This window comes from Actinomadura sp. NPDC048394 (assembly GCF_040651755.1).
Taxonomy (GTDB): domain Bacteria; phylum Actinomycetota; class Actinomycetes; order Streptosporangiales; family Streptosporangiaceae; genus Spirillospora; species Spirillospora montaniterrae.
Genome location: NZ_JBEZJL010000006.1, coordinates 1 through 109,787, shown reverse-complemented (window position 1 = coordinate 109,787; position 109,787 = coordinate 1). Strand labels below are relative to the sequence as shown.

Genomic DNA, 109,787 nt, shown 5'->3' with positions numbered 1-109,787 from the left:
GCGCACCCCCCAATGCCGCTGTTGCACGGGGCCAGCCTTCCCTACTCCGGACGTCCGCGAAGGGCGAACGGGGGAGTTCTCATAGACCGGGCCCAGCGCGCGCGGGAGGCGCCCAGGAACCGGTTACCGGGCCCGCCCGAGCCCGAAACCATGACATCACGGTGCGTAGTACTCAAAGCGTACGGGCGGGGCGGGACGGCGCCGCGCCACGGACACGCCCGCGCCACACGCGACTTGGCGAACTGTCTGGCTCATGGACGAGAGTCGAGATAGTGTGCCGGACGTGGAGCTAAATGTCTCGACCGCGTCTCAGGGAGGTCACGCCGTCGTCACAGCGACCGGCGAGCTGGACCTGTACACCGCGCCCAGGCTGCAGGCGGCCCTCGCGGGGCTGCTGCGCGGCCCCGTCGACCGGATCGTGGTCGACCTGGCCGGCGTCGAGTTCTGCGACTCGACGGGCATGAACGTGCTGCTCTCGGCCATGAAGCGGATCAAGGAGCAGGGCGGCTCGCTGGAGCTGGCCGCGCCGCGCCCGGCCGTGAAGCGGATCCTGCAGGTCACCGGGCTCGACACCGTGTTCACCGTGACCGACGACGCGGCGCCCGCCCTGGACTGATCGGCCGCCGGCCGTCCCGCCGTCGCCGGTTGTTCACGGCGGCATGCCCGCGCGCCGACTACGATCGCGGATATGCAGGAGGCGGATACGCAGGGTGTAGCGGTGGTCATCCCGGCCAAGGACGAGGCCGACCGCATCGCGGCCACCGTCAAGGCCGCGCAGGAGCTCCCCGGGGCCGATCTGATCGTGGTCGTCGACGATGGTTCGTCCGACCGCACCGGGCCGGTGGCGGCGCAGGCGGGCGCCCGGGTCGTGCGGCACGCCCGCAACCGGGGCAAGGGCGCCGCGATGGAGACCGGCGCGGAGGCCGTCCGGCTGCTCGACGAGGGCCGCGACCAGCCCCGCCACCTGCTGTTCCTGGACGCCGACCTGGCCGAGACCGCCGCCGAGGCGGCTCCGCTCGTCGCGCCGGTGCTGGCCGGCGACGCCGACATGACGATCGCCGCGTTCTCCTCGACGGTGAAGCTCGGCGGGCACGGGTTCGTCGTCCGGCTGTCTCGCGACGGGATCCGCCGCGCCACCGGCTGGGAGGCGACGCAGCCGCTGAACGGGCAGCGCTGCCTGACCCGTGCCGCGTTCGACGCCGCGCTGCCGCTCGCCGCCGGGTTCGGCGTGGAGACCGGCCTCACCATCGACCTGCTGCGCAAGGGGTTCCGGGTGGCGGAGGTCGAGGTGCCGCTGGCGCACCGCGCGACCGGCACCGACTGGCGCGCGCAGCTGCATCGCGGCCGGCAGTTCCGCGACGTGGCCAGGGCGCTGGCCGTCCGGGAGCCGGCCGTCGCCGAGCGGCTCGCCCGCCTGCGCGGCCGCCGCAAGTGACCCGTCCCGGTCCCGCGCGGCCGGGGACCATCGGGCTGTGGGCCATCGGGGCCTCCCTCTGCTGCTTCCTCGCCACCGCGCTGCTCGGGCCGTCCGCCTTCCAGCCCGCGATGGACGCGCGGTTCGGGGAGCCGCCCTACTCGCTGGACGTGCACCCGTCGCCGTACCTGGTGCTCGCGCTCGTCGTGGCCGGCGTCGCGGCGGGCTCGGCGGGCCTCGCGCTGTGCTTCCTCGCCGTCCGGCGGGGCTGGCGCGTCCGGGCGTTCCCGCTGGTCGCGGCGGGGCTGCTGGCGGCGGTCGCGTTCATGTTCATGCCGCCGGTCGGGTCGACCGACCATCTGAACTACGCCTCGTACGGGCGGATGGCGGCGACCGGGCACGACCCGTACGAGACGCGCGCGGTGGACCTGCCGAAGGACCCGGTGGCCGGGGCGCCCGAGGAGTGGCGGTCGACGCCGTCGGTGTACGGGCCGATCGCGACGGGGGAGCAGGCGGTCGCGTCGTGGATCGGCGGCGGCTCGGTGCGGCTGACGGTGTTCGTGCTGTCGGTGTTCAACGTCCTGGCGTTCGCGGCGACCGCGCTGATCCTGTACCGGACGTCCCGCGACGAGGACCGGCGGCTGCGGACCGCGCTGCTGTGGACGTGCAACCCGCTGCTGCTGTTCCACCTGATCTCGGGCGCGCACAACGACGTCCTGGCGATCGCGCCGATGGTGGCGGCGCTGACGGTGTTCGACACGTACGCGACCGGCGGACGGTGGCGGATGTGGGGGCGCGCGCTGGCGGCCGGGGTCCTGACGGGCGTCGGCGGGGCGATCAAGATGCCGGCGGCGCTCGCGGGCGGCGGCCCGGCGTGGGCGCTGCTGCGGGAGGGCTGGAAGGGCCGCCGGTGGCGGGCCCTCGGCGGGCTCGCCGCGCTGGCGGGGGGCGCCGCCGCGACGGCCGCGACCGCGTACGCGCTGGCCGGCCCGCACGCCCTCGACCAGGTGCGGGAGGCGAGCAACATGGTGTCGTTCGCCACCCCCTGGCATCTCCTCGACCGGATGCTGGGCCGCGGCTCGCAGCGCGACGTGATCAAGACCGGGTCGCTGATCCTCGGGATCGTGCTGTTCCTGCTGCTGGCGCGCGGCCTGCCGAAGGACGACCCGCTCGCGGAGCATCCGGGGCAGGTCGCCAACCGGCGGATGGCCACGGCGATCGTCATGGCGTGGCTGCTGGCCGCGCCCTACGTGCTCCCCTGGTACGACGGGTTCGGGTGGGCGCTGCTGGCGCTGCTCCCCCTGTCGCGCATCGACTGGATCCTGCTGGCGCACACCGCCGCGCTCAGCCTCGCCTACCTTCCCGCGCGCGCGCCACAGCGCATCGGGATGCCGCACGACCTCTCGTGGCTGTTCACCGTCGTCAGGCCGACGGTGATTCCGTGGACGCTGCTCGCGGTGCTTGCGGCCTTGGCTGTTCAGTGCCTGCGTCCAGGTCGATCTCCAGCGAGCGCACCCCGGCCGCGAGCATCAGCGGGGTCGCCAGGCTGAACGCCACCGACAGGATCACCACGCCGGAGTCGTTCACCAGCGTCCCGATGATCCCGACGGCGAGCGCGCAGATCAGCGCCGGGCGCATCGTCCAGCTGTGCTGGTAGGCGCGGTGCAGCAGGGACACCGCCCGCCACCGCGTCGGCCGCGCCAGCACGAAGAACAGGAACACCAGCGCGGCGGCCAGCGCGAGCGTGAACGGCCAGTACCCGAGGCTGTTCAGCATCGCGTCGAACTTGCGGGTGACGACGTCCCAGGCGTTGCCGTCCATCAGGTCCCGCCAGAACCGGCCCATGTGGGTCGGGTTGGCGCTCCGCGAGTTCCACCAGGAGATCGCCAGCACGAGCGCGACGCCGGCCGCGCAGAACGCGCCGAGCCTCACCGGCGACACGCGCTTGCCGGCGATCATCATGCCGAGCATCGCGAACGCCGGGGTGATCGCGATGACGCCGCCGAAGTCGCTGCCCCAGGACGGCAGGCCGTCGACCGCGACGGTGAGCAGCCCGATCGCCGCGACGATCGCCACCGAGACGGCCTTCGCGCGGCGGGACGCCCCGGCGAGCCCGCCGGGGTCCGGCGCGGCGCGGTGCCGGCGCAGCGGGAACTCGCACACCCACGCGGCGGTGAGGATCGCGGCCACCGCGAACAGCGAGAACGCCTGGTTGCCGAACCCGTAGAACCGTCCCGCGACCAGCGCCGTGTACCCCATCAGGGTGTTGAGCTGCAGTGACGAGCCCGTCATCACGTCCAGGGCGAGGACGACCGCGGTGCTCGCGGTGATCACCAGGCCGGGCAGGAACGTCGACCGGCGCCACGGGCCGGCCAGCGCGATCCCCGTCATCAGGCCCGCGAAGCCGAGCACCGTGCAGATCAGCACCGGGGTCGGGTGCGCGGCCCGCCACCACGGCATCAGCCCGGCGAGGAACGACGCGCCGGGCGCCGCTCCCCCGAGCAGCGCGATCACCCGCGTGCCGCCGAGGATCCGGGACCGCGACCGCGGGTCGTTGCCGAGCCGCCGCAGGGCCAGCGCCGCGATCCCGTACAGGACGAGCTGCGTCGCGAACAGCACCCAGTAGAACGAGGTCTGGACTGCGCGGATCGCCTGCGCGGCGACGTCCTCGTCCTCCAGGGACTCGACGCGCTTCGCGGTGGAGTCGCCGGAGCGCTCGCCCCGCCACGCCGACCCGACGGCCTGCTGCGGCTCCTTCAGCCCGAGCTGCTGCAGCGCCGTGGACGTCAGGTCGGTGAGGGTGACCAGGCCGTCCTGGCGGGTGGCGCTGGAGGTGAGGAAGCCGGGGCGGTAGCCGCCGCCCTTGGCGACGGCGACGCGCAGGTGCGGGTTGACGCCGGTGTCGGACAGGCCCGCCACCAGGATCGTCGTCCCGGCCGGGACCTGGCTCACGACCTGCGCGACGCGGCGGTCCGCGGCGGACGCGGCGGCGGCGCGCTTGCGGTCGGGCACGGGGACCTGGTCGCCGTGCGGGTCGACGCCCGCGTCGATGTAGGCGCGGAACACCTCGTCGACGTCGACGGCGGCGAGCTGGCAGCGCGCCCAGTCGGCGGGCGTCGCCTTGTCGGTGGACGGGACGTAGCGGTCGACGCGGCCGCCGCCGTCTCCGGCGCCGAACACCGCGCCGGGGCCGACGGCGAGGGTGCAGCCGCCCGCGGCGTGCACGGCGTCGCCGAGCAGGCCGATCTGCGCGTGGTAGCCGGTGCCCGCGTTGTCGCTCTTGATCGCCGGCCAGCCGGGCGCGACGGCGCCGCCGGCGGGCGGCGGGCCCGTGGGGGAGGGCTGGCCGGGCAGGATCGGGGTCGGCGGCAGCGCGCAGTCGCCGTGCGCGAGCCGGGACCGCTGGCCCGCCGACAGCGTCAGCCAGCCGTCGGTCGGGCAGGTGTTGGTGCGGGTCGTGCGGACGCTGAGCCCGCCCGCGGAGCCGCCGCGGGTCAGCCCCCACAGCGCGGGGGTCGTGGTCGCGTCGACGTCGCTCCACATCAGGCCGGGGATCCCGATGATCACGACCCGGCCGTTGATCGCCGACGCCTGCGGGGCGGACGGAGGGGCGGCCGGCGCCGTCGCGGCGCTCGCCGCCGACGGGGCGAGCACGGCGGTCAGGAGCGCCACGGCGGCGACGAAAATCCCGATATTCGCCCCCCGCTGCGTCATGGCGCTCAGGTTACAAGAGCTTCACCATCGCCCGCCGGGCGTCCGGGCAGGGCCAGAGCGCGCGCGGACGGCGCGCGCGGCGGCCCGGCCGGGTGCATATCCTTCGGGCTGGGCCACCGATCGGGCCCGGCCCGGTGGGGCCCGATTACGCCAGGATGTGGGGATGCGAGCAGTCAGCGGGACGCGCGAGGCGCCCGGGCGGCCCCGGCCCGCGCGCGCCCGGCGGTCGCCGCTCGACGCGCTGATCGCGCTGGCCGGCGTCGCCGTCGTGGTGGCGGCGGTCACACCGATCGCGTCCCGGTGGCTGTACAACCAGCCCGACCAGCGGCTCGTCGACCTGGAGGTCTACCGCGAGGGCGGGCTGGCGGTGCTGCGCGGCGCGCCGCTGTACGACTTCCTGACCCAGCCGCCGCAGCTGCTGCCGTTCACCTACCCGCCGTTCGCGGCGCTCCTCGCCGTCCCGTTCACGCTGATGTCGTGGCGGGCCGCGCAGTGGGCGTGGACGGTGCTGATCTACGCCGCGCTCGCGGTCGCCGTCTGGTACGCGTTCCGCGACCTGATCCGCCGCACCGGGCGGTGGGCGCCGCTGACCCTCGGCGCGCTGGTCGCGGCGGCCGCCTGGCTCGACCCGGTCCGCGACCAGATCAGGTTCGGGCAGGTCGGGGTGTTCCTGCTGGCGATGTGCCTGGCCGACTGCTGCACCCGCTCGCCGCGCTGGCCGCGCGGGCTGCTGGTCGGGCTGGCGCTGGCGATCAAGCTGGTGCCGGGCGTCTTCCTCGTCTACTTCCTGATCACCGGGCGCCGGGACGCGTTCGTGAACGCGCTGGCCACCGCGGTGGTCGCGACGCTCGGCGCGTTCGCGGTGCTGCCGCACGACTCGGCCGGGTACTGGTTCGGGGCGCTGCTGCAGGGCGGCGACCGCACCGGCGCCGTCGACGGGACGACGAACCAGGCGATCAACGGGATCGTCGCGCGGGTCCTCGACCAGGGCCCGGCGCGGACGGCGGCGTGGCTCGTCCTCGCGCTGCTGATGGCTTATGTCGGGTTCCGGCTCGCGCGGCGGGCCACCTACGCGGCGGACTCCCTGGTCGGCGGCCGTCCGGTGCTCACCGGACGGGTCGGGACGGACCACTACGCCGCGGCCGACCCGGCGTCCGGTCCGGGCGCGTACGGCCTGCTGCTCGCCGGGGTCGCGATCACCGGGCTGCTGTCCGTGCTTCTGTCCCCCGTCGGGTGGATTCACCATCTCGTCTGGATGATCCCGGTCATCGGGGCTTTGGTGGGCGACGGGCGAGACACGCGAAGATGTCTTTCCGGCCTGGCGTTCTGGATCTTCTTCCTGTTCCCGCTGCCCTGGTGGGGCGCCCACCTGTCACGGACCGGACACCCTCCGATCGCCCGTTTCTGGGGGAGTCTGGAGCGCGATTCGTTCGGCCTCGCCGCGATCGCCGCCATCATCCTGCTCGGAATCTGGCTGACGAACCGCGTCACCCGGCGGACGAGTCGCGAGGATCCTTCGCGACGGCAGGTCGGGATGGGTACGCTCGCCACGTGATGCTTGTCGCGGTGGCCGTCGCCGGCCTGGTCGCCGGTGTGGCCGGGCTCTCCATCGCGGTGGTGGCCCACAATCGGGTGAACCAGGTCGTCGAAGAGTGCGGGGAAATGCTGAGGCGCCAGCTCCAGGTGGCCTCCGGCGAGGTCGACGAACGCGCACTGCGCGACCTCGCCATCGTGCATTACGACGCGCTCAAGGAGATGTCGGGGCACCGGTCCTTCTCGCTCGCCGTCCTCAACGCCGTCGGTGACGGCGTCGTGGTCAGCTCGATCAACGGGCGCACCGAGACCAGGACCTACGCCAAGGCCGTCCAGGGAGGGCATCCGGTCGAGATGCTCTCCCCCGAGGAGAACCAGGTGCTGCGCGCCGCCCGCCTGGGCAAGGGGCCCATCGTGTCGATGGACGACCCGCTGCCCGACTTCGGCAACGGCGACCGCGCCCCCACCGCCCGCACCTGACCCCGCCTGGCGGGGGCGCACGGGCGGCGTCCCGGCGGGGGTGCTCGGGCGGCGTCCCGGCGCGCTCCAGGCGGGACCCGGCGGGGGCTTTACGCGGCGGGAAGTACACTCGTCTCTTCCGGCACCGCAGAAGCAGGTGCCCCGCCGAACCGCGCCCTCGGGGGATCTTCGTGACCGCAGAAACCAGGCCAGAACGCTACGCCTACCTGGGTCCGCGGGGCACGTTCACCGAGGCCGCGCTCATGTCCCTGCCGGGCGCGGCCGAGGCCGAGCAGCTCCCGCTCGCCACCGTCCCCGCCGTCCTGGACGCGCTGCGCCGCGGCGAGGCCGACTCCGCCGTGGTCGCGCTGGAGAACTCCGTCGAGGGCTCCGTCCCCACCACGCTGGACGAGCTCGCCACCGGAGAGCCCCTCCACATCGTCGCCGAGGTCCACCTGCCGGTCTCGTTCGCGCTGCTGGTGCGGCCCGGCACCGCGCTCGCCGACATCAAGACCGTCGCGTCGCACCCGATCGCGCAGCCGCAGTGCCGCCGCTGGCTCGCCGGGAACGTCCCGGACGCCGAGTGGCGGGCCGCCACGTCCAACGCCGAGGCCGCGCAGCACGTCGCCGACGGCCACTACGACGCCGCGCTCGCCGGCTCGTTCGCCGCCGCCCGCTACGGCCTCGCCGTCCTCGCCGAGGACATCCACGACGTCGCCGACGCCGTCACCCGCTTCGTCCAGCTGCGCCGCCCCTGTACGCCGCCGCCCGCCACCGGCACCGACCGCACCAGCGTCGTCGCGTTCATCGGCGAGGACCACCCGGGCGCCCTGCTGGAGATCCTCACCGAGTTCTCGGTGCGCGGCATCAACCTGTCGCTGATCCAGTCCCGGCCGACCGGCGCCGGCCTCGGCTCGTACCTGTTCTGGATGGACCTCGAAGGGCACGTGGACGACGCGCGCGTCGGCGAGGCGCTGATGGGGCTGCGCCGGATCTGCGCGGACGTCCGGTTCGTCGGCTCCTACCCGCGCGCCGACCAGGTCCGTCCCGAGATCCGCCGCGGCACCCACGACAACGACTTCACCGAGGCCGCGGCCTGGCTCAGCACGATCCGCACCGGCCACGCCTGACCCGGCCGCCACCTTTCCGGTAAGTCCGTAATTCCCGTATCGGAAAGCCTTTCAATTCCCGGTTCTCCGGGCCCCTTTCGCTGACCAGGCGAAATGGCATTGTCCTTTCCTTAATGCCGTTTTGACTGCTAGGGTCGTCGCCCGTTGATCTTGTTTCCGGGGGCACGGGGACGACATGGACGAGCAGATCAGCCGCGCACGCCAGAGGCTGGCCGAGCTGCGCGCGGCTCCGCCCGCGCCGGAACCGGACGCGCGGCCCGCCGAGCCGGCGGTGGCGGTCTCCGAGGACGAGCGCATCCGCGTCACCGCCGCCGGCCGCCGGCTGACCGGCGTCGACCTCGACCCCCGGCTGCTGCGGCTCGACGCCGACGACCTCGCCGGCGACCTCACCGCCGTGATCAACCAGGCGCTCGACCGGGCACGTCCCGCCCCGCCGGCCCCGCAGGACGTCCCGCCCGTCGACCTGGCCGCGGTCCGCGCCAAGCTCGACGCCGTGCTGGCCGAAGGCCAGGCCGGCATGCGGCAGATGACCGGCGCGATCGGCGACGCCGTCGCCCAGATCAACGAGCGCGCCGTGATGCGCGGCAGCTTCGAACCGCCCGACTTCGACACCCTGTTCGCCCGCACCCGCGCCGCGCTCGCCGCCGCCGGCACCGCCAACGGCGCGGCCGAGGGCGAGGCGTGGGCGGTGGACGACCGGCTGTACGCCAAGGCGTCGTCGTCCGGCCGCGTCGTCCGGCTCGTCTGGGAGTACGGGCTGAGCGCCGCCGACATCGCCGACGGGTCCCGCGCCGCCGTCAACGACGCCCTCGCCCGCGCCGAGACCGAAGCGCGCCGGTCCGCGGCCCCGTCCGCGGAGTTCACCGAGAACGTCCGCGCCGCCCAGGACGCCGGCCTGCGGGAACTCGGCCGGTACGTCACGTCCCTGCAGTCCCTGATGAGCGACATCCAGCCGAGGTGAAGGAGCCCGCATGGCGCCGGAACTGAAGGTCGACCACGAGCAGATGCTGAAGAGCGGACGCGACATCGGCGACGCCGCGACCGGCCTCCGCTCCCACTGGCAGCAGTTCCAGGGCGAGCTGTCCTCCTACGGGGAGCCCTGGGGCAGCGACGACATCGGCTCGATCATCGGCGGCTGCTACCAGGCCGTCCTCGAGGTCTTCCAGGACTGCCTGGACGACAACATCGAGGGCGTCGCGGAGCACGGCGAGGGCGTCCAGGCGATGGCCGCCGGCTACCGCGAGGCCGAGGACACCTCCGCCGTCGAGGTCAACCGCGTCAACGACTTCCTCTGATGGGCCTGCAACTCCCCGGCGAGCTGCGCTCGCTGCTGTCGATGCTGGGCTACAGCTGGCCCGAGGCGGACGAGACCAAGCTCATGGAGATGGGCGGCGCCTGGCTCCGCTTCGCCGGCACGCTCGGCCAGCCCGTCGCCGACGCCCACGGCCACGCCCAGCAGGTCTGGACGACCCACGAGGCCGACGGCGTCCAGGCGTTCCGCGACTCCTGGACGCAGGGCGACGCCCCGCACGCCAACCTCGAGGATGCCCGTACCGCCGCCCAGATCATCGGCGCGGGCCTGCTGGTCTGCGGCGGCATCGTGCTCGGCCTGAAGATCAACACGATCGTCCAGCTGGCGCTGCTGGCCGCCGAGATCGCCCAGGCCATCGCCACCGCCCCGGAGACCTTCGGCGCCTCCCTCGCCGAGATCCCCATCTTCAAGGAGATCACCGGCGCCATCATCGACCAGCTCATCAACCTCGCCCTGGACGCGATCCTCAATGGCTGATGGCATGGCGCGACGGATCGAGCTCCGACCACGCGAATGCGCCCCGATCCCCGGCGGCGGGTGTCCGCGCAGCGGCGGCCGGACCGCAGGACGGCCGCGGGTCACCGCGATCACCTTGGCCGTCCTGGTCCTGATCTTCACCGCGTTTCCCTTACGGCGGGGCGGTACGGCGAAAGCCGGCCTCGGCATCTTCGAAGATGCGGTGCGATGGATGCGTAAAAGGGTGCAGCGGAGCCGTGGTCACCATCACGTCTTTCTGGGCGAAGTCAGGAAGGTCGACGGCGCCTGGCGCCCAAGCGGCTACCACCATCGATTCATGGGCGTCGACCAAAAGGGACGCCGGGTGGTGGACATCGATGGCACCGGACCCGCGGGCACCTACCGCGGTAGGGTGGAGATGCAGGGCCCGGACGGACAGTGGTACCGCAAGACGGCGCGGAGTTCGTTCTTTCCGGATAACTGGACGCCGCGTAAAGTCGGCGAGGCGATCGATGAGGCGTTCGCCAACTCCAGTCCCGTTACGGCGAGCTGGCGGAACGGAAGGTACACGCGCTGGCGCGGCACGGGACACGGGATAACGATCGAAGGATCGTACAAGAAGAGCACGCCGAACAAATGGGACTCCGGCTGGCCTGTGATCTGACGTTGACGGGCCGTGGGTGATGGGACGGGAATCGTATGCGGGGCAGGGTCGAGTTCTTCCGGGACCGTCTGGGTGCCCCGGATGGCCGGCCGTCGGACGAATCGTATTCCTCCATCGCGTCGCTCCTGGTGAGCGACGTGGGGAACTCGACACGGTGGTGCCTGGATCTGCTTTGCATGCTCGAGGACGTCCGGAGCGGGCGTTCCGGCGAGGACGAGTGGCTCGGGAATTCCTGGGCCGGCCGGATCACGCGCGGCGGATTCGAGTTGACGGATCTGTTCGACGACGAATGGACGGCCCGCTATTCCCTGGACGAGGCGCATGGCGTGACCATCGACTATTTCGCGTTCCTGGTCCCCGACGGTGCGGCCGTTCGGTCGGAGATCGCCCGATGGGAATCCGCCGCGGGGCGCGAACATCCCTGCCGTGACCACCTGTGACGGCGGGAGACTCCCGATTCCGAGCGGTGTGAAGGCTGCTCTTCGGCCTGGGGAGGGCGCATCGGTGATCACGTTCGTGGACGGTCCGCACAGTGCGCCGGAATACGCCTTCACCGACGAGTCCGAGACGGCGCTCGGGGCGTTCCTGGTCGGCGACGTCCAGACCGGCGGCGACTGGCTGCTCGACATGCTGGCCTGGACCGAGGACGTGCGCGCCGGCCGCAGCCTGGAAGAGGACTGGTCGGGCAACGCCTGGGTCGCCGAGGTGCGGCCGGACGGGCTGCACCTCTTCGACACCCTCTCCGACGACTGGGAAGGCCACTACGCGTTGGCCGACGCGATCGAGGTGATGCTGCGCTACTGGGCCTTCCTCGCCGACCACTCCAGCGCAGGCTGGAAGCAACGCGAACTCACCAAATGGCAACAGAAGCACTCCCGCCCCCACCCCCTCCACCCCGCCCTCTGATGATTACCTTCTCGCTGGACGAGCACTACCGGTTGCCACTGTTCGAGGTCGAGGACGAGCGGCACCGGCCCCTCGCAGCGTGGATCACCACCGACATCTCGATCTACAAGAGGACCTGCCTGGACGCGCTGGCGGTGGTCGCCGACCTCGTCGCCGGACGGCCGCCCTTCGAGGAGTGGAGCAGCGAGAACTACGAGGTCGAGTTCGGGAACCGGGGGCTGCGCTTCCAGAACCTCTGGGTCCCCGACGAGCGCGGCGCGTACACGTTGCCCGAGGTGAAGGAGGCCGTGGAGGAGTACTGGAGGTTCCTCGCTTCCATCCCGGACGACCCGGACCTCATCCGCGAGTACCGCCCGGACCTCCCGGAGAGGCAGGCCGCCCTGCTGAGGTGGGAGGAGACATGGAAGCGCCGCCACCCGTACCGCGGCACCCTCTTCTGAATGCGTGATCGGGTGGTGGCGGGAGGTTCGGAGACCTAAATGTGATCATCGGGCTTTCCGGACGCGCCAACCGGTTGTGGATCTTGGGCGTCTCCTGATCGTTTCCTGAACGTCAGCGGAGAGGCCCTTCCTTGCGCCGTACGTCGTTCCTCCTGGTCGCCACCGCCCTCGCGGCCTCGGCCCTCCTCGTCCCCGCCACCGCCCGCGCGGACGTGACGGATGCCAAGCTCACCGTCGCCTTCGACCGTCTGGCCGAGGACCGCGTCGCCAAGATCTCTTTGAACGTGAAGTCGGCGAGCGGGGTGACGGGCGTGCAGGCGCATGCGCGTTATGAATCGTCCACCGCCGAGCCCTACGCGACAGTGGACCTGAGGCGGACCCAGGGAACGGACGGCGACGGCGTCTGGGAGGGTGAGATCCGGCCGGACATCACCGCCCGAGCCGGGACCACCGTCGTCGACACGGTCATCACGACGGCGGACGGGGCGACCACGGTCAGGCGGGCCTGGATCGACGACTGCTACGTCACGTCGATCGAGGGGCTCGGCGCCGCGCCGGCGGTCGTGGACGTCGAGCATCCGGACGTGACGCTGACCGGGCGGCTCATGGTGCAGAAGAGCCACGACCGGGCTCCGGAGCCGGTCCAGGGCATGACGATCAACGCGAATTCCGCGCGGACGGCGACAGGGCCGGACGGCTCCTTCGTCCTGCGAACGCAGGGAGGCGGCCATGTCTACGCGTACGCGCAGGGGCCGTACTGCGCGCTCAGCGAGGACTCGCCGGTCACCGTCCAGCAGCAGACGACCGAGATCAGCGCGCGGGTGACGCCCGGGTGGACGGTCGCCCCGGGCACGCAGGTGTCGGTGGAGGGGAAGGTCGTCCGGCACGGCTCGGCGGGTCTCGCGCCCGCGGCCGGTGTCACCGTCGCCCTCGACCTGTCGAGCGGCCTGGCGGACCGGTCCCCCCTGCAGGTGAAGACGGACGCGGACGGGACCTTCCACGCCTACTTCACGGCCGCGCGGGACGTCGGGCTGTCCGGCACAGTGGCGGTGGAGGCGCGGGGCGGGGAGTTCCTCGCCGGGAGCAAGGCGTCACTGGGAACGCTCAACATCCGCAACACGTCCACGATCGACGACTTCGTCCTACGTGGGGCGCCCATCGCCTACGGCGAGGCGATCGTGGCCGACGGGACGCTGGTGCTCCGGCCGAACTACACGGACGAGACGGATCTGCCGATGTACCTGGAGTACTCCCGGGACGGCAAGACCGGCTGGACGATCTGGGCACGGCAGACGCTGCCCCGCCCGATGAGCTTCTACTTCAACACCACCAAGCCCGTGACACAGGACGGGTACTGGCGTTTCCGGTACCCGGGCGGGCCGCGCAACACGGCCGCGGTCAGCCCGGTCAAGTACGTCGACGTGAAGTACCGGACGCAGATCTACGACTTCAACGCCTCCCCTGAGCCGGTGAAGAAGGGGAAGACCATCACGGTCAAGGGTCTGCTGGACCGCTTCATGGACAAGGCGGTCCCCGGGCCGAACGCACCGGTCTCGATCTACTTCAAGCCCTCGGGCTCGTCGAAGTGGACGCAGGTGGCGGTCGTGAAGACGGCGTCCAACGGCTGGTTCAGCAAGAACTTCACGGCGGCCAAGGACGGCACCTGGATGGCCTCTTACAACGGCGGCGCGAACTACTTCGCGTCCAACAAGCCCAGCGACTACGTGGACGTCCGATGAGCCGCCGCCGAAAGGCCGTCAAGGCATCCCTCGCGGCCGCCGCCCTAGGCGCGGCGACGCTCCTGGCTCCGACCGCCGCCCATGCCGAGATCCATGACGCCCAGCTGACGTCGGCCTTCGATCGGTTGTCGCACGACCGGGTGGCGGTCTTCACGCTCAAGGCGAAGTCGTCGGACGGGATCGTCGACGTCCAGGGCACCGTGCGGAATCCGGCCGATGCCGCGCCCTATGCGGCGCTCTCGTTCACGCTCGTCGACGGAACGAACAAGGACGGCACCTGGCAGGCCACGCTCCAGACGGACGTGGAGCACCATCCGGGCGCGAACGTCGCCCAGGCGACCGTCCGGTCCGCCGATGGCTCGACGCTGACCCCGGCCGCCGGGTTCGTCGACTGCTATCTGACGTCCGTCACCGACGTCGAGTACGCGCCGAAGACCATCGACATCGAGCACCCGGACGTGACCTACCAGGGGCGCGTCATGGTGCAGAAGTACCGCGACGAACCGCTCGAACCCGCTGAGGGGGCGACGGTGAAGGCGGGGAACGGCAGTGCCGTCACCGGGGCGGACGGGGGGTTCGCCTTCACCGCCACGAATCCGTCGATGTCGGTGGCGGTCGCACGGCAGGGGGCCTTGTGCGGCAACTCGGCGTCGGCCCCGCTGACGGTCGTGAAGCAGGCGACCGAGACGACGGCGCAGGTGGTGTCGGTACGTCCCACGCGCGAGGGGGCCGACATCACCGTCCACGGCACGGTGATGCGGCGCGGCTCCGCCGGGCTCATGCCCGTCAGCGGGCTTTCGCTCACGGTCGACTACCGGCAGAACGGCGCGGCCGCGGCCGCCGCGCCGGCGGCGGGCGGCGACTGGTGGCCGACGACGGGGGCCGACGGGACGTTCGACGCCTCGTTCTCGGTGACCGGCTCGGGCCGGTTGTCGATCGAGACGCCCGGGACGTTCTACCTGACCGGCGGGTCCGTCGATCTCGGGACGGTGGACCTGTCCAGGACCGCGCAGATCTCGGGCCTCACCTACGCGCCGCGGCCGCTCGCGTACCGCGGCTCGTTGAAGGTGACCGGAAACCTCATCGGCGACTGGGGTGCGATCGCCGACGCGCCGGTGTCCCTCGAGTTCTCCACCGATGGCAAGACGTGGACACGTGCCGCGTACAACACGACGACCGCGTCCGGCGGCTTCGTCTTCTTCGCCGCCGACGACCGCACGAAGAAGGACGGTTATTGGAGGGTCCGGTACGCGGGCGACGCGCTGTACAAGCCGCTCGTCACCGCTCCCACCTTCATCGACGTGCGGTACGGGACGTCCATTGGCGGGTTCAACGCTTCGCCCGAGCCGGTGAAGAAGGGGAAGACCCTCACGGTCAAGGGGCAGTTGTTCCGGTACATGGACAAGAAGCTCGCCGGGCCGAACGCGCCGGTGTCGATCTACTTCCAGGCCAAGGGGTCGTCGAAGTGGACGCAGGTGGCCGTGGTGAAGACGGCGTCCAGCGGCTGGTTCAGCAAGACGTTCAAGGCGTCCAAGGACGGCACGTGGATGGCCGCCTACAACGGCAGCGCGAACTACCTCGCCTCCAACAAGCCCACCGACTACGTGGACGTGAAATGAATCTCCATGGGAAAGCCGTCAAGGTGTCCTTGGCGGCCATCGCTCTCGCGGCGTCCGCGCTCGTTCCGTCCGCCGCGCACGCGGACGCGACCGACCTCACGGCGACCACCACCTTCGACCCGCTGGATCCCGCCCGGGTCGCCACGTTCGAGGTCACCGCGAAGTCGGCGAGCGGCGTCACCGACGTCCACGCGAACGTGCGGTACGGCTCCAGCACGGCCGAGCCCTATGCCACGATCCCGTTCACGCAGACGGCGGGAACGGACAACGACGGCGTCTGGCATGCCGAGTTCCATCCCGACATCCAGGCCCGACCCGGGGCGGACTACGTCGAGGTGCTGGTCACCACGGCGGACGGGGCCACGAAGAAGCGGACCACCGGGTTCTGGGACTGCTACACGACGACGATCCAGGGCTTCACCAGCGCGCCCGCCGTCATCGACGCCGACCACCCGGACGTGACGCTGCGCGGCCGGGTCATGCTCCAGAAGAGCCGCGACGTCGAGCCGGAGCCGGCGCCCGGCGCGAGGGTCGTCGGTGCGGGGCCCGACGTGACGACGGGCTCGGACGGCTCGTTCGTCCAGCAGGCCACCGGTGAGGCGGCTCCGCGGAGCGAGGTGCCCCGGCAGGGGGCGCTCTGCCCGGTGACCGTGAAGGCGGACACGACCGTCCGCAAGCAGGCGACGGTGACCACCGGGCAGATCGTTTCGATCAACCCCTACGCCGACCGCGCCGACGTCGTCGTCCGGGGAAAGGTGGTCCGCCAGGGTGCCGCCGGGGCCGTTCCCGTGCCCGGCCAGACGGTGTCGGCGGCCCTCGACGCCGGGACGCCGAGCGCCGCCTTCCTGACCAGTGGCGCGACGGCCGCCGACGGGACGTTCGAGCTGCGGTTCACGGCGCTGCGCTCCGGCGCGCTGAGCGTCGGGACGAGCGACACGGCCTTCCTGACCGGCGGGTCCGCCGACCTCGGGAGGCTGGACGTCCGGCGCACGACCCGGTTCGACGATCTCCGGATCACGCCTCAGGTCGTCGGTTACGACGCTCTGCTGTACGCCTACGGCTACCTGCGCGACTACTCCAGCGTCAGCCTCGCGGACAGGCCGGTGCTGCTGGAGTTCTCGACCGACAAGAAGACGTGGCGGCAGGCGTCCACGGCCAGGACCGGGGACAACGGGGCGATCTACCTCTCCGACGCGTCCTTGAAGAAGGACGGATACTGGCGGGTCCGTTTCGCCGGCGGCCCGAACTACGCGCCGGTCGTCAGCGCTCCCCAGTACGTCGACGTTCGCTACCGGACCTGGATCTACAGCTTCAACGCTTCTCCTGAGCCGGTGAAGAAGGGGAAGACCATCACGGTCAAGGGGCAGTTGTTCCGGTACATGGACAAGGAGCTGCCGGGGCCGAACGCGCCGGTGTCGATCTACTTCCAGGCCAAGGGGTCGTCGAAGTGGACGCAGATGGCGACGGTGAAGACGGCGTCCAACGGCTGGTTCAGCAAGACGTTCAAGGCCACCCAGGACGGCACGTGGAGGGCCGCTTACAACGGCAGCGCCGCCTACCTCGCCTCCAACAAGCCCACCGACTACGTGGACGTGCAATGAGAGGCGCGTGACGAGGTCGAGGCGGTCTCGCCCCTCGGGCGCAGAGCGGGTGTCGGGCCTGCCGGTTACGGGGGCGTAGGTTGGCGTACGCTGCCGTCGTGGCTGACTTCGATCTTTACGAGCGCGAGCTGTGGGCCGGGCGGGCCCCCGCCTACGAGCGGGGATTCGCCCGGATGACCCGGTACATGGTCGGGCCCCTGCTGGACGCGGCGGGCGTCGCGGCGGGGACCCGCGTGCTCGAGGTCGGGACGGGCCCGGGCTTCGTGGCGGCGGAGGCGGTGCGGCGCGGCGCGGAGGTGTCCGCCCTGGACGCCGACCCCGGGATGGCGGAGGCGGCGCGGCGGAACGTTCCGGGGCTGGACGTGCGGGTGGCGGTGCTGCCCGAGGTGCCGTTCCCGGACGGGACGTTCGACGCGGTCGTCGGCAACTTCGTCATCAACCACGTCGGCGCGCCGGACGCGGCGCTGACCGAGCTGCGGCGGGTGCTGCGGCCGGAGGGGCGGCTCGCGCTGAGCTGCTGGGTGATGCCGGGCGTCGGCGCGCTCGCGGTGGTCCGGGACGCGATGGACGCGGCGGGGGTGCCGTGGCCGGACGACATCCCGCCGTCGCCGTTCATGGAGTACGGCGAGGCGATGGCGTTCCGGCGGCTGGTGGCGGAGGCGGGCTTCGCGGACGTGGCGGTCGAGGAGGTGACCTGGGAGCACGTCGTCGACCCGGAGGAGTGGTGGGAGACGGGCGCGCTGTCCCGGGTCGGCAGCAACGGCGTCGCGGTGAGCCGGCAGGACGCGGCGACGGTCGCGCGGATCAAGGCGGAGTACGACCGGCTCGTCGCCGGGTACGCCGTGCCGGACGGCGCGGACGGTGCGTCCGGCGGGCAGGTGGCGCTGCCCGCGCACGCGCTGCTGGCGAGCGCCCGCCACTGACCGGCGCGCGCGGCCCGCTGCGCTGACCGGCGCGTGGGCCAGCAGTGCCGAGCGCAGCGCGGTGGGCGGTGGCGATCGGACCGTGATACTCGCGCGCGCCGGAGGGCCCGGGGCCGGTAGCCTCGGGTCTGTGATTGACCTGCGAGCTCTTCGAGAGGATCCCGAGCGGCTGCGCGCCTCGCAGCGCGCCCGCGGTGAGGATGACGCCGTCGTCGACCGGCTGCTGGACCTGGACGGGAGGCGGCGCTCCGCGCTGACCTCGTTCGAGCAGCTGCGCGCCGAGCAGAAGAGTTTCGGCAAGTCGGTGTCGCGGGCGCAGGGCGACGAGCGGCAGGCGCTGCTGGCCCGCGCGAAGGAGCTGGCGCAGCAGGTCAAGGACCGGGAGGCGGAGGCCGACCGGCTCGGCGAGGAGCTGGACGCGGCGCTGAAGGGCGTGCCGAACCTGATCGAGGAGGGCGCCCCGCCCGGCGGCGAGCAGGACTTCGTCGTCCTGGAGCACGTCGGCGAGCCGGCCGCGTTCGACTTCGAGCCGAAGGACCACCTGGAGCTGGGCGAGAGCCTCGGCGCGATCGACATGGAGCGCGGCGCGAAGGTGTCGGGCGCGCGGTTCTACTACCTGACCGGGGTGGGGGCGCGGCTGCAGTACGCGCTGCTGAACCTGGCGATGGAGCAGGCGGTCGCGGCCGGGTTCGTGCCGATGTACCCGCCGGTGCTGGTGAAGCCGGAGGCGATGGAGGGCACCGGGTTCCTCGGCGCGCACGCCGCCGAGGTGTACCAGCTCCCGCAGGACGAGCTGTACCTGGTCGGGACGTCGGAGGTGCCGCTCGCCGCGTACCACATGAACGAGATCATCGACGAGCTGCCGCGGCGGTACGTGGCGTGGTCGTCGTGCTTCCGCCGCGAGGCCGGCTCCTACGGCAAGGACACGCGCGGCATCATCCGGGTCCACCAGTTCGACAAGGTGGAGATGTTCTCCTACTGCGATCCGGCGGACGCGCACGCCGAGCATCTGCGGCTGCTGGAGTGGGAGAAGGAGATGCTCGCGAAGGTCGAGATCCCGTACCGGGTGATCGACGTCGCGGCGGGCGACCTCGGGGCGAGCGCGGCGCGCAAGTACGACTGCGAGGCGTGGGTGCCGACGCAGAACACCTACCGGGAGGTGACGTCGACGTCGAACTGCACCGAGTTCCAGGCGCGGCGCCTGTCGGTGCGGCACAAGGACGCCGACGGCAGGAACCAGCCTGTCGCGACGTTGAACGGGACGCTCGCGACGACGCGGTGGATGGTCGCGATCCTGGAGAACCACCAGCAGGCGGACGGTTCGGTGCGCGTCCCGGAGGCGCTGCAGAAGTTCCTGGGCCTGGAGGTCCTGGAGCCCGTCAAGCGCTGATCCCGCGTGTGGGAGGGCCCGTCCGAGCACCGGACGGGCCCTTTCCGCTACTTCAGGAGCTGCTTGCGCAGCGCGGCCTGCGTCGCGGCGTCGATGCCGAGGCCCTTGGCGACGAACGCGCCGAACGTCCCGTAGTCCCGCTTGATCTGGTCGAACGCGGTGTCCAGGTAGGAGGCGCGGACGGTCAGGAACGGCTCGACGAGCGCCGGGTCGATGCCGAGCTTCTGCAGCTCGGCGAGCTCGGCGGCGTTCTGGTCGGCGAGCTCCTGGTTGGAGCGCAGGTAGTCGCTGTACACCTGGTCCTTGGGGACGCCGAGGATCGTGAGCAGGATCGCGGTCATGACGCCGGTGCGGTCCTTGCCCTCGGTGCAGTGGTAGAGGACGGGGCCCTTGCCGGACGCGATGCGGGTGAGCGCGGCGGCGAACTGCTTGCGGGAGTCGGGGTCGTGGACGAACCCGCGGTACGACAGCGCCATGAACTCGCCGGGCTTGTCCTGCGCGAGGATCGCCTTGAGCAGGTCGGGGACCATCGTCAGGAGGGTCGGCGAGAACGCGTTGATGTTCGCGGCGACGGGCGTGACGCCGGCGGGCAGCTTGTCGGCGCCCGACATGCCGACCTCGAGCTGCGAGCGGAAGTCGATGGACGCCGTCAGCCCGAGCCGCTGGAGCTGCGCGACGCCGGTCGCGGTGACCTTGCTGAGCGACGCGGACCGGTAGACGAGGCCGTAGCGGACATGCCTGCCGTCCTTCGACGCGTAGCCGCCGATGTCGCGGACGTTGACGGCGCCGTCCACCGCGACGTCGCGGACGGCGGAGGCGGTTCGGGCGGCGGCCGCGGGCGCGGCGGACGCCGGGGCCGGGAGGGTGAACGGGGCCAGCGCGACGGCGCCCGCGAGCGCGGCCGACACCAGGCGGGGGGTTCGGGGGGTCATCTGCTGCCTTCCGCACGCGGGGGGAGAGGAACGTGAAGAAGTTTCGGGTGGATCCACACCCTAGGTCCGCGACGGACGGGACGGAAGGGGCATGGCGGGAACAGGCCGCGAACACCGCCCGAACGCCGTGGCCGCCCGGACCGCCGCGCGTGGCCCCGGACACGGGGCGGATGGGAGCAACCGGGCGGATGTCGCGTCCGACCCGTCGCCTAAGGTGAGTCCCAGCCGACCTGGAAGGTGACATGACCGAACCTGCGCCGCGCGTGATCGCCACCGACCTCGACGGCACGATCGTGCGCTCCGACGGGACCATCTCCGCGCGCACCGTCGCCGCCCTCGCGCGCGTCGAGCGCGCCGGCGCGATGCTCGTCATGGTCACCGGCCGGCCCCCGCGCTGGATGACGGAGATCGCCGCCGCCGTCCGCCACCACGGCCTCGCCATCTGCGCGAACGGAGCCCTCGTCTACGACCTGCACACCGAGACCGTCGTGCACGCCCGGCAGATCCCGCCGGGCGTGCTCGCCGAGACCGTCGAGCGGCTGCGCGGCGTCTCGCCCGACTTCCGGTTCGCCGTCGAGTACCCGGACGGGTTCGTCTTCGAGACCAGCTACGACCTGTCCAACTGGGACGCGGAGGCGCTCGGCGGCCGGCCCGTCGACGGCGCCGACCTCGTCGCCCGGCCCAGCACCAAGCTGCTCGCCTTCCACCCCGACGCCGACCCCGACGAGCTCGCCGCGCGGGCCGTGAAGGCCGTCGGCGACCTCGTCACCGTCACCCACTCGTCCGGGCGCGGGCTGCTGGAGATCAGCGCGCACGGCGTCACCAAGGCCAGCGCCCTCGAAGCGCTGTGCGCCGAGCACGGCATCGGCGCCGCCGACGTCACCGCGTTCGGCGACATGCCCAACGACCTGCCGATGCTCGCCTGGGCGGGCACGTCGTACGCGGTCGCGAACGCGCACCCGCTCGTCCTCGCCGCCGTCACGCACACCACGTCCCGCAACGACGACGACGGCGTGGCGCGGATCCTGGAACGCCTGTTCCCGTGACGACGGCCGCACCCCCGCCCGTCGGGGCTGCGGCCGTCGTGACAGCGTTCTGGGCGTCCTACAGGTAGGGGCCGGACGAGCGGGGCCCCTGGTCGTCCTGCTGGTCCATGCCCTGCGGCATCATGCCCGCGGGCAGCGCCCGGCGCATCTGCTCCAGCTGCGCGCGCGCCGCCATCTGCTGCGCGAACAGCGTCGTCTGGATGCCGTGGAACAGGCCCTCCAGCCAGCCGACGAGCTGCGCCTGCGCGATCCGCAGCTCCGACTCGCTCGGCACGGACTCGTCGGCGAACGGCAGCGACAGCCGCTCCAGCTCCTCGACCAGCTCCGGCGCCAGGCCGTCCTCCAGCTCCTTGATGGACGACTTGTGGATCTCGCGCAGCCGGGCGCGGCTCGCCTCGTCCAGCGGGGCGGCCTTGACCTCGTCCAGCAGCTGCCGGATCATCCCGCCGATCCGCATCACCTTCGCGGGCTGCTCGACCATGTCGGTGATCGACTTGCCCTCGTGCTCGCCGCCGTCGCCGGCGCCCTCCATGGCGATGCCGTTCGGCCCCACCACGAGCACGTGCGGTTCCTGTTCCGACTGGTTCTTCGAAGGCTCGCTCATATCTCCCTCATCTCACACGGTCAGCAGGATCTTGCCGACATGGCCGCTCTGCTCCATCAGCCGGTGCGCGGCGGCGGCGTCGGCCATCGGGACGCGCCGGTCGACCACCGGGCGGACCTCCCCCGACTCCAGCAGCGGCCACACGTGCTCGCGGACGGCCGCCACGATCCCCGCCTTCTCCTCCAACGGACGGGACCGCAGCGCCGTTGCGTGCACGAGCGCCCTCTTGCGCAGCAGCGCGCCCACGTCCAGCTCCGCCTTCGTCCCGCCCTGCAACCCGATGACCATCAGCCGCCCGCCCGTCGCGAGGGCCCGGACGTTGCGCTCCAGGTACTTCGCGCCGATCACGTCCAGGATCACGTCGTACGGGCCGCTCTCGACGAAGTCGTCCTCGCGGTAGTTGATCGCGACGTCGGCGCCCAGCTCGCGGCAGCGGTCCGCCTTCTCCGCGCTGCCGACGGTGCACGCCACCTTCGCGCCGCGCGCCTTCGCCAGCTGGATCGCCAGCGTCCCGATACCGCTGCCGCCGCCGTGCACGAGGAACGTCTCCCCGGCGCTCAGCCCCGCGAGCATGAACACGTTCGACCAGACCGTGCACGCCACCTCCGGCAGCCCGGCCGCGTCCACGAGGTCCACGCCGCGCGGCACCGGAAGCACCTGCGACGCGGGCGCCGCGACCCGCTCGGCGTAGCCGCCGCCGGCCAGCAGCGCGCACACTTCGTCGCCCGGCGCCAGGCCCGTCACGCCGTCGCCCAGCGCGGCGATCCGTCCCGACACCTCCAGGCCCGGATACGGCGAGGCGCCTTCGGGCGGGTTGTAGAAGCCCATCCGCTGCATGACGTCCGCGCGGTTCGCCGCGCTCGCCGCCACGTCGATCAGCACCTCACCGGGCCCCGGCTCCGGATCGGGCACCCGCGTCCACTCCAGGACGTCGGCGTCCCCCGGCTCGCGAATCACGATCGCATGCATAACGGTCACGCTACCGGGCGGCGGGCGGGAGCACCGTCGCCGCCGCCGGACACCGCGCCGACCTGCCTCCTCCCGCCCTCCTCCGCGCCCCTCCGCCCGGCCCGCCGGGGAAAAGTGGATCTACGGACGGGATGCGTGGTATTGACGCGCGGGTATCCTGCGTGGGGGTCGTTTTGCCCTCCTGCTCCGTAATGATCATCAGAGGTGTGCCCGAGGGGAGAAATCGGTGGCGAGGAACGAGCACGACGGGCGTTCCCTTGAGGAGCGGCTGGCCTCCCTCGACGCGATGAGCGGCGAGACGACGGGGCCGTCCGACACCCCGCCGGCCGCCACCGAGGGCGAGCGGCCGGCCGGGCAGGCGCCTCCCGCGCAGCCCGAACAGCAGGGCCCGCAGCCGGGTGAGCAGCCCGAACAGCAGGGCGCGCAGCCCGCGCAGCCGCCGGCGGCGCAGCCCGAGGGCGCGCCCGGCGACCCGGGGCAGCAGCCCCCGCACGACCCGAACGCCAACCCGTGGCTGGCCGCGCCGCCGCTCCAGCCCCCGGAGAGCTTCGGCCCGGAGAGCTTCGGACCCGAGAACTTCGGCCCGCCGCCGCCCGCGCCGGGGGCGGCGCAGAACCTGCCGCCCTACGACGGCGGCCCCATGCCGCAGCCCTTCGAGGGCGGCATGCTGCCCCCGCCGTACGCCGGCGGGTACCAGCCGTTCGAGCCGCAGCAGCCCTGGGAGACCGGGCCGCCGCAGCCGTACGACGCGGGCAACGGGCAGGGCGCGCCGCCGCTCGACCAGCTGCCGCCCTACCTGCCCGACCAGCCGTTCCCGCCCCCGCCGGACCCGAACGCGGGCGGCGCCCAGCCGTTCCCCGGCGAGGCGAACGGCGCCCAGCCCTTCCCGCCGGACCCGAATGCCCAGCAGTTCGCGCCGGACCCGAACGCGCAGCCGTTCGGCCAGGACCCGAACGCCGGGCAGCCCTTCCCGCAGGACCCCAACGCTCAGCCGTTCGGGCAGGACCCCCACGCCAACGGCCAGCCGTTCCCGCCCCCGCAGGACCCGAACGCGAACGTCCAGCCGTACGCGGTCGACCCGAACACCGGGCAGCCCTACCCGCAGAACCAGGGCGCCCAGCCCTACCCCGTCGACCCCGCGACCGGGCAGCCCTATCCCGTCGACCCCAACACGGGCCAGCCGTACATGGTCGACCCGAACACGGGCCAGGCCTATCCGATCGACCCCGCCACCGGCCGGCCGTACGGGCAGCTGCCGCCGGGCGGCGACCCGGCCCAGCCGCAGCAGGGCTACGCCTACCCGCAGCCCGGCCAGCCCCCGCAGCCGGGCCAGCCCGGCCCGTACCAGCAGGTCCCGCCGGGCCAGCCGTACCCCGGCCAGCCGCAGCAACAGCAGCAGGCCGACCCGAAGAGCGCCGACAGCCTCAGCTCCGAGAACCTCCTCGGCGAGCGCCGCATCGCGCCGTCCTCCGGCTGGCGGCGCGCGGTCTACAAGGCCACCGGCGGCAGCGTCCACCCCGGCGAGTCGCAGGGCGAGCTGCGCCGCAAGGACCTCATCGCCCGCGCGCGCACGCCCGTGGCGGGCGGCCACCACCGCGTCGCGGTGATGTCGCTCAAGGGCGGCGTCGGCAAGACCACCACCACGACCGGCCTCGGCTCGATGCTCGGCTCGATGCGCGGCGACACCGTCATCGCGGTGGACGCCAACCCCGACCGCGGCACGCTGTCGGACAAGGTCCGGCTGGAGACCGCCGCGACGGTCCGCGACCTGCTCAACAGCCGCGACAAGATCCAGCGGTACGCCGACGTCCGCGCGTTCACCTCGCAGAACGCCGCGCGCCTGGAGGTGCTCGCGTCCGACCGCGACCCCGCGGTCAGCGAGGCGTTCAGCGCCGAGGACTACGAGGCCGTCGCCGCCGTCCTGGAGCAGTACTACTCGATCTGCATCACCGACTGCGGGACGGGCCTGCTGCACTCCGCGATGTCCGGGGTGCTGCGGCTCGCCGACCAGCTCGTCCTGGTCAGCTCCCCGTCGGTGGACGGCGCCCGGTCCGCGAGCGCGACCCTCGACTGGCTCGAGGCGCACGATCACGGCCACCTCGTCCGCAACGGCGTCGTGGTGCTGTCGATGGTCCGCAACCGGACGCGCAGCCAGGTCGACCTGGACAAGCTGCAGGCGCACTTCGAGAGCCGCTGCCGGGCCGTCGTCCGGATCCCCTACGACGACCACCTGGAAGAGGGCGCCGAAGTGGAGCTGGAGCAGCTCGCGCAGGCGACGCGCGAGGCGTACCTGAACCTCGCCGCGATCGTCGGCGACGGTTTCGCCTACCCCCGCCCCGACCGCTCCGCCTGACCCGGCCTCCGGACCGCTCCGCCCGGCCCGGCCCGCGCTCCGCCGCCACTAGAGTCGCCTCCCGTGGAGAGCGACGACCAGGGCGTCTACGTGGGCAGGGCCGCGGCGGACGCGGCCGGGGACCGCGGCTGGCTGCTGGGCCACTTCAAGCCGCCCGGCGACCTGCGGCACAGCGAGGACGTCGAGATCAAATGGGGCGTCCACCCCAAGGGCGAGCGGCGCGCGCGCTGGACCAGCGGGGAGAAGCGCACCGCGCTGCTCGTGCTGATCAGCGGCCGGTTCCGGCTGGAGTTCCCCGGACGCGACGTCCTGCTCACCGAGCCCGGCGACTACGTCGTGTGGGGACGCGGCGTCGACCACTCGTGGCAGGCCGAGGAGGAGTCCGTCGTGATGACGGTCCGGTGGCCGTCGATCCCGGGATATGCGGTCGAGGCGGCCGGATGAGCCCGCTATCGTTGGCCGTGGCCACCCGGGCGTGGCCGAGGAGAGTTCGCATAGTGGACTAGTGCAGGCGCCTTGAAAGCGCCCAGGGCTGGGGACAGTCCTCGTGGGTTCGAATCCCACACTCTCCGCTCGACACGGCGCGACGCGACGCCGACCCGCGAAACCGCCCGAATCGGGCGGAAGGCATCCGTTACCCTCTTCGGCATGTCGCAGACACCGAATGATCCGGCAGGTACCACCCACCAGTTTCAGAACTTCGCCAACCGGGCGCCGGCGGAGAAGTCCGGCCCGAACATGCCCCTCATCGTCGGCCTCGCCGTCGTGGCGGTCGTGGTCGTGGTCGGCGTGATCGCGCTCATGATGGTCTGATCCCGGGCAGCCGCCCGCGCGGACGCGACGGCGCGTCCATCCCCCGTGCGCGGGCCCCCGGAACACGATTGCGCGCGGCCACCGCCGCGGCACGTCCCGGTCAGCGGCCGTTGCTGCTGAAGTGCTGGTAGTCGCGGGCGCCGCTCCACTCGCCGCCCCAGCCCCAGCCGATCGACGCGAACGCCTTCACCACCCGGTCGCCGGCGTGGATCACACCGGGATCGCGGTTCTTCCGGTTCGCGTACTTCGCACAGTTCTTGTGGGCGACGTGCCCGTCCGCGTACACGTACGGGTTCTGGCACGTGTTGAGGTCGACGGCGAGACCGAACGCGTGCTGGGAGAACGAGCTGGACCCGGTGGCGTTGCGGCAGTTGAACGCCGACGTGTTGCCGGCCTCGATGGAGGCGAAGTCGCTCCCCTTGTACTTGTCGACCGGCTCCATGCGCTCGATCGGATACCGCATGTTGTAGAGCTTCCGGAACACCGTGACGAGGTCGCTCGCCGCCTTCGCGTTGACGACGAGCTGCCCGTTGTCGTGCGGCTTGTGGTCCATGCCCCAGTAGTTCATCTGGATCATCCGGAGCCCGGACGGCGCGACCGGGCAGCCCCGGTGCCAGGAGTACTTGAGGTCCCCGGCGGTGACGCGCTTGATCTGCGCCGCGAACTTCTGGTTCGTCGGCTTCGCGGACGGCGACGCCGAGCCGGTCGCGGTCCCGGACGCGGTGGGCGGCGTGGCGGGAGTCGCCGTCCCGGACTTGCCCCCGTTGTCGGATCCGTTGCCGCATCCGGTCGCGGCGGCCGACACGGTGATGAACACGGCGGCGAACGCCGCACTGCGAAGTGGCCCTCTAGCTGGCATCTTTGCAGGATCGCACGTCACATGGCCTTCGCGTTGGACCTCCGATTCGCTACGGTGCGTTTGACGGCGCGTCCGCCGGAAAGGGGCCGGGGCGAACGGGCCGCGAACGTCGTCCACCTCGCCGGGCATGTCGCCCGGCATCCGCCGGCCCTCAGGGAGCCGGAATGGCGGATCCGCAGGAGAGGGACGTCCCGAGCCTCGAGGACGAGATCTTCGCCGTCGCGCAGAGCGTGCAGGAGGAGCCCGCCGCGGACGCGGAGCGCCCGCGGCTGCGGCTGCGGTCGGAGCGCGCGCTGGACTTCGCCGAGCGCACCCGGTCGCTGAGCGGCCGGGAGGTCGGCGCGATCGCCGCGGGGTTCGGTCTGTTCGTGTTCGTCGACTTCGTGATGATGTACGCGCCGCTGATGATGAGCCGGCGGCCGAGCCTGCTGCCGCAGTTCGTGACGCTGCTGGTGCTGGCGTTCGGGCTGGGCGGGCTGCTGGTGTGGAAGGTCGGCGGCCGGTGGCGGTCGTTCGGCGCCGGGATGATGCTGGCCTGGGTGTTCCTCACCCTGGTGTCGGTGGGGTTCCTGACCGGGGTGACGGTCACCCTGTAGCTCAGGTCGCGCCGCGGCGGCTCAGGTCGCGCCGAGCCGCTTGAGGACGGCGCTGAACGCGCGTCCGATCGCCTCGAGGTCCTCGGGTTCGATCACGTCGATGAGGTACTCGCGGACGACCTCGACGTGGTCGCGGGCGGCGCGCTCCAGCGTCGCGAAGCCGTCGTCGGTCAGCTGCGCGTACACGCCGCGCTTGTCGGTGCCGCAGTTGTCCCGCTTGACGAGGCCCTTCGACTCCAGCCGGGAGCAGGTGTGCGACAGCCGGCTGCGCGACTGGCTCGCGTTGTCGGCGAGCTCCGCCATGCGCAGCCGGTGGCCGGGCGCCTCGGACAGCCGGACGAGGATCTCGTACTCCGACACCGAGAGCCCGTGCCTGGTCTTCAGGTCGCGGTCCATGATCTCGGTGAGCCGGACGCTCCCGTCCACGTAGGCCCGCCAATCACGCTGCTGGGAGGCGTCGAGCCAGCGTGGTTCGCTCATGCGGATCAGTATACCGGGGGAATAGTTGAAGCATCAACTAGATTGTAGGGGGCAACGCCCGCCCCACACGGGCACCGACGGACGGAGGACCCCATGCCAGCCGTGATGGCCGACCCGCTGACCCTGCCCCGGCTGCCGCTGCTGCCGGACGCCGGCACCGACTGGCGCCGCGTCGCGAAGATCGTCACCGCGAAGCGCCACCTGGAGGGCGAGGGCTTCGAGGTCCGCCGCCCGTTCCCGGGCATCGACCTGTCACTCGCCGACCCGTTCCTCCTCCTCGACCACATGGGCGCCGTCGAGTACGCGCCCGGTGAGGCGAAGGGCACCCCGTGGCATCCGCACCGCGGCTTCGAGACCGTCACCTACATCATCGACGGCGCGTTCCAGCACCAGGACACCACGGGAGGCGGCGGCCTCATCTCCGACGGCGCCACCCAGTGGATGACGGCCGCGTCCGGCATCCAGCACATCGAGCAGCCGCCGCCCGAACTCGTCGCCAAGGGCGGCCTGTTCCACGGCGTCCAGCTCTGGGTGAACCTGCCCCGCGCGCAGAAGTGGGTGCAGCCCCGCTACCAGGACATCCAGGCCCGGGACGTGAGGCTGCTCGCCGCCGACGACGGCTCCTCGCTCGTCCGGGTGATCGCCGGTTCGCTCGCCGGACACGACGGCCCCGGCGTCACGTACACGCCGATCAACTACCTGCACGCCACCGTCGCGCCGGGCGCCCGGCTCACCCTGCCGTGGCCGCGCGACTTCAACGCGATGGTCTACGTCCTGTCCGGGCGCGGCACCGTCGGCGTCGAGCAGATCGGCCTGGACGAGGGGCAGCTCGCCGTGTTCGCGGGCTCGCACCACCACGGCGAGCAGGACGGCCTCGTCGTCCGCGCCGCCGACACGCAGCCGCTCGCCAGCGCGAACGGCTGGGAGATCCTGATCCTCGGCGGCCTCCCGATCCGCGAGCCGGTCGCCCGCTACGGGCCGTTCGTCATGAACACCCGCGACGAGATCGTCCAGGCCTTCGAGGACTTCCAGGCGGGCCGCATGGGGACCGTCCCCGTCCCGCACCTCTCGGCGGCCGACGAGCCCCTGTCCTGAAACGATGGTGCGGGGACGGAAACGTCCCCGCACCATCGCCCCGACCTAGAGCCCGAACACCCTCCGCACCCACCCACCCCGCCGCGACCCGGCCCGGCCCACATGTCGACAAGCCGCCACATCGGCACGCTGGACCGTGCGGGACGGCAGCCGCCGTCCCGCCCCGATCTGCCACAGCACCTCCGCAAGCGCCGCAGGGCTCGCCGCCTCCACAAGTCGGTCACGCCCCGCCCAGTCCCGCGCGAAGGCCCACCACCGACCGGTGAACTCGCCCCACCACGCCGACACCCCGGGAAACCGCCGCGCCAACTCCGCCGCCACCCTCTCGGGATCGAGTTCGACGACAGCCCACGGCGCCGTCACCGTCCGGCCCCTGTCAGATAGCCGCGAATGAACACGGCCGCGTCGGTGATCCGGTCGGCCCGCGCGATCGGCTCGCCCCACGACGTCCAGAACCACGCAGTTCCAAAGTCCTCACCTCGCGCACGGCACGTGATGAGATCGGACGCGGAGCGGCTCTCGTCGCAACATCCCGGAACGTCCGGATTGACGACCCGAAGCCCGCGCGACGTCAGCTCCACCGTGAGCCGATGCGCCGACAGATGCGCGGCCAACGCCGCGAGCGGGTCGCCGGAGATCGTACGATTCGCCACAGCCAGGACCTCACTTCCTGGTCAGGCCCCGGCCGGCGCCGCAATCGCCGCGCCGGGGCCGTCTCATCTCCAGAGGACGAGACGCGCGCCGATCACCCGACCACCGCCCAGGCCGCCAAAGCCTCGACGCGCGCCCCGCTTCGTACAGTGAATCGCCGTCACCCCGTGTGATGGCAGTGGAGAATGGCGGAGAAGCCCCGGAGAGGCCCCCGTCTCCGGGTTCTCCGGGTCAGAGCGCGAGGTGGCACGACGATGACCAGCGAGCAGCAAGCCCGTCCGTCATGGGCCGTCCGCATCCAGGCCGAACGCGAGGCCCGTCGATGGGGCAAGCACGAGATGGCCCGGCGCCTGATGCAGGCCGCAGGACTACGCCGAGGCTCGGTGGCCAACCTCGCGCGCCAGATCCTCGACCACGAGAAGGGCAAGCACTTCCCGCGTGAATGGGCGCACGCCTACGCCGCCGCCTTCGGCATGGAGCCGGACGACCTGTTCCCCGCTCCGGCCCGAGACACGGACGGTCATGATGCGGTCACGGCCGCGGTGGGTACGTTCAAGATGCCCGCTCTCGACCTTTGGGACGACGATGTGAAAAGGCGCGCCGCACTCCAGTTGATCGCAGCGATCGGCGCGGGGAGCGTCGTGCCGCCCGGCGTAATGGAAGAGCTGCTGTCCGGCATCGACCACGTCCTCGGCCGGGCGGATGATCTCGGGGAATGGGAGCGGGTCGTCCACGAGTACGGTCATCAGATCTACCGGCGGCCGTTCGAATCATTCGTTCCGGCGGTGACCGCGGACATCGTCGCGGTGGGCGAACTCCTCAGGAAGGGGCGTCCGCCTCGAGAGCAGGCCGGGCTGCTCCGGGTGAGCGCCGGTCTCTCGGGCATCCTGGCGGAGGCGCTGGGCAACCTGGGCGAGGACCGCGCCGCGCGCCGGACGTGGCACACGGCGCGCCGGGCGGCCGACGCATCCGGTGACCGCACGCTGCGCGTCTGGGTCCGAGGAAGGGCGGCGCAGTGGGCGGGATGGGCGAGCGGCTCGCACCATTCCGTCATGGCCATGGTCAGGGACGCGGAACAGATCGCCGACGGAACTCCGTCCTCCGGCCTCGCGCGGGCTTATGCCGCCAGCGCCTACATGGCCGCCTCCCACGGTGATATAGCCACAGCGCGTCACAGTCTCGGCATGCTGAAGCGTACTTTCGAGCACCTACCGCACGGCTCCGGTGAGCAGTCCATCCTCGAATTCCAAGAAAGCCAACTCCATTGGAATGAGGCATACGTCCACACGATCATCGGTGATGGAAGAGCGGGGGCGATGGTCGACCACACCGAGACGTTCTATCCGCCGACGGCCGCGGCGCCCATCGTCAACCTGCGTCTGATGCGCTCCGTCGACCTGGTCAGGCGCGGCGAGGTGCGCGAGGGGACCGGGTCGGCCGTCGCGTCGCTTCAGGGGAGGCCCCGGCCCGTCATGGCCACGCGGCACCTGGCAGAGCAGGTGCTCGCTGCCCTTCCCGATGGCGCGCGCGACCTTTCGGAGGCGCGAGAGCTCCGCGGACTCATCTCCGCCGCCTGACCCGTACCCGGCCGCCTGGAGTCACCGTGACGCAGCCCGCGTACCAGCGCATAGCGGATGAACTGCGGCAGCAGATCGTGGACGGGGTGCCGGCGCCGGGCGACGAGATCCCCTCACGCCCGCAGCTGCGCGCGGGCCCTCGCGGCGTGCGGGTTACATGGAGGCGGAGGTTAGGAGGGTGCCGTCGACGAGTACTCGGACGGTCTGCGGTCGGAAGCCGGCGAGCAGCAGTTTCCGTTTCTTCTCGATCACCACGGAATGGCGCTCTTGCACGCCGACGTCCAAGGCCCAGCGCTTGGTGAGGCTCAGCGAGAACAGGCGGAGCTGCTGCGTGACGGGGATGCCGTCGACGGTGATGACCAGCTGCCCCGACCACTTGTCGAACGAGAAGGCCACTCGGTGGATCTCCGCCTGACCGACGTCGAACCACAAGCTGGTCGTGCGCTTGCCGCCCACAATCCTCCGGCTCTCCTGCGTTTCAGGCCGCCCCAGCGGGCGGTCTGTCAAGGGCACTCAACTGCAGGGGTGTCCGGGAGCGCAACCGTTGGTGGGGGTCGGTCGTTGGTGGGGTGTGGCGCTTGTTGTGTTCTTGACGATTCCTGGGCTGGTCATCGGGCTGGTCGGGTTCGCTGTGCTCGATCGGGCGGGGTTGTGGGCGCATCGCAGGTTCCGGCTGCCGTGGCGGAGGGACGAGGTGGGACGGCCGGTGACGGCGGTCGCGGTCGGTGAGCTGGACGCCTTCTTCCACGGGACGCACCGCCACCAGCAGGAGCAGCGCCGCTCGTCGCTGATGCTGCGGGACGAGGAGGACGACGGTGCGCCGCCGCGTGGGCGCGTCGATCTCGATGCGGGGACTGCGGTCGTGCGGCGTCCGGGCGGGAAGGCCTGAGCGCGCGTTCGGAAGAATCTTCGGACGGGGTGTCGATTTCCGGGGGTGGGGTGCGTCATCACCGCGCAACCATTCAATGGGAAAGGAGCGCGCGGTGAAGTATCTGCTGCTGATCAACACCCGGTCGCCCGGGGAGCCGTCGGCCGGGGAGCCGAGCGTCGAGGAGTTCATGGCGTACGACAAGGCCGTCACCGACGCCGGGGTGAAGGTCGACGGGAACGCGCTGGACCTCGGCACCGGGACGACCGTGCACGTCCGCGCGGACGGGGAGCGCGTCGTGACGGACGGGCCGTTCGCCGAGACCCGGGAGATCGTCGGCGGCTACTACCTGATCGACGTGCCCGACCTGGACGCGGCGCTGGACTGGGCGGCCCGGTGTCCCGGGGCGCGGTACGGCACCGTCGAGGTCCGCACGGTGTGGGAGCCGGACGCGTCGTGAGCGGGGGGCGGGCGGCCCGCTCCGTGGAGGCGGTGTTCCGCGAGGACCGGGGCCGGCTGCTCGCCCTGCTCGCCGCCCGGTTCGGCGACCTCGACCTGGCGGAGGAGGTCGTCTCCGACGCGATGGAGACGGCGCTGCAGCGGTGGCCGGTCGACGGGGTGCCCGACAAGCCGCTGGCGTGGCTGCTGACGGTGGCCCGCCGCAAGGCGCTCGACCGGATCCGCCGGGACCGGGCGCACGCGGCGCGGCTGGCGGCGCTGCGGGCGGAGGGCGAGCGGTCCGCCGCGTCCCCGGCGGAGCCCGGCTTCGACGACATTCCGGACGAGCGGCTGCGGCTGTTCTTCACCTGCTGCCATCCCGCGCTGCCGGAGGAGGCGCGGACCGCGCTGATGCTGCGCTTCCTCGCGGGCCTGACGACGCCGGAGGTGGCCCGCGCGTTCCTGGTGCCGCCCGCGACGATGGCGCAGCGGATCGTCCGCGCGAAACGCAAGATCCGCGACGCGCGCATCCCGTTCCGGGTGCCGGGGCCGGACGAGTTGCCGGCCCGGCTGCCGGGCGTCCTCCGGGCCGTCTACCTGGTCTTCACCGAGGGATACGCCGCGACCTTCGGCGACGATCTGCTGCGTCCCGGGCTGGCCGACGAGGCCGTCCGGCTCGCCCGGATCCTGCACGGGCTGCTGCCCGAAGAGCGAGAGGTGACGGGGCTCCTCGCGCTGCTGCTCCTCACCGACGCGCGGCGTCCGGCGAGGGTCGACGCGGCCGGGGACCAGGTGCTCCTCGAAGACCAGGACCGCGCGCTGTGGGACGCCGACCTCATCGCCGAAGGGCAGCGGCTCGTCGTCCCGGCGCTGACGGGGCCCAGTGTCGGGCCGTACGCGGTACAGGCGGCGATCGCGGCGCTGCACGACGAGGCGGACTGCTTCGACGGCACCGACTGGCCGCAGATCGTCGCGCTGTACGACGTGCTGCTCCGGATCGAGCCGTCCCCGCTCGTCGCGCTGAACCGCGCTGTGGCGGTCGCCATGCGCGACGGCCCCGGCGCCGGGCTCGCCCTCATGGACGACCTGTCCGGTGCCCCTGAACTGCGCCGCTACCACCTGTTCCACGCGGCGCGGGCCGACCTGCTGGGCCGCCTCGGCCGGACCGGCGAGGCGGCCGACGCCTACCGGGCCGCCGTCGCGCTCGCCGGCAATGAACCGGAGCGGGCCACGTTCGAGCGCAGGCTCGCCGGGCTCACCGGCCGCTGACCTGCGGCTCGCACAGGGCGGTCTGGACGGCGGTCTCCATGTCGGCGTCCTGCGCGTCCGAGCCGCCGGGGTCGAGGTTCACCATGACCGTCGCCTGCCTGCCGCCGCTCGTCGCGCCGGTCACGGTCTCGAATCCCAGCATGTCGCCGGTGTGGCCCCAGTAGAGGCCGCCGCAGGGCAGCGGCCTGCTCTCCAGGCCGAGACCGTAGGCGCGGCCGTCGGCGTTGCCGGTCGGACGCGTCCTCATCATCTCCCGCAGCTGCGCCGGGGCCAGGAGCCGGCCGTCGAGCAGTGCGCCCATGAACCGGCCCAGGTCGGACGCGCTGGAGACCATCCCGCCGCCGGGGCCCGCGACCGTCGGGTTGAGCTCGGTGACGTCCATCAGCGGCGCGCCCTCGCCCGGCCGCACGTACCCGCGGGGATGCGGCCCGGGGATCGCCGGGTCGTCGCCGGGCACGGACGTCGCGTGCAGGCCGAGCGGCCCGATGATGCGCCGACCGATCTCCTCACCGTACGGGCGGCCGGTGACGTTCTCGATGAGCAGGCCCGCCACCAGGTAGTTCGTGTTGGAGTACTTCCATTCGCGGCCGGGCTTGAACACCCGGTGATGGGCGAGCGCGACGTCCACCATGGCGCGGAGGTCGTGGTGGGCGAGCGGGTCCTTGAGGACGTCCTGCGGGGTGACGTAGTCGAGGTAGTCGGGCAGGCCGCTGGTGTGCTGGAGCAGCTGCCGGACGGTGATGCGCCGCCCGTCGTTGCCGTGCCCGCGGATGACGCCGGGCAGGTAGCGCTCCACCGGTGCGTCCAGGACGACGCGATGCTCGCCCACGAGCTGGAGCACGACCGTCGCCACGAACGTCTTGGTCACGCTGCCGATCCGGAAACGGCTGTCGCGGGGGACGGGCGTGCGGTTCCGCACGTCGCCGACACCGCTGGTCAGCACGGTGCCGCCGTCCCGGTCGCGGACTTCGAGGAGCGCGCCGGGCGCGCCGTCGTCCGTGGTCAGCCGTTCCAGGATCGCGGGCAACCCGCTGCGGTCGGCGGCCCCGGCCCCGGCCCCGGCGGCGGCCGTGGCGCTGTGCGCGGGCACGCCGGTGCCCGCCAGCATGCCGACCGCCAGGCCGATGGCGAGTGCGCCGCCCGCTGCACGCCTGTTCCGGATCACGTGATGCTCCTTCTTGATCGTCGGAGTCATCACGCTAGGAACCGCGGTGCCGGACGCGCCTCACCCGCGAGAGCCAACGTCCGCGTGGCGCCGGGGGCCGAGGATCAGTCCGTGTCGTAGACCGTGACGGGGACGCCGTGATCCGCGAGTTCCGCGGCGACGAGGGGTTCGACGCGGTCCCAGCGCCCGCCGGCGAGGCCGCAGCCGATCCGGGGCATGTGGACGCTCGCGCCGAGTTCGGCGGCCTCGGCGGCGAGCCGGCGCAGGCACTCCCGCACCGCCTCGTAGCGGACCGGCGGGCCGGAGCTGCGGCTCGTCTTGAGGCCGTGCTGCCCGATCATGTTCGCGACCCACACGTCCGGCTTGACCTGGACGATCTGGACGGCGCCGAGCCCGAAGTCGTTGCCGGCGCGGCCGCGGTGCCAGCGGCGGTAGGCGGCCTCCGGCTCGGGCCAGCGCCGCGACACCGCCTCCACGAAGCCCCTGCCCCAGCCGCCGCGGTCGTTGCAGATGTGCGCGATGACCTTCGGCCCCTTGGCCTGGGGCGAGGTCGCGTCGCCCTTGAGGTACCGGATCCGCGCCATGATCGCGACGGTATCCGGGCGCACCGACGAAATCCGGGTGCACTGACGAAACGGCAGGGCCGGGCCGGGAAACGGTCTCCACTTCGGTGCGGGGTCGCTGCGGAAGGAGCAGCGCAGGCACTCCGCTTCTAGTGTGGCGCCATGAGCGATTCACCGCCGCACGCCGGGCACCACGGCCACCACCACGGGCATCACCACGGTGACGACGACCAGGCCGAGATGCTCGATCTCGGCGCGGACGTCCTGGCCGAGCACATCGCCGACATCATCGCCTGGCTGCCCGTCGAAGGGAGCCCCGGCCGGATCGTGGACCTGGGCTGCGGCACCGGGGCCGGGACGTTCGCGCTGCTCACCCGGTATCCGGAGGCCGGCGTCACCGCCGTCGACTCCTCGGCCGAGCACCTCGACCGCCTGCGGGAGAAGGCCCGCGAGCGCGGGATGGCCGAGCGCGTGCGCGCCGTCCAGGCGGACCTCGACGCCGACTGGCCCGACCTCGGCACGCCGGACCTGGTGTGGGCGTCGGCCTCGATGCACCACATGGCCGACCCGGAGCGCGCGCTGCGCAAGGTCCACGACCTGCTCGCGCCGGGCGGCCTGTTCGCCGTCGTGGAACTGGCCGGTTTCCCGCGCTTCCTCCCGGACGACGCCCCGCCGGACCGGCCGGGCCTGGAAGAACGCCTCCATGCCGTCGCCGACCGTCTCACCGCCGAGCAGATGCCCTACCGCGGCGCCGACTGGGGGCCGCTGCTGACCGCCGCCGGCTTCGCGCTCGCGGGCGAACGCGTCCTGACCGTGGACATCGACGGCTCGCGCGACGAGGCGGTCGGCCGCTACGCCCTGAGCAGCCTGCGCCGCATCCGGGACGCCGTCGCGGACGAGCTCGCGTCCGAGGACCTCGCCGCGCTCGACCGGCTGCTCGACACCGGCGGCCCCGGCGGCGTCCTGCACCGCGACGACCTGGCGGTCCGCACCGAGCGCGCCGTCTGGGCCGCCCGCCGAACCCGGTGAAGCGCTGGGGCTAGGCGGTGGTGGGGTCGGTCAGCATGCCGGCCAGGGTGACGAGCGCGTCCGCCCGCGGCTGGAAGGTGCCGATGGACGGCGCGTCGGTGTACGCGGAGATCAGCACGCCGCCGGAGATCTCCCACGCCGGCACCTCGCCGGCGAGCATCGCCGCGCGCAGCGCGGGCGTGAGCAGCCGCACCGCCTGCTGCTCGCCGAGCCCCCGGATCAGGAACCTCTTGTCGAACGCCGCGTCGCCGGTGCCGACGCCGCGGACCGGCATGAAGAACCCGCCGATCGCGGTGCGCTTCACGACCTCCACGTCCCGGTATCCGCCACTGGGAAGGAGGAAGTAGCGGGTCAGGTCGTGGGTCGTGGTCCTGCGGTTGTCGCCGGTGCCCTGGCTTTCCGTCCACCGGTGCCAGACCAGCCACAGCGGGTACGGCTCCTCGGCCGCGACCGCCAGCTTCGTCCGCCTGGACCGCACGGCCGACGCGACGGGACGGGGCATCGACTCGTCGCGCTCGACGGGCCGCCAGCCGCACGCGGCGATGTGCTCGCGCAGCTCCCTCATCTGCCGGCGGCTGCGGACGGCCGACCACACGATGACCACCACCGCCAGGACGACGAAGGCGATGAACACGCCGGTGGAGCCGGCGAGGCCCGGGTGCAGGGCTGAGGGGGCCGTGAGCGAGGGGCGTCCGAGTGCGCTGTCTGCCGCGAACATGCCGATTTCGACGTGCGGGCGGGGCCACGGGTTCGATCGAGCGCGGCGCCGCGAGGGAAAGCGGGGGAGTCAGCGGGTTCGGATGACGGGGCGGGAGGCGTGCGCTACTGTGTTCGAATGAGTCGAACAGAAGTTCGACTTGTTCGACCCGCTCGCCCGGGAGGCGACATGGTGGCGACGGCGGCCCCACCTCTCAACCGCACCGCACCTCTCAACCGCACCGCGCACGGCCGGCGGCACGAGCGCGCGACACGCCGCAGCGGTTTCTACCCAAATCTACGGCCGCAGCTATATCGCCTCATAGAGTCCGAGAGCGTGGACCCCGTGCGCAATCCCTATGCCCCTGGCGCCGGGCAGCGCCCCCCGGAGCTGGCCGGCCGCGACCGCGAGCTGAGGCAGTTCGAGGTGGTGCTGGAACGGGTCGCCCGGGGCCGCCCCGAGCGCAGCATGATCATCACCGGGCTGCGCGGCGTCGGCAAGACCGTGCTGCTCAACGCGTTCCGGTCGATGGCGATCCAGAAGCTGTGGGGCACCGGCAAGATCGAGGCGCGGCCCGACCAGTCGATCCGGCGGCCCGTCGCGTCCGCGCTGCACATGGCGGTGCGGGAGCTCGCGCCCCGGCACCGCGCACCCGACCGGATCGAGGCGTTCCTCGGCGTGCTGAAGGCGTTCGCGCAGGCCGGTCCGGAGCCGTCCGGCACCAAGGCGAAGGCGCGGGCGCACCGCTGGCAGCCCGGGATCGACGTGCCCGCCTCGCGCGGCCGCGCCGACTCCGGCGACCTGGAGATCGACCTCACCGAGCTGTTCGTGGACGCCGCGTCCGTCGCCACCGACGTCGGCGCCGGCATCGCGCTGTTCGTCGACGAGATGCAGGACGTGCCCGCCGACGACGTGTCCGCGCTGTGCGCCGCGTGCCACGAGCTGTCGCAGATCGGCGGCCCGCTGATCGTGGTCGGCGCGGGCCTGCCGCACCTGCCCGCCGTGCTGTCGGCGAGCAAGTCCTACTCCGAGCGGCTGTTCCGGTACGCGCGCATCGACCGGCTCGACCGCGAGTCCGCCGACGTCGCGCTCCTCGCGCCCGCCGAGCGGGAGGAGGTCACCTTCACCAAGGACGCCCTCGACGCGCTGTACGGCGCGGCCGACGGCTACCCCTACTTCGTGCAGGCGTACGCGAAGGTCGTCTGGGACGTCGCGCCCGACACCCCGATCACCGCCGAGGACATCCGGGTCGCCGCGCCGGAGGCCGAGAGCGAGCTAGCCGTGGGCTTCTTCGGCAGCCGCTACGAGCGGGCGACGCCCGCCGAGCGCGACTACATGCGCGCGATGGCGATGCTCGGCGACGATCCGGTGCCGACGGCGGCGGTCGCCGACGAGCTGGGCCGCAAGCCGTCCAGCCTGTCGCCCGCCCGCGACGGCCTGATCAAGAAGGGCCTGATCTACAGCGCGGAGCGCGGCATGGTCGCGTTCACGGTCCCGCACTTCGGCAAGTTCCTCCGCTCCCAGCCCGCCTGACCCGACAGTTCTCTACGGGTTTCTAGCCTGGATGCTAGAAGCCGTTATAAAGCCGCATCGGACCGCGCCGTCCGGTGTCTATTCGGCTTTCTAGCAAGCACGCTAGAAAGCCGTAGATTCTCCTGCCTTCCCTTCCGAGGTTTCTCTAAGGCTTTCTAGCTTTTTTCCTAGGTCTCTCTATAGAGATGCAGAGGGTGTTGTCCGGCATCGCGGTTGTTACACGGAGTTATCTGGGTATGGGGGCCGATGCGCCGGACCGAGCGCGAAAGGCCGATGTCGGGGGGATCACGATGGACGAGCAGGACCGCTACCGGGGCCAGGACCCGGACGACCTGTACTCGACGCGCGAGGAGGACGCCTACGAGCGCGGCGACGAGATGAGCTCGTCGATGGGATCGTCGGAGTCGCGGGGCACCGACGAGCCGTCGATGCGGCAGGAGCAGGGCGGCCAGGGCTACGGGCCCGGCCCGCACGGCTACCAGGACGAGCCCGGCTTCGAGGGCGGCGGCCACGGGTTCGGCGAGGACGACGAGTACTCCGCCGACATGGGCGGCATGCACGACGAGGACATGACGAGCCACCGCCCGCGCCGCCAGGACGACGAGGACGAGCTGTACGGCAACCAGCTCGACGACCTCCACGACCGCGACGACGAGACCGGCGAGAACTGGTGACGCGAGCCGGGGCCCCGGACCCCGGCTCGGACCCCCGCTTCGGACCCCGGCTCGGGCCTCAGGCGCCGCCCGCCTTGAACACCGGGCGGGTGGACGGGTCGGGCGTGTGCGGTGGGAACCGGCCGAGCAGCCCGAGCGCCTCGTCGATCGCCCGGACGAGCTGGGCGTCGGTGCCGTTCGCGTGGTCCTGCGGCGTGACGTCCACCTCGATGTCGGGGTCGGTGCCGTAGTTCTCGACGCGCCAGCCGACGTCGTCGAAGGCGAACGAGAACTCCGGCTGCGTGGTGACGGTGCCGTCGGCGAGGCGGTGCCGGGGCCGGATGCCGACGACGCCGCCCCACGTCCGGCGGCCGATGAGGGGGCCGAGGCCGAGCAGCTTGAACGCGTGGCTGAACAGGTCGCCGTCCGAGCCGGTCCGCTCGTTGGTGATCGCGACCATCGGGCCGCGCGGCGACTCGCGCGGGTACGGCATCGGGACGCCCCAGCGCGGGAAGTTGTAGCCGATCCGGCGGCGCGCGAGCTTCTGCAGCAGCAGCCCGGACACGTTGCCGCCGCCGTTGAACCGGACGTCGACGATCAGCGCCTCGCGGTCGTACTCGGCGAGGAAGCCGCGGTGGAACTCGGCGAACCCGTCCGCGCCCATGTCGGGGACGTGCAGGTAGCCGGCGCGCCCGCCGGTCCGCTCGTGCACGAGGGCGCGGTTCGCGGCGACCCAGTCGCGGTACCGGCCGGGACGCTCGTCGGCGAGCGTCGTCACGGCGACGGTGAAGGGGGCGGCGTCGCCGCGCCGGATCGTCAGCAGCACCTCCTCGCCGGCCAGGTTGACCAGCCGCTCGCCGGGGACGACGCCGCCGGGCGCGACGGGCTCGCCGTTGATCGCGACGACCGCGTCGCCGGGCCGGACGTCGATGCCCGGACGGTTCAGCGGGGACGTGGCGGCGGGGTCCCACGGATCGCCCTCGATGATGTGCGCGAGCACGAACCGGCCGTCGCGGACGGCCCAGTCGACGCCGAGGAAACCCTGGGCGTAGACGGGGCGGCTGCGGTACTCGCCGCCGATCTCGTAGGCGTGGGACGTGCCGAGCTCGCCCTGCATCTCCCACAGCAGGTCGGAGAACTCCCCACGAGTTGTCACTTTGTCGACAAGGGGGAGGTAGCGGCGGTACACGGCGTCCCAGTCGATGCCCGCCATGTCCTCGTCCCAGAAGTGCTCGCGCTGCAGCACCCACGTCTCGCGGAGCATCTGCCGCCATTCGGTCGCCGGGGACACCGACACCTTGACGCGGTCGAGGTCGATCCAGCCGCTGCGGCGGCCCGGCCGGTCGTCCGGGGGCTGCTCGCGGCCCGCCGTGACCAGCCGCAACCGTGACCGGGACCGGTAGAGCAGCGTGGCGCCGTCGCGGGCGAGCCAGAAGTCGCCGACGTCGCGCAGCCGCGTCCGGGCCTGCCGTGCCGCGAAGTCGAACGCGTCGACGCGGCCGAGCGGCGGGTCGTCGCCGCGGCCGCCCTTCACCGGGAACACCGAGTACAGCGCCTGGCCCTTGATCCCGGCGATCCGCCCGTAGCGGCCCTCCGCGACGGGGAACGCGACGACCCGCCGCTCGATCCCGACGAAGTCGATCGGGAGCCGTGTCGAGGCCGCGACGCTCGCGCCGAGACGGCCGGGGCCGGTGACGTCCCGCGCGTCCGACCCCTCGGCGAGGCTCGCCTCGCCGGGCGAAGGGGCGGTCTCGCCGGTCACCGGACGCGGCGCCGCCGCGAACGGCGACGGCACGTCCTTCCGCAGCGTGATCGCGTACGGGCGGGCGCCGAGCGGGAACCCCCGGTCGAACTGGAGCGTGTCGGACACCGGGTCGAACACGCGCTGCCCGATGAAGTACAGGTACCGGCCCTCCGGGTCCCAGGCGGGGGCGCGGTCGTGCAGGACGGGCCGGGTGACCGGCGCGACGAGGCCCGTCTCGGCGTTGCACACCTTGATCGCGGTCGTCTGCGCGGACGTCGGGCAGGCGTAGGCGAGCCACTCGCCGCCGGGCGACCAGGCCAGGCCGGTGATCGCGCCGTACGGGCTGACGTCGAGCGGCACCGGCTCCAGCGGGCCGTCGCCGTCCGGTTCGAGCAGGTACAGCTCGTTTCGGTGGTTGGTGAACGCGAACCGGTCCGCGGCCGGCGACGGCGCCAGCTCCAGCACCCGGCCGACGTCCCCGGACGTCTCGGCGTGCGCCGCGTCCCGGGCGCCGGACGCCGTCAGCACGACGAGGCGCTCCCGGCCGTCCTCGCCGGACGCGGCCGCGATCAGCCGCCGGTCGTCGTTGAACCAGGTCAGCAGCCGGTACCGGACGCCGTCCTGCCGCCCGTGCTGGCGGACGGGCCCCTCCCAGGCCGCGAACGAGTACGCCTTGCCGCGCGTGGTGATCGCCAGGCCGTCGCCCGCCGAGTTCACCGTGACCGTGTCGAGGTACTCGGCGGCGGGCACGAAACGCCGGTTCCGCTGCGTGCGCGAGCTGCCGAGCCGCACGTCGATCCGGCGGGGGCCGGCGGCGTCGTCCGGGTCGAGGACGTACAGGTCGGCGGCGGCGTGGTAGACGAGCCGGCGGCCGTCGTCGGCGAGATTGCGGGCGTAGTAGTCCTCGTGATGGGTGTGCCTGCGCAGGCCGGAGCCGTCGGGCAGGCACGAGTAGACGTTCCCGACGCCCTCGTGGTCGGACAGGAAGTAGATCCGGCCGCCGACCCGGCAGGGCGCGGCGAGGTTCCCGTCCAGCTCGATCAGCCGCCGGAAGTCCCCGGCGTCGCCGGAACCGTCAGAACCGCCGGAACCGCCGGAGCCGCCGGGGGCGATCCACAGGTCGCCGGCGGTGCCGCCCCGGTACCGCTTCCACCGCGCCGGGTCGGCGGTGTTGCGGCCGATGACGACCGCGCCGTCCGGCCCGTACGTGACGCTGCTCGCGGGCCCGTACGGCAGCTCGGCCGGAATCCCGCTGCCGGACGGATCGATCGCGTACAACCACTGGTAGCCGCGGAACGGGCGCCGGACATCGGACGCATAGACGATCCGTCCGTCCGGGTCCCAGCCGGTGATCGTGCAGGACGTCCCGTGGAACGTCAGCCGGCGCGCCGCGCCGCCCGCGGCCGGCATCACGTACACCTCGGCGGGGCCCTCCTCGCGCCCGACGAACGCCAGCAGTCGCCCGTCCGGGGACAGCCGCGGGTAGGCGGCCGCCGCGACCCCGGCCGTCAGCCGGTAGGCCCGGCCGCCGGACGCGGGGACCGTCCACAGGTCGTCCTCGCACACGAAGACGACGTCGTCCCCGCGGATCGACGGGAAGCGCAGGTAGCCGCCGCCGTTTCCCCCCACGCGCGGTCAGTGCCCGCTCTCCCCGCGAGGAATCTCTACGGCATTCTTGGACGTGTCCAATACTCGGTTAGACGGAGGTCGTCACCGGTGCCGGGACGAGCGCCGCCCGGACGGTCCGGCCCCGTTCGGCCGTCGACACCGCGAACACGACCTCCAGGTCCTGCCCGTCGACGCGGGCCGGGTAGACGACGAACCGCCAGCAGCCCTCGCGCCACACGTCCAGCGGGACCGCGCTGGCCACGGCGTTCTCGTGCTCCACCCATGCGGCGCTGTCATAGAGCGCCGCATACGTCTCCGCCAGGGGGCTGCGGCGCCGCTCGCACGGCGTCTCCGGACGCCCCAGCCCGCGCGCGCGGGACCGCCTGTCCAGCAGCTCCGGCAGCTCGGGGGACAGCGCCGCGAACAGCGCCAGCTCCAGGATCAGCACCGGACCGACCTGCGTGTGCTCGTCCCGCAGAACGTCCAGGCCCGCCATGGGCGCGCCCAGCGACGCTATGCCCGCGCCGGTGAACAGCAGCGCGCGCGCCACGCTGCGGCGGCCGACCCGCTTGGCGCTGAGGCCGCCGAAGCAGCCGCACCCCGCGTCCGGCCGCCGCACGCGCAGCTCCCCCACCACCCAGGTCGCCGCCGCGAACGCCAGCGTCGTCGCCAGCCGCACGGAGAACTGGGAGGTCACCAGCAGCGCCAGCCCGAGCAGCCCCTCGCCGAGCCCGAGCCCGACGTTCAGCCCGCGGCTGCGGCGCAGCGCCGTCAGCCCCGCGAGCCCGGCCGGGACCGGCACCCCGTGCACGTGGTCGGGCGCGTCCGCCACCCGCTCGCGGATCGTCAGCTTCGCCAGGCAGGCCGCCAGCAGCACCATCGCCAGCAGCAGGACCTGCGTGTTCTGGAACGTCACCATGACGAGCCCTCCTCCGCGGCGCCGCCGAAACCGATGGCCGGGACGTCCGGCCGCGCGAGCACGTTGAAGCACCCGGTCTCCAGATCGCCGCCGAGCCCCACGAACGTCTCCGGGGTCAGCTCCACGATCCGGCCGCGCGGCGACGCCCCGCACTCCACGCACCGGTCGCAGAACCGGGCCGCCGCGCAGCCGCACTCCACCACCGGGACGCGCCCCGCGCGCCCGCTGCACTCGTTGTGCACCGTGATCTCGCTGCCGATCGACAGGTACGGGAACGCGACGCAGCCGGACGGGGCGTCCGCGCACCCGCCGCCGTCGCCCTCCGGATCGACCGCCGGGTACGCCGCGCCGCGCGGCGCCGGGGGCCGCGCGAACCAGGTCGCCGTCCCGCGCAGCACCGCCGGCGCGGGCTCGGACGCCTCCGGCCCGGCCAGGTCGTCGGCCCGGTAGCCCGGCTGCGACGTGCCCGGGCGCACCGCCTGCGGCCCGCCGGGGGAGCGCACGCAGATCACGTCGACGAGGTAGCCGGGCTCCAGCCGCGGGTGCCGGACCAGCACCTGCTGGAGGGCGTGCGGGGGGATCGCCACATGGGCGCGGCCGCGATGGGGTCCCATGTCCACCTCCCAGGCGTCCCGCCCGCACGCCAGCAGGGTGCCGGCGACCCGGTCGGCGTCGACCCAGATCCGGTCGACGCCCGGCCCGCCGGCCTTCGGCCTCACGATCGCCTCGCGCCCCGGGCGCAGCGCGGCGAGGCCCCCGCGCCCGCCGTGCCACACGGTCGTGTCCCCGCTCATCGCGAGCCGCAGCTCGGCGCCGTCGGCGTCCAGCACCAGCAGGTGCGGGCTGGCGTCCAGGATCGTCCCGGACAGCGCGCCGAGCGGCCGGGCGGCGTTCTCCGGGAGGCCGGCACCGGTCTCCGGGGACGCGCCGAGCACGGCCTCCCGGAGACGGCGGCGCCTGGCTCCACGGCGGTGGGGTAGCGGCATGGCGGCACTCCGGCTCGAACTTCACGGGGCGTGACGTCTGTTAGGACGGCGAGTCAAGAGTCACGCGCGGTGCACGCGCTGTCGACGGATTTGTCGCGATAAGTCGATCGACGGGAGATGTTCAATCGACCTCGGATGAGGATTATTAACTGGTTGACCCGGATATGTACTTTAAGTAGGACCGGAATTACGATCAACCTGAGATCGTCAACTGTACCGGGAACCGGCACGGCCAAGATCGACTGGCTCGCCGGCTCCGCGACCCCTGGTTCGGTGGTGACGGTGAGCAGCACGCGGCACGAGGAGTTCCGCGCCTACGTGGCGGACCGCGGCCCCACCCTGCTGCGCGCCGCGATGCGCCTGACCAGCGACCGCGCCGAGGCCGAGGACCTGCTGCAGGCCGCGCTCGCCAAGACCTACCTCGCCTGGGACCGCATCCACGACCGCGCCGCCGTCGACGGCTACGTCCGGCGCGCCATGGCGAACACGCAGATCTCATGGTGGCGCCGGAAAAAGTTGGATATCTACCCCACGGATGAAGTTCCCGACCGTCCGGTGGACGATCACACCCGGCGCGCCGAAATGCGCGACGCCCTCGGCCGCGCGCTCGGCCGGCTCCCCGAACGCCAGCGCCTCGCGGTCATGCTCCGCTATTACGAGGACATGTCCGAAGCGGAGATCGCGGACGTCCTCGGCGTCAGCGTCGGCACGGTCAAGAGCACCGTCTCCCGCGCCATGGCCCGCCTCCGCGACGACGACGCCCTCGGCGACGACTTCCCCGGAGTCCCCAGCCAGCCCAGGGGGACGACCCCCTGGAACCCCCGTCACGACTGACGGCTGCGGTTCGACCTGCCGGGGTGGGGGCGGCCTCTGGGCAAACGGGGGGCGGTGGGCTAGAACGGAGTTCCGCAGCTAGGCCGCAGCGAGCCGGAGGTGTGCCGTGTGGAGCACCATGCAGGACTTTCCGCTGACCATCACCACGATCATGCGGTACGGCACGCAGGTGTGCGGGTCCGCGGAGATCGCGACCTGGACCGGGGACGGCGCGCGGCGCCGGAGTTACGCCGAGGTCGGTGAGCGCGCCGCCCGGCTCGCCGGGGCGCTGCGCGCGCTCGGGGTGGACGGCGACCAGCGCGTCGCCACGTTCATGTGGAACAACACCGAGCACCTGGAGGCGTACCTCGCGGTCCCGTCGATGGGGGCCGTCCTGCACACGCTGAACCTGCGGCTGTTCCCCGACCAGCTCGTGTACATCGCGAACCACGCCGAGGACCACGTCGTCATCGTGGACGGGTCGCTGATCCCGCTGCTCGCGCCGGTGCTGCCGCAGATGAAGACCGTCCGGCACGTCGTCGTGGTGGGCGAGGGCGACACCGCGCCGCTGGAGGGGGCCGGCAAGGAGCTGCACTCGTACGAGGAGCTGCTCGCCGCCGCGCCGCCGGAGTTCGAGTGGCCGGAGATCGACGAACGCGCGGCGGCGGCCATGTGCTACACGAGCGGCACCACCGGCAACCCGAAGGGCGTCGTCTACTCGCACCGGTCGGCGTACCTGCACTCGCTGTCGGTGTGCACCGGGAACGCGCTCGGGATGAGCGGCGCCGACGTGGTGCTGCCGGTGGTCCCGATGTTCCACGCGAACGCGTGGGGCCTGCCGTACGCGGCGATGCTGGCGGGCGCGGCCCTGGTGATGCCGGACCGGTTCCTGCAGGCCGAGCCGTTGGTGAAGCTGATCGAGGCGGAGCGTCCGACGATCGCGGGCGCCGTCCCGACGATCTGGTCGGACGTGCTGCGGTACACGCGGGAGCACGGCTCGGACCTCAGCTCGCTGCGGCTCGTCCCGTGCGGCGGGTCGGCGGTGCCGGAGGCGCTGATGCGCGGGTTCGACGAGATCGGCGTGCGGATCGTGCAGGCGTGGGGCATGACGGAGACGTCGCCGGTCGCGACGATGGCGCACGCGCCGGCCGGCGCGGAGGGGGACCGGGCCTGGCAGGCGCGGGTCAGCCAGGGCCGGGTGCTGGCCGGCCTGGAGATCCGGGTGGTCGGGGACGGGGACGTGGTGCTGCCGAACGACGGGGAGGCCGTCGGCGAGGTGGAGATCCGCGGCCCGTGGATCACCGGCGCCTACTACCGCGACGAGGACCCGGGCAAGTTCCACGACGGGTGGCTGCGCACGGGCGACGTCGGCAACCTCTCCCCCGACGGGTACATGGTCCTCACGGACCGGGCGAAGGACGTCATCAAGTCGGGCGGCGAGTGGATCTCCTCGGTGGAGCTGGAGAACCACCTGATGGCGCATCCGGACGTGCTGGAGGCGGCCGTGGTCGGCGTCCCGGACGACCGCTGGCAGGAGCGCCCGCTGGCGTCCGTGGTCCTCCGGGACGGCGCGTCGGTCACGGCGGCGCAGCTCAGGGAGTTCCTCACCGACCGGGTGCCGAAATGGCAGCTCCCCGAGCGCTGGGCGTTCATCGCCGAAGTGCCCAAGACGAGCGTCGGGAAGTTCGACAAGAAGGTGCTGCGCCGCCGCTACGCGGAGGGCGGGCTGGAGGTCGAGCGCGCCGACTGAGCGAGGTGCGCGGCGATCGCGTCCTCCCAGGACCGCAGGAACGCCGCGTACCCGCCGGCGAACGCGTCGAGGTCGTGCGCGCCGCCGGCGGTGAGGGCCGTCAGGTCGTAGACGACCTCGGCGGTGCTGCCGCCGTCCGGGTGCGGGGCGACGTCGACGGTGACCGTCCCGGCGCGGTGGCCGGGCGTGACGCGGGCGTAGGAGACGCGGCGTCCGGGGTCGCGGGCGAGGACGACCCAGGTCGTCCGCTCGGTGCCGTGGACGGTCTCGAACACCGTTCCCGGTTCGGTGTCGTCGGGGGCGTCCGCGGGGAAGGCGGGCCGCCAGCCGTCCACCCAGAGCTCCTCACCGCGCGGGGTGAACAGGGTGAACGCCTCGGCGGGCGGCAGCGGGACCCGGACGGTCCCGGCGAGCCGGCGCCTCATCGGGGATCGCCGTCCTCGGTGAGGGCGTGCGCGTCGGCGGCGGTGAGGGTCAGCCCGTACACGGACTTGAGCTGCCGGATCTTGCCGAGCGTCTCGGGGGAGAAGGGGGCGCTGCCGTCGAAGGCGTGCAGGGCGATGCCCTCGACCAGGTCGCCGAGCGAGATGTCGAGGTACTCGGCCAGCCCCTTGAGCACCTTCAGCACGTTGCGTTCGATCCGCAGGCCGGTCTGGACGCGGTCAACTTGTACCATGGTACCAAGATAACATGATCTGACCGGATTCTGACGCTCGGTCATGAACAAAGTGATCACGGAGCGGTACGGGTACTTGAGCGCTCGGTCACCGGTACCGGCGATTTCGGGGGATCGAGTGGTGTCGACGGGGCCAAGGGGTGTATGCAAGGTGGGCTGATTGTCCGGACGGCCCCTTTGGGGGCGGACTTCCATGCCGGTGCCGGGGAGCGTGTATGCCCAGGTTGTCCCCCTCCGAAGACGCGGCGGACCGGAAACTGGTCCTGGGTCTGAACGAAGGCGACGAAGCGGCCCTGGGCACGCTCTATGACGAGTACGGTGAGCGCCTTTACGACTACGCGTTGTCAATGACGGGCGATGAGAAGACCGCCGCCGGCATCGTCCACGACACCTTCATCGACGCGTGCCGCCGCGCGCCCCGGATGCGCGACCACCTGCACCTGAGCTCCTGGCTTTACGGCGCCGCCCGGCGCCGCTGCATCCGCCGCGGCCGCCCCCGGCACCTGTACTGGGACCGGGACGCCGAGTTCTCCGACACCCCGTTCCTGGAGCACGCCGACGCGGGCGACGTCTCCGGCTGGCCGCCGTCGGCCGAGCTCCACGACCTGCTGCGCACCGCGCTCGACGCCCTCGACCCGGTCGACCAGGAGGCCGTGCTGCTGGCGTTCCGGCACGACCTGCCGCCCGCGCGGCTCGGCGCCGCGCTCGGGATGTCGGGACGCCGCGCCGCTGCGCGGGTCCGCCAGGGCGGCGCCGCCATGGACGCCGCGCTCGCCGCCGAGGCCGTCCGGGCCGCCCGCTCCTGCGCCGGGTCCGCCGGGACCGCGGCGCCCGCCGCGCCGCCCGCCGTCGAGCCCGACGACGAGGAGCCCGCCGAGGAGGCCCGTCCCACCGCCGTCGCGGTCCTGGCGGCCCGCACCCCGCCGAAGCGGCAGCCCGCGCCCGAAGCCGAGAACGCCGCAGACGCTGAAGACGCAGAGGACGTCGAGGACGTTCCGGAGGAGGCGCCCCCGCCGGACGGCGCGTCCGGCGCCGTCCGCGAGGAGCCGAGGCGCGGGCCGCTGTCGATCGCGCTGTGGCAGACGTTCCACCGCCGCGGCGAGATCGGCGCGGACGCCGCGACCGCCGACCCGTCCGTCGCCGAGCACGTCGCGGGCTGCGCCGCCTGCCGGGCCCGCGCCCGGGTCCGCGCCGCGCCGCTGCTGCGCCGGGCGCCCGCGCCCGTGCTGCCCGCCGCGCTGCGGCACCGCGTCATGCACACCGCGACCGACCCCGAGCTGGCCGGCTACCGCGCCGACATCGCGGCGCGCGGCGGCGCGCTCACCCCGGAGGGCCTGCCGAGCCAGCCGGACGTGCCGTCGCCGTTCACCCGGCGGTGGCTGTTCACCGGCGGCGGGATGGTGGGCGCGCTGGTCGCGGCGGTCGTCGCGGCGCTCCTCATGGGCCCGGGGATCGGCGGCGGCACGCTGTCGTGGCCGCCGTTCCTGAACCAGCCGTCGATCAAGCACGAGGGCGGGCACGGCGGCGGCAAGGAGCACGGCGGCCACCGGTCCGGCACGCCCGGCGGGCCCGGCGGGACGCCCGGGGCGCCGGGCGGCTCGTCCGGCGCGCCCGTCCAGCCGCAGACCGACGAGAAGGACCCGTCGCCGCCCGCGACGACCGCGCCGCCGTCGCCCGCGCCGACCACCCCGAAGCCGCCGGCGCGGCCGGGCGTGCTCGTGGTGAACCCGGGCACGGTCGAGATGTACGGGACCAAGACAGCGCAGGTCAGCCTGTCCGCCCGGAACGGCCCGGTGACCTGGACGGCGATGACGTCGAACGGCGAGCTGGTGCTGTCGCAGATGCAGGGCGGGGTCGCCAAGGGCGGCACGGCGCGCGTGACGGTCACGCTGCGAACGGCGCTCATCGGGCTGCCCGGCCAGGGCACGCTGACCTTCACCGACTCCGAGGGCGCCGCCCACACGGTCACCGTGAAGTGGGGCGCCTCGCTGCTGTGACGCGCAGGCCCGGGCCGCGGCGGGGGCTCAACCCGCGGCGGGGCGGTCGTCGCCCGCGAGGTGGTCCCTGATCGTCTCGAGGTGCTCGCCCAGCGCCGCCTGGACGCGGGCCTCCATCGCCCGCGCGATGAGCGGGTCGACGACCATCTTCACGAGCGGCCGCATCCGCCGCACCACGGCGGCGACCTCGGTGACCTCCTCGCCGCCCGGCTGGTCCTCCAGCCGGGCGAAGACGTGCTCCTGGACGAGCCCGACGAACCGTCCCGCGATCACGTCCACGTCGCCGCGGATCTTCTCGGCGATGTCGAGCACGGCGTCCAGCGGGATGCCCGCCGCGACCAGCTCTGCGCCGACGTGCAGGAGCCGCGGGCTCGGCACGCGGAACTTGTCGCCGTCGGGCTCGATGAGGCCAAGCGCGACGGTCCGCTCCCGCATCCGCTCGCGCTCCGCCTCGTCCAGGCCGGTGCCGAAGATCGCGACGAGTTCGTCGTAGGCGACGGTGCCGGGGATCTCGTCCGACCACGGGTCGGTGAGGACCTTCTCCAGGCCGAGGACGTCGCCGACGTCCTTGCCGGTCTCCCACGCCGTCAGCAGGTCCTTGATGACCGCGAACGTGTAGCCGCGGCCGAGGAGCTGGCCGATCAGCCGCAGCCGGGCCAGGTGGGAGTCGTCGTACAGGCCGACCCGGCCGGCGAGGCGCGGCGGCGGCAGCAGCCCCCGGTCCTGGTAGGCGCGGATGTTGCGCACGGTGCTCCCGGCGGCGCGCGCCAGGTCGTCGATTCGGTACTCGGCCATGCCCCGCCTGCCGGTTGCGTCCATCTTGACCGCCGCGATCTTACTCCGCCATCATTGTGACATTGATCAATGAGACATAGAGGGGGAGTCCATGACGGACCCCGGCGGACCCCTGGACATCGAGGAGACCCTCCTCGGCGGACCCCTGCGCTACACCCGCAAGGACGTCGAGGCCCTCTCCGGCGTCCCCGACGCGTACGCGCGCCGCATCTGGCAGGCCCTGGGCTTCCCCATCCCGCCCGACGACGAGGTCGCCTTCACCGACGGCGACGTCACCGCCCTCCGCGAGATCAACGAGGTGCTCGGGCACGACCTCGTCGACGAGGACACCGTCCTGCAGCTCGTCCGCGCCGTCGGCCAGACGATGGGACGGCTCGCGAGCTGGCTCGGCGACGTCTGGCTGCAGCGCCTCAGCGTGCTGCCCGCCGACCAGCCCGTCACGCCCGACCTGGTCACCGCCGCCCTCGCCGCCACCGAGGAGCTGCGGCCCGCGTTCGAGCGGCTGCTGCTGCACGGCTGGCGCCGCCAGCTCACCGCCGCCGGGATGCGCGCCGCCGCCGTCACGGCCGCCGCGCCGTCCGACCCCGCCGCCGGCCTCGCCCACCTCGCGGTCGGGTTCGCCGACGTCGTGTCCTTCACCCGGCTCAGCCGCAGCCTCGACGCCGACGCGCTCGCCGCGTTCGTCGAGCGGTTCGAGTCCGCGGCGGCCGAGATCGTCGCGGACCTCGGCGGGCGCGTCGTCAAGACGCTCGGCGACGAGGTCCTCTTCGTCGCGACCGACCCGTCCGCCGCCGCCGAGATCGGGCTGCGCGTCGCGGAGCGCTTCAACACCGACCCCGAGTTCCCCAAGGTCCGCGTCGGCCTCGCGTACGGCGAGGTCATCCAGCGGCTCGGCGACGTCTTCGGCACGCCCGTCAACCTCGCCGCCCGCCTCACCGCGACCGCCTATCCCGGCACCGTCCTGGTCGACGGCGAGCTGGCGTCCGCGCTCCCGGCCGGCGGCCGCTTCGACATCTCGTCGCTCCGCCCGCGCCCGCTGCAAGGGCTGGGGAGGGTTCGGCCGCGGCTTCTGCGCCGCGCCCCTGGCGACCGGCACTGACCATCCGTAGCCTCAAGCTGATGTTCGACGTCGTGATCCGGGGCGGGACGGTGCTGGACGGCACCGGCGGCCCGGCACGCCGCGCCGACGTCGGCGTCTCCGCCGGACGGATCGCCGCCGTAGACGCCTTGGCGCGCGCGCAGGCGGTCACCGAGATCGACGCCACGGGCCGGTACGTGATGCCGGGTTTCATCGACGCCCACGTCCACGGCGATGCCGCCGTCTTCGACCCGGACGCGCAGGAGGCGGCGCTCCGGCAGGGCGTCACCACGTTCGTGCTGGGCCAGGACGGTGTGTCCTACGCGCCGGCGAGCGCGGAGACGCTCCGGTTCGTCACCCGGTACTTCGCGCCCGTCAACGGGACGCATCCCGGGCTGGACGGCGCGGTGTCGGTGGCGGAGCTGCTGGACGGCTACGACCGGCGCACGGCCCTCAACACCGCCTACCTGCTCCCGCACGGGACGATCCGGCACAGCGCGATGGGGACGGCGCGGCGGGCCCCGGACGCGGCGGAGCTGGCGGCCATGCGCGCGCAGGTGGAGCGCGGCCTGAGCGAGGGCGCGGCCGGGTTGTCCACAGGCTTGGAGTACGTGCCGGGTGCCTACGCCGAGGTCGACGAGATCGCCGCGCTATGCGAACCCGTCGGCGCGGCAGGGCTCCCCTATGTCACCCACATGCGCGGCTACGAGGCCGATGCCGCGCGCGCTTTGACGGAGGTGCTGGAGATCGCGCGGGCCGGACGCGTCGCCCCGCACGTGTCGCACCTCCACGGACCGGGGGACGCCCTGGCCCGCCTGGTCGGCGACGCGCGCGCCGAAGGCGTCGACCTGACCTTTGACAGCTACCCCTACCTGCGCGGATGCAGCACGCTGACGCTCGTCGCGCTGCCGCCGTGGCTGCCGCTCGCCGACCTGGACGCGGCGCTGGACGCGCTGGCGGACCCGGCCGTCCGGGCGCGGCTGGAGCGCGACTGGTTCCCGCGGCGCGCGGACGTCTGGCCGCGGATCACGCTGTCGCACGTCCCCGCCGACGACCTGCGCTGGGCCGAGGGCATGACCCTCCCCGGCGCGGCTCGGCAGGCCGGGCGCGGGGTCGGGGCGTTCTGCTGCGATCTCCTCGTGGCGACCCGGCTGGAGGCGGGGTGCGTGTTCGCGCAGCCGCCGTCCGCCGTCGAGGAGTCGGTGCGGACGCTGCTGCGGCACCCCGCGCAGATGGCCGGCTCCGACGCCGTCTACCAGGGCGGGCATCCGCATCCGCGCGGCTGGGGCGCGTTCGCTCGGCTGCTCGGCCGGTACGTCCGCGAGCTGGGCGACTGGACGTGGGAAGAGGCCGCCGCGCACCTCGCCGGGCGGGCCGCCGCGCGGTTCCGGCTCGCCGACCGGGGCCGCGTCGAGGCGGGGCACGCCGCCGACCTCGTCGTGCTGGACCCGGGCACGGTCACCGACCGCGCCAGTTACGAGCGGCCGCGCGTGCCGGCGGAGGGCGTCGAGCACGTCCTGGTCAACGGGGTTCCCGTGCTGACCGGCGGCGTCCTCGACCTGGCGGCCCGCCCGGGTCGGGCCCTGAGGCCGCGCTGATCATGGCGCCGGGGCGCCGTATCCTCGTCTGGCCCGGTGCCGCCGTCCACGAGAAGAGCTGATGGACTCCTCCCTCTACGTCCTGGTGGAGGACCTGCGCGGCGTGGACGCCGCGCGGGTCCTGGCCCACGGGGTCACCTCGATCACGGTCGGCGCGGCCTACCATCGCGCCCGCGACGTGACGCCCCACGGCCGTTCCCGCGTCACGTTCCGCCACGACGGCGTCCATTTCCCGCTGGACGGCCACTTCGATGGGCTTCGGCTCGTCCCGCCTGTGCGTGAGGGCGCGGACGAGGAGCCGCTGCGCGCGCTTCGGGAGGAGACGCGCGCGCTCGGCGTCTCCCTGCACGGGTGGGGCGTGTTCCTGCACAACACCACGCTCGGCCTGGCGTTCCCGGACGTCACGCAGGAGAACTGCTTCGGTGACCGCGCCGCGCCCGCCGACCTCTGCCCGTCTCACCCGGATGTCCGCGCCTACGCCGTCGCCCTAGGCCGCGCCATCGCGCGCCAGGGAATGGACTCCGTCGTCGCCGAATCCCTGCACTTCGGGACGTTCGGCCACGGCTACCACCACGAACGCTCGTTCGTGGACCTCGGCCCGGCCGCCGAGTTCGCCCTCGGCCTCTGCTTCTGCGAGCACTGCCGCCGCCGCGTTCCGGGCGCCGACGAGGCCCGCGCCGCCGCCGTGCGGCTCGCGGCGTCCGTGCTGGACGGAGGCCCGCCCGCCGAGCAGATCCCGGACGTCCTCGTCGAGTTCGCCCGCGCGCGCACGCCGGTCGTCACGTCCCTGGCCGCCGAGGTCGCCGACGCCGTCGCCGCGGCGGGCTCCCGGCTCACGTTCATCGACCTGACCGGCGCCATGAAGGGCTACGCGGACGGCCTCCCCACCGGTGCCCCGGCCGCCGCCGATGCCTGGCAGCTGGGCATCGACCCGGTCTCGCTGGCGCGGACCGTCCCGTCCTATGCCGCCCTCTGCTACGCCCAGGAAGCCGGACGGATCGCCGAGGACGTCGCCGCCTACCGCGCCGCGCTGGGCCCGGACACCGAACTCCGGGCCGTCCTCCGCCCCGGGCACCCCGACACCACGTCCGCGGAACACCTGGCGGCCACGGCCGAAGCGGCCCGCACGGCGGGCGCCGACACCATCGACTACTACCAGTACGGCCTGGCCACCCTCGCCGACCTGGCCCGCATCCCTTGAACCGTGGCGTGGTCGCCGCACCTCAGCGAGCGGCGTCGAGGTTCGTGGTGACGCGGTGCAGCGTCTCGCGGAGAGCGAGGAGTTCTTGGAGGTCCAGGCCCGTCGCCTCCAGGATCCGGGTCGGGACCTCCGCCGCGCGCGTCCTGAGCGCGGCGCCCTGGCCGGTGAGGTGCACCGACACCGAGCGCTCGTCCTCGCGGCTGCGGCGCCGCTCCACCAGGCCCGCCGCCTCCAGCCGTTTGAGCAGCGGCGACAGCGTCCCCGAGTCGAGCCGCAGGCGCTCGCCCAGCCGCTTGACCGTCGGGCCGTCCGCCTCCCACAGCGCGAGCATCACCAGGTACTGCGGGTACGTCAGCCCGAGGCCGCTCAGCTCCGTCCGGTAGAGCGCGTCGAACGCCCGGGACGTGGTGTGCAGAGCGAAGCAGACCTGGTGATCGAGCCGCATCAGGTCGCCGTCGGGAATCCCGGTCATGCCCGCCAGTCTACGTTTGCGCCCATTGAGTTGTCCGCAACCGGATCTCCGCGGCCGTCCGGCTGCGGCCAGCGGGCCTCCAGCGGGGGCTCAGGCGGCCTCCAGCCGGGGGTCAGCGGGCCTCCAGCCGGGGCGGCAGCTCGAACGCCGCGAAGACCCGCGCGTCCTGGAAGACGACGTTGCGGGCCAGCCCCTCGGGCCGCACCGTGAAGACCTGCAGCGTGTGGAGCACGTACCCGCCGTCGTCGTCCCGGTGGTAGGCGGCGACGGCCGGCTGCGCGTTCGCCGCCGTCCGCACCATCCGCCACTCGGTCGCGCGCATCGCGAAGAGCCGCTCCATGAACCGGCCGTAGGCGTCCCTGCCGAGGTACCAGAGCGGGACGGGCGGCATCTCCAGCACCGCGTCGTCCGTCAGCAGCGCGACGAGCCCCGCCACGTCGGCGGCCTCGAACGCCCGGACGTAGCGGTCCACGACCGCGTCGACCGCGCCGTCGTCCGGCTCGGCGACGTCGTCCTCCACCGGGGACGCGCCCTCCAGCCCGGCCCGGGCCCGCTGCAGCGCGCTGTTCACCGCCGCCGGGGTCGCCCCCAGCAGCTCCGCGACCTCCGCCGCCGGGAACTCCAGCACGTCGCGGAGGATCAGCACCGCCCGCTGCTTCGGCGGCAGCGCCTGCATCGCCGCGATCAGCGCCAGCCGCAGGCTCCCCCGCCGGACGGCCCGCTCCGCCGGATCGCCGAGCAGCGCGTCCGGGAACGGCTGGAGCCACGGCACGTCCAGCGACGGCGCGAGCGGCGCGTGCGGGTCGTCGCTCGGGCCGCCGAGACCGGACGGCAGCGGCCGCCGCGACCGGCCCTCCAGCGCCGTCAGGCACGCGTTCGTCGCGATCCGGTACAGCCACGTCCGGACGGACGCGCGCCCCGGGTCGTAGCGCTCGCGGGCCCGCCACGCGCGCAGCATCGTCTCCTGGACCAGGTCCTCGGCCTCGTGGACGGCGCCGAGCATCCGGTAGCAGTGCACCAGGAGTTCGCGCCGGTAGGGCTCCACGCGGGCGGCGAAGTCCTCGTCCATCAGCCGGACGCCGGCGGGTCGGCGAAGATGCCCTTGAGCAGTCCGGTGGCCTGGCCGACCTCGATGAGGTAGCCGTCGGGGTCGCGCATGTAGCAGCGGATCTCGGCCTTGCGGTCCAGCGGTTCGGTGAGGAACTCGACGCCCTTGGCGGTGGCGTCCGCATAGAAGGCGTTGATGTCCGCCACCCGGACGTTGAGGAAAGTCGACACGGGATCGCCCGGGGAGGGCGGTGTAAGGACGATGTCAGGCTTGTCCGGTGTCGGTCCGCCGCCCGGGTTCATGATGATCCAGCTGTTCGCCACCTTCACCGTGGCGGGGTTCTCCTCAAGGATCACCTCCCCGCCCAGGACGTTCACATAGAAGTCCCTGGAGGCGGCGACGTCCCGGACGGTCAGGAAGTGCGTCAGCACCAGCCCTTCGGCCGGCGCGGGGAAACCACCTTGGCCGGGCATCCCGGCTCCCTTCTCTCGTCGCGCTACACCCGGTACGGGGCCCAGCGGTTCGGGTCCTCCTCCAGCGAGCCGCGGTCCCAGTCGCCGAGGTCCGCGGCGGCCTCGTAGGTGCTCTGGAGGAACGCGGACAGCGTCCGGTCCGGATCGTCGGCCGTGGCCACCGCCTCGTACGGCAGCAGGAACTGCCCATTCTCGCGGCTGTAGAACGCCGCGTCCGGCATAACGGGACGATCCGCGAACCCCTCCGGCTCCGGGTAGGCATAGGCGTAGAAGGCGCCCTCGTCGAGGCCGGGCCAGAACCCGCAGCTGCTCAGCTCCCGCGAGTACCCCTCCACCATCACCCAGTCCCCGCAGTTCGGCGCGCCGCCCGGATGCCGGGGCGCCTCGCGCCCGGAGAACCGGGTGCAGGCGAGGTCCATGGCGCCCCAGAAGAAGTGCACCGGGCTCACCTTGCCGACGAAACGGGACCGGAACTCGCCGAGCACCCGGTTCGCCTGCAGCAGCTGCCGCCAGAACAGGTGCGCCGCCTCCGCGTCGTAGGACGCGTGCTGGTGGTCGTCGGCGAACGGGATCGACGGCTCCACCTCGTTCGGCCGCGCCTGGATCGTCGTCTCGATCCCGAGCCCGACGAGGTGGTCCATGGTCTCGGCGTAGAAGTCGGCGACCGGCTTCGGCTCCAGGGCCACCTGGCGCTCCTCTCCGCTGCTGGAGCGCAGGCGCAGCACGTCCGAGACGAAGTCGAACTCCATGTCGAACGCGCCGGCCGCGTACGGGATCGCCGAGGTGGTGAGGCCGCGCGGGCTCACGTACAGCGTGACCTGCCACCAGTGGTTGACCAGCGGCGCGTGCGCCATGCGGATCTTCCCGACGATCTGCGTCCACATGTGCAGGGTGTCCCGCGTGCCGGTCCAGTCCGCGACGCGCAGCCGCGGCCACGCCCCCTGCCTGTGCTCACCCACTGGCGTCCCCCTCGCGCGCACGCCTCCGCGGGCGCTGGGGGACGGCCCGCCTCCTACGGTCGCCGTCCTACCCCGCGTCCCCCCGGGCAACCGTCGGGACGGGCGGGCGGCGTCTACTGTGGTGCCGTGCGCTACGAGGTGACGGAGGCCGACACCGCGACCGCGCTGGGCAGCGGCGACGTCCCGGTGCTCGGCACCCCGCGGATGATCGCGTGGATGGAGGCGGCGACCGTCCGGGCCGCCGCGCCGCTCCTGGCCGCGGGGCAGACGACGGTGGGCGTCGCGATCCGCGTCGAGCACCTGCGCGCCACGCCCGTCGGCGGGACGGTGGACGTCACCGCCGAGGCGCCGGACGGCGCGTCCGGCCGCCGGCTCACCTTCGCGGTGCGGGCCGTCGACGGTGCCGGAACGGTCGTCGCGGCGGGCGAGATCGACCGCGCGATCGTCGACCGCGACCGCTTCACCGAAGCGGCCGGCCGGCCCCCGGGAACATGACCGGCCGGTCAGGCGCTCGGCCCGAACCGGTCAGGCGCCCCGGGCGGCCGGGACCGCGGTGATCTCGATCCCGCCGTCGGAGGCGCCGACGGCCGCCGTGGCGCCCTCGTCCAGCTCCCCGCGCAGCAGCATCATCGACAGCCGGTTGTCGACCTCCCGCTGGATCGTGCGGCGCAGCGGGCGCGCGCCGAACTCCGGCTTGTAGCCGCGCTCCACAAGCAGGTCTTTGGCCGCGTCGGACACGTCCATGCCGACGTCCTGGCCGCGCAGCCGCTGCCGCGTCCCGGAGAGCAGCAGGTCGACGATCCGCCGCAACTCCGGCCTGCCGAGCCGGTCGAACACCACGATCTCGTCGATCCGGTTCAGCAGTTCGGGCCGCAGCGTCCGCTCGACCAGGGCCATGACCTGCGCTTCGAGGTCCGCCGCGGGCTCCTCCGGCTGCGAAAGGATCATCTCGGCGCCGATGTTGCTGGTCATGATGACGATGGTGTTGCTGAAGTCGACGGTGCGGCCCTGCCCGTCGGTGAGCCGTCCGTCGTCCAGGATCTGCAGCAGGACGTTCATCACGTCGGCGTGCGCCTTCTCGATCTCGTCGAACAGCACCACGCTGTGCGGGCGGCGCCGGACCGCCTCGGTGAGCTGCCCGGCCTCCTCGTAGCCGACGTATCCGGGCGGGGAGCCGACGAGCCGGGAGACGGTGTGCTTGTCCTGGAACTCGCTCATGTCGATGCGGACCATGTGGTCGTCGCCGCCGAACAACGTCCCGGCCAGCGCGCGCGCCAGCTCCGTCTTCCCGACGCCGGTCGGCCCGAGGAACAGGAAGCCGCCGATCGGCCGGTCCGGGTCCGACAGGCCCGCGCGCCCCCGCTGGACGGCCTCGGCGACCGCCTGGACGGCCCGGTCCTGCCCGATGACCCGCTCGTGCAGGTGGCGGCCGAGGTTGAGGATGCGGTCGCGCTCCTCCTCGGTGAGCGTCTGCACCGGGATGCCGGTGCTGCGCGAGACGACCTCGGCGATGTCGGTGGCCATCACCTGCGGGGCGGTGTCCTCGTGGTGCCGGGCGGCCTCGATCTCCGGCCGCAGTTCGTCGATCTCGGCGGCGAGCTCCTTCGCCCGGTCGAACTGCTCGGCCCGGACGGCCTGGTCCTTGTCGCGGTGCAGCGCGTCCAGCCGCTCCTCCAGCTCGCGGGCGCCCTGGTCGGGGGCCTGCGCGCGCAGCCGGACCCGGGCGCCGGCCTGGTCCATCAGGTCGATCGCCTTGTCCGGCAGGAACCGGTCGCTGACGTAGCGGTCGGACATCGTCGCGGCGGCGTCGATCGCCTCGTCGGTGATCTTCACCTGGTGGTGCGCCTCGTAGGCGTCCCGCAGCCCGGCGAGGATCTCCACCGTCTGCTCGACGGTCGGCTCGGACACCAGCACCGGCTGGAAGCGGCGCTCCAGCGCGGCGTCCTTCTCGATGTTCCTGCGGTACTCGTCGATCGTGGTCGCCGCGACGACGTGCAGCTCGCCGCGGGCGAGCGCGGGCTTGAGGATGTTCGCCGCGTCCATGCCGCCCTCGGCCGAGCCGGCGCCGACGAGGGTGTGCACCTCGTCGATGAAGATCACCAGCTCGTCGGAGTGCTCCCGGATCTCGTCGATGACCTTCTTGATCCGCTCCTCGAACTCGCCCCGGTACTTCGAGCCCGCGACCATGCCGGTGAGGTCGAGCGCGACGACCCGCTTGCCCTTGAGCGTCACGGGCACGCTCCCGTTGACGATCCGCTGCGCGATGCCCTCGACGATCGCGGTCTTGCCGACGCCGGGCTCGCCGATCAGGCACGGGTTGTTCTTGGTGCGCCGGGACAGCACCTCGACGGCCTGCTCGATCTCCTCCTCGCGGCCGACCACCGGGTCGATGTCGCCCTCGCGGGCCTCCTCGGTGAGGTCGCGGCCGTACTCGTCGAGGGTCGGCGTGGTGCCGGACGCCCGCGCCCCCGCCGACGGGGCGGCGCCCGCCCGGGCCGTGCCGCCGCCCGCCATCGCGTCCTGGAACCCGTCGGCGGTGACGCCCTGCGACTCCAGCAGCCGCGCCGCGGGCGACGCCGGGTTGGCCATGAGCGCGAGCAGCAGGTGCTCGGGGCCGATGTACGACGAGCCGAGCGCGCGCGACAGGCGCTGCGAGTCGAGGATCGCCCGCTTCGCGGCGGGCGACAGGGTGCTGGGCGCCCCGCCGGGCGTGCCCCGGGAGGCCGTCTCGGAGACCTGCTTGACGATCCCGTCGGGGTCGGCGCCCGCCGCGCGCAGCAGGGACCGTCCGGGGTCGGCGCTCGCCCCGGCCGCGAGCAGGTCGAGGACGTCCAGGTCGGGCGCCCCGCGGTCGGCGGCGAGCTGGACGGCGGAGGACAGCATCGCCCGCGCGGGCTCGCTCAGCAGCCTGCCGACGTCGACCCGCTGGACGCCGGGCCGCGCCGGGGGCCAGCTCTCCTGCCCGCCGAACACCCGCCCGGCGAGCATGTCGAAGCCGCGGAACGGGTCGTCGAAGAAGGATCCGAAAGGCGAGGACACGCTGACCCCCAAGGCGTCATGGACATTCGTCCACAAGGAGGTCGCCTCGCCCTGGCTGCACTAATCCCAGCGAATCCCCAAAATCGGGTGACCGAGGGGCCGCGCGGCGGCCTTCAGGTGAGCCGGGACCGGGTGCGGCGGAGCAGCCGGAGCAGGCAGCCGCCGGCGGCCAGCGCGGACGCGAAGGCGGCGGGCGCGGCGGCGAGCAGCCACAGGCCCGTCCGCCACGTGCCCTGCAGCAGGTAGGCCACCGCGAACAGCAGCAGGACGAACGTCAGCGTCGTGAGCAGTCCCGCCGCCAGGGCCGCGGCGATGATCAGGACGGTGCGGGCGAGGGCCCGGCCCACGGCCGCCCTCCGGGCCCGCGGCCTGCGCGCGGAGGCGTGCGGGCGCGGCGCGGGCGGCGCTCCCAGTGTTCCCGGCATTCCTCGTGTTCCCCGTGCTCCCGGCGGGCGGGGCGGCGCCAGGTCCGCGACGGCGGCGGCCGGCCCGGCGGCGGCCCGCGCGCGCAGTCCCCGGCGCTCCCCTCGGTATCGGGCCCCCGGTGCCGTGTTCCGCTGCGGCTCGCTGCTCATCGTCTTTCTTCGTCGTGTCGATGTCGACCGTCGAGTCTTCCAGGGAGGCCGCGCCGGGCCGGCGACCCGCGGGGAGCGCGGCGATTCCCGGCGGGCATCGCAAGCGCCGCAAAAAGCCCCGTTTCCAGGGGCCAGAATTCCGGTCTTTCCCGGGAAAGCGTCCGAAACGGGAGAAATGAATGATCGGCCTTCCGCCGGGTATGGAGCAGCCACCATGGGCCTGACCGTGCAGAGCCGGGCCGACCCGGTGCACACCGATCTGGTCGTCGTCACGCTGACCGGCGAGGTGGACGTGGCCACCGCCGGCCGCCTGCGCGACCACCTCGCCGCGCTGATCGCCCGCGGCGCGCGCCACCTCGTGCTGGACTTCTCCGGCGTCGCGTTCATCGACTCCAGCGGGCTCAGCGTCGTCGCCGGGATCCACCGGCTGCTGTGCTCGCCCGATCACACGGGTCCCGGCTCCGCGCAGGACGGCGCCCACGAGGACGGCTCCCGCGAGAACGGCGGCGCGCCGGGGACGCTCGCCTTGGCCGCGGTGAACCTGCGGATCCGCGAGGTCCTGCGCACCACCGGGTTCACCCGGTTCGTTCCGATCTACTCCACGGTGGAGCCGGCGGTCGCCGTGCACCGGACCACGGTCCCGCCCGACGGCTCCTGACCCGGCGCGCTCACCCGGACGGCGGGACGCCGGTGCCGTCGTCGCCCGGCGGCGGGGCGGCCAGCGCGTCGTCCAGGGTCGGGTGGACCGGAAGCCGCCGGTCGACGTGCGTGACCTGCAGCACGTACAGCACCTCGCCGCTCAGCGGCCCGGCCAGCACGGCGCTGCCGCCGCGGCCCTCGGCCGCCAGGTAGAAGCGCAGCAGCAGGCTGAGGCCCGCCGAGTCCAGGAACCGCAGGCCGCTGAGGTCCAGCACGACGTGCTCGCCGTGCTCGCGGCGCAGCGCCCGCATCCGCTGCTCGGCGTGCTGGACGGTGTCCACGCCGAGCTCCCCGGCCAGCACGATCACGGCCCGGCCGGCCACGGCGCGGCCCGTCACGGCGCATTCGGCCATCCGCCGCCTCCAGGTCCTCGGGAGCGCCGTCGCCGCAGGCCGGACGGCTGTTCCGGACGGCTCGGGGCGACGCTTCGGGTGGAATGTCCGCGAAGCGTACTCGCTGCACGGCGGTGGCGGGCCGGTCAGCGGGCGAAGTACGCGCGGACGGTGGTGCCGCCCGCTCCGGTGTGCACGCGGACGAGGTCGGCGAGCCGGTTGACCAGCAGCAGGCCCCGCCCGCCGGGCTCGTCGGGCGGCACGGGACGGCGCCCCGCGAGCGGGTCGGCCAGGTGCCCGCCGTCGCGGACCTCGACGATCACGTGCGCGCCGTCGTCCCAGACGGCGAGGACGCCCGCGCCGCCGCCGTGCCGGACCGAGTTCGCGGTCAGCTCGCTGACGGCCAGCTCGACGCTCATCACGCGCCGCTCCGGCATGCCCGCCCCCGCGGCGCACCGGGCGGCGAACGCCCTGGACGCCTCCAGCGAGCCGAGGTCGAACGGCATCCGCCCGGCGGACTCCGGAGGCGCGGGCAGGGGCACGTTGTGAGCGGCGACCACCGTCTCGGGCGCGTAGCGGTCGCTGGCGCGCGTCCCGGCGGCGTCGATCAGGACGGGATGGGTGCGGGCCGCCTCGTCCAGCACCCGCCGGTCCAGCCCGCTGGCGTCGTACGGGCACAGGATCGACACGGCGCGGCCGGCGAACGCCGGGTTGATCAGCGCCTCGTGCTGGGCGCACGCGGGGTACTCGGCTTCGCTGCGGGACGGCCATATCGGCTCGCCGACGATCCGGACCCGCCGCCCCGGATGGCGGTCGGCGAACGCGCGCAGGACGCCGGGGATGATCCGTCCGGGGTTGCGCCCGGCCCGGGTCATGTCGACCCAGTGCACGCGCCGGGCGCCGGACCCGAGGCGGCCGGCCACGGCGTCGCGCAGCGGTCCGAGCCGCCAGGCGGGCACCGCGACCGCGACCGGCTCGCCCGCCGCGACGCCCTCGGCCACGAACGGGACCGTCCCCGCCAGGTACTCGGCCCGCCCGCGGTAGAACAGCGCCGGGTGCCGGAACGGGCCGCCCGCCGCGTCCGGGTGCGTCCCGCTCATGGCCGTTCCTCTGGCTGTGCTTCGCGTCGAATGGTCCGCCGGGCCTCGTGCCCGCGAGCACGGGCCACGGCACCCGCAGGATACGGCTCCCCGGCAGGACCGCCGGATCAGTGCAGGCTGAGCGGGGTCTCGGAGTTCACGCGGGTCAGCTTCTCGGGGTTGCGGACGTAGTAGAGGCCGGTGATGCGGCCGCCCTCCACGCGGGCCGCCATGACGCCGTCGAGTTCCCCGTCCATCCGCAGGACGAGCGCCGGCCCGCCGTTGACGAGGGTGGGCTCGGTGGTGATCACGGCCTTGGTCTTGCCGGTGCCGCCGACGATGTACCGGGCGACCTTCGACGCCCCGACGATCGGCCGCGGCCCGGCCTGCTTGATGCCGCCGCCGTCGCCGATCAGCACGATGTCGGGCGCGAGGACGTCCAGCAGGCCCTGCAGGTCGCCGGTGTCGAGCGCGCGCTTGAACGAGTCCAGCACCGCCTGGGTCTCCCCGGCGGAGACCGTCTCGCGGGGGCGGCGGGCGTCGACGTGCTTGCGCGCCCGGTAGGCGATCTGCCGGACGGCCGCGGGGCTCTTGCCGACCGCGGCCGCGATCTCCTCGTAGCCGACGTCGAACGCCTCGCGCAGCACGAACACGGCGCGCTCGGTCGGCGACAGCGTCTCCAGGACGAGCATCAGCGCCATCGACATGCTCTCGGCGAGGACGGCGTCCTCGGCCACGTCCGGCGCGGTGAGCAGTGGTTCCGGCAGCCAGGGGCCGACGTAGGACTCCTTGCGGCGGGTCATCGCCCGGAGCCGGTTGAGCGCCTGCCGGGTCGTGATCCGGACGAGGTAGGCGCGCGCGTCCTGCACCTGGCCGAGGTCCACCTTGACCCACCGCAGCCACGTCTCCTGGAGGACGTCCTCGGCGTCGGCCGCGGAGCCGAGCATCTCGTAGGCGACGGTGAAGAGCAGGTTGCGGTGGGCGACGAAGGCCTCGGTCGCCGGATCGGTGGCCTGGCCGTCGGCGTCGGCGGGGTCGGCAGTGTCGGCGCCGGCGGGGTTGGCGGCCTCGTCGGCCGGGTCCGTGGTGCCGTCGGCGCCGTCGGCCGGGTCGGTGGCGTGGTCGTCGGTCATGTCCTCGTCCCTGTCCTGTGCCGGATCCGCCGGCCCGTCACTTCGATCCGGGGAGCCCGGTCGCGCCGATGCCGGTGCGGGCGCTGAACCGGGCGCCGCGCACGACCCCTTCCTTGGTCATCGCGGCGGCCCGTCCGGCGAGGAACCGGCGGCGCGGGCTGTCGTCGCGGTGCGACGGCTGGATGACGCCGTCGCGGCGGCCGAGGCTGATGCACGTCGCGACGTAGTCCACCGAGTACGCCTTGAGCGGGCGGCCCTGGATCATCCGGGCCACCGTGTCGGCGGCGTGCGCGCCCTGCGGTTCCGCCGTCTGGCAGGACATGCGCGATCCCGGGACGGCGGCGCAGTCGCCGGCGACGACGATCCGCGGGTCGCCGGTGCTGCGCAGGTACTCGTCCACGAGGGCGCGGCCCCGCTCGTCGACCTCCAGGCCGCTGCGCGCGGCGAGGTCGGGGACCGCGCCGATGACGGCCCACAGGGTGAGGTCCGAGGCGAGCTGCTCGCCCGAGCCCAGCAGCACCTCGCCGTCGTCCCGCACTTCCGTCACCGTGTCGTCCAGCACGGTCACATTCAACCGTTCCAGGCCGGTCCGCACGCGCGCGCGGGCCTTCGCCGAGAGCGACGCCGCGAAGTCCCGCCCGACGAGCCGCACCGTGAGGCCAGGGCGGGCGTGGGCGACCTCGGCGGCGGTCTCGATGCCGGTCGGCCCGGCGCCGACGACGGTCACCGCGGCGCCCGCGGGCAGGGCTGCCAGCGCCGCGCTGGCCTGCCCGGCCCCTTCCCACGTCCCGACCGGGACGGTCCCGGGCAGCGGCGTGAGCGTGCTCCCGACGGCGAGGACCAGGTAGTCGAAGTCCAGGGTCTCCCCGCCGTCGAGCACCACGCACCCGTCGCCGATCTTCTCGACGGCGGCCTGCCGCGTGCGGATCCCGGCGCGGAGCATCTCCGCCAGCGGGGTCGCGGCCCGGCCCGTCCCGGCGATCTGCTGGTGCAGCCGCACCCGCTCGACGAACTCGGGCCGCGGGTTCACCACGGTGATCTCCGCGCCCGGCGCCTTCTTCGCCAGCCGGTTCGCCGCGAGCGTCCCGGCGTATCCCGCTCCAGCCACGATCACCTTCATGTCCGCCTCCTCCGTCTGGATGGGTCTGCCCACAAGACACCGCGGAGGCCGCGCGCATAACAGCGTCGCAGGTAACGTGCGTCACACCGCCGAGACGGGGGCGGGCGCCGGCCGGGCGGCCCGGCGCGAGAGGGCCCGGTCGAGGAGCGCGGCGGGCACGACGGCGGCGGCGAGGGCCGCGCCGATCCAGGTGACGGCGGTGACGCCCGCGCCGGCGTCCAGCGCGACGCCGGCGAGCGCCGGGACGAGGCTGATGCCGAGCTGGAACGCCGAGACGGTGGTGGCGCCCGCGAGCGTCGGCGCGCGTCCGGCGATGGCGAACACCCGCCCGTAGATCGCCGGGTTCAGCACGAACCCCGCGACGCCGAGGAGCAGGACGAGCGGGACGACGGCCCACGCGTGCCGGGCGAGGAGCGCGAGCAGGACCGAGCACGCGAGGATCCCCGCGGCCCCGGCGAGAAGCGCGTGCGTGGGCCGCCGGTCGGCGATCCGGCCGCCGGCCGACAGCCCGGCGAACGCGCCGGCGCCGAACAGCGCGAGGATCCCGGGGACCCACACCGCGGGGACGCCGGTGACGCCGGTCAGCAGCGGCGCGAGGTAGTTGAAGGTGATCATGTAGGCGGCGGTGCTGAGCAGCGTGGCGGCGTACACGACCCACAGCTGCGGCCGCCGCATGGCGCCGAGCTCGCGCCGCACGCTGGGCTCCTCGCCGGCGCTCGTCGCGGGCACCGCGGTCAGGCTCAGGACGGCGCCGAGGGCGGTCAGCGCGGCGACGCCCCAGAACCCGCCCCGCCATCCGGTGAAGTGGCTGAGCAGCGCGCCCGCCGGGCCGCCCGCGATCATCGCGAGGCTGAGCCCGGAGACGACGACCCCGGAGGCCCGCGCGGTGCGGTCGGGGGCGACGAGGCCGACGGCGGTGACCGCGGCGACCGCCCAGTACCCCGCGTAGGCGAGGCCGCAGACGAAGCGGCAGGCCAGCAGCACCGTGTAACTGCCGGTCAGCAGCCCCGCCGCGACCGCGACCGCGAACACCGCCTGGGTGGCGACGAGCGTGGTGCGGCGCGGCCAGCGCAGCGTCAGGATCGCGAACGGCGGCCCGCCGATCACGACGCCGATCGCGAACGCCGAGATCAGCGCCCCGGCGGACGGCAGGCCGACGCCGAGGTCGCCCGCGATGTCCGGCAGGACCCCGGCGAGCAGGAACTCGGCGCTGCCCATCGCGAACAGGCTGAACGCGAGCAGGTACACCGCGAGCGGCAGCCTCCCCCGGGACGGCGCCGCGCTCATCGGCTCCCACCGCCCACGAGGGCGGCACGGCGCCGCGCGACGGCCCCGGCGACGTCCTCTTCCAGCAGGTCGTTGTTCATGGCGAACGCGGCGGCGGAGCCCATACCGGCGGCGGTGACGACCTGCGCGCGCGGATCGGCGACGTTCCCCGCCGCCCACACGCCCGCCACGCTGGTGCGTCCGGTGCGGTCGGTGATGACCCATCCGTTGCCGTCCTTCGCGCAGCCGAGCCCGGTCAGCAGCCCGTCGTTCGGGACCATGCGGGGGAAGAGGAACGCGGCGTCGCGGGGGACGACCCGGCCGTCCGCGAGCGCGACGCCCCGCAGCCGGTCCCCGTCGACGGCCAGGTGCTCGATCCGTCCTTCGACGATGCGCAGCCCGCGCGCCTCCAGCCGTTCGCGGTCCTCGGCCGTCAGGTCGAGGGTGTGGGCGAAGAAGGCGACGTCGTCGCTCCACCCGCGCAGGAGCAGCGCCTGGTGCACCGCGCCCGGGCTGGTGCCGAGGACGGCGAGGGGCCGGTCGCGGACCTCGAACGCGTGGCAGTAGGGGCAGTGCAGCACGTCCTTGCCCCACCGTTCGCGCACGCCGGGGATGCCGGGCAGTTCGTCGCGGAGCCCGGTCGCGACGAGGATGCGGCGGGCGGTGAGCACCGGCCCGCCGTCCAGGCGCACGTGGAAGCCGGGCTCGATGTGCTCGACCCGTCCGCGGATCAGCCCGACGCCGTACCGGGCGATCTCGGCGCGGCCGAGGTCCAGCAGCGTCGCCGGGGGCAGCCCGTCGCGGGACAGGAAGCCGTGCATGTGCGCCGCGGGCGCGTTGCGCGGCTCGCCGGCGTCGATCACCGCCACCCTGCGGCGGGCGCGCCCGAGCAGCAGGGCCGCGTTCAGCCCGGCCGCTCCGCCGCCGATCACCACCACGTCGTAGGCCCCGTCGCCGGCGGCGCTCCGCACGCCGCCGGCCTGGTCGTTCGTCGCCTCGTTCACGGCGATCACCTCCGCCGCCGATGCTCCGGTCCGGGGCGACAGTCCGACAACTTCCGTTGCTGTTTCCGGGACGCGGGGGGTGGAATGGGGAGATGACCGAGCACTCCCCGGCGGCCCCGGCCGGCGCGATCGCCGACACGCTGGCGCAGGTCGGCCCCCGTCTCAAGCGCGTCCGGACCCGGCGCGGCGTGAGCCTCGCGGCGCTGTCCGAGGCCACCGGCATCTCCAAGAGCACGCTGTCCAGGCTGGAGACGGGCCAGCGGCGCCCGAGCCTCGAACTGCTGCTGCCCATCGCGCAGGCCCACCAGGTGCCGCTGGACGAGCTGGTCGGAGCGCCGCAGGTCGGCGACCCGCGCGTGCGCGCCAAGCCGGTCGTCCGCAACGGCCGCACGGTGATCCCGCTGACGCCGCACCCCGGCCCGATCCAGGCGTGGAAGTCGATCATCCCGGCGGACCAGAACACCCCCGACCCGTGCACGCACGAGGGCTACGAGTGGCTGTACGTGCTGTCCGGGCGGCTGCGGCTCGTCCTCGCCGACCACGACCTCGTCATGGGCCCGGGCGAGGCCGCCGAGTTCGACACCCGCCTGCCGCACTGGTTCGGCCCCGCCGGCGACTCACCCGTGGAGGTGCTCAACCTGTTCGGCCGCCAGGGGGAGCGCGTCCACATCCGCGCCCGGCCGCGCCCCCGCGGCACCACCGGCCGGTGACGGCTCCGCGCTCGACGGCTCCGCGCCCGACGCGGCGATCGCGGCGACCATCGCGCGGGCCTTCACCAGGATCTCGGCGAACTCCTCCTCCGGGTCGGACAGCGCGACGATCGCGCCGCCCACGTTGAAGGACGCGCCGCCGCCGGGCACCGCGACGATCGTCCGGTTGACGACGCTGAGCTCGCACGCGCCGCTGAGGGAGAACCAGCCGAGCGCGCCGGAGTAGACGCCGCGGGCCCGTCCTTCCAGCCGGTCGATGATCTCCATCGTGCGGACCTTCGGCGCCCCCGTCATCGACCCCGGCGGGAACGCCGCGCGCGCGCACCCGACCGCCGTCACCCCGTCGCGGAGCCTGCCCTCGACCGTGGACACCAGGTGGTGGACGGGCGCGAACGACTCGACGTCGAACAGCCGCGGCACGCGGACGGAACCGACGGCGCACACCGTGTTCAGGTCGTTGCGGACGAGGTCGACGATCATGAGGTTCTCGGCGCGGTCCTTCTCGCTGCCCGCCAGCTCGCGGCGCAGGTCCGCGTCCTGCTCCGGGGTGGCGCCGCGCGGCCGGGTGCCCTTGATCGGCTTCGACCGCACCAGCCCGCCGGCGCCCACCGCCAGGAACTGCTCCGGCGAGGCGCTGAGCACCGCGACGCCGGGGAAGTCCAGCAGCGCGCCGTACGGGACGGGGCTCACCCGCCGGAGGTGCGCGAACGTGGCGGCGGGGTCGATCGCGGCGCGGGCGGTCGCCGTGTTGGACAGGCAGATCTCGTACGACTCGCCGTCGCGGATCTCGTCGAGGCACTCGCCGATCAGGGCGAGGTAGGCGTCCCGGCCGTGGTGCAGTTCCACGGGCGGTTCCGCCGCGCCGTCGCCGGTCAGCGGCCTGATGGGGGCCGCCGGCCCGGACGGCAGGCCGCGGACGCGTCCGGCGGTGGCGGCGAACCACGCGTCCACCTCGGGGTCGTCGGCCCGGCGGCTGAGGCGTAGCAGGTAGGACTCGCCTTCCGCGTGGTCGATGACGAGGGCCCGGTCGGCGAACACCATCGCGGCGTCCGGGGTGGGCGAGGCGTGCGCGGCGGTACCGCCCGTCTCGGCCTTCAGCTCGTACCCGAGGTAGCCGACGTATCCGAGGCGGAACCCGAACGGCAGATCGTCGCCGGCGGCGGGAAGCGCCCGCCGCGTCACCTCCCGTTCGAGGTAGTCGAAGAACGAGCCGGTCTCCTGCTCCGACACCGTCCCGTGCTTGTCCACCCGGACGCGCCGCTCCTCGACCCGGTACGTCACCAGCTCGCCGAGCGGTCCGGCGCCGTCGCCCATCATCGTGAACCGGGACGTCCCCTCGGCGTGCGTGCCGCTGTCCAGCCAGAACGCGCCCGGCCGTCCCGCGAACACCGTCCGGTAGGCCGCCTCGGGGTCGGGCGCCGCCGCGAACCGGTGGACGTGCAGCCGGTACGGCCCGGTGTCGTGGTGGGCGCGCGTCAGGTCGCGGAAGTTGGCCAGCAGCTCGCGGCCGTGGCCGGTGCAGATGGACTCGGGGTGGAACTGGATGCCCCAGATCGGTGCCGACCGGTGCCGCACTCCCATCAGCACGCCGTCGTCCGACCAGGCGACGGCCTCCAACTCGTCGGGCAGCGCGGTGACGGCCAGCGAGTGGTACCGGACGACGGGCATCGGCGACGGCAGCCCCGCGAAGAGGCCCTCACCGGTGTGGACGACCTCGGACACCCGTCCGTGCACGGGTTCCGGCGCGTGCTCGACCTTCCCGCCGAGCCGGTGGCAGATCCCCTGATGCCCCAGGCAGACGCCGAGCAGCGGCAGCGACCACTCGTCGATCACCCGGGCGCCGATGCCGAAGTCGCGGTCGCGGTCGGGACGTCCCGGCCCGGGGGAGATCACCACGTTGTCGAAGTCGGCGGCCGACAGCCCCGCCCAGTCGGCGTCGTTGCGGACGACCGTCGGCGGCCGCCCGTTCACCTCGCCGAGCAGCTGGTACAGGTTGAAGGTGAACGAGTCGTAGTTGTCGATCAGAAGTGTCCGCATCGGCGACCGCTCCCGGGCGTCGTCATGGATCGCCCAGGCGCACGGCGGCCGTGTCGGGCCGCTCCCCGGTGGTGCTCCACCCTAGGCGCCAGTCACGGCCCGCCCACACTGTAACCGCAGGCGGCGCCCTGGCCGCCAGGCCGGCCGGGGGCCCGCGGTGGTCAGGCCGGTTGGAGGCCGCGGAGGGTGCGGTCCAGGACGGCGCCGACCTCGACGCGCGCGGCGGCCTGGTCGTCGGCGCGGGCGATGACGAGGCTCGCCTCGATGATCATCGCGACGATCAGCCGGGCCAGCACCTCCGGCGGCTGCCGGTCCAGCTCGCCGGCGTCCATCGCCCGCCCGAGCCATTCGGTGAGCAGCCGCAGCCCGTGCCGCTCGGCGAGGTCGTTCCAGGCGTCGGCGCCGAGCACGATGGGTCCCTCGACGAGCACGAGCCGCTGGAAGTCGCTGTCGACGCAGGTGTCGAGGAACGCGGCGAGGCCGTCGCGGATCTGCGCCAGCGGCCCGCCGGCCGCCGGCCGGTCGAGCTGCTGGCGGATCAGCCGCTCGGCCAGCTCCGCGCCGACCTGCTCGACCACGGCCCCGAACAGCGCGGCCTTGTCGCGGAAGTGGTGGTAGAGCGCGCCGCGGGTGACGCGGGCCGCGGCGACGACGTCCTCGGTGCCGGTGGCGGCGTACCCGCGCTCGGCGAACAGCGCGCGGGCGGCGCCCAGCAGGGCGGCACGGGTGTCAGCGGCATGCTCCGCGCGTCGAGACGGCGTCATACGGCGAATCTATATTGACATACAGCCACCATGTTTCATACTCGCTGTATGGAGCATCGTCCGGATGCCGGGACGGTCCGGCGCACGGACGACACCCGCGGAACGGGGAGGCGCACATGGGACTGCCCATGCGGCTGGCGGTCAAGATCGGGACCCATCTGGTGCGGCAGAGGCTCCGCGGCACCGCGAAGTTCCCGATGATCATGGAGCTGGAACCGCTGTTCGCCTGCAACCTCAAGTGCGCCGGCTGCGGCAAGATCCAGCAGCCCGCGTCGCTGCTCAAGCAGCGGATGCCGGTGGAGCAGGCGGTCGCCGCCGTCGAGGAGTGCGGCGCGCCGATGGTGTCGATCGCGGGCGGCGAGCCGCTGATGCACCCGCAGATCGACCGGATCGTCGTCGAGCTGCTGCGGCGCCGCAAGTTCGTCGTCCTGTGCACCAACGCGGTGCTGCTGCGCAAGCACCTGCACCGCTTCCGCCCGCACCGCGACTTCGCGTGGATGGTGCACATCGACGGGCTGAAGGAGCGCCACGACGAGTCCGTCAGCAAGGACGGCGTCTTCGACCAGGCCGTGGACGCGATCCGGGCCGCCAAGGCCGCCGGGTTCGCCGTCTACACGAACTCGACCTTCTACAACACCGACACGCCCGAGACGATCCGGGAGACCCTCGACTACCTGAACGACGAGCTCGGCGTCGACCGGATGGAGATCGCGCCGGGCTACGCCTACGAGAAGGCTCCCGACCAGGAGCGGTTCCTCGGCGTCCAGCAGACCCGCGACCTGTTCGCGGCGGCGTTCGCGGGCGGCAAGCGGCGGCGCTGGCGGCTCAACCACTCCCCGCTCTACCTCGACTTCCTCGAAGGCAAGCGCGAGTTCGCCTGCACTCCGTGGGGCGTGCCGTCGTACTCGCTCCTCGGCTGGCAGAAGCCCTGCTACCTGCTCGCCGACGGCTACGCCGCCACCTGGAAGGAACTGCTGGAGACCACCGACTGGGACGCCTACGGGCGGGGCCGCGACCCGCGCTGCGACAACTGCATGGCCCACTGCGGCTACGAGCCCACCGCCGTCCTCGCCACCACCCAGTCCCTCCGCGAGAGCCTCCGCGCGCTCGCCGGGTGACGTGCCGCGTCCTGTCAGCCCTCCTCGATGAGCATCTCCGGGCGTCCCATGGCCAGCAGCCACGGGGGCAGGATGACGACGCACAGGAGCGGCAGCAGCTTGATGTCGGTGACGACGGCGACCGCCATGAACAGGCTCAGCCAGCCCTGCCGGGTCAGGGCGACGAGGAGGCCGAGCACCCCGGAGCTGATCGCGAGGGACACCGGGACGGCGTCGACCAGCCGGTTGGCGAGCAGCCCGATCGCGAGGCCGGTGAACACCGCCGGGAAGATCCGCCCGCCGCGGAACCCGCACGCCGCGGCGACCAGCAGCGCGGCGAGCTTCACCACGACGATCAGCAGCAGCCCGCCGGTCGAGTGCGACGACACGTGCTCGGTGAGCGTCTTCATCTCGTCCAGGCCCTTGAACAGGGTGATCCGGCCGCCGATCGCGCCGAGCACGCCGAGCAGCGCCCCGCCCGCCGTGATCGCGACCACCGGGCCCGGCAGCCGGTGGAACGCGGCGTGGACGTGCGGGAACGCGTACACCAGCAGCAGGCCGAGCGCGCACGCGGCGAGGGCGATGACCGAGCCGCTGAGGAGGTCCGCGAACTCGAAGCGGCGGTAGCCGGGGACGTCCACCGTCAGCATCGGCGCGGCGAGCGCGACGGTGGTGAGCGCACCGGCGCCGGCCGCGACGAGCGGCGCGAACAGGCGGTCCCACAGCGGCGTGCCGGGCTTGCCCAGCGCCGTCTCCGACAGGATGAGCGCGGCGGCGACGGGCGTCCCGAACAGGGCGCCGATCGTCCCGGCCGCCGCGAGGCCGACCCACGCCTCGCGCGGCACGGCGGGCAGCAGCCGCCTGCCGAGCGCGAACGCCAGCGCGATGTTGACGGCGGTGATCGGGTTCTCCGGGCCGAGGCTGACGCCGCCGGCGAGCGTCAGCACGGTGGCGAGCAGCAGGCTCGGGACGACGGCGGCGGGGATCGGCGGCGCGACCAGGCCCTCGGTGGCGGGGTCGGGGCCGGCGCGTCCCGGGACCTTCGCGACGGTGAGCCCGACCGCGACGCCCGCCAGGGTGAGGATCAGGAACGTCCACCAGGCGGGCTCCCCGCCGATGCCGAGGGCGTGCGGCAGCCGGTCCCAGACGGCCTTCTGCAGCGCCTCGGCGACGGTGCTGACGCCGAGCAGGAGCAGGCTCGATCCGATGCCGATGAGCAGCGCGGGGAGAGCCAGCGCCAGCAGGGCGGCGGGCTTGGTCGCGGTGGTACTGCCGGCCACCCCGTCCTCCCCCCGGACCCGGCATCATCGATCTTCCTTCTCCCTACCCGCGAAGATCCGCCCGCGCTGAAACCCCTGGTCAAATTCACGCGGCGGCCGCGTCGCGCGGTCCCGCGAGCCGCCCGCCTGTGGGCCGTCACCTGACCGCGGGCGGCCGCGGGTGGTCCCGCCCGGACGGATCAGGCGCCGAGGGGGAGGATGTCGCCCTCGGCGAGCTTGCGGCCGGCGATGCCGGCGAAGCCGTCCCGGTCGGTGTAGCTCTCCTCGCCGATGATGCGGCCCTGCTCGTCGATCGGCCACACGATCGCCATCCGGGTCTCGTACAGGTAGAACGCGTCGGGGTCGTCGACCTCGATGCCGAGGGCGAGCAGCGTCCGCCCCGGGTAGGCCATCCGCATCAGCCCGTCGGTGACCACGCAGTCGCGGTCGACGGCGAGCCGGTCGATGTCGTGCTCCAGCTGGGTCGCGCCGGACGCGACGAAGTCGCTGTAGAAGGCGCGGACCTCGGCGCGGCCGCGCGGCCGCATGCCGGGCGCGCCCGGCATGCCCATCCGGTACGCGGGCTCGTCGGTGAGGGTGTCCATCAGGCCGTCGAGGTCGCCGCGGGACTCGGCCTTGGTGTGGGTGATGACGATCTCGAGGTTCCTGCGCAGGATCGGGTCGGTCTCCCGGGCCAGCCGCTCCTCGAGCGCGGCCCACGACTTCCTCGGGTCGATGACAGCCATCCCGATCTCCCTCCGGTTGTGTATGCCGTAGACTTAGCAGGGTGGCCACGGAACCGTCAACGAACTCCTCCGCCGTCGTCCGGCGCGGCCGGACCGTGCGGGACGTCCTGTCGGCGGCGCTGGGCGTGCTCGACGAGGGCGGGCTGGAGGCGCTGACCATGGCCGCCACCGCCGCCCGGCTCGGGGTCACCCCGATGGCGATCTACCGGCACGTCAAGGACCGGGACGCGCTGCTGGCCGGGGTGTCCGGCCTCGTCCTGGAGGACGTGGCCGCCCCCGGCCCGGGGGCCGCCGTGCCGTGGGACGACGCGGTCGAGCTGTGGATGCGGGACGTGCGCCGCTGCCTCGTCGCCCATCCCTGGATCGCGCCGCTGTTCGGCACGCACGCGCGGCTCTCACCCGCCTGGGCCGCGGCCCTCGACCGGCTGCTGGCCGCACTCGAACGCGGCCCGTTGGACGACGACGCGCGCGCGGACGCGTTCGTTTGGATCGCCCGCACGACCGTGGGCGTGGCGCTTCTGGAGGCCAAGGCCCCGCTGTCCGACGTGACCCACGACGTGGGGGCGGCGCTCGGCGACACGGTGCCGGGCGCGTCCGAACGCTGGTCCCGCATCGCCGGCCGCATGGCGGGCTACCACGACGACGACCTGTTCGACGACCTGGTCCGCCGTACCCGCGCCCGCCTCACCGACCCGCAGCCGTCTTGTTTCATGAAACAACCGGACGAGCACGACCTGTCCGACGACCAGTGGGCTCGCATCGCCGGCCTCCTCCCGCCCGACGGCCGCGGCCCGCACTGGATCGACCACCGCGCCGTCATCGACGGCATCCGCTTCCGCGAGCGCACCGGCGTCCCCTGGCGCCGCGTCCCCGCCCGCTACGGCCACTGGCGCACGATCTACGGCCGCTTCCGGCTGTGGACCCGCGACGGCACCTGGCAGCGCATCACGACCGCATTGGAATCCTGACGCCCGTCAGCCCTTCCGCAAACGGCGCCGCAGCAGAACGACCGGCGTCGCGGCCGCCATTCCGAGCGCGAACGGAGCCGCGGGAGCGAGCCCGCCGATGGCCTGATCGAAAGTGCCCGGGATGTGCAGCATCTTCATCCGGTTCACCGGCCACACCACGACGAAGGCGCGGCCGATGACCCGGTCCTCCGGAATGGCGCCGCCGCCGGGATCCTTCTGATGCGCGCGCGAATCCGCGGACAGTTCCCGGTGGTCCCCCATGACCCACAGCGTCCCCGGCTTCACCGTCACATCGAACGGCTGGTCGGACGGCTTGTTCTGCTCATGGGTGACCGGATCGGTGTACAGGTACGACCGCTCGTCCAGGGCCGTTCCGTTGACGGACACGCGGCCCTGCGCGTCGCAGCACTTCACATGGTCGCCCGGCACGCCGATGACCCGCTTGATGTAGTCCTTCTCGCCCGGCGCCACCCCGAACGCGCTGCCCACCCACCGGAAGAACCGCGACACCGGATTCGTCGGCTCCTCGTACGTCACCTCGGGATCCCAGGAGTCCATCCCGTTGAACACCACGATGTCGCCGCGCTTGACGTCGCGCGTATGGTAAACGACCTTGTTGACGAGGACCCGGTCGCCGATCTCCAGCGTGTTCTGCATGGATCCCGACGGAATGTAGAAGGCCTGCACCAGGAACGTCTTCACTACGAGCGCGAGCACCACGGCGACGACGATGAGGACGGGCAGCTCCTTCCAGAACGACCCTTTCCTCTTCTTCTTCGCCGGCTCCGACGAGTCGCCGTCCGCTCCCGGCTCCGCTCCGCCGGACGGCCGCTCCGAGGCCTCGTCTCCAGGTGCGGACCTGTCGAGGTCCTCCTCGCGGGGCGCCGCGCCGTCAGAGCTGGAATGCATGTCTCTCCGATCCCCCTCGGGCCTGCCGTCCAGGCGGGATCCTACTGTCGCGGCGCCCCGTCCCCTCCCCGAAGAGACCCCTCTCCACCGAACCCGGCGTCCGAAATCAACCGATCAGAGAAACAAATCCGGCTCTAGCCTCGATCTTTCGTGAGGTCGGTTGGGTCGCGGAGCGACCCAACCGACCCTTCGTTTTCGGTGGCGGGTTAGCTGTTTGGCCCGACTGTCGCGTCGGGTGGGCGGGGTTCCACGGGCCCTGGTGGTCTCCTTCCTGGTGTTGATGGGACGGCTTGTTGCTGGTCAGGGTGCGGGCAGCAGCTGCAGCCGGGTGATCGCGGTGGTGATCAGGTCGGTCCAGGGCCAGCGGTTGCTCAGCCGGAGTCTGAGCCGTCGTCCTCCGCGGACCAGGCGTCCGGCGGCGGAGAAGACCCGCAGCCGCAGGCGTTTGGGTTCCCAGGTGCGGGCCGGGTGGCCGGTCAGGGCGAGCATCTGGGTCCAGGCGGTCAGGTCGGCGGCCAGTGCGACCACCTCCAGCCAGATCTGGTTGGCGGCGGCGTCGTGCAGGGGCAGGTTGCGCAGGCCGGTGTCCTTGGCGCAGCGGATGCGGTCCTCGCAGCGAGCGCGGCGGCGGTGGCGCAGCTCCAGATCGGCGAGCTGCCCGTGCCGGGTTCCGGTGACAAAGCACGTGAAGCGGTGCCCGTCGATGTCGGTGAACCGTAGTTGCGCGCCGGGGTGCGGGCGTTCGCGTCGGACGATGACCCGCATGCCCTTGGGCCACGACGACAGGTCCAGCATGCCGGTCAGCTCGGCCACCCACGCCCCGGGGCGGGGCTGCCGGTCGGCGTCGTAGGCCGCCTGCCACACGTGCTCGGGCAGGGCGAGGATCGCGGCGCAGATGTCGTCGGTGAGGTTGAAACCGATCGAGTACTTGACGCGGCGGGCGGTGACCCAGTCCAGGAACTCATGCGTGCCGCCACCCGAATCGGTCCGGATGATGACCTGTTTGTGCAGGCGGGACGGAATCTGGTTGAGGGCCAGGCGGCCCGCGGTGATGTGGTCGGCGGCGGTGTTGGACCCGGCATTGCCCGGCCGCAGCACCAGCGCGGCGGCCTCACCGGTCCCGCCCGGGCCGTGGTCGATGAACGCGGTCATCGGGTGGAACCCGAAGGTGCGCTTCCAGGTCGGGGCGGCCTGGTCCTTGTCCGAATGCGCGATCACGATGGTCGCGTCCAGGTCCACCGGGATCAGGTCGCCGTCGGCGCCCGGAGCACGATCACCGGCCAGAGCCCAGGCCCGCTCGCGTGCCTGGGCCCGCGCGGTGCGGATCGCCCGCAACGCCGCCGGCCCGGCCTGTGCCAGGGTCTTGACCAGCCGCGACACTGTCGGATCGGAGGCCACCGGCCCGTATAACTCCGGTGAGGACCGCAGCACCGCTATGTCGGCCAGGCAGTCTCCGCCCAGCGCCAGTGTCACCGCCAGGTCCGTCATGATCTTCCCGGGATCGTGCACCGCCCGCGACGTCCGCCACCGCGCCAGCGCCCGTGACAGGCCCTGGTCCAGGCCCGTCACCCGCAGCGCCTCGATCAGCAGCAGGCCGCCCGCCTGGGAGGCGATCCCCGCGCCGTCCCCGGACACCACGATCTTGGCCTTGCGGCCGGTAGTCTTCACTTGGAAAGTGCTCCAGAACTCGGCGCGGACAGGACCTTCAGCAAGCCCTATCCTCCCAGTTCAGGAGCACTTTTCTCATGTCAACGACCAGCCGGAATCAATCCGCCATGAAAGCGCGAGGTTAGAGTCCGACCACGGTGGCGCCCTCGATGGCCAGGGCCTGGACCACTGGCCGGTGCCGCAGCCGAGTTCAAGGACGCGCTTGCCAGTGCCAGCAACGTCACCCAGAGCAGGCCGGTACGCGTCGGGAATAGCGGACATGCCCCCCAACCGGGGCGCGGCGCCGATCTGCAGCTCGTGCTCATGCTGGTAGGACAGGTTGATCTGGTTCCACAACTGCCGGTTGGCGGGACACTGTCCACCTGCCGACTTCAGCACTGCCCGCCGGGCGCGGTCAAAACGACTAGGGCACGGACGGGATCATTGCAAGGCGGCCCCGCGTCAGCTCGCCTGCTGGCTCGGCGCCGGGACCACGGCGGATTGTGCATGCGGTGTCGCTCCTGTGGCAAGCCGATACGCGACTTGCCTCGACCAAGCGATGATGCCGCAGGGGCCCAATCGGGCCCGTTTCGCGTAGTCCAGTAAAGGTGGGTGGGCCGCTTCCGTCGTCAGGGCTGGGACGGGCTGACCGAACGCCGCAGCGCCCCCCGCTCCAGCCCGCCAAAGACCCCGGCCCAGACCGAGCAGCGGGTGCTCGCTGCACGCCGCGGGCTGCGCGCCGGTCCCGACCACATCGCCGCGGTGACCGGGGTACCGGCCCGCATCGTCACCCGCATCCTGCGCCGCCACGGTGTCCCGGTCCTGGCCGCCTTCGACCCGATCACCGGGAACCAGATCCGCGCGGCCCGCCACAGCGACCGCCGGTACGAGCACGATGAGCCGGTGCGCTGATCCATCTGGACGTCAAGCATCTCGACCGGGTCCCCGACGGCGGCGGCTGGCGGGTGCACGGACGCAGCGAAGCCGTCCGCGGCCGCGTCCACACCGCCATCGACGACCACACCCGCCTCGCCTACGCCGAAGACCTGCCCGATGAGAAGCGCGCCACCTGCGCAACGTTCCTGGCCAGGGTGGCGGCGTTCTTCGCCGCGCACGGCATCACCCGCATCCAGCGGGTGCTGACCGACAACGCCCGCAACCACCGGGTCAGCCATGCTTTCCAACAGGCATGCACCGACCTGGGCGCCCGCCAGAAGTTCACCCGGCCGCGCTGTCCGTGGACCAACGGAAAGGCCGAACGCCTCAACCGCGCCCTGACCACCGAATGGGCCTACCGGCGCCCCCTACACCAGCAACGACCAGCGCACTCAAGCCCTCGACCCCTGGCACGAGCACCACAACACCACCCGTCCACACTCCGCGCTCGGCGGCAAGCCACCCATCATCCGACTGTCACCAAGATCATGATCAAGTACACCTCCCGGCGCCGATGGTTGCCGTCGTCGCGAGGGTTGCCAGCGATCAACGAGAGTCGCAAGATCGCCGGAAGGGTGCTTGATTCCACGGCGACTTCACCGACGCCGAGCACCCCCGGAAGCAGTGACCATCTGCGGGATGGCCCCGCGAGAAACGCTCATGTCCGTGCCGTACCGCAATCAGCAGCCAAGGGTTCCGTGACAGAGCCAGCGGCGCGGGCTTGAGCCTTCAATGCCTCGCAGGTGCATCGTCAGGTATTGATCCTGCGCAGCAGCCGAGGACTGCCTCAGGGGCTGTGAGGCGGTGTGGCGTGGGGGTGAGGTTCGGGTGGCCGGAGCGTGCCATCTGGTGTCGCTTGGTCTTGGTGGCAACGTGGTGGCAAATGATCAGAGGTCGGTTTAGGATCTCTCCTGAACCGACCTCTGACCTGGGTGTTCTCGGTGGAGCTGAGGGGATTTGAACCCCTGACCCCCTCGATGCGAACGAGGTGCGCTACCGGACTGCGCTACAGCCCCGAGGACTCTGTAAGGTTAGCGCACTTCGAGGGGTGCTCGCGCACGGCCGGGTCATTCGCCGACGGCGCGGCGGTCGTCGGCGTACTGGTCGAAGACCTCCTCCGGCGTGACCAGCTCGATGACCTCGGCGGGTTCGGCCTCCTGCTCGGCGCGGCGGGCCTCGATCGCGCGGGCGCGGGCGGCGGCGCGGGCCTCGGCGGCGGCGCGGCGGCGGGCGGCGTCCATGCCGACGGCGACGCGCAGCAGCGTGAGGTGGCCGGCCAGCAGCAGCGTCGGCGGCAGCACCGACCACCAGGGCAGCACACCGGACGCGACGAGGGCCACGGCGGTGACGAGCAGGGCCGCGAGGCCGGACGTGCGGCGGCGGCGCCGGGCGATGACGGCGCCGCGGGTCACCGGACGGCGGGGCCGCGGGGCCTCCTGCGGCTCGTCGGCCTCCTGCGGCTCCTCCTCGGCGTCCTGGGGCGCCTCGGTGGTCTCCTCGTCGCCGTCGAGTTCGTCGGCGCGCTTGTGGAGGAGCCGGGTGATGCCGGCGTTCTCGGTGTCGCGGCGCAGCCACATGGGTACCAGGACGATGGCCCAGACCGCGACGATGGCGAGGTAGAGGACGGCGCTGCTCACGCGGTCACCGCCCCGGGCCGTCCCAGGGCACGCGGAATCGGCGGGCCGACTTTCGGCGCGCGGGCGTGCAATGGGAGCAGGGTCACGCCCCGCACGGTACGAGCCGGTGTCAGAGGTTGACGAGCATAAGGGGCGGTGTGTCGCGAGATCGATGCCGCCGTTACTCTCCGTTTGCCGAGTCTTCTCGATCGCAGGATTCTTACGCGGCGAAAGTCACTCCGGACTCAAGTGCGCCGGGGAAATGCCTGTTTGCGTTCGGCCAGCCAGCGGGCGCGCAGGCCACCGGGGACGTCCTCGACGGTCAGGGCGTAGCAGATGTGGTCGCGCCAGGCGCCGTCGATGTGCAGATGGCGGCGGCGAATTCCTTCTTCCCGGAATCCGAGCTTTTCGACGACGCGGCGGCTGGCGGCGTTCTCGGGGCGGATATTCGCTTCGAGGCGGTGCAGGCCGACGGTGAAGAAACAGTGGTCGACGGCGAGGGCGACCGCGGTGGGAATGACGCCGCGTCCGGCGACCTGCTTGTCGACCCAGTAGCCGATCTGGGCGGAGCGGGCCGAGCCCCAGACGATCGCGCCGATGGTGAGCTGGCCGACGAAGTTGTCCTCGTGGGTGACGACCCAGGGCAGGGCGAGGCCTTGGCGGGCCTCGCGGCGCATGGTGTGCACCATGCTGACGTAGGGGCCGAGGCCGCTGCGGAACAGCGGCGTCTCGGGGTTGGTGGGCTCCCAGGGGCGCAGCCAGTCGGCGTTGCGGACCCGCAGCTCGCGCCAGGTGGCGGCGTCGCGGTGCCGCAGCGGTCGCAGCCCGACGGGACCCTCGGTGAGGGTGACCGGCCATCCCCGCAATCGTTCCACGGTTCCATGATTCCCTGGTAGGACCTGCGAACGCCATCCATTGTGGCCGGGAAATCGCCTGGGGGCGCGCGGGTCACACCCAGTGGCCGGCCTTCATGACGCGGTGGACGGACATGTCGTCGTTCAGGACCACAAGGTCGGCGTCCTTGCCAGGTTCGAGCGAGCCGACACGCGAGTCGAGGCCCAGCGCGCGCGCCGGGACGAGGGACGCCGCCACAGCCGCCTCTTCTATCGGCAGGCCGAGGACGGCGACGGTGCGGCGGAACGCGTCCGCCATCGTGATCGTGCTTCCGGCGATGGACGTCCCGCCCGCGAGGGTGGCGCGGCCGTCGCGGACCTGGACGTCCATGACGCCGAGCCGGTAGTCGCCGTCGCCCATGCCGGCGGCGGCCATCGCGTCGGTGATCAGGGCGACGCGGCCGGGGGCGGCCGCGAGGGCCAGCCGGGCGACCGCGGCCTCCACGTGCACGCCGTCGTTGATCAGTTCGGCGGTGACGCGGGGGTCGTTGAGGGCGGCGGCGACCGGGCCGCCCTCGCGGTGGTGCAGCGGGCGCATGGCGTTGAACAGGTGGGTCGCGACGGTCGCGCCCGCGTCGAACGCGGCCCGGGCGGTCGCGCCGGGCGCGTCGGTGTGCCCGACCGCGGCGATCACGCCGGCGGACGCGGCGTCACGGACGAGGTCGAGCGCGCCGGGCAGCTCGGGCGCCAGGGTGATCATGCGGAGGTGGCCGCCGCCGAGCCGGGCGAGGCGGGCGAACTCGGCGCGGTCGGGGTGGCGCAGGAGGCCGGGGTCGTGGGCGCCGCAGCGGTCCCGGGCGAGGTAGGGGCCTTCGAGGTGGACGCCGGCGATGAGGCCGTCGGCGGCGAGGTCGGCGAGGTTCGCGACCGCATTGGCGAGCTCATCGGGCGTGCCGGTGACGAGGCTGGCGACCGTCGTGGTCGTCCCGTGGGCCAGGTGGAAACGGGCGGCCTTTTCAGCCTCTTCGGGACGTCCGGTCTGGTACGACGCGCCCGCGCCGCCGTGGACGTGCATGTCCACGAAGCCGGGGACGACGTGCCGCCCGCCGAGGTCGACGGTCTCGCCGGGCCCGGCGGACGAGACGGCGAGGCGGCCGCCGGCGATGTGCAGCGTCCCGGTCGTGACGCCGCCGGGCAGGACGATCCGGGCGTTCGTGAGAGTCGTCATCGTGCGTCCAGGATGACCGAGCGGGTGAGGTTCCGTGGACGGTCGGGATCGTCCCCGCGCGCGCGGGCGATCTCGACGGCGAGCCGCTGCGCCCTGATCAGGTCCGCGAGCGGGTCCAGCGAGGTGGTGATCATCGTGCCGCCGGCGTCCGCGACCTGGCCGGCGAGGCCCGCCGGCGGCTCGCCGAACATCCAGGCGACGCGGCCGGGCCCGGTGACCGCGATCGGGCCGTGCCGGTACTCCATGGCGGGATACGACTCGGTCCACGCGCCCGCGGCCTCGCGCATCTTCAGGGCGGCCTCGTGCGCGAGGCCGATCGTCCAGCCGCGGCCGAGGAAGGTGAACTGGTCCGCGGCGACGGCCGCGGCGGGCAGCGGCTCGGCGGCGGCCCGCTCGGCGTCGGCGATCACCCCGGCGACGTCCTCGCCGAGGTGGGCGCGGAGCAGGACGAGCTGGGTCGTGGCGTAGCGGGTCTGCACCACCGAGCGCTCGTCGGCGTAGTCGAGGACGACGATCTCGTCCGCGGCGTTCATCACCGGCGTCGCGGCGTCGGCCGTGATCGCGACGGTCGGGGTCGTGCCGCGCACGCGCGCCAACACGTCCAGGACCTCGGTGGTCGTGCCGGACCTGGTCAGCGCGAGGAGCCGGTCGTAGCGGCGGCCGGCCGGGAACTCGGACGCGGCGAACGCGTCGGTCTCGCCGTGCCCGGCGGCCTCGCGGAGCGCCGCGTACGCCTGGGCGACGAACCAGGACGTCCCGCATCCGATCACCGCGGTCCGCTCGCCGCGCCGGGGCAGCACGGGCGCGAGGTCCGCGGCCGTCGCGGCGGCCCGCCGCCAGCGGCCGGGCTGCGACGCGATCTCGGCCTCGGTGTGCCCGCCGCCGCGCTCCGCCATGGACCTCTCCCTCTGCAGCCGCCTGCGTGTTCTTGCTTGTTCAATACCAAATCCGAGCAGAAAAGACCATAGTGGTGCATCGCTACAATCCAGGCCAGAGCCGTCCCGCGGGGCCGTCCGCGTACCGGAAAGGGGCCGGGGTGACACGCCACGAACGCTGGAACGCGCTGCTCGAGATGCTCGCGGGCGCCGGCCGGCTGAGCGTCGAGGAGGCGGCGGCCCGGATGGCGGTGTCGGCCGCGACGATCCGCCGCGACTTCGACCAGCTCGCGCAGCAGCAGATGCTCACCCGCACGCGCGGCGGCGCCGTCGCCGAGAGCGTCAGCTACGACCTGCCGCTGCGCTACAAGACCGCGCGGAACGCGACGGAGAAGCAGCGCATCGCCGCCGCGACCGCCGAGCTCGCCCGGCCCGGGTCGATCATCGGGCTGAACGGCGGCACCACGACGTCCGAGGTGGCGCGGGTGCTCGCGACGCGCGCCGACCTGCACGCCGAGGGCGGCTCCCCCGCGATCACCATCGTGACGAACGCGCTGAACATCGGCACCGAGCTCGCCGTCCGGCCGCACGTGAAGATCGTGCTGACCGGCGGCGTGCCGCGCCCGCAGTCCTACGAGCTGACCGGCCCGCTGGCCAGCGGGATCTTCGACCACGTGACGCTGGACGTGGCGGTCCTCGGCGTCAACGGGGTGGCGGTCGAGCACGGCGCGACCTGCCACAACGAGGGCGAGGCGGACGTCAACCGGCTGATGGCCGAGCGCGCCGACCAGGTGGTGGTGGTCGCGGACGGCTCGAAGGTGGGGCGCCGCGCGTTCGCCCGGATCTGCGACACGAGCCGGATCGACGTCCTGGTCACCGACGGCACCGTCCCCGCCGCGGACGTCGCGGCCTTCACCGAGGCCGGCGTCCGGGTCGTCCAGGCCTGACCCAGGGGGCGGCCGATCCTGACCTGGTTCGTCCAGGCCCGACGCGGGCTAGCCCGCCGGCGGGCGCGGGTGGTCGCCGCCGCCGATCTGGTCGACGGCGTGCGCCAGGACGCGGCCGAGGACGGCCATGCCGTCGCGCACGCCGCCCGTCGAGCCGGGCAGGTTGACGATCAGCGTGCGGCCCGCGAGGCCGGCGAGGCCGCGCGACAGGATCGCGGCGGGCACCTTGTCGCGGCCCTCCAGCCGGATCGCCTCGGCGATCCCCGGGACCTCGCGCTCGATCACGAGCCGGGTCATCTCGGGCGTCCGGTCGGTCGGGGTGAGGCCGGTGCCGCCGGACGTCACGACGACGTCGTAGCCCTGCGCGACCGCGTCCCGCAGCACCTCGGCGACCGGCTCGCCGTCCGGCACCACGACCGGTCCGTCGACCTGGCAGCCGAGGTCCTCCAGCAGCTCGACCAGCACCGGGCCCGACTTGTCGGCGTAGACGCCGGCCGCCGCGCGGTTGGACACGGTGACCGCCATCGCCCGGATCATCGCCGCCACACGCCGGTCTTGCCGCCGGTCTTCTCCTCGACCCGCACGTCGGTGATCACGGCGGCCGGGTCGACCGCCTTGACCATGTCGACCAGCGCGAGCGCGGCGACGGAGACGGACGTGAGCGCCTCCATCTCCACGCCGGTGCGGTCGGCGGTGCGGGTCACGGCCGTGATCGCCACGCCGTCGTCGCGGATCTCCAGCTCGACGGTGACACCGTGCAGCGCGATCGGGTGGCAGAGCGGCACCAGGTCGGGGACGCGCTTGGCCCCCATGATCCCGGCGATCCGGGCGACCGACAGCGCGTCGCCCTTCGGCATGTCGCCGGCGCGCAGCAACCCGACGCATTCGGCGGAAAGCCGGACGAACCCGGTCGCGGTGGCGGTCCTGGCCGACACGTCCTTGGCGGACACGTCCACCATGCGGGCCGCGCCCTTGTCGTCCAGATGCGAGAACTCGGTGCCCATGGCACTCATGGCAACCTCATGACGTCTACGTGCGAGCCGGCGGGCAGCGCCTCGGTGTCCTCCGGCAGGGCGATCAGCGCGTTCGCCATGGCGAGCGAGCCGAGCTGGTGGGACCCCTGCGTCTCCGCCGGGGAGACGGTGTAGTGACCGCGGTTGGACGACAGCCGTCCGCGCAGGAAATGCCGCAGCCCGGCAGGCGACCTGACGTCCTCGGCCAGGACGGCGCTGACGGTGGGCATCGGTTCGGGCGGGAGCCCCTGCATGGCGCGCAAGGCGGGACGCACGAAAACCTGGAACGAGACGTATGCGCTTACGGGGTTCCCTGGGAGCGTGAAGACGGGCGTGCCTTCCAGTAGCCCGAACCCCTGCGGCTTACCCGGGCGCATACGCACCTTGTGGAACCGCACGGTGCCGGTACCGGACAGCACCTCCTTCACCACGTCCCTTGTGCCCATGGACACACCGCCCGAGGTGATGATGGCATCGGCCCGGACGAGCTGGTCCTCCAGCATCTCCATGACCTTGGCGGGCTCGTCGTGGACGGTCGCCTGCCGGAAGCCCATCCCGCCCGCCTCCACCACGGCGGCGGTGAGCATGTAGCTGTTGGACTCCCAGATCTGCCCCGGCGCGAGCTGCGTACCGGGCTCCTGTAGCTCGTCCCCTGTGGAGACGACGACGACGCGCGGTTTCGGCCTTACGACGACATGCGAGCGCCCTACGGCGGCGGCCATGCCGATCTGCGTCGCGCCCAGCCGCGTCCCGGCCTCCACGACGGTCTGCCCCGCGAGGACGTCCTCGCCGGACCGCCGGATGTAGTTCCCGGCCGGTGCGGGACGGCTGATGCGGACGGTCGCGGCGCCGCCGTCCGTCCACTCGACCGGGATGACCGCGTCGGCGCCGGCGGGCAGCGGGGCGCCCGTCATGATGCGCGCGGTCAGGCCCGTCCGGATCGCGGAGACGCCCGGGTCCCCGGCGACGATGTCCCCGACCACGGGGAGCGCGACCGGTTCCGCCTCGGTGGCCCCCGCGATGTCCGCCGCGACGACGGCGTAGCCGTCCATCGCGGAGTTGTCGAACGGGGGCAGCGGGACCGGCGCGGTGACGGGCTCGGCGAGCACCGTCCCCTGCGCCTCCAGCAGCGCGAGGTCGAGCGGCGGCAGCGCCGCGACGCTGCCGAGGATCTCCGTCAGGTGCTCATCGACCGTTCTCATGCCCACGGCCCCAGTGTGACGGGTCGTCACGCGTCGCCGGAGCCGCCCACGCCGTCCGCGGCGTCATGGGTCTGGACGAACTCGCGCAGCCACGGGATGAACTCGGGCGCGAGATCGGGGCGCTCGGCGGCGAACTGCACGACCGTCCGCAGGTACTCCAGCTTGTTGCCGGTGTCGTAGCGGCGGCCGCGGAACTTCACGCCGTACACGCCGCCGCCGTTGTCGGCGGGCATGTCGGCGAGGGTGCGCAGCGCGTCGGTCAGCTGGATCTCGCCGCCGCGGCCGGGCGGGGTCTTCTCCAGCACGTCGAACACCGCGGGGTCGCAGACGTACCGGCCGATGATGATCCAGTTGCTCGGCGCCTCCTCGGGCGCGGGCTTCTCGACCAGGTCGGAGATGCGCACGACGTCGTCCTCGCCGGTCGCCTCGATGGCCGCGCAGCCGTAGGCGGACACCTGGTCGGGCTCGACCTCCATCAGCGCCACGACGCTGCCGCCGTACTGGCCGCGCACCTCGATCATCCGCTGCAGGAGCTTGTCGCGCGCGTCGATCATGTCGTCGCCGAGCAGCACCGCGAACGGCTCGTCGCCGACGTGCTGGCGGGCGCAGTGCACCGCGTGGCCGAGCCCGCGCGGCTCGCCCTGCCGGACGTAGTGCATGATCGCCAGGTCGGCGGACTCGCGGATGGCCGCGAGGCGCTCGCTGTCGCCCTTGGCGTTGAGCGCCTCCTCCAGCTCGTAGGCGCGGTCGAAGTGGTCCTCGATGGACCGCTTGCTGCGCCCGGTGATCATGAGCACGTCGCTGAGGCCGGCGTCCACGGCCTCTTCGACGACGTACTGGATCGCCGGTTTGTCGACGACGGGCAGCATTTCCTTGGGCGTCGCCTTCGTGGCGGGCAAGAATCGGGTACCGAGGCCGGCCGCCGGTACGACGGCCTTGAGCACGGGTGCAATGTCGACCATGAAAAGACCCTAGCCATCCACGAGGACAACAGCGTGCACGACATCGTTTCGAAGACCGGCGTCCGCACCGGACTGCTGGAAAGGCGTGGGACCATGAGTCCCGAGGAGCGCGCCGCGGCGGGCAGGTCGCTGCGCGACGCGCTGCTGTCCGTGCCCGAGATCGAGATGGCGGGGACGATCGCCGCCTACGTCTCCGTCGGCACCGAACCGGACACCCGGAGCCTGCTGTTCGCGCTGTGGAAGCGCGGCGCGTACGTGCTCCTCCCCCGCCTGCTGCCGGACGGCGATCTCGACTGGGCGTCGTTCGAGGGTCCCGACTCGCTGGCGCCGGGCCCGCGCGGATGCCTGGAGCCGACGGAGCCGCCGCGCGGCCCGGGGGCCGTGGCCAGCGCGGACGTGGTCCTGACCCCGGCGGTCGCGGTCGACCGGACGGGCATGCGGCTGGGCCGCGGCGGCGGCTCGTACGACCGGGCGCTCGCCCGGGTGGGGCCCGCGATCCTGACGGTCGGGCTGGTGTACGACTCCGAGCTGGTGGACGAGCTCCCGTCGGAGCCGCACGACCAGCGGGTGCGCGCCGCGGCGACGCCGTCCGGGGGGCTGGTGCGGTTCGGCTGAGGCGGCGGCGGGCGTCCCGGCTCTCGGGAAGGCACCTCCGGTGGCCCGGGACGACGCCGGGAGGGCGCATCCGGCGGCCCCAGAGGTGTGGCCTCGCGGTTAGGAGGACCTGGCCCTGTGGCCAGTACCGGACGGCCGCATAGGGTGAGAATCAGCAAGATCGCGGCTTCGGGGACCGCGGTTCGACGCGAGGCTCACCTGGAGGTTCGAGATGGCGGCGCCGTGGCGGATCCTTTCCCTCCCCCCGCTCGGGGAGGACATCGTGCGGGGCCTGTTCGGATCGTTCGGCGACACCGTGGAGGTGGCGTTCCCGCAGACCAGGGACCGCGCCGGGCTCCTCGCGGCGCTCCCGGACGCCGAACTGGTCATCGGCGACTTCAGCGCCCAGCTGAAACTCGATGCCGAGGCGGTCGCCGCCGCGCCGCATCTGGCGTTCGTGCAGATGCCCGCCGTGGGCACCGACAGCATCGACGGCGCCGCGCTGGCGGAGGCCGGCGTGCCGCTGGCCAACACCGCGGGTGCCAACGCACGCGGAGTGGCCGAATGGGCGGTCGGCGCCGCGTTCGCCCTGTGCCGCCACCTCGTCTGGGGCGACCGGCATGTGCGCGCGGGCGAATGGCCGCAGACGGAGCTTCTGGCGCGCGGTACAAGGGAAGTCCATGCGCAGCGCGTAGGGGTCGTCGGTTACGGCGCCATAGGCGCGGAGGCCGCGCGGCTGTTCCAGGTCCTCGGTTGTGAGGTCTCCTACTGGACGAGGCGTCCGCGTGCCTCGGCACCGGTCAGGTACAGGGAGCTGGACGATCTGCTCGCCACGTCCGACATCCTGGTGCTCGCCCTGCCGCTGACCGACGAAACGCGCGGCCTCATAGGCCCGGAACGTCTCGCGCTACTCCCCGACAAGGCGCTGCTGGTGAACGTGGCGCGCGGGGGCATCGCGCCCGACGACGCCGTGCTCGCCGCACTGGAGTCGGGACGGCTCGCCGGTGCCGCTCTGGACGTGTTCGACGAGGAGCCGCCTCCGGCCGACTCCCCCTTGCGCGCGCATGAGAACGTCCTGCTGTCACCGCATGCGGCGGGCGGGACGACGCAGTCGCAGCGGAACATCGTGACGATGCTGCTCGACAACGTCACCAGGGCCGTCCAGGGACACGCGGTGCAGAACGTGGTCAACGGCGTGGACCCGCAGGTCAGACGGAGATAACGGGCGTTCTAGGCATCTCGTTCATCAACCGCAAGTATGCATTTGACACACAATTCTGTAGTATTGCTAAAAGTTCAACTTTGACGACCCCGAAGGGTGGGATGTGCATCTCGACATCTGGCTACTCCTCGGGGCCGTGCTCGTACTCAGCGCCATCGTCGCGGTCCGGCTGTCGCACCAGGCCGGCCTGCCGACCCTCCTGGCGTACATGGGCCTCGGCCTTCTCGTCGGCGAGTCCGGCCCCCTCCACATCGACTTCGACAACGCCGAACTGGCCGAGACGCTCGGCCTCGCCGCCCTCGTCCTGATCCTCGCCGAGGGCGGTCTCACCACCAGCTGGCGGCACGTGCGGCCGTCCGTGCCCGCCGCGCTCAGCGTGTCCACCATCGGCACCCTGATCAGCATCGCCGTCGTGGCGCTCGCCGCCCGGTGGCTGATCGGGATGGACTGGCGCCCGGCGTTCCTGCTGGCCGCCGTGCTCGCCCCCACCGACGCCGCCGCCGTGTTCTCGGTGCTGCGCCGGCTGCCCCTGCCGTCCCGGCTGACCGGGCTCCTGGAAGCCGAGTCCGGGTTCAACGACGCACCCGTCGTGATCATCGTGGTCACGCTCAGCGCGGCGCACGGCGGCGTCCCCAACCTCGCCGAACTCGCCGGCGTGATGGTGTACGAGCTGGTCGCCGGCGGCGTGCTCGGCTTCGCGATCGGCTGGCTCGGCGCACAGGCGCTGCGCCGCGTCGCCCTCCCCGCATCCGGCCTGTACCCCATCGCCGTGATGTCGCTGTCCATCGGCTCCTATGGCGCCGCCACACTGCTGCACGCGAGCGGCTTCCTGGCCGTCTATGTGAGCGCGCTAGTCCTCGGCAATGCGCGCCTGCCACACCGCCCGGCCACGAGGGGCTTCGCCGAAGGCATCGGGTGGCTCGCCCAGATCGGGCTGTTCGTGATGCTGGGACTGCTGGCCTCCCCCGGCGCGCTCCCCGGCCAGATCGTCCCGGCGCTCGTCATCGGGTTCGTCCTGCTGCTCGTGGCGCGCCCGGCGTCGGTCGTGCTGTCCTCGATCGGGTTCAAGCTGTCGTGGGGCGAGAAGGTCTTCGCCTCATGGGCGGGGCTGCGCGGCGCCGTCCCCATCGTCCTGGCCACCATCCCGATGGTGAAGGACGTCCCGGACGCCGACCGGCTGTTCTCCATCGTCTTCAACATCGTCGTCGTGTTCACCCTCTTGCAGGGCCCCACACTGCCCCTGGTGGCGCGCTGGTGCCGCCTCAAGAGCGACGAGCAGACCCGCGAACTGGACGTGGAGGCCGCGCCCCTGGAGGAGCTCCATGCGGACCTACTAGAAGTCCGTATCCCACCCGACTCCCGGTTGAGCGGTGTGGAGATCTTCGAGCTGCGGCTGCCCGCCGGAGCGTCCATTACCCTCGTCGTACGGGACGGGGAGAGCTTCGTGCCGGAACCCACCACGCCCTTGCAGAGCGGCGACACGCTGCTGGTCGTGACCACCGACACCGTACGGGAGACCACGGAACGCAGGCTGCGCGCCATCAGCCGCCGCGGGAAGCTGGCCGGCTGGTTCGGCGAGACCGGAACATGAGCGAAACGGCCACAGGGTCGGGCCGCAGGGTCGGGCGGGGCGGGCGCAGGGTCGGGTGGGGCGGGCGCAGGGTCGGGCCGCCGCACGGGCGCGGAGTCGGGCGGGGCGGGCGAGGAGTCCTGCTGGAGAGGGGCCTTGGGAGACTCGGGAACAGACCCGGGGCGAATCCTGTTCCATGCATGGGTACCATTAGCAGTCATCTAGAGTGAGTGCCAGTCCGGGACGGCGCCCGGACTGAGTCAGCGAGGAGGAACCGTGCCGACGTATCAGTACGTTTGCACCGAGTGCGGCGAGCCTCTGGAGGTCGTGCAGAAGTTCAGCGACGACGCGCTGACCGAATGCCCGGCGTGCAACGGAAAGCTCCGCAAGGTCTTCTCCGCCGCGGGGATCATCTTCAAGGGGTCGGGCTTCTACCGCACCGACAGCCGCGGCTCCGGCAAGTCGTCCTCCACCGTGGGGAGCTCGTCCAACGGGTCGAACGGCTCGTCGTCGTCGAGCGGCGACTCCGCCAAGTCCGACTCGTCCTCCTCGTCGAGCTCGTCGAGCGACTCGTCGTCCTCGTCGTCCACCTCTTCGTCGAAGTCCTCTTCGTCCGAGAAGGTGGCCTGACCACCGGGGCCCGACTCTAGGGGCCACGTCCCCACCGCGCTTCCGAAGGCCGGAGGAACCCAACCGGGTTCTTCCGGCCTTCGTCGTGCTCTGGGGCGGCCTTGGGGCCGCCCCTGAGGCCACCCCGAGACCGACCCTGAGGCCACCCCGAGATTTCGCGATATAACTTGCTTTCTCTCGCGATCAGAGAGACTCTGGTCCTGAGCAAGTTTTCGCGTCATATCGCGAGATCCACGGACCCTCCTCAGGAGATCGACCATGCGCGCACAGAGCCAGGCTCCCCCCAGAACACCGGCCCGCAGGCTCGCCGGGCTGATCGCCGGACGCCGCGGCAAATGGGCCGTCCTCGCCGTCTGGATCGTCCTGCTGGCCGCCCTCGGCCCGCTCGCCGGCAAGCTGGCCGACGTCGAGGACAACGACGCCGCGTCCTGGCTGCCCGCCAGCGCCGAGTCCACGCAGGTCGTCAAGCAGCAGGACATGTTCCAGAAGGACGAGACGATGCTCGCCGTCATCGTCTACGAGCGTCCCTCCGGGATCACCGCCGCCGACCGCGCCAAGGCCGCGGCCGACATGCCCGCCTTCGAGCGCCTCCCGGGAGCCGAGAAGGCGCAGGGACCGTTCCCGTCCAAGGACGGCAGGGCCCTGGAGACCCTCGTCCCGATCAAGAGCGACGACGTCACCGACGCCGTCGACCAAGCGCGCGACCTCGTCAAGCGCGGCCCGCCCGGGCTGTCCGCGCACGTCACCGGGCCCGCCGGCGCCGGCTCCGACCAGTACGGGGTGTTCCAGAGCCTCGACGGCTTCCTGCTCATGGCGGCCGGCATCGTCGTGATCGTCCTGCTGCTGATCATCTACCGCAGCCCCGTGCTGTGGTTCATCCCGGTGCTCAGCGCCGTCTTCGCCCTCGGGCTCGCCCAGTCCGTCGTCTACCTGCTGGCCAAGTACGCCGACCTGACCGTCAACGGGATGAGCTCCGGCATCATGACCGTGCTGGTGTTCGGCGTCGCCACCGACTACGCCCTCCTGCTCGTCGCCCGCTACCGCGAGGAACTGCACCGGCACGAGGACCGGCACGAGGCCATGGCGTTCGCCCTGCGCCGCGCCGCGCCCGCCGTCATCGCCTCCGCCGCCACCGTCGCCGTCGGCCTGCTGTGCCTGCTGCTCGCCGACCTGAACTCCACCGCGGGGCTCGGCCCCGTCGCCGCGGCGGGCGTCCTCACCGCGCTGGGCGCGATGGTCACGCTCCTGCCCGCGCTCCTCGTCATCTTCGGCCGCTGGGTGTTCTGGCCGCTCGTCCCGCGCTACGACGCCAAGTACCTCGAGCCCGAGGCGTACGAGGCCGAGCACGGAATCTGGTCCCGCGTGGCGGGCCTCGTGGCCAGGCGCTCACGCGTGCTGTGGCTCACCACGGGCATCGTCCTAGTCGGCCTTACCTTCGGCCTCGGCTCGCTCAAGGCGGACGGGCTCTCCAACGCCGGCCAGTTCACCGGACGCCCCGACTCGATCGCCGGGCAGGAGGCCGTGGCGCGGCACTACCCCGCCGGATCCGGTTCCCCGGCCGTCATCATCGGCAAGGCGTCGGCGTCGCCTGAGATCGCAGCGGCGGCCGCGCGCACACAGGGCGTCGCCCAGGTCGGTCCTCCGGCCACCACGAACGGCCTCGTCATGTACGAGGCGACGCTGCGCGACCCCGCCGACAGCAAGGCGGCCGAGCGGACCATCGACCGGCTCCGGGACGCGGTGCACGCCGTCCCGTCCGCGAACGCGAAGGTGGGCGGCACCACCGCCACGTCCCTGGACACCAAGCGCGCCTCCATACGCGACAACAAGGTCATCATCCCGATCGTGCTGGGCGTGGTCTTCGTCATCCTCGTCCTGCTGCTGCGCGCGCTCGTCGCACCGCTGCTGATGATGGGCACCGTCGGCCTGTCGTTCCTCGCCTCGCTAGGCGCGTGCGCGCTCATCTTCAGGCACGGCTTCGGCTTCGAGGGCACGGACACGGGATTCCCCCTGCAGGCCTTCACCTTCCTGGTGGCGCTCGGGGTCGACTACAACATCTTCCTCATGCACCGTGTACGGGAGGAGTCCCAGACCCTCGGCACGCGGCGCGGCATCCAGCGCGGCCTCACCGTCACCGGCGGCGTCATCACCTCGGCCGGGGTGGTGCTGGCGGCGACGTTCGGCGCGATGGCGACGCTGCCGCTGGTGTCCATGGTGGAGATGGGCTTCGTCGTCGCGTTCGGCGTCCTGTTCGACACGCTGGTCGTCCGGTCGCTGCTACTGCCCGCCCTGTCACACGACCTCGGGCGGCGGATCTGGGCGCCGGGACGGCTCGCCGCGCGCGACGCGCAGACGGACCGGTCCCGGATCCTCGACCGGGTCGGCTGACACGACGTCCACGGATCGCGAGGGGCCCGGCGCCACACCGGGCCCCTCCGCCACGCCCGCGGCGCTCACTGCGCCCGGCGCGTCCGCCGCGTCCGCCGGGTCCGGCACGTGCGGCGGGTCCGGCGATCATGAAGTTATCCACATTTCGCGGCGGGTCCGCATGTGCTCCGGCGGGCTGGTTAGTGTCGGCGGCATGTCCACCAACTCGCAGCCCACGGCCGAGATCGCGGTCATCGGCGGTTCCGGTTTCTACTCCTTCCTCGACGACGTCGAGGAGGTGCGCGTCGACACGCCCTTCGGCCCGCCGAGCGACGCCGTCGCCATCGGCGAACTCGCCGGGCGGCGCGTCGCGTTCGTCCCCCGGCACGGCCGCGACCACCGCTTCCCGCCGCACAAGATCCCCTACCGCGCCAACCTGTGGGCCCTGCGGTCCCTCGGCGTCCGGCAGGTCCTCGCGCCGAGCGCGGTCGGCTCGCTGACCCCCGACCTCGGCCCCGGCACGCTGGCCGTCCCCGACCAGCTCGTCGACCGGACGACCGGGCGCCCGCAGACCTACTACGACGACGGCGCCGCGATCCACGTCTCGTTCTCCGACCCGTACTGCCCGGTCGGGCGGCGCACCGCCGTCGACGCCGCGAACGCCGCCGGCTGGGCGCCCGTCGACGGCGGCACCCTCGTCGTCATCGAGGGCCCCCGGTTCTCCACCCGGGCCGAGTCCCGCTGGTTCGCCGGCCAGGGCTGGACGCTCGTCGGGATGACCGGCCACCCCGAGGCCGTCCTCGCCCGCGAGCTGGCGCTCTGCTACACCCCGCTGTGCCTGGTCACCGACCTCGACGCCGGCATCGAGGAGGGCGAGGGCGTCACCATGGACGAGGTGCTCCGGGTGTTCGGCGAGAACATCGGCCGGCTGCGCGGAGTGGTCGCCGACGTGGTCAAGGCACTGCCCGCCGAACGCGACTGCCCCTGCCCCGCCGTCCTGGACGGCATGGACCTCCCGCTGGAGCTGCCGTGAGGGCACGCGCGGCCCGGCTGCGGCGGCCGCTGGCGGCGCTGTCCGCCGCGGCCGCCGCGGGCCTGGCCCTCACCGCGCTGCGGCCCGGGCCGGCGCCCTCGGTCCGCGTCCTGGCCGCGGCCCGTGACCTGCCCGCCGGCGCCACCCTCGGCACGTCCGACCTGCGCGCCCTCGACCTGCCGCCCCCGGCCGTCCCCGCGGGCGCGCTCCGCTCCGGCGCGGCCGGGCGGGTCCTCGCAGGGCCCATGCGGCGCGGCGAGCCGCTCACCGACGCCCGCCTGGTCGGCGAGGGGCTCCTGCGCGGCTACGCCCCCGGGACGGTCGCCGCGCCCGTCCGCATCGCCGACGCCGACACCGTCCGCCTGCTGCACTCCGGCGACCGCGTCGACGTCCTGGCCGGCCCGCCGCCCTCAGGTCTCGACGACCTCCCCGGCCGGGACGACCGGTGGAGCGAAGCCCGAATGATCGTGTCCGGCGTGCCGGTGGTGACCGTGCCCCGCCACGACGACGAAGGCGGCCGCGAGGGAGCCCTGGTGGTCCTCGCGACCGACCGCGCGCAGGCCCAAGCGCTCGCCGGCACCCGCTCCGCCCTCTCGATCACCCTCACCACCCCCTAACCACCCCACGCCCACCCCGGCGCGGCTCCGGGGGTTGCGGGGCGCTGTTGGGGGTCTGTGATCAGCGGCAGGCGGCTGGGCGCGTGGCGGGGTTCTGGAGGGCGTTGGGGTGGGCTGGGGGTGGCTGCGGGCGGGTTCGGGATCGACTTGGCGCGAGGGGTGAACTTTCATTACCATCCGTAGCCGTTCCGTCCGGCTTCGGCCGGACCGAGCATCAGTGATATAGCGCACGCGGGAGTGAGAACCCCCTCCGATCAGGGCAGACCAGGCGCGGATCGGCCGCGCCCCTCCCCGCGTGCCCAGAGCCGATCGCCTCCAGGAGCGCGTCCGACGGGACGCGCCCCGCCGACCCCCGGGAGCACACCATGGGCGGATTCAAGAAGTTCCTGTTCCGCGGCAACCTCGTCGACCTCGCCGTCGCGTTCGTCGTCGGCGCCGCGTTCGCCTCGCTCGTCAAGGACTTCGCGAACTCCTTCATCACCCCGCTGATCGCGCTGATCGGCGGCAAGCCCGACTACACCCGGCTGTCCCTGACGGTCGACGGCACGACGTTCCCGTACGGCGTCTTCGTCACCTCGGCGATCGCCTTCTTCATCACCTCGGCGATCGTCTACTTCCTCGTCGTGCTGCCGACCACGAAGCTGATCGAGCGGATGGACCGCGGGAAGGAGGCCACCGAGCGCGAGTGCCCCGAGTGCCTCGCCGAGATCCCCATCAAGGCGCGGCGCTGCCGGTTCTGCACCTCCGAGATCGTCCCGCTGGCGCAGACCCCCTGACGGCTCAGTACTGGCTCTCGGTGCCGTACTCCCAGTGCCAGGGCTCGAACGGGTTGCTGTAGGCCCACGCCGGGTGGAACCAGCCGTACTTCTTGGAGTTGGCCTTCAGCCAGTTGAACTGCACCGAGCCCTGGTTCTGCACCCCGCCGCAGACGTCGATGGCCTGCCCCTTGCCGTGGTTGCTGGTGCCGGGGACGGCGGCGAAGCCGGGGCGCCGCACGTACACGGACTGCTGCTCGGCCAGGCTCCGGTAGGAGTCCGTCAGGCACATGTCGCGGCCGAAATGGGCCTTGTACGCCGCGTTCAGCTTGTAGAACGCCAGCGCCGCGTCCGCGCGCAGCTCGCGTCCCTTCTGCGGCAGCGGGCACAGGTACTTCTGCGGGATCAGCCCGTTGGGGAACTTCTTGGCGTCGGCGGCGAGGCTCTTGTCGCACCCGAGCTCCAGCCGCTTGCTCTCGGGCAGCTTCTTGAGCATCGCGTTGAGCTGGTCGGTGAGCTGCGCCGACCGCTGCTTGAGCCCGTCGATGTCCTGCTGCACGCGGGTCTGCGCGATCGCGTTGCGGGACTGCAGGTCCTGCGCCGTGGACGCCAGCTGCTGGCGGCGCTTCTGCAGCGCGTCGGCACGGTCCACAAGCGCCTGCTGCGACCGGGCGAGCATGCTCACGTCCGCGGTGGCGCGCAGCGCCTCCTCCGGGTTCCCGCCGCCGAACACCGCCATCGACCCGGCGGCGCCGGGCTGCTGGTAGGAGGAGTTCGCGAGCCGTGCCAGCGGCTGCCGGATCTCGTTCAGCTGCGCCTCGGCGTCCGCCAGGTCCTGCAGCGTCGCCTTCAGCTTGCTCTGCGAGGCCGCCAGGTCCTTCTTGCGGCCCTCCATGTCCTTGGTGGCCGACTCGAGTTCGTCGCGAGCCTTGGCGGCGGCCTCGCGCAGCGACTTGACGTCGTCCCCGCCTTCGGCCGCCCTGCCGGCACCCTGCGGCACGAGCGTCGCCATCACCAGGACGGCCGCGGCCAGCGCAGCCGACCGGGGGTTCGGCACGGTGGTTTTCCTCCTGATGCCCGAATACGAACAGCGGCAGAACGCTACTACAGGTTCACAGCCGAACTGGGCGCAACCGGCTCAGCGACCTGTGTGACGATGCCGATGGCACCACTGGTCGAGGTACGGCACGCCCGCCCACGGGCACGTCGGCCGCACGTCCGGCGGCCGCGTGGGCTTCGGGGTCGCCTTCTTCGTCGGCTCCGCCTGCGGCGTCACGACCCGCCGCGGCGCCTTCGTCTCCGCCTGCGGATCGCTCTCCGGCGGGACGTACTGCCCGAACGTCGGCTCCGCCGAGGGCGACGCCTCCGCGGCCCGCGGCGTCGGCGTCACCGCCCCGTCCGGCCGTCCCGACGGCTCCTCACGCAGCGAGAACGCCACCACGGTCGCGAGCGCGACGGGCACCAGGAACGCCCCCGCGATCATCGCGAGGCGCCTCCGCCGAGGCGCGCGCGTCTCGGCGGCCTCCCCGGTCTCCCGGTCCTTCGGCTGCCCGCGATGCCGACCCGTCACGGCACCGAAGCGTACCCACACCGACCCCACCCGGCCTAGAGCGCGCATAGGCCATCTCCCGCCGCCTTTTGGCGCTCTCTTGAGCCCCGGTCGCCCCCATAACGGGGAGCGCCCAGTACGCCCCTTCCCCTACCCTGTAGGTGCCGTCCGCTACGCTCTTCCGGCGAGCGACGACATGCCTCCGTAGCTCAGGGGATAGAGCACCGCTCTCCTAAAGCGGGTGTCGCAGGTTCGAATCCTGCCGGGGGCGCCTACTTCGTGGTGGTTGGCGATCTTTGTGACGCTCGCGTCGACTCAGGCTGACTGCGCATGATGACAGCGCAGTTTCAGTGAAGCGCGCCTCGGCCGCAGCTCAGGAGGCTGAGATACCGATCGGCCGCCATCAGAGGCGGGGCAAGGGAGCGAAACAGCCGCGATAGCCCCGAACTTCGAGACGCCCCTGGGCGTGTTCGCCAGTAGCCTGTTGACGGCACAACGCAGCGTGGGAAGGCATGCGCGGACCGGATACAGCGGGGGCCGGGGATCTCAAGGGCGAGCTGGTGAGTTTCGTCCTGTCGGGACGTTCCGACGCCACGCGATCGTGTCGCCACCATCGACTGGGCGACCGGCTGTACCCGTGAATGCACGATCCTCGAGGGCGCGCAGCCGGCTCCCGGGTGGCCGCGCCTGGGGCGATGCCTCGGTCATGCTCACCGGCGCTCTTTTGAGGCTGCCGAAGTCCGCTGCTCCCCGACAGGTGGGGCGGGCCAGGTGCAGCCGGTTTACGCCAGCGGCGTTATCGGTACAGTCGCCGGTACCTGCGAAAGGCCGCATGGAGGCAGACGGCGGTCTGTCCCGCGTTCATCCCTGCGGGTGCGAGAGGCTGTCCGACGATCTGCTGTCGGGCGGCGACGTACTCGGCGAACGCGGCGCGGCCCTGGCCGGTGAGATTGAGCCACGTGCGGGGCCGCTTGCCGACGTGTCCTTTGCGGATGTGGGCGTATCCGGCGTTCTCCAGGGCGCTCGTGTGCTCGGACAGCAACGAGTCACCGATCTCCAGGCTGCCGCGGACGAAGGAGAAGTCGGCTTCGGTGGCCGCGGCCAGCAGGGACACGACCTGCAACCGTACCGGTGTGTGGATGACGGGGCCGAGGTTCACCGGACGAGGTCCCCGGCGGTGCGGGCGATCACGCGGCGCTCGATCCAGCGCAGGGTGGCAATGTTGTAGACGGCGGCGACCAGCCTGTGATCAGGCCCTTGGAGCACCGTTCGGCGTGATGGCGGGGAGGGCGGCGGTCTTCTCGCGGGCGAGGAAGGCGCCGAGTTCGGCGATGGTGGTCATCAGCGGGGCGGGGAAGACGACGGTGCTGTTCTTGTCCACGCCGATCTCGACCAGGCTCTGGAGGTTCCGCAGTTGTAGGGCCAGGGGGTGGGCCATCATCGTGTCCGAGGCGTCGCCGAGGGCGGCGGCGGCCATGGACTCGCCCTCCGCGCTGATGATCTTGGCGCGCTTCTCCCGCTCGGCCTCGGCCTGCTTGGCCATGGCGCGTTTCATGGTCTCGGGGAGCTGGATGTCCTTCAGTTCGACCAGGCTCACCTCCACGCCCCAGGCGGTGGTGGTGACGTCGAGGATCTCGCGGATGTCGGCGTTGATGCGGTCGGTCTCCGACAGCGTCTGGTCCAGGGTGTGCTGCCCGACCACCTTGCGCAGCGTGGTCTGGGCGATCTGGTCGATCGCGGCGCGGACGTTCTCGATCGCCACGACCGACTTCACCGCGTCGGCCACCCGGTAGTAGGCCACCGCCGAGACGTCCACGCTGACGTTGTCGCGGGTGATGATGCCCTGCGACTGGATCGGCATCGTGACGATCCGCAGGGTCACCCGCCGCATCACGTCCACCATCGGAATGATCAGCCGCAGGCCGGGCTCGCGGACGCCGCGGACCCGGCCGAGCCGGAACAGCACCCCCTGCTCGTACTGCTTGACGATCCGCACCGCCATCGCGAGCAGTAACAGCGCCACCAGCACCACGATCACGACAACGGCGATCAGGATTCCCATCGGATGCTCCGCTCGGTGGGGGTCCGGGCCTGGACGGGCCGTGTGGAAGACCCTGATGACAGACAATCCCGTGCGGCCGCCCGGCGGATACCGCCGATACGGGCTGAGCCGATCACCGCGACCGATCACCGCGCGGGTCGGGTGGAGGCCGGCGGATCGATGGCCGGTGAGTCAGCCGGCCGGCTGGTCGGCGGTGGCCAGCCAGCCGAGCCGTTCGGACATACCGCGGGCGCAGGCGACGACGGCGCGCACGTGGTCGGAGTCGTCGGCGGCGCGCCACAGGATCGACCAGGGGTAGAACGAGGCGGGGTCGGTGAGGGGCCGCCATATCGTCCCGGGGAGGGCGGAGATGCAGGAGGAGGGCACGCAGTACAGGCAGCGGCCCTGGGCGACCAGCGTGGACGCGGCGCGGATGCTGTCGACGGTGCCCTGGTGCACCGTCGGGGTGAAGCCTGCGGCGCGGCACATCTCGACGGTGAACTGGTTGAACTCCGGGGCCTTCATCTCCTCGGCCAGCAGCAGCGGCTCGCGGGCCAGGGCTTCGACCGGTACCGCGTCGAGGTCGGCGAACCGGTGCCCGCGCGGTACCAGGACGCCGAGGCGGTCCTGGCGGAACAGATGCGAGGCGATCCCGCTGGGTGCCTGTGCGGCGCGGCCGATGCCCACGTCGAGGCGCCCGTCGACGAGTTGCTGGTACTGCTCGGGGACACCGGCCTCGACCTGGTGGATCACCAGGTCGGGGTAGCGGGCCTGGGCCTCGTGCAGGATCTGCGGCATCGAGTCGTAGCTGGCGTCGATGATGCCCACCCGCAACGCCGGCGCGGTCCCCTGCGCGGTCCGGGCGACCTGGACGGCGCGCTCGACGTGGGCGAGAATCTGCCGCGCCTCGACCAGGAACGCCGCCCCCGCCGGGGTCAGGGCGACGTAGTGCGTGGTGCGCTCCAGCACGCGCACGCCCAGTTCCCGCTCCAGCCGCTGTATCTGTTGGCTCAGCGCCGACTGCACGATGTGCTCGCGGGCCGCCGCGCGCCCGAAGTTGAGCTCCTCGGAGACGGAGACGAAATAGCGGAGCTGGCGCAGTTCCACGTCTCCCGCCTTCCGGGCCGGAACAGCTGGACCCTCCAGCAGCGTACATCGCGGCGTGTGCCGGGAGCTCCGCGTCGCCGGTGCGACGGTTATCGCCGCCGCTGATGACTCTTGCCCGTATTGCCCGGTTCGGTCCGGCCGAAGAGCGGGCTCAACTGGTGGTGGGCGCTTTCCACGCGCCCGAGCCCGCCGGCGGCGTTCGAGCCGGTCGCCCCTCACCGGAGGGCATCCAACTGGAGTCGAAGACCATGACCACGATCCTCCCCGCAGGCAGCCCCCTGAGCCGCGCACCGGATCGGGCCGACGCCGCAGTGAACCTGCGGGGCAGCGACTACGCGGTGCTGTCGCGGCAGGTGAAGCGGGCCGGTCTGCTGGCCCGGCGTCCCGGCTACTACTGGGTGAAAGCCGCGACGAACCTGCTGTTCCTCGCCGCCGGCTGGGTCGCCTTCGTGCTGGTCGGCCCGTCCTGGTGGCAGCTCGCGGTGGCGGCGTTCCTGGCGGCCGCGTTCACCCAGACCGCGTTCCTCGGCCACGACGCGGGCCACCAGCAGATCTCCGGTTCCAGACGGGTCAACGTCCTGCTGGGACGGCTGCACGGAAACCTGCTGGTGGGTCTCGGCTACGGCTGGTGGGTCGCCAAGCACAACCGGCATCACTCCCACCCCAACCAGGTCGGCCGCGATCCCGACATCGCCACCGGCGCGATCGCCTTCACCCGCGACAACGCCCAGACCCGCGGCGCCCCCCGTGCATGGCTCGCCCGCCGCCAGGCCTGGTTGTTCTTCCCGATGCTGCTCCTGGAAGGATTCCACCTGCACCTGTCGAGCGTCCGGGCACTGGTCGGGCATGGCGCGACATCCCGGGCTGACACGCCGGGAACGACCCGGCTGGTCGAGGGCGGACTGCTGCTCGTCCATGCCGCCGGGTACCTCTCCGTGCTGTTCTGGGTGCTGGCCCCGGCCCAGGCCGTGGGCTTCCTGTTGCTCCAGCAAGGACTCTTCGGGCTCTACCTGGGCTGCTCGTTCGCCCCCAACCACAAGGGCATGCCGATCTTCGGCAAGGGGGACAGGTCCGATTTCCTGCGCCGGCAGGTGCTGACCGCGCGCAACATCCGCGGCGGCCGGATCACCGACTTCGTGCTCGGCGGGCTGAACTACCAGATCGAGCACCACCTCTTCCCCTCCATGCCGCGCCCCAACCTGCGCCGCGCCCAAGCCCTCGTGCGCGCGTTCTGCGCCCATCACGACATCGCCTACTGCGAGACGAGCCTCGCGCGCTCCTACGCCCAGGTACTGCGCCACCTGCACGCGGTCGGCGGCCCCCTGCGCCCGGAACTGGAGTACTGACCCGGGGAGCGAAACGGCACCCGGAAGGGGAGGTTCGATGAACCACGAGATGAGGGTCCGCGCCATCGCCTCGGGCGTGCCGCACAGCCCCAACGGCACGGCGCCACGCTGTCAGCACGTGGACGGCCTGACACCCGTCGCGCCACGATCACATGGTTGCGCGGCGTGTGAGGCGCGGGGCGACCGGTGGACGGCGCTGCGGCTGTGCCTGACCTGCGGCTGGGTGGCCTGCTCCGACGACTCGCCGCGCCGGCACGCGCGGGCGCACTACCAGGAGACCGACCATCCGCTCGCCGCCGCCATCGAACCAGGATCGACTTGGAGATGGTGCTACGTCCACGAACGTCCCGTCTAACACCCTCGATACAGGGAGTTGCCGTCCGTGTCAGGGGCACATAGACGGCTGTGGGGGAACTGAGCGGACACCGAGGCCCGGTGGATCGCAGCGAGGGTTTCGGCGAGCGGCTGCTGGGACAACTCCTGGACCCGGCGCACGAGATACCGCCCCGGCGACCGGGTCCTGGCCTACACCGACGGCCTCGTCGAAGAGCACACCACCGGCGGGGAGCAGTTCGGCGAGGAACGGCTGATCGCCACCATCGAACGCGTCAGCCCCGCCAGCGCGACGGTCCAGCAGATGGTGCGCCGCCTCTCCCCCACACTGATGCAGGAGAGAGGCGGGATCACCAGCGACGACGCCACCCTCTTCCTCATCGAATGGCGCGGCGGCACCGCCGACCACGTCACCAGGACCACTCCTGTGACGGCCAGCCTCCCGCCGGACCGCGCGCGCCCGATCAACGGGAGGTGAGCCGGTGAGGAATGGTGCAGATGACGACGTCGGTGGTGGCGCGCAGCACGGTCGCCAGGAGCAGACCCCGCTGGTTCTGCAGGATCCGGTAGCGCCATCGGCGCGGTTGGACTTCGGGGATGAGAACGGCGACTTGCAGGTCTCCTTGTTGCGCTCGCCGAACGTAGTGGACGATCGGGTGGACCAGTGACCGGTGCGGGCTTTCGATGGTGTCCAGCCGGACGCCGGGGTCCCAGGCGTTCCACCGCGCGCGGAAGGCGGCGCTCTCCTCGGGTCCGGGGTGGACGCTGACCGCGATGACGTCACCGCCGAGGGACAGTGCCGCCCGCAATGCGTGTTCGGTGAGCTTGCTGATGCTGCCGACGGGGACGATGACCAGGCTTGCGGCCGGTTGCGGGCGGGGCGGGTGCGGGCCGAGGTCGAGTTCGGCGCCGACCGCCCGGTAATAGGCGTTGATGCGGGCGAACAGCAGCATCAGCGCCGGCATCGCGAGGATCACGACCCAGGCACCGGAGGTGAATTTGCCGGCGACGAAGACGACGGTGGCGGTCGCGGTCAGGATCGCCCCGGTGCCGTTGAGGGCGGCTCGCGTTCTCCAACGGCGGGAGCGCAGGCCGTACCAGTGCCGTACCAGCCCCGTCTGGCTGATGGTGAACCCGATGAACACCCCGATCGCGTACAGCGGGATCAGCCGATGCGTCTCGGCGGACGTCGCGACCAGCAGTACGGCCGCGAGCAGGGCCAGAGCGACCACGCCGTACCGGAAGACCGGCCGCTCGGCCCGCAGACCGAACAGGTGCGGCAGCCGGTCGTCGGCGGACAGCAGGCTCATCAGCACCGGCAGCCCGCCGAAGCTGGTGTTGGCGGCCAGCGCCAGGACCAGGGTGACGGCGATGTTGGTCGCGTAGTACGGCCAGCCGGTGCCGAACGACCCGGCGGTGAGCTGGGCCAGCACGGTGACCCCGCCGCGGGGCGCGACGTGCTCGCGGTGGATCAGAACCGCCAGCCCGATCAGCAGTGTCCCCAGCAGCGCACCGAGCATGAGCTCGGTGCGCTGGGCGTGCCGGGCGCGCGGCTCCCGGAAGGTGGGGACCCCGTTGGCGATCGCCTCGATCCCGGTGAGAGCCGAGCATCCGGCGGCGAAGGCCTTCAGGATCACGACCACCCCGAGCGCCTCGCTGACGCGCACCGGCTGCACGCTGCCCACCAGCGCGGCCGGGTGCGGACGCAGCAGGCCGACGACGATGACGCCGAAGATCGCTACCAGGAACACCATCATCGGCAGCATGAGGACGCGGGCGCTCTCGGCGATGCCCCATAGGTTCACGGTGGTGATCAGAACCAGGCCGAGCAGGCACACCGCGAGCATGTGGTGCCGCAGCGAGGGGAACGCCGATGCCAGGCTGGCCGCTCCCGCGGCGAGGCTGACCGCGACGGTCAGCACGTAATCCACCGCAAGGCTCGCCGCCGCCAGCAGACTGACCGCGGCCCCCAGGTCCTTCTTGCCCACCGCGTACGCGCCGCCGCCGTCGGGGTGCACCGCGATGACCTGGCAGTAGGAGACGACCAGGACCAGGAGCAGAGCCACGATGGCCAGGGTGACCGGCAGCGTCAGGAGCAGCGCGGGCGAGCCGGCGGCGACGAGCACCAGCACGATGCCCTCCGGCCCGTACGCCACCGAGCTGAGCGCATCGAGGGACAGCGCCGCCAGTCCCCCGAAGCTGGTCAGATGGTCCTTGTCGCCCTCCCCGTGCCGCAACGGCACCCGCGGCGCCACCTTCTTCGGCGCCGTTCCAAAACCCATGGACGGTTTTCCCACCAGAGACCTCCGCATCCCGCCACCCGGACCCCAGGAGGGCCGTCATGCCGTGGGGACGACCAATGCCCCGAGCGGCGGCGCCGCCATGCTCGACGTCCTTGCTGCGACGCGCCGACCGGCCATCTCCTGAAGAGAAAAGACGTTCGGAAATCCGCTGTTTCCCCTGTGGCTGGGAGGCGGTTGAATAGTGGCGAAACGAGCATGCGAGTCCGGTGAAGCACGAGACGCATCCGGGCCGAATTCATGGCTCGTATAAGGAGTCCGTTCATGGGCATCGACACCTGGCTCGTTGATTCGATTTCACCGAAGGGCGGCGTGTGATGCCGATAGCCGGTATCGCCCTCCTCGTGATCGGCGCGATCCTCGTTTTCGCCGTCACCGGATCCGTGAGCGGTATCGATCTGCACGCGGTGGGCACCATCTTCATGCTCGCCGGCGTGGCACTGCTGCTGCTTCCCCTGGTCATGCGCGGCAAGCCGCGCCCGAAGCGATGGCCGGCCCGAAGCCGCCAAGACGCCATCGACGAGGCGCACGCCAGGCAAAGACGGCAGAGGGTGCCCGATGACCATGAAAAATGAATACCTTCGGCTGGTGATGGGACTCATCGGCGGCATGGTCATCGCGGTGGCGATCGTCTGCGTGCTCATCGCGGCGGTCGCCGTCGTCGTTTCCTGACGGGGGTTCACTGGTCGGCGACGGGGTCCTGCTGCCACCAGGCGAAGGAGTGGATGTACCGGACGCGCTTGCGGGAGGGGCGGCGCCCATACGTCAGGGCAATGATGCCGTGGCCGGACGCGTGGCCGGACGGCCGGTCGGCGGTCCCAGACGGGGTCCCGGGCGGCGCGGATGCGGCGGCGCGGATCTCGCCCAGCAGCAGGCGGGCGGATGCGTGCAGTTCCAGCCGCAGGTCGACCGGGCCGCGCGCGGCGGCACGGGTGAGAAGGTCCTGGACGAGCGCCGTCAGCTGGTCGCTGAGGTCTCCCGCTGCCGAGCCCAGCCCCCACGCTCGCAGCGCATCGCGAACCGTGCGTCGGACCTGTGCCGCCGCCCTCCCGGCGGGCAGCCGCCACCGGCCGGTACGCAGGCCGGGACGCGCGGCATCGGCGTCGTTCTCGTCGGGGGCGCTCACAGTCCTCTCCGATCGGAGGCGAGCCCGGACCGGGACGTGCGCCGCAGGGCGGGCCGGCGTCGCGGAACCGGGCTCGGTCTGGTCACATCGCCCCTCTTGTGCCCGGCGCCCATGCGGTCATGCGGCGAGCCCGGCGCGGACTTTCCGAGCGGGGCCGACGATGAGCGCGCGGTCGAGCCCGGTGGCGCGGAGCAGCGCGGCGACCTGCGGGCCGGGGGCGGCCAGACGCAGGGTGATGCCGAGTCCGCCGGCGCGGCGGCGGATGCCGATCAGCACGGCCAGTCCGGCCGCGTCGGCGGACGTCACCTCGCTCAGGTCGAGGATCAGCAGGCGGCCGCTGCGCCGCAACGCGCCGATCAGGTGCTCGCGCAACGCCGCGGCGCCGGCGCCGTCCAGGGCGCCCGACAGCGCGACGATCGTGTGACCGGGACGCCGGTGGGCGGGCATCCGCACCTCGTCGGGGCCTCGCGCGAGATCCGCGGCGGGCGCGGTGGTGGTGAAGGTGGTCATGGCGATCTCCGATCGCAGATGGGGCGGAAGTTCCGTGCCCGGACGGCCACATGACGGGCCGTCCGGGCAACGGGGCGAATCAACGTGTCGCCGGGTCTCCTCGAAGGCGTCCGCCCTCGGATTCCCAGGTGTCCTCTGAGGCCTTCTGGGTGCCGGGCCGGTCCGTCCGGCCGGGTGGCGCGGTGAGGGCGGCCAGCAGGCCGGGGGTGTGCAGGTGGTTGGCGGGGTGGGACGCCAGTTCCATCACCGCCTCGGCTTCGGCGCGGCGCGTGGAGACCGGGACGGTGAGCAGGTCGACGCGCCGCCCGTCGGCGTGGATCGCGGTGAGGAGCCCGGCGGGGAGCGAGTCGAACCAGCTCAGCCGCACTACCCGGGTGTCGGCCGGGCCGTCGATCCGCAGCCGGCGCGGGCGGCCGTCCCAGTCGTCCACCCGGAGCAGGAGGTGGGTGATGGGGCGGTGGTCGTCGATGGGTCCGTGGTCCTGCAGGGCGAGGATCAGCCCCGGCAGCTCCGCGGCCGGGTCGGCCGAGCGGGGCCACCAGGCGCCGTCGAGCGCGGTCCGTGCCGAGCCCGGAGAGGCGGCGGGGCACAGCCGCAGCCGTGGTGTCGAGGGTGGTGACAGGCTGATGGTTGTGCGGCGTTCGGTGGTGGTCCACATGGCCGGCACCTTCTTCTGGTTTTCGATCGATGCGGCGAGCCGGTTCCTCATCGGAGGCGCTTGCGGGTCAGCGGCCGCAGTTGGGTGAGGCGGGCGGTGCCCAGAACCAGGGTGACCGCGACTCCGGCGGCCATCGCGGCCAGGAGCACAACGGCCAGCGGTAGGACACCGCTCATGTCGGCGAAGGAGATCCGCACGTCGCCGGTGTTGCTCACCACGACCACCATGAAGACGGCTGAGATGACCGCGACGGCCCACATCCCGGGCCACGCCACGCTGGTGCGGGTCACGGTCACCGGCTGCAGGGCCGGCCGGGTCTTGTGTCGACCGGGCGAGCCGGGGCCGGGCTGGGAGCTCGCACCGGGACGGCTGCTGGTGCGAGGCTTGTACGAGGTCGGCATGACTCCCCCTCTCGGGGGCGAGCCGGTGTGACGGAACAATCTCAGAACGAAGATGTCGCCGTTGCCGGATAATCTGATCCTACTCGACAATTCCTCATCATCCGCAGATCTTGAAAATGATTTTCCGGGCGGTGTCCCGGGGGCCGCGAGAGCGGTATTCATTGCCGTCCGAGCGGCGGTCATCGGTGCAAGTGATGGCGTGTGCACGCATTGCCTGTTTCCGCTGTCAGACCGTCCGGCTCTAATGAGAACCGGCCAGTCGCTGCTGGGGGCTGCGCCGGCTGGTCCAGGGCCGTCCGCTCCTCCCCGAGCCGGGCGGCCCTGAACCGCACCCCACCCGTTGCGGAAGAGGACATCGGCAGGTTGGTGAACCGGAAGTGAGCCCCATGTCCATTCCAGACCGGGTCCCCGCGATCCGAAGCTCGAAATGCCGGCCCCCTCCCTCCGCCCCCGACCGGGTTGAGCGTGAACAGCAGCCCTCGATCGCGGATGCCCTCTGCGGCCCGCCGGTGGTCGTGTCCGTTGGCCTGCCCGCACCGGAACCCGGATCGTCCTTCAGGCGCGGGCCTACCTGCCCCCCGCCACGCGACCGGCGTGGACGATTTCCTCTGGCAGTCCATGCGTAGGCGCGCCGGTCTCCGGCGGTAGCTCGACATTGTCGGTGAAGGGCGTCAGCAGGCTGCGGGGCCACAGCCGCCGCTCGCGCACCACGTTGATCTCCGCGCCGGCCACGAAGACGACCGCACCCAGGTAGATCCACGTCAGCAGGCCGAGCACGAGACCGAACATCCCGTAGGTGGCGGTCGCGCCCTTGAGCATCTGGGCGAGCAGGAACGCACCGGCCCATTGCAGGGCCGGCCAGACCAGCGCCGCGGCGATCGCGCCGGTTCGGACCTGTGCGACGTTGAGCGGCCGGGCGGTCAGTACCGGGAACGCCACCGTGAACAGCACGACAATGACCGCGACCGCCACCACGATGGCGCCCGCCCGAACACCGGCACCGAAGACCCCACCGGACACGGTCACCGCCGACAGCAGCGTGGTCGCCAGGACCGCCCCCGCCGCCGACCGCCAGCAACGCCAGACTGCGCGCCCGGGCGGCGATCGGATTCGGCCGTGAGTTGCGGGGCACGCCCCAGATCCTGTTCAGGGCGTTCTGGACGGCCTGCACGACGCCCGGACCGCCGTACAGACTGCCCGCCACACCCGTCACCAGCGCCAGGACGCTGCCGTGAAGGGAATGGACGTTCGCACCGATCTGATCCCCGATGACCGGGAACTGCGCGAGCGCCGAATCCAGCACACGCTGCTGCAGCCCCGGATTGCCCTGCAACGCGAACCCCAACGCGGTGACCAACAGCAGCAGCAACGGAAACAGCGACACGAACCCGCAATAAGTGATCAACGCCGTGAGGTAGGTGCCCTGGTCGTCCACGAACTTGAACACCACCGCCAGCGGCAGCCCCGCCCAACGATGTCGCCTCTGATAGGCGTCCACGCGGCCGACCACTCCCACGCGCTCCATCTTCCCTCTCTACCGCCGGGCCAACGCTCCCGCCGTCGTCCGCCTGGTCGACGCCGTTCGGATGGAGCAGACCGACGAGTGGACCGAGACCGAGTATGTCGATGACGGGCAGCAACGCTTGTCGATGACTTCCAGCAACGGTTGGGAGATCCAGGGGGTCTGGGTGCCGGTAAGTTTCGGCAACGCCGCGGGCTTGATCGCAAGACAGCTGTCTATGACCTGGTACTGGTCTGGTGAAGTCCGGTTCCGGGGCTTCCCCCCGAGATGTGGACACCGATTTCAGGCGGCAGCGGTCAGGCTACCGGTGGTTCTCTCGTAGTTGATCGGTGAGAGTTGGCCGAGGCGGGAGTGTCTGCGGCGCGTGTTGTAGCGGGTGGCCCAGCGGAAGACGGCTCGGCGTGCGGTGTGGGTGGTGGGCCAGTGCCGGGCGCCTTGCAGGGTTTCGCGTTTGAGGGTGGCGTTGAGGGATTCGGCGGCGGCGTTGTCGGCACTGGTGCCGA

Annotated in this window: 109 protein-coding genes, 3 tRNA genes, 5 pseudogenes and 1 riboswitch; of the genes and pseudogenes, 60 read left to right on the top strand and 57 right to left on the bottom strand. The window is 72.6% G+C overall.

What is annotated here, in order from left to right:
- Window positions 1-283 precede the first annotated feature (283 nt).
- The 3 genes and pseudogenes from AB0C78_RS05620 to mptB form a co-directional block, all read left to right on the top strand.
- Window positions 284-616: an STAS domain-containing protein gene (locus tag AB0C78_RS05620; RefSeq protein WP_192809170.1), complete on the top strand. Its 333-nt coding sequence runs from the start codon at window positions 284-286 to the stop codon at window positions 614-616.
- Between the two features lie 72 nt (window positions 617-688).
- The gene (locus AB0C78_RS05615) at window positions 689-1,435 is read left to right on the top strand and encodes a glycosyltransferase family 2 protein (protein ID WP_360742114.1); all 747 of its coding nucleotides are present in this window, start codon (window positions 689-691) and stop codon (window positions 1,433-1,435) included.
- A gap of 110 nt (window positions 1,436-1,545) precedes the next feature.
- Window positions 1,546-2,301, top strand: a pseudogene (mptB, locus tag AB0C78_RS05610) (polyprenol phosphomannose-dependent alpha 1,6 mannosyltransferase MptB); the annotation flags it as partial.
- A 535-nt stretch (window positions 2,302-2,836) separates the two neighbouring features.
- Here the strand turns inward: mptB and AB0C78_RS05605 are convergent.
- Window positions 2,837-5,128, bottom strand: coding sequence for a hypothetical protein (locus AB0C78_RS05605; RefSeq protein ID WP_360742111.1), 2,292 nt, complete (start codon window positions 5,126-5,128; stop codon window positions 2,837-2,839).
- A gap of 163 nt (window positions 5,129-5,291) precedes the next feature.
- On the opposite strand from AB0C78_RS05605, the gene AB0C78_RS05600 reads away from it, so the two are divergent.
- From AB0C78_RS05600 to serS, 15 genes are all read left to right on the top strand, one after another.
- A complete protein-coding gene (locus tag AB0C78_RS05600) occupies window positions 5,292-6,683 on the top strand; it encodes a glycosyltransferase 87 family protein (RefSeq protein ID WP_360742108.1) in 1,392 nt (463 codons plus the stop codon).
- On the top strand, window positions 6,683-7,141 hold the full coding sequence (locus tag AB0C78_RS05595) for a DUF4446 family protein (RefSeq protein WP_151544834.1): 459 nt from the start codon (window positions 6,683-6,685) through the stop codon (window positions 7,139-7,141). The genes AB0C78_RS05600 and AB0C78_RS05595 overlap by 1 nt, the downstream gene beginning before the upstream one ends.
- A 170-nt stretch (window positions 7,142-7,311) precedes the next feature.
- On the top strand, window positions 7,312-8,250 hold the full coding sequence (pheA, locus tag AB0C78_RS05590) for a prephenate dehydratase (protein ID WP_360742104.1): 939 nt from the start codon (window positions 7,312-7,314) through the stop codon (window positions 8,248-8,250).
- 175 nt (window positions 8,251-8,425) lie between these two features.
- Window positions 8,426-9,211, top strand: coding sequence for a hypothetical protein (locus tag AB0C78_RS05585; RefSeq protein WP_360742101.1), 786 nt, complete (start codon window positions 8,426-8,428; stop codon window positions 9,209-9,211).
- A 10-nt stretch (window positions 9,212-9,221) separates the two neighbouring features.
- Window positions 9,222-9,545, top strand: a complete 324-nt coding sequence (locus tag AB0C78_RS05580; protein WP_151544826.1) for a hypothetical protein — start codon at window positions 9,222-9,224, stop codon at window positions 9,543-9,545.
- Window positions 9,545-10,039: a hypothetical protein gene (locus AB0C78_RS05575; RefSeq protein WP_360742098.1), complete on the top strand. Its 495-nt coding sequence runs from the start codon at window positions 9,545-9,547 to the stop codon at window positions 10,037-10,039. The genes AB0C78_RS05580 and AB0C78_RS05575 overlap by 1 nt, the downstream gene beginning before the upstream one ends.
- Window positions 10,040-10,043: 4 nt before the next feature.
- Complete coding sequence (locus AB0C78_RS05570; RefSeq protein ID WP_360742095.1) at window positions 10,044-10,682, top strand: EndoU domain-containing protein; 639 nt, start codon at window positions 10,044-10,046, stop codon at window positions 10,680-10,682.
- 176 nt (window positions 10,683-10,858) lie between these two features.
- Entirely contained in the window at window positions 10,859-11,122 is a 264-nt protein-coding gene (locus tag AB0C78_RS05565) for a hypothetical protein (protein ID WP_151544823.1), read from the top strand.
- 64 nt (window positions 11,123-11,186) lie between these two features.
- On the top strand, window positions 11,187-11,588 hold the full coding sequence (locus AB0C78_RS05560) for a hypothetical protein (RefSeq protein WP_360742091.1): 402 nt from the start codon (window positions 11,187-11,189) through the stop codon (window positions 11,586-11,588).
- Window positions 11,588-12,028, top strand: coding sequence for a hypothetical protein (locus AB0C78_RS05555; protein WP_360742088.1), 441 nt, complete (start codon window positions 11,588-11,590; stop codon window positions 12,026-12,028). The genes AB0C78_RS05560 and AB0C78_RS05555 overlap by 1 nt, the downstream gene beginning before the upstream one ends.
- 131 nt (window positions 12,029-12,159) lie before the next feature.
- The gene (locus tag AB0C78_RS05550) at window positions 12,160-13,767 is read left to right on the top strand and encodes a hypothetical protein (protein WP_360742085.1); all 1,608 of its coding nucleotides are present in this window, start codon (window positions 12,160-12,162) and stop codon (window positions 13,765-13,767) included.
- Complete coding sequence (locus AB0C78_RS05545; protein ID WP_360742082.1) at window positions 13,764-15,386, top strand: hypothetical protein; 1,623 nt, start codon at window positions 13,764-13,766, stop codon at window positions 15,384-15,386. Before AB0C78_RS05550 ends, AB0C78_RS05545 begins: the two co-directional genes overlap by 4 nt.
- Window positions 15,387-15,415: 29 nt before the next feature.
- Window positions 15,416-16,987 carry a hypothetical protein gene (locus AB0C78_RS05540; protein ID WP_360742079.1) on the top strand — a complete coding sequence of 524 codons (1,572 nt, stop codon included), beginning with the start codon at window positions 15,416-15,418 and terminating at the stop codon, window positions 16,985-16,987.
- A 98-nt stretch (window positions 16,988-17,085) separates the two neighbouring features.
- Window positions 17,086-17,910, top strand: coding sequence for a methyltransferase domain-containing protein (locus AB0C78_RS05535; protein WP_360742076.1), 825 nt, complete (start codon window positions 17,086-17,088; stop codon window positions 17,908-17,910).
- Between the two features lie 130 nt (window positions 17,911-18,040).
- Window positions 18,041-19,300, top strand: coding sequence for a serine--tRNA ligase (serS, locus tag AB0C78_RS05530; RefSeq protein ID WP_360742073.1), 1,260 nt, complete (start codon window positions 18,041-18,043; stop codon window positions 19,298-19,300).
- Between the two features lie 47 nt (window positions 19,301-19,347).
- Here the strand turns inward: serS and AB0C78_RS05525 are convergent, their stop codons facing one another.
- The gene (locus AB0C78_RS05525; RefSeq protein WP_360742070.1) at window positions 19,348-20,232 is read right to left on the bottom strand and encodes a tyrosine-protein phosphatase; all 885 of its coding nucleotides are present in this window, start codon (window positions 20,230-20,232) and stop codon (window positions 19,348-19,350) included.
- A gap of 242 nt (window positions 20,233-20,474) precedes the next feature.
- On the opposite strand from AB0C78_RS05525, the gene AB0C78_RS05520 reads away from it, so the two are divergent.
- The gene (locus tag AB0C78_RS05520; protein ID WP_360742067.1) at window positions 20,475-21,278 is read left to right on the top strand and encodes a Cof-type HAD-IIB family hydrolase; all 804 of its coding nucleotides are present in this window, start codon (window positions 20,475-20,477) and stop codon (window positions 21,276-21,278) included.
- Window positions 21,279-21,336: 58 nt separating this feature from the next.
- Here the strand turns inward: AB0C78_RS05520 and AB0C78_RS05515 are convergent, their stop codons facing one another.
- Window positions 21,337-21,882, bottom strand: coding sequence for a bacterial proteasome activator family protein (locus AB0C78_RS05515; RefSeq protein WP_151543389.1), 546 nt, complete (start codon window positions 21,880-21,882; stop codon window positions 21,337-21,339).
- Between the two features lie 12 nt (window positions 21,883-21,894).
- Window positions 21,895-22,851, bottom strand: coding sequence for an NAD(P)H-quinone oxidoreductase (locus tag AB0C78_RS05510; RefSeq protein ID WP_360742062.1), 957 nt, complete (start codon window positions 22,849-22,851; stop codon window positions 21,895-21,897).
- A 226-nt stretch (window positions 22,852-23,077) separates the two neighbouring features.
- On the opposite strand from AB0C78_RS05510, the gene AB0C78_RS05505 reads away from it, so the two are divergent.
- The 4 genes from AB0C78_RS05505 (at window position 23,078) to AB0C78_RS05490 (ending at window position 26,017) form a co-directional block, all read left to right on the top strand.
- A complete protein-coding gene (locus AB0C78_RS05505) occupies window positions 23,078-25,204 on the top strand; it encodes an AAA family ATPase (protein WP_360742059.1) in 2,127 nt (708 codons plus the stop codon).
- Window positions 25,205-25,267: 63 nt separating this feature from the next.
- Complete coding sequence (locus tag AB0C78_RS05500) at window positions 25,268-25,648, top strand: signal peptidase I (protein ID WP_151593987.1); 381 nt, start codon at window positions 25,268-25,270, stop codon at window positions 25,646-25,648.
- A 39-nt stretch (window positions 25,649-25,687) separates the two neighbouring features.
- Window positions 25,688-25,776: transfer RNA gene (locus AB0C78_RS05495), tRNA-Ser, on the top strand.
- 76 nt (window positions 25,777-25,852) lie between these two features.
- Entirely contained in the window at window positions 25,853-26,017 is a 165-nt protein-coding gene (locus tag AB0C78_RS05490; RefSeq protein ID WP_190851157.1) for a hypothetical protein, read from the top strand.
- 100 nt (window positions 26,018-26,117) lie between these two features.
- Here AB0C78_RS05490 and AB0C78_RS05485 read toward each other — a convergent pair whose 3' ends face one another.
- The gene (locus AB0C78_RS05485) at window positions 26,118-26,876 is read right to left on the bottom strand and encodes a M15 family metallopeptidase (RefSeq protein WP_360742055.1); all 759 of its coding nucleotides are present in this window, start codon (window positions 26,874-26,876) and stop codon (window positions 26,118-26,120) included.
- A 164-nt stretch (window positions 26,877-27,040) separates the two neighbouring features.
- Here AB0C78_RS05485 and AB0C78_RS05480 point away from each other — a divergent pair, with 164 nt between their 5' ends.
- A complete protein-coding gene (locus AB0C78_RS05480) occupies window positions 27,041-27,472 on the top strand; it encodes a hypothetical protein (protein ID WP_151543385.1) in 432 nt (143 codons plus the stop codon).
- Window positions 27,473-27,493: 21 nt separating this feature from the next.
- Here the strand turns inward: AB0C78_RS05480 and AB0C78_RS05475 are convergent, their stop codons facing one another.
- On the bottom strand, window positions 27,494-27,952 hold the full coding sequence (locus AB0C78_RS05475; RefSeq protein ID WP_151543384.1) for a MarR family transcriptional regulator: 459 nt from the start codon (window positions 27,950-27,952) through the stop codon (window positions 27,494-27,496).
- Between the two features lie 93 nt (window positions 27,953-28,045).
- Between AB0C78_RS05475 and AB0C78_RS05470 the strand changes: the two genes are divergently transcribed.
- Entirely contained in the window at window positions 28,046-29,047 is a 1,002-nt protein-coding gene (locus AB0C78_RS05470) for a pirin family protein (protein ID WP_360742050.1), read from the top strand.
- Window positions 29,048-29,406: 359 nt separating this feature from the next.
- Here AB0C78_RS05470 and AB0C78_RS05465 read toward each other — a convergent pair whose 3' ends face one another.
- Complete coding sequence (locus tag AB0C78_RS05465) at window positions 29,407-29,700, bottom strand: hypothetical protein (protein WP_360742047.1); 294 nt, start codon at window positions 29,698-29,700, stop codon at window positions 29,407-29,409.
- A 252-nt stretch (window positions 29,701-29,952) separates the two neighbouring features.
- On the opposite strand from AB0C78_RS05465, the gene AB0C78_RS05460 reads away from it, so the two are divergent.
- Window positions 29,953-31,275, top strand: coding sequence for a helix-turn-helix transcriptional regulator (locus tag AB0C78_RS05460; protein WP_360742044.1), 1,323 nt, complete (start codon window positions 29,953-29,955; stop codon window positions 31,273-31,275).
- Between the two features lie 153 nt (window positions 31,276-31,428).
- On the opposite strand, the gene AB0C78_RS05455 is transcribed toward AB0C78_RS05460, so the two are convergent.
- A complete protein-coding gene (locus AB0C78_RS05455) occupies window positions 31,429-31,671 on the bottom strand; it encodes a hypothetical protein (protein WP_360742041.1) in 243 nt (80 codons plus the stop codon).
- Between the two features lie 193 nt (window positions 31,672-31,864).
- On the opposite strand from AB0C78_RS05455, the gene AB0C78_RS05450 reads away from it, so the two are divergent.
- The 3 genes from AB0C78_RS05450 to AB0C78_RS05440 all read left to right on the top strand — a co-directional run bounded on the left by AB0C78_RS05450 (window position 31,865) and on the right by AB0C78_RS05440 (window position 33,850).
- Window positions 31,865-32,164 carry a DUF6191 domain-containing protein gene (locus tag AB0C78_RS05450; RefSeq protein WP_360742038.1) on the top strand — a complete coding sequence of 100 codons (300 nt, stop codon included), beginning with the start codon at window positions 31,865-31,867 and terminating at the stop codon, window positions 32,162-32,164.
- A gap of 94 nt (window positions 32,165-32,258) precedes the next feature.
- Entirely contained in the window at window positions 32,259-32,603 is a 345-nt protein-coding gene (locus AB0C78_RS05445) for a YciI family protein (protein ID WP_360742035.1), read from the top strand.
- Complete coding sequence (locus tag AB0C78_RS05440; protein WP_360742032.1) at window positions 32,600-33,850, top strand: sigma-70 family RNA polymerase sigma factor; 1,251 nt, start codon at window positions 32,600-32,602, stop codon at window positions 33,848-33,850. Before AB0C78_RS05445 ends, AB0C78_RS05440 begins: the two co-directional genes overlap by 4 nt.
- Here the strand turns inward: AB0C78_RS05440 and AB0C78_RS05435 are convergent.
- Together AB0C78_RS05435 and AB0C78_RS05430 are read right to left on the bottom strand one after the other, a co-directional pair.
- Window positions 33,837-35,015 carry a serine hydrolase domain-containing protein gene (locus AB0C78_RS05435; RefSeq protein ID WP_360742029.1) on the bottom strand — a complete coding sequence of 393 codons (1,179 nt, stop codon included), beginning with the start codon at window positions 35,013-35,015 and terminating at the stop codon, window positions 33,837-33,839. The genes AB0C78_RS05440 and AB0C78_RS05435 overlap by 14 nt on opposite strands.
- A gap of 104 nt (window positions 35,016-35,119) precedes the next feature.
- Window positions 35,120-35,599, bottom strand: coding sequence for a macro domain-containing protein (locus AB0C78_RS05430; RefSeq protein WP_360742026.1), 480 nt, complete (start codon window positions 35,597-35,599; stop codon window positions 35,120-35,122).
- 141 nt (window positions 35,600-35,740) lie between these two features.
- Here AB0C78_RS05430 and AB0C78_RS05425 point away from each other — a divergent pair, with 141 nt between their 5' ends.
- Window positions 35,741-36,607 carry a class I SAM-dependent methyltransferase gene (locus tag AB0C78_RS05425; RefSeq protein WP_360742023.1) on the top strand — a complete coding sequence of 289 codons (867 nt, stop codon included), beginning with the start codon at window positions 35,741-35,743 and terminating at the stop codon, window positions 36,605-36,607.
- Window positions 36,608-36,617: 10 nt separating this feature from the next.
- Here AB0C78_RS05425 and AB0C78_RS05420 read toward each other — a convergent pair whose 3' ends face one another.
- A complete protein-coding gene (locus AB0C78_RS05420) occupies window positions 36,618-37,325 on the bottom strand; it encodes a hypothetical protein (RefSeq protein WP_360742020.1) in 708 nt (235 codons plus the stop codon).
- A gap of 315 nt (window positions 37,326-37,640) precedes the next feature.
- On the opposite strand from AB0C78_RS05420, the gene AB0C78_RS05415 reads away from it, so the two are divergent.
- Both AB0C78_RS05415 and AB0C78_RS05410 read left to right on the top strand, forming a co-directional pair.
- Complete coding sequence (locus AB0C78_RS05415) at window positions 37,641-38,837, top strand: ATP-binding protein (protein ID WP_151543375.1); 1,197 nt, start codon at window positions 37,641-37,643, stop codon at window positions 38,835-38,837.
- Window positions 38,838-39,127: 290 nt separating this feature from the next.
- Window positions 39,128-39,511, top strand: coding sequence for a hypothetical protein (locus AB0C78_RS05410; RefSeq protein WP_360742016.1), 384 nt, complete (start codon window positions 39,128-39,130; stop codon window positions 39,509-39,511).
- A gap of 58 nt (window positions 39,512-39,569) precedes the next feature.
- Here AB0C78_RS05410 and AB0C78_RS05405 read toward each other — a convergent pair whose 3' ends face one another.
- From AB0C78_RS05405 to AB0C78_RS05395, 3 genes are all read right to left on the bottom strand, one after another.
- A complete protein-coding gene (locus AB0C78_RS05405) occupies window positions 39,570-42,863 on the bottom strand; it encodes a S41 family peptidase (RefSeq protein WP_360742013.1) in 3,294 nt (1,097 codons plus the stop codon).
- Window positions 42,864-42,930: 67 nt separating this feature from the next.
- Window positions 42,931-43,761: a MauE/DoxX family redox-associated membrane protein gene (locus AB0C78_RS05400; protein WP_192809050.1), complete on the bottom strand. Its 831-nt coding sequence runs from the start codon at window positions 43,759-43,761 to the stop codon at window positions 42,931-42,933.
- Complete coding sequence (locus AB0C78_RS05395) at window positions 43,755-44,747, bottom strand: hypothetical protein (RefSeq protein ID WP_360742009.1); 993 nt, start codon at window positions 44,745-44,747, stop codon at window positions 43,755-43,757. Before AB0C78_RS05395 ends, AB0C78_RS05400 begins: the two co-directional genes overlap by 7 nt.
- A gap of 282 nt (window positions 44,748-45,029) precedes the next feature.
- Here AB0C78_RS05395 and AB0C78_RS05390 point away from each other — a divergent pair, with 282 nt between their 5' ends.
- The gene (locus AB0C78_RS05390) at window positions 45,030-45,581 is read left to right on the top strand and encodes a SigE family RNA polymerase sigma factor (protein ID WP_225992024.1); all 552 of its coding nucleotides are present in this window, start codon (window positions 45,030-45,032) and stop codon (window positions 45,579-45,581) included.
- 118 nt (window positions 45,582-45,699) lie between these two features.
- Complete coding sequence (locus AB0C78_RS05385; RefSeq protein ID WP_360742005.1) at window positions 45,700-47,310, top strand: long-chain fatty acid--CoA ligase; 1,611 nt, start codon at window positions 45,700-45,702, stop codon at window positions 47,308-47,310.
- On the opposite strand, the gene AB0C78_RS05380 is transcribed toward AB0C78_RS05385, so the two are convergent.
- Both AB0C78_RS05380 and AB0C78_RS05375 read right to left on the bottom strand, forming a co-directional pair.
- Entirely contained in the window at window positions 47,271-47,735 is a 465-nt protein-coding gene (locus AB0C78_RS05380) for an SRPBCC family protein (protein WP_360742002.1), read from the bottom strand. The two genes, AB0C78_RS05385 and AB0C78_RS05380, sit on opposite strands and share 40 nt — an antisense overlap.
- Window positions 47,732-47,986 (bottom strand): hypothetical protein, encoded by a 255-nt coding sequence (locus AB0C78_RS05375; protein WP_151543368.1) that lies wholly within the window; start codon window positions 47,984-47,986, stop codon window positions 47,732-47,734. The genes AB0C78_RS05380 and AB0C78_RS05375 overlap by 4 nt, the downstream gene beginning before the upstream one ends.
- Window positions 47,987-48,201: 215 nt before the next feature.
- On the opposite strand from AB0C78_RS05375, the gene AB0C78_RS05370 reads away from it, so the two are divergent.
- Window positions 48,202-49,983: a sigma-70 family RNA polymerase sigma factor gene (locus tag AB0C78_RS05370; protein ID WP_360741998.1), complete on the top strand. Its 1,782-nt coding sequence runs from the start codon at window positions 48,202-48,204 to the stop codon at window positions 49,981-49,983.
- Window positions 49,984-50,010: 27 nt separating this feature from the next.
- On the opposite strand, the gene AB0C78_RS05365 is transcribed toward AB0C78_RS05370, so the two are convergent.
- Window positions 50,011-50,778, bottom strand: a complete 768-nt coding sequence (locus AB0C78_RS05365) for a MerR family transcriptional regulator (protein WP_360741995.1) — start codon at window positions 50,776-50,778, stop codon at window positions 50,011-50,013.
- A 91-nt stretch (window positions 50,779-50,869) separates the two neighbouring features.
- Between AB0C78_RS05365 and AB0C78_RS05360 the strand changes: the two genes are divergently transcribed.
- The 3 genes from AB0C78_RS05360 to AB0C78_RS05350 all read left to right on the top strand — a co-directional run bounded on the left by AB0C78_RS05360 (window position 50,870) and on the right by AB0C78_RS05350 (window position 54,655).
- Complete coding sequence (locus AB0C78_RS05360; RefSeq protein ID WP_360741992.1) at window positions 50,870-51,877, top strand: adenylate/guanylate cyclase domain-containing protein; 1,008 nt, start codon at window positions 50,870-50,872, stop codon at window positions 51,875-51,877.
- Window positions 51,878-51,897: 20 nt separating this feature from the next.
- Window positions 51,898-53,454, top strand: a complete 1,557-nt coding sequence (locus AB0C78_RS05355) for an amidohydrolase family protein (protein WP_360741989.1) — start codon at window positions 51,898-51,900, stop codon at window positions 53,452-53,454.
- A 61-nt stretch (window positions 53,455-53,515) separates the two neighbouring features.
- The gene (locus tag AB0C78_RS05350) at window positions 53,516-54,655 is read left to right on the top strand and encodes a hypothetical protein (RefSeq protein WP_360741986.1); all 1,140 of its coding nucleotides are present in this window, start codon (window positions 53,516-53,518) and stop codon (window positions 54,653-54,655) included.
- 22 nt (window positions 54,656-54,677) lie between these two features.
- On the opposite strand, the gene AB0C78_RS05345 is transcribed toward AB0C78_RS05350, so the two are convergent.
- The 4 genes from AB0C78_RS05345 to AB0C78_RS05330 all read right to left on the bottom strand — a co-directional run bounded on the left by AB0C78_RS05345 (window position 54,678) and on the right by AB0C78_RS05330 (window position 57,607).
- Window positions 54,678-55,127, bottom strand: a complete 450-nt coding sequence (locus AB0C78_RS05345) for a MarR family transcriptional regulator (RefSeq protein WP_360741983.1) — start codon at window positions 55,125-55,127, stop codon at window positions 54,678-54,680.
- A gap of 112 nt (window positions 55,128-55,239) precedes the next feature.
- Entirely contained in the window at window positions 55,240-56,196 is a 957-nt protein-coding gene (locus tag AB0C78_RS05340) for a sigma-70 family RNA polymerase sigma factor (RefSeq protein ID WP_151539892.1), read from the bottom strand.
- Window positions 56,196-56,648 carry a VOC family protein gene (locus tag AB0C78_RS05335; RefSeq protein ID WP_151539891.1) on the bottom strand — a complete coding sequence of 151 codons (453 nt, stop codon included), beginning with the start codon at window positions 56,646-56,648 and terminating at the stop codon, window positions 56,196-56,198. Before AB0C78_RS05335 ends, AB0C78_RS05340 begins: the two co-directional genes overlap by 1 nt.
- Window positions 56,649-56,671: 23 nt before the next feature.
- Window positions 56,672-57,607 carry a DUF5996 family protein gene (locus AB0C78_RS05330; RefSeq protein ID WP_360741978.1) on the bottom strand — a complete coding sequence of 312 codons (936 nt, stop codon included), beginning with the start codon at window positions 57,605-57,607 and terminating at the stop codon, window positions 56,672-56,674.
- Between the two features lie 126 nt (window positions 57,608-57,733).
- On the opposite strand from AB0C78_RS05330, the gene AB0C78_RS05325 reads away from it, so the two are divergent.
- Window positions 57,734-58,102: a hotdog domain-containing protein gene (locus tag AB0C78_RS05325; RefSeq protein WP_360741975.1), complete on the top strand. Its 369-nt coding sequence runs from the start codon at window positions 57,734-57,736 to the stop codon at window positions 58,100-58,102.
- Between the two features lie 30 nt (window positions 58,103-58,132).
- Here AB0C78_RS05325 and AB0C78_RS05320 read toward each other — a convergent pair whose 3' ends face one another.
- Both AB0C78_RS05320 and AB0C78_RS05315 read right to left on the bottom strand, forming a co-directional pair.
- A complete protein-coding gene (locus tag AB0C78_RS05320) occupies window positions 58,133-60,595 on the bottom strand; it encodes an ATP-dependent Clp protease ATP-binding subunit (protein ID WP_360742356.1) in 2,463 nt (820 codons plus the stop codon).
- Window positions 60,596-60,759: 164 nt separating this feature from the next.
- Window positions 60,760-60,993 carry a hypothetical protein gene (locus tag AB0C78_RS05315; protein WP_360741972.1) on the bottom strand — a complete coding sequence of 78 codons (234 nt, stop codon included), beginning with the start codon at window positions 60,991-60,993 and terminating at the stop codon, window positions 60,760-60,762.
- A gap of 442 nt (window positions 60,994-61,435) precedes the next feature.
- Here AB0C78_RS05315 and AB0C78_RS05310 point away from each other — a divergent pair, with 442 nt between their 5' ends.
- Window positions 61,436-61,879: an STAS domain-containing protein gene (locus AB0C78_RS05310; protein WP_360741969.1), complete on the top strand. Its 444-nt coding sequence runs from the start codon at window positions 61,436-61,438 to the stop codon at window positions 61,877-61,879.
- A gap of 10 nt (window positions 61,880-61,889) precedes the next feature.
- On the opposite strand, the gene AB0C78_RS05305 is transcribed toward AB0C78_RS05310, so the two are convergent.
- The 6 genes from AB0C78_RS05305 to AB0C78_RS05280 form a co-directional block, all read right to left on the bottom strand.
- Complete coding sequence (locus tag AB0C78_RS05305) at window positions 61,890-62,273, bottom strand: STAS domain-containing protein (RefSeq protein ID WP_360741966.1); 384 nt, start codon at window positions 62,271-62,273, stop codon at window positions 61,890-61,892.
- A gap of 125 nt (window positions 62,274-62,398) precedes the next feature.
- Entirely contained in the window at window positions 62,399-63,352 is a 954-nt protein-coding gene (locus AB0C78_RS05300) for an anti-sigma factor RsbA family regulatory protein (RefSeq protein WP_360741963.1), read from the bottom strand.
- Window positions 63,353-63,459: 107 nt separating this feature from the next.
- Window positions 63,460-64,464, bottom strand: coding sequence for an RNA polymerase sigma-70 factor (locus AB0C78_RS05295; protein WP_360741960.1), 1,005 nt, complete (start codon window positions 64,462-64,464; stop codon window positions 63,460-63,462).
- A 37-nt stretch (window positions 64,465-64,501) separates the two neighbouring features.
- Entirely contained in the window at window positions 64,502-65,584 is a 1,083-nt protein-coding gene (locus AB0C78_RS05290) for an FAD-dependent oxidoreductase (RefSeq protein WP_360741957.1), read from the bottom strand.
- 81 nt (window positions 65,585-65,665) lie between these two features.
- The gene (locus tag AB0C78_RS05285) at window positions 65,666-66,871 is read right to left on the bottom strand and encodes a Cmx/CmrA family chloramphenicol efflux MFS transporter (RefSeq protein WP_360741954.1); all 1,206 of its coding nucleotides are present in this window, start codon (window positions 66,869-66,871) and stop codon (window positions 65,666-65,668) included.
- Window positions 66,868-67,854, bottom strand: a complete 987-nt coding sequence (locus AB0C78_RS05280) for an NAD(P)/FAD-dependent oxidoreductase (protein ID WP_360741951.1) — start codon at window positions 67,852-67,854, stop codon at window positions 66,868-66,870. Before AB0C78_RS05280 ends, AB0C78_RS05285 begins: the two co-directional genes overlap by 4 nt.
- Window positions 67,855-67,946: 92 nt before the next feature.
- On the opposite strand from AB0C78_RS05280, the gene AB0C78_RS05275 reads away from it, so the two are divergent.
- Window positions 67,947-68,564 carry an XRE family transcriptional regulator gene (locus AB0C78_RS05275; RefSeq protein WP_360741948.1) on the top strand — a complete coding sequence of 206 codons (618 nt, stop codon included), beginning with the start codon at window positions 67,947-67,949 and terminating at the stop codon, window positions 68,562-68,564.
- Here AB0C78_RS05275 and pabB read toward each other — a convergent pair.
- A complete protein-coding gene (pabB, locus tag AB0C78_RS05270; RefSeq protein WP_360741945.1) occupies window positions 68,472-70,601 on the bottom strand; it encodes an aminodeoxychorismate synthase component I in 2,130 nt (709 codons plus the stop codon). The genes AB0C78_RS05275 and pabB overlap by 93 nt on opposite strands.
- 24 nt (window positions 70,602-70,625) lie before the next feature.
- Window positions 70,626-70,707, bottom strand: a riboswitch (ZMP/ZTP riboswitch).
- A gap of 55 nt (window positions 70,708-70,762) precedes the next feature.
- Window positions 70,763-71,365, bottom strand: coding sequence for a TetR/AcrR family transcriptional regulator (locus AB0C78_RS05265; protein ID WP_360741942.1), 603 nt, complete (start codon window positions 71,363-71,365; stop codon window positions 70,763-70,765).
- Window positions 71,366-71,481: 116 nt separating this feature from the next.
- Between AB0C78_RS05265 and hpnH the strand changes: the two genes are divergently transcribed.
- Window positions 71,482-72,483, top strand: coding sequence for an adenosyl-hopene transferase HpnH (gene hpnH / locus AB0C78_RS05260; protein ID WP_360741939.1), 1,002 nt, complete (start codon window positions 71,482-71,484; stop codon window positions 72,481-72,483).
- A gap of 14 nt (window positions 72,484-72,497) precedes the next feature.
- Here hpnH and AB0C78_RS05255 read toward each other — a convergent pair whose 3' ends face one another.
- Together AB0C78_RS05255 and AB0C78_RS05250 are read right to left on the bottom strand one after the other, a co-directional pair.
- Window positions 72,498-73,742, bottom strand: a complete 1,245-nt coding sequence (locus AB0C78_RS05255; RefSeq protein WP_360741936.1) for an ion channel protein — start codon at window positions 73,740-73,742, stop codon at window positions 72,498-72,500.
- Between the two features lie 179 nt (window positions 73,743-73,921).
- Window positions 73,922-74,467 carry a nuclear transport factor 2 family protein gene (locus AB0C78_RS05250; RefSeq protein WP_360741933.1) on the bottom strand — a complete coding sequence of 182 codons (546 nt, stop codon included), beginning with the start codon at window positions 74,465-74,467 and terminating at the stop codon, window positions 73,922-73,924.
- Between the two features lie 41 nt (window positions 74,468-74,508).
- On the opposite strand from AB0C78_RS05250, the gene AB0C78_RS05245 reads away from it, so the two are divergent.
- A complete protein-coding gene (locus AB0C78_RS05245; protein ID WP_360741930.1) occupies window positions 74,509-75,435 on the top strand; it encodes a transposase in 927 nt (308 codons plus the stop codon).
- 6 nt (window positions 75,436-75,441) lie between these two features.
- Here the strand turns inward: AB0C78_RS05245 and lepB are convergent, their stop codons facing one another.
- Together lepB and AB0C78_RS05235 are read right to left on the bottom strand one after the other, a co-directional pair.
- Window positions 75,442-76,344, bottom strand: a complete 903-nt coding sequence (lepB, locus tag AB0C78_RS05240; protein WP_360741927.1) for a signal peptidase I — start codon at window positions 76,342-76,344, stop codon at window positions 75,442-75,444.
- 300 nt (window positions 76,345-76,644) lie between these two features.
- Window positions 76,645-78,012, bottom strand: a complete 1,368-nt coding sequence (locus AB0C78_RS05235; protein WP_360741924.1) for an IS1380 family transposase — start codon at window positions 78,010-78,012, stop codon at window positions 76,645-76,647.
- 591 nt (window positions 78,013-78,603) lie between these two features.
- Between AB0C78_RS05235 and AB0C78_RS05230 the strand changes: the two are divergent.
- The 3 pseudogenes from AB0C78_RS05230 to AB0C78_RS05220 form a co-directional block, all read left to right on the top strand.
- Window positions 78,604-78,708 (top strand): annotated as a pseudogene (locus tag AB0C78_RS05230) (leucine zipper domain-containing protein); the annotation flags it as partial.
- Between the two features lie 138 nt (window positions 78,709-78,846).
- Window positions 78,847-79,169: pseudogene (locus tag AB0C78_RS05225) on the top strand (DDE-type integrase/transposase/recombinase); the annotation flags it as partial.
- A 169-nt stretch (window positions 79,170-79,338) separates the two neighbouring features.
- A pseudogene (locus tag AB0C78_RS05220) lies at window positions 79,339-79,419 on the top strand (hypothetical protein); the annotation flags it as partial.
- A gap of 450 nt (window positions 79,420-79,869) precedes the next feature.
- Here the strand turns inward: AB0C78_RS05220 and AB0C78_RS05215 are convergent.
- The 5 genes from AB0C78_RS05215 to AB0C78_RS05195 all read right to left on the bottom strand — a co-directional run bounded on the left by AB0C78_RS05215 (window position 79,870) and on the right by AB0C78_RS05195 (window position 83,500).
- Window positions 79,870-79,943 (bottom strand) — tRNA-Ala (locus tag AB0C78_RS05215).
- 51 nt (window positions 79,944-79,994) lie between these two features.
- Entirely contained in the window at window positions 79,995-80,564 is a 570-nt protein-coding gene (locus AB0C78_RS05210) for a hypothetical protein (RefSeq protein ID WP_360741921.1), read from the bottom strand.
- Window positions 80,565-80,788: 224 nt separating this feature from the next.
- The gene (locus tag AB0C78_RS05205; RefSeq protein ID WP_151544796.1) at window positions 80,789-81,409 is read right to left on the bottom strand and encodes a GNAT family protein; all 621 of its coding nucleotides are present in this window, start codon (window positions 81,407-81,409) and stop codon (window positions 80,789-80,791) included.
- Window positions 81,410-81,491: 82 nt separating this feature from the next.
- Complete coding sequence (gene nagA / locus AB0C78_RS05200) at window positions 81,492-82,604, bottom strand: N-acetylglucosamine-6-phosphate deacetylase (RefSeq protein WP_360741918.1); 1,113 nt, start codon at window positions 82,602-82,604, stop codon at window positions 81,492-81,494.
- Window positions 82,601-83,500: a sugar isomerase gene (locus AB0C78_RS05195; protein ID WP_360741915.1), complete on the bottom strand. Its 900-nt coding sequence runs from the start codon at window positions 83,498-83,500 to the stop codon at window positions 82,601-82,603. Before AB0C78_RS05195 ends, nagA begins: the two co-directional genes overlap by 4 nt.
- Window positions 83,501-83,640: 140 nt before the next feature.
- On the opposite strand from AB0C78_RS05195, the gene AB0C78_RS05190 reads away from it, so the two are divergent.
- Window positions 83,641-84,426 carry a DeoR/GlpR family DNA-binding transcription regulator gene (locus AB0C78_RS05190; RefSeq protein ID WP_360741912.1) on the top strand — a complete coding sequence of 262 codons (786 nt, stop codon included), beginning with the start codon at window positions 83,641-83,643 and terminating at the stop codon, window positions 84,424-84,426.
- A 48-nt stretch (window positions 84,427-84,474) separates the two neighbouring features.
- Here AB0C78_RS05190 and AB0C78_RS05185 read toward each other — a convergent pair whose 3' ends face one another.
- Genes AB0C78_RS05185 through galU form a run of 4 tightly spaced genes read right to left on the bottom strand, consistent with a single transcriptional unit; the run spans window position 84,475 to window position 87,603 of the window.
- Window positions 84,475-84,951 (bottom strand): MogA/MoaB family molybdenum cofactor biosynthesis protein, encoded by a 477-nt coding sequence (locus AB0C78_RS05185; protein WP_264159838.1) that lies wholly within the window; start codon window positions 84,949-84,951, stop codon window positions 84,475-84,477.
- Window positions 84,952-84,959: 8 nt separating this feature from the next.
- Window positions 84,960-85,439 (bottom strand): cyclic pyranopterin monophosphate synthase MoaC, encoded by a 480-nt coding sequence (gene moaC, locus AB0C78_RS05180; RefSeq protein ID WP_360741909.1) that lies wholly within the window; start codon window positions 85,437-85,439, stop codon window positions 84,960-84,962.
- Window positions 85,436-86,641 (bottom strand): gephyrin-like molybdotransferase Glp, encoded by a 1,206-nt coding sequence (glp, locus tag AB0C78_RS05175; protein WP_360742352.1) that lies wholly within the window; start codon window positions 86,639-86,641, stop codon window positions 85,436-85,438. The genes moaC and glp overlap by 4 nt, the downstream gene beginning before the upstream one ends.
- 26 nt (window positions 86,642-86,667) lie before the next feature.
- The gene (gene galU / locus AB0C78_RS05170) at window positions 86,668-87,603 is read right to left on the bottom strand and encodes a UTP--glucose-1-phosphate uridylyltransferase GalU (protein WP_360741906.1); all 936 of its coding nucleotides are present in this window, start codon (window positions 87,601-87,603) and stop codon (window positions 86,668-86,670) included.
- Between the two features lie 33 nt (window positions 87,604-87,636).
- Between galU and AB0C78_RS05165 the strand changes: the two genes are divergently transcribed.
- The 8 genes from AB0C78_RS05165 to mscL all read left to right on the top strand — a co-directional run bounded on the left by AB0C78_RS05165 (window position 87,637) and on the right by mscL (window position 96,412).
- Window positions 87,637-88,218, top strand: coding sequence for a 5-formyltetrahydrofolate cyclo-ligase (locus tag AB0C78_RS05165; RefSeq protein WP_360741903.1), 582 nt, complete (start codon window positions 87,637-87,639; stop codon window positions 88,216-88,218).
- A 211-nt stretch (window positions 88,219-88,429) separates the two neighbouring features.
- Entirely contained in the window at window positions 88,430-89,419 is a 990-nt protein-coding gene (locus AB0C78_RS05160) for a 2-hydroxyacid dehydrogenase (RefSeq protein WP_360741900.1), read from the top strand.
- A gap of 103 nt (window positions 89,420-89,522) precedes the next feature.
- The gene (locus AB0C78_RS05155) at window positions 89,523-91,010 is read left to right on the top strand and encodes a potassium/proton antiporter (RefSeq protein ID WP_360741897.1); all 1,488 of its coding nucleotides are present in this window, start codon (window positions 89,523-89,525) and stop codon (window positions 91,008-91,010) included.
- 255 nt (window positions 91,011-91,265) lie between these two features.
- On the top strand, window positions 91,266-91,619 hold the full coding sequence (locus tag AB0C78_RS05150; RefSeq protein ID WP_360741894.1) for an FmdB family zinc ribbon protein: 354 nt from the start codon (window positions 91,266-91,268) through the stop codon (window positions 91,617-91,619).
- A 258-nt stretch (window positions 91,620-91,877) separates the two neighbouring features.
- Window positions 91,878-94,007 (top strand): MMPL family transporter, encoded by a 2,130-nt coding sequence (locus tag AB0C78_RS05145; protein WP_360741891.1) that lies wholly within the window; start codon window positions 91,878-91,880, stop codon window positions 94,005-94,007.
- A 193-nt stretch (window positions 94,008-94,200) separates the two neighbouring features.
- A complete protein-coding gene (locus AB0C78_RS05140; protein ID WP_151544780.1) occupies window positions 94,201-95,019 on the top strand; it encodes an S-methyl-5'-thioadenosine phosphorylase in 819 nt (272 codons plus the stop codon).
- Window positions 95,016-95,636 carry an SAF domain-containing protein gene (locus AB0C78_RS05135; RefSeq protein ID WP_360741887.1) on the top strand — a complete coding sequence of 207 codons (621 nt, stop codon included), beginning with the start codon at window positions 95,016-95,018 and terminating at the stop codon, window positions 95,634-95,636. Before AB0C78_RS05140 ends, AB0C78_RS05135 begins: the two co-directional genes overlap by 4 nt.
- A gap of 365 nt (window positions 95,637-96,001) precedes the next feature.
- Window positions 96,002-96,412: a large conductance mechanosensitive channel protein MscL gene (gene mscL, locus AB0C78_RS05130; RefSeq protein WP_360741884.1), complete on the top strand. Its 411-nt coding sequence runs from the start codon at window positions 96,002-96,004 to the stop codon at window positions 96,410-96,412.
- A gap of 4 nt (window positions 96,413-96,416) precedes the next feature.
- Here mscL and AB0C78_RS05125 read toward each other — a convergent pair whose 3' ends face one another.
- Both AB0C78_RS05125 and AB0C78_RS05120 read right to left on the bottom strand, forming a co-directional pair.
- The gene (locus AB0C78_RS05125; protein ID WP_151546971.1) at window positions 96,417-97,448 is read right to left on the bottom strand and encodes a D-alanyl-D-alanine carboxypeptidase family protein; all 1,032 of its coding nucleotides are present in this window, start codon (window positions 97,446-97,448) and stop codon (window positions 96,417-96,419) included.
- Window positions 97,449-97,529: 81 nt separating this feature from the next.
- Complete coding sequence (locus AB0C78_RS05120) at window positions 97,530-97,961, bottom strand: hypothetical protein (protein WP_360741880.1); 432 nt, start codon at window positions 97,959-97,961, stop codon at window positions 97,530-97,532.
- 177 nt (window positions 97,962-98,138) lie between these two features.
- On the opposite strand from AB0C78_RS05120, the gene AB0C78_RS05115 reads away from it, so the two are divergent.
- A tRNA-Arg gene (locus AB0C78_RS05115) sits at window positions 98,139-98,211 on the top strand.
- 525 nt (window positions 98,212-98,736) lie between these two features.
- On the opposite strand, the gene AB0C78_RS05110 is transcribed toward AB0C78_RS05115, so the two are convergent.
- The 3 genes from AB0C78_RS05110 to AB0C78_RS05100 form a co-directional block, all read right to left on the bottom strand.
- Window positions 98,737-99,099, bottom strand: coding sequence for a transcriptional regulator (locus AB0C78_RS05110; protein WP_360741877.1), 363 nt, complete (start codon window positions 99,097-99,099; stop codon window positions 98,737-98,739).
- A 90-nt stretch (window positions 99,100-99,189) separates the two neighbouring features.
- Window positions 99,190-100,002 carry a slipin family protein gene (locus AB0C78_RS05105; RefSeq protein WP_360741874.1) on the bottom strand — a complete coding sequence of 271 codons (813 nt, stop codon included), beginning with the start codon at window positions 100,000-100,002 and terminating at the stop codon, window positions 99,190-99,192.
- A gap of 171 nt (window positions 100,003-100,173) precedes the next feature.
- A complete protein-coding gene (locus AB0C78_RS05100) occupies window positions 100,174-101,088 on the bottom strand; it encodes a LysR substrate-binding domain-containing protein (protein ID WP_360741871.1) in 915 nt (304 codons plus the stop codon).
- Window positions 101,089-101,336: 248 nt separating this feature from the next.
- On the opposite strand from AB0C78_RS05100, the gene AB0C78_RS05095 reads away from it, so the two are divergent.
- From AB0C78_RS05095 to AB0C78_RS05085, 3 genes are all read left to right on the top strand, one after another.
- Window positions 101,337-102,434 (top strand): acyl-CoA desaturase, encoded by a 1,098-nt coding sequence (locus tag AB0C78_RS05095; protein ID WP_360741868.1) that lies wholly within the window; start codon window positions 101,337-101,339, stop codon window positions 102,432-102,434.
- Window positions 102,435-102,471: 37 nt separating this feature from the next.
- A complete protein-coding gene (locus AB0C78_RS05090) occupies window positions 102,472-102,789 on the top strand; it encodes a UBP-type zinc finger domain-containing protein (protein ID WP_360741864.1) in 318 nt (105 codons plus the stop codon).
- Window positions 102,790-102,873: 84 nt separating this feature from the next.
- A complete protein-coding gene (locus AB0C78_RS05085; RefSeq protein WP_360742349.1) occupies window positions 102,874-103,245 on the top strand; it encodes a SpoIIE family protein phosphatase in 372 nt (123 codons plus the stop codon).
- Here AB0C78_RS05085 and AB0C78_RS05080 read toward each other — a convergent pair.
- Window positions 103,232-105,049, bottom strand: a complete 1,818-nt coding sequence (locus tag AB0C78_RS05080) for an amino acid permease (protein ID WP_360741861.1) — start codon at window positions 105,047-105,049, stop codon at window positions 103,232-103,234. The two genes, AB0C78_RS05085 and AB0C78_RS05080, sit on opposite strands and share 14 nt — an antisense overlap.
- 335 nt (window positions 105,050-105,384) lie before the next feature.
- Between AB0C78_RS05080 and AB0C78_RS05075 the strand changes: the two genes are divergently transcribed.
- Complete coding sequence (locus AB0C78_RS05075; protein ID WP_360742346.1) at window positions 105,385-105,642, top strand: DUF6458 family protein; 258 nt, start codon at window positions 105,385-105,387, stop codon at window positions 105,640-105,642.
- A gap of 104 nt (window positions 105,643-105,746) precedes the next feature.
- Here the strand turns inward: AB0C78_RS05075 and AB0C78_RS05070 are convergent, their stop codons facing one another.
- The 7 genes and pseudogenes from AB0C78_RS05070 to AB0C78_RS05040 form a co-directional block, all read right to left on the bottom strand.
- Window positions 105,747-106,193 (bottom strand): hypothetical protein, encoded by a 447-nt coding sequence (locus AB0C78_RS05070; RefSeq protein ID WP_360741858.1) that lies wholly within the window; start codon window positions 106,191-106,193, stop codon window positions 105,747-105,749.
- 117 nt (window positions 106,194-106,310) lie between these two features.
- Window positions 106,311-106,703 carry an STAS domain-containing protein gene (locus AB0C78_RS05065; RefSeq protein WP_360741855.1) on the bottom strand — a complete coding sequence of 131 codons (393 nt, stop codon included), beginning with the start codon at window positions 106,701-106,703 and terminating at the stop codon, window positions 106,311-106,313.
- Window positions 106,704-106,782: 79 nt separating this feature from the next.
- On the bottom strand, window positions 106,783-107,361 hold the full coding sequence (locus AB0C78_RS05060) for a DUF5994 family protein (protein WP_360741852.1): 579 nt from the start codon (window positions 107,359-107,361) through the stop codon (window positions 106,783-106,785).
- A gap of 47 nt (window positions 107,362-107,408) precedes the next feature.
- Window positions 107,409-107,762, bottom strand: a complete 354-nt coding sequence (locus AB0C78_RS05055) for a hypothetical protein (protein ID WP_360741849.1) — start codon at window positions 107,760-107,762, stop codon at window positions 107,409-107,411.
- Window positions 107,763-108,329: 567 nt separating this feature from the next.
- Complete coding sequence (locus tag AB0C78_RS05050; RefSeq protein ID WP_360741846.1) at window positions 108,330-108,788, bottom strand: YhjD/YihY/BrkB family envelope integrity protein; 459 nt, start codon at window positions 108,786-108,788, stop codon at window positions 108,330-108,332.
- Window positions 108,789-108,834: 46 nt separating this feature from the next.
- A pseudogene (locus AB0C78_RS05045) lies at window positions 108,835-109,287 on the bottom strand (YhjD/YihY/BrkB family envelope integrity protein); the annotation flags it as partial.
- Window positions 109,288-109,566: 279 nt separating this feature from the next.
- Window positions 109,567-109,787: integrase core domain-containing protein (locus AB0C78_RS05040; protein ID WP_360741843.1), on the bottom strand; the 221-nt coding region annotated here is incomplete at its 5' end.

What these genes read in the sequence shown, in the direction of transcription:
- AB0C78_RS05345 (WP_360741983.1), bottom strand. Translation starts at nt 55,127, where the DNA reads ATGACCGGGATTCCCGACGGCGACCTGATGCGGCTCGATCACCAGGTC.
- pabB (WP_360741945.1), bottom strand. Translation starts at nt 70,601, where the DNA reads ATGCGGACACTTCTGATCGACAACTACGACTCGTTCACCTTCAACCTG.
- AB0C78_RS05580 (WP_151544826.1), top strand. Translation starts at nt 9,222, where the DNA reads ATGGCGCCGGAACTGAAGGTCGACCACGAGCAGATGCTGAAGAGCGGA.
- AB0C78_RS05585 (WP_360742101.1), top strand. Translation starts at nt 8,426, where the DNA reads ATGGACGAGCAGATCAGCCGCGCACGCCAGAGGCTGGCCGAGCTGCGC.
- AB0C78_RS05565 (WP_151544823.1), top strand. Translation starts at nt 10,859, where the DNA reads ATGCTCGAGGACGTCCGGAGCGGGCGTTCCGGCGAGGACGAGTGGCTC.
- hpnH (WP_360741939.1), top strand. Translation starts at nt 71,482, where the DNA reads ATGGGACTGCCCATGCGGCTGGCGGTCAAGATCGGGACCCATCTGGTG.
- AB0C78_RS05570 (WP_360742095.1), top strand. Translation starts at nt 10,044, where the DNA reads ATGGCGCGACGGATCGAGCTCCGACCACGCGAATGCGCCCCGATCCCC.
- AB0C78_RS05480 (WP_151543385.1), top strand. Translation starts at nt 27,041, where the DNA reads ATGGCGGATCCGCAGGAGAGGGACGTCCCGAGCCTCGAGGACGAGATC.
- AB0C78_RS05420 (WP_360742020.1), bottom strand. Translation starts at nt 37,325, where the DNA reads ATGTTCGCGGCAGACAGCGCACTCGGACGCCCCTCGCTCACGGCCCCC.
- AB0C78_RS05385 (WP_360742005.1), top strand. Translation starts at nt 45,700, where the DNA reads ATGCAGGACTTTCCGCTGACCATCACCACGATCATGCGGTACGGCACG.
- AB0C78_RS05185 (WP_264159838.1), bottom strand. Translation starts at nt 84,951, where the DNA reads ATGGCGGTCACCGTGTCCAACCGCGCGGCGGCCGGCGTCTACGCCGAC.
- AB0C78_RS05605 (WP_360742111.1), bottom strand. Translation starts at nt 5,128, where the DNA reads ATGACGCAGCGGGGGGCGAATATCGGGATTTTCGTCGCCGCCGTGGCG.
- AB0C78_RS05305 (WP_360741966.1), bottom strand. Translation starts at nt 62,273, where the DNA reads ATGGCCGAATGCGCCGTGACGGGCCGCGCCGTGGCCGGCCGGGCCGTG.
- AB0C78_RS05410 (WP_360742016.1), top strand. Translation starts at nt 39,128, where the DNA reads ATGGACGAGCAGGACCGCTACCGGGGCCAGGACCCGGACGACCTGTAC.
- AB0C78_RS05320 (WP_360742356.1), bottom strand. Translation starts at nt 60,595, where the DNA reads ATGCTCGCCGGGCGGGTGTTCGGCGGGCAGGAGAGCTGGCCCCCGGCG.
- mscL (WP_360741884.1), top strand. Translation starts at nt 96,002, where the DNA reads ATGGGCGGATTCAAGAAGTTCCTGTTCCGCGGCAACCTCGTCGACCTC.
- AB0C78_RS05145 (WP_360741891.1), top strand. Translation starts at nt 91,878, where the DNA reads ATGCGCGCACAGAGCCAGGCTCCCCCCAGAACACCGGCCCGCAGGCTC.
- AB0C78_RS05525 (WP_360742070.1), bottom strand. Translation starts at nt 20,232, where the DNA reads ATGACCCCCCGAACCCCCCGCCTGGTGTCGGCCGCGCTCGCGGGCGCC.
- AB0C78_RS05060 (WP_360741852.1), bottom strand. Translation starts at nt 107,361, where the DNA reads ATGTGGACCACCACCGAACGCCGCACAACCATCAGCCTGTCACCACCC.
- moaC (WP_360741909.1), bottom strand. Translation starts at nt 85,439, where the DNA reads ATGAGTGCCATGGGCACCGAGTTCTCGCATCTGGACGACAAGGGCGCG.
- AB0C78_RS05615 (WP_360742114.1), top strand. Translation starts at nt 689, where the DNA reads ATGCAGGAGGCGGATACGCAGGGTGTAGCGGTGGTCATCCCGGCCAAG.
- lepB (WP_360741927.1), bottom strand. Translation starts at nt 76,344, where the DNA reads ATGCATTCCAGCTCTGACGGCGCGGCGCCCCGCGAGGAGGACCTCGAC.
- AB0C78_RS05140 (WP_151544780.1), top strand. Translation starts at nt 94,201, where the DNA reads ATGTCCACCAACTCGCAGCCCACGGCCGAGATCGCGGTCATCGGCGGT.
- AB0C78_RS05365 (WP_360741995.1), bottom strand. Translation starts at nt 50,778, where the DNA reads ATGGCCGAGTACCGAATCGACGACCTGGCGCGCGCCGCCGGGAGCACC.
- AB0C78_RS05370 (WP_360741998.1), top strand. Translation starts at nt 48,202, where the DNA reads ATGCCCAGGTTGTCCCCCTCCGAAGACGCGGCGGACCGGAAACTGGTC.
- AB0C78_RS05600 (WP_360742108.1), top strand. Translation starts at nt 5,292, where the DNA reads ATGCGAGCAGTCAGCGGGACGCGCGAGGCGCCCGGGCGGCCCCGGCCC.
- AB0C78_RS05160 (WP_360741900.1), top strand. Translation starts at nt 88,430, where the DNA reads ATGGCGGCGCCGTGGCGGATCCTTTCCCTCCCCCCGCTCGGGGAGGAC.
- AB0C78_RS05595 (WP_151544834.1), top strand. Translation starts at nt 6,683, where the DNA reads ATGCTTGTCGCGGTGGCCGTCGCCGGCCTGGTCGCCGGTGTGGCCGGG.
- AB0C78_RS05075 (WP_360742346.1), top strand. Translation starts at nt 105,385, where the DNA reads ATGCCGATAGCCGGTATCGCCCTCCTCGTGATCGGCGCGATCCTCGTT.
- AB0C78_RS05105 (WP_360741874.1), bottom strand. Translation starts at nt 100,002, where the DNA reads ATGGGAATCCTGATCGCCGTTGTCGTGATCGTGGTGCTGGTGGCGCTG.
- AB0C78_RS05090 (WP_360741864.1), top strand. Translation starts at nt 102,472, where the DNA reads ATGAACCACGAGATGAGGGTCCGCGCCATCGCCTCGGGCGTGCCGCAC.
- AB0C78_RS05400 (WP_192809050.1), bottom strand. Translation starts at nt 43,761, where the DNA reads ATGGTGACGTTCCAGAACACGCAGGTCCTGCTGCTGGCGATGGTGCTG.
- AB0C78_RS05425 (WP_360742023.1), top strand. Translation starts at nt 35,741, where the DNA reads ATGAGCGATTCACCGCCGCACGCCGGGCACCACGGCCACCACCACGGG.
- glp (WP_360742352.1), bottom strand. Translation starts at nt 86,641, where the DNA reads ATGAGAACGGTCGATGAGCACCTGACGGAGATCCTCGGCAGCGTCGCG.
- AB0C78_RS05515 (WP_151543389.1), bottom strand. Translation starts at nt 21,882, where the DNA reads ATGAGCGAGCCTTCGAAGAACCAGTCGGAACAGGAACCGCACGTGCTC.
- AB0C78_RS05340 (WP_151539892.1), bottom strand. Translation starts at nt 56,196, where the DNA reads ATGGACGAGGACTTCGCCGCCCGCGTGGAGCCCTACCGGCGCGAACTC.
- AB0C78_RS05310 (WP_360741969.1), top strand. Translation starts at nt 61,436, where the DNA reads ATGGGCCTGACCGTGCAGAGCCGGGCCGACCCGGTGCACACCGATCTG.
- AB0C78_RS05380 (WP_360742002.1), bottom strand. Translation starts at nt 47,735, where the DNA reads ATGAGGCGCCGGCTCGCCGGGACCGTCCGGGTCCCGCTGCCGCCCGCC.
- AB0C78_RS05485 (WP_360742055.1), bottom strand. Translation starts at nt 26,876, where the DNA reads ATGCCAGCTAGAGGGCCACTTCGCAGTGCGGCGTTCGCCGCCGTGTTC.
- AB0C78_RS05265 (WP_360741942.1), bottom strand. Translation starts at nt 71,365, where the DNA reads ATGACGCCGTCTCGACGCGCGGAGCATGCCGCTGACACCCGTGCCGCC.
- AB0C78_RS05295 (WP_360741960.1), bottom strand. Translation starts at nt 64,464, where the DNA reads ATGACCGACGACCACGCCACCGACCCGGCCGACGGCGCCGACGGCACC.
- AB0C78_RS05055 (WP_360741849.1), bottom strand. Translation starts at nt 107,762, where the DNA reads ATGCCGACCTCGTACAAGCCTCGCACCAGCAGCCGTCCCGGTGCGAGC.
- AB0C78_RS05290 (WP_360741957.1), bottom strand. Translation starts at nt 65,584, where the DNA reads ATGAAGGTGATCGTGGCTGGAGCGGGATACGCCGGGACGCTCGCGGCG.
- AB0C78_RS05520 (WP_360742067.1), top strand. Translation starts at nt 20,475, where the DNA reads ATGACCGAACCTGCGCCGCGCGTGATCGCCACCGACCTCGACGGCACG.
- AB0C78_RS05430 (WP_360742026.1), bottom strand. Translation starts at nt 35,599, where the DNA reads ATGGCGCGGATCCGGTACCTCAAGGGCGACGCGACCTCGCCCCAGGCC.
- AB0C78_RS05555 (WP_360742088.1), top strand. Translation starts at nt 11,588, where the DNA reads ATGATTACCTTCTCGCTGGACGAGCACTACCGGTTGCCACTGTTCGAG.
- AB0C78_RS05065 (WP_360741855.1), bottom strand. Translation starts at nt 106,703, where the DNA reads ATGACCACCTTCACCACCACCGCGCCCGCCGCGGATCTCGCGCGAGGC.
- AB0C78_RS05095 (WP_360741868.1), top strand. Translation starts at nt 101,337, where the DNA reads ATGACCACGATCCTCCCCGCAGGCAGCCCCCTGAGCCGCGCACCGGAT.
- AB0C78_RS05250 (WP_360741933.1), bottom strand. Translation starts at nt 74,467, where the DNA reads ATGGCTGTCATCGACCCGAGGAAGTCGTGGGCCGCGCTCGAGGAGCGG.
- AB0C78_RS05275 (WP_360741948.1), top strand. Translation starts at nt 67,947, where the DNA reads ATGACCGAGCACTCCCCGGCGGCCCCGGCCGGCGCGATCGCCGACACG.
- AB0C78_RS05395 (WP_360742009.1), bottom strand. Translation starts at nt 44,747, where the DNA reads ATGCCGCTACCCCACCGCCGTGGAGCCAGGCGCCGCCGTCTCCGGGAG.
- AB0C78_RS05350 (WP_360741986.1), top strand. Translation starts at nt 53,516, where the DNA reads ATGGACTCCTCCCTCTACGTCCTGGTGGAGGACCTGCGCGGCGTGGAC.
- AB0C78_RS05475 (WP_151543384.1), bottom strand. Translation starts at nt 27,952, where the DNA reads ATGAGCGAACCACGCTGGCTCGACGCCTCCCAGCAGCGTGATTGGCGG.
- nagA (WP_360741918.1), bottom strand. Translation starts at nt 82,604, where the DNA reads ATGACGACTCTCACGAACGCCCGGATCGTCCTGCCCGGCGGCGTCACG.
- AB0C78_RS05510 (WP_360742062.1), bottom strand. Translation starts at nt 22,851, where the DNA reads ATGCATGCGATCGTGATTCGCGAGCCGGGGGACGCCGACGTCCTGGAG.
- AB0C78_RS05300 (WP_360741963.1), bottom strand. Translation starts at nt 63,352, where the DNA reads ATGAGCGGGACGCACCCGGACGCGGCGGGCGGCCCGTTCCGGCACCCG.
- galU (WP_360741906.1), bottom strand. Translation starts at nt 87,603, where the DNA reads ATGGTCGACATTGCACCCGTGCTCAAGGCCGTCGTACCGGCGGCCGGC.
- AB0C78_RS05575 (WP_360742098.1), top strand. Translation starts at nt 9,545, where the DNA reads ATGGGCCTGCAACTCCCCGGCGAGCTGCGCTCGCTGCTGTCGATGCTG.
- AB0C78_RS05470 (WP_360742050.1), top strand. Translation starts at nt 28,046, where the DNA reads ATGCCAGCCGTGATGGCCGACCCGCTGACCCTGCCCCGGCTGCCGCTG.
- AB0C78_RS05490 (WP_190851157.1), top strand. Translation starts at nt 25,853, where the DNA reads ATGTCGCAGACACCGAATGATCCGGCAGGTACCACCCACCAGTTTCAG.
- AB0C78_RS05335 (WP_151539891.1), bottom strand. Translation starts at nt 56,648, where the DNA reads ATGCCCGGCCAAGGTGGTTTCCCCGCGCCGGCCGAAGGGCTGGTGCTG.
- AB0C78_RS05375 (WP_151543368.1), bottom strand. Translation starts at nt 47,986, where the DNA reads ATGGTACAAGTTGACCGCGTCCAGACCGGCCTGCGGATCGAACGCAAC.
- AB0C78_RS05195 (WP_360741915.1), bottom strand. Translation starts at nt 83,500, where the DNA reads ATGGCGGAGCGCGGCGGCGGGCACACCGAGGCCGAGATCGCGTCGCAG.
- AB0C78_RS05460 (WP_360742044.1), top strand. Translation starts at nt 29,953, where the DNA reads ATGACCAGCGAGCAGCAAGCCCGTCCGTCATGGGCCGTCCGCATCCAG.
- AB0C78_RS05285 (WP_360741954.1), bottom strand. Translation starts at nt 66,871, where the DNA reads ATGAGCGCGGCGCCGTCCCGGGGGAGGCTGCCGCTCGCGGTGTACCTG.
- AB0C78_RS05545 (WP_360742082.1), top strand. Translation starts at nt 13,764, where the DNA reads ATGAGCCGCCGCCGAAAGGCCGTCAAGGCATCCCTCGCGGCCGCCGCC.
- AB0C78_RS05355 (WP_360741989.1), top strand. Translation starts at nt 51,898, where the DNA reads ATGTTCGACGTCGTGATCCGGGGCGGGACGGTGCTGGACGGCACCGGC.
- AB0C78_RS05080 (WP_360741861.1), bottom strand. Translation starts at nt 105,049, where the DNA reads ATGGGTTTTGGAACGGCGCCGAAGAAGGTGGCGCCGCGGGTGCCGTTG.
- AB0C78_RS05360 (WP_360741992.1), top strand. Translation starts at nt 50,870, where the DNA reads ATGACGGACCCCGGCGGACCCCTGGACATCGAGGAGACCCTCCTCGGC.